The organism is Streptomyces sp. NPDC001732, assembly GCF_053596315.1.
In genome coordinates this window covers 1-94,211 of record NZ_JBSFFY010000029.1, presented here as the reverse complement: position 1 = coordinate 94,211, position 94,211 = coordinate 1, and the positions used below count along the sequence as shown (strand labels likewise).

The 94,211-nt window shown below is 71.1% G+C and carries 80 protein-coding genes and 2 pseudogenes; 48 read left to right on the top strand and 34 right to left on the bottom strand.

Going from position 1 to position 94,211, the window contains the following annotated elements:
* Window positions 1–165: 165 nt before the first annotated feature.
* Window positions 166–723, top strand: a pseudogene (locus ACWCXX_RS25030) (site-specific integrase); the annotation flags it as partial.
* Between the two features lie 46 nt (window positions 724–769).
* On the opposite strand, the gene ACWCXX_RS25025 reads toward ACWCXX_RS25030, so the two are convergent.
* Window positions 770–1,165 (bottom strand): hypothetical protein, encoded by a 396-nt coding sequence (locus ACWCXX_RS25025; protein ID WP_451130829.1) that lies wholly within the window; start codon window positions 1,163–1,165, stop codon window positions 770–772.
* A gap of 48 nt (window positions 1,166–1,213) precedes the next feature.
* On the opposite strand from ACWCXX_RS25025, the gene ACWCXX_RS25020 reads away from it, so the two are divergent.
* The 3 genes from ACWCXX_RS25020 (at window position 1,214) to ACWCXX_RS25010 (ending at window position 4,031) form a co-directional block, all read left to right on the top strand.
* Window positions 1,214–1,657 carry a hypothetical protein gene (locus ACWCXX_RS25020; protein WP_451130827.1) on the top strand — a complete coding sequence of 148 codons (444 nt, stop codon included), beginning with the start codon at window positions 1,214–1,216 and terminating at the stop codon, window positions 1,655–1,657.
* Window positions 1,658–1,778: 121 nt separating this feature from the next.
* Window positions 1,779–2,549 (top strand): hypothetical protein, encoded by a 771-nt coding sequence (locus ACWCXX_RS25015; protein ID WP_451130825.1) that lies wholly within the window; start codon window positions 1,779–1,781, stop codon window positions 2,547–2,549.
* A gap of 459 nt (window positions 2,550–3,008) precedes the next feature.
* Window positions 3,009–4,031 carry a hypothetical protein gene (locus ACWCXX_RS25010; RefSeq protein ID WP_451130823.1) on the top strand — a complete coding sequence of 341 codons (1,023 nt, stop codon included), beginning with the start codon at window positions 3,009–3,011 and terminating at the stop codon, window positions 4,029–4,031.
* A 245-nt stretch (window positions 4,032–4,276) separates the two neighbouring features.
* Here ACWCXX_RS25010 and ACWCXX_RS25005 read toward each other — a convergent pair whose 3' ends face one another.
* The 4 genes from ACWCXX_RS25005 to ACWCXX_RS24990 all read right to left on the bottom strand — a co-directional run bounded on the left by ACWCXX_RS25005 (window position 4,277) and on the right by ACWCXX_RS24990 (window position 6,549).
* Complete coding sequence (locus tag ACWCXX_RS25005) at window positions 4,277–4,555, bottom strand: hypothetical protein (RefSeq protein ID WP_451130821.1); 279 nt, start codon at window positions 4,553–4,555, stop codon at window positions 4,277–4,279.
* Window positions 4,552–5,049 carry a hypothetical protein gene (locus ACWCXX_RS25000; protein ID WP_451130819.1) on the bottom strand — a complete coding sequence of 166 codons (498 nt, stop codon included), beginning with the start codon at window positions 5,047–5,049 and terminating at the stop codon, window positions 4,552–4,554. The genes ACWCXX_RS25005 and ACWCXX_RS25000 overlap by 4 nt, the downstream gene beginning before the upstream one ends.
* Complete coding sequence (locus tag ACWCXX_RS24995; RefSeq protein WP_451130817.1) at window positions 5,046–5,870, bottom strand: hypothetical protein; 825 nt, start codon at window positions 5,868–5,870, stop codon at window positions 5,046–5,048. Before ACWCXX_RS24995 ends, ACWCXX_RS25000 begins: the two co-directional genes overlap by 4 nt.
* Before the next feature lie 304 nt (window positions 5,871–6,174).
* Window positions 6,175–6,549 carry a hypothetical protein gene (locus tag ACWCXX_RS24990; protein ID WP_451130815.1) on the bottom strand — a complete coding sequence of 125 codons (375 nt, stop codon included), beginning with the start codon at window positions 6,547–6,549 and terminating at the stop codon, window positions 6,175–6,177.
* Between the two features lie 111 nt (window positions 6,550–6,660).
* On the opposite strand from ACWCXX_RS24990, the gene ACWCXX_RS24985 reads away from it, so the two are divergent.
* The 13 genes and pseudogenes from ACWCXX_RS24985 (at window position 6,661) to ACWCXX_RS24925 (ending at window position 15,812) form a co-directional block, all read left to right on the top strand.
* Window positions 6,661–7,515 carry a helix-turn-helix domain-containing protein gene (locus tag ACWCXX_RS24985; RefSeq protein ID WP_451130813.1) on the top strand — a complete coding sequence of 285 codons (855 nt, stop codon included), beginning with the start codon at window positions 6,661–6,663 and terminating at the stop codon, window positions 7,513–7,515.
* On the top strand, window positions 7,512–8,621 hold the full coding sequence (locus ACWCXX_RS24980; protein WP_451130811.1) for a tyrosine-type recombinase/integrase: 1,110 nt from the start codon (window positions 7,512–7,514) through the stop codon (window positions 8,619–8,621). The genes ACWCXX_RS24985 and ACWCXX_RS24980 overlap by 4 nt, the downstream gene beginning before the upstream one ends.
* A gap of 242 nt (window positions 8,622–8,863) precedes the next feature.
* Window positions 8,864–9,013 (top strand): hypothetical protein, encoded by a 150-nt coding sequence (locus ACWCXX_RS24975; RefSeq protein ID WP_451130809.1) that lies wholly within the window; start codon window positions 8,864–8,866, stop codon window positions 9,011–9,013.
* Window positions 9,014–9,018: 5 nt separating this feature from the next.
* Window positions 9,019–9,303 carry a hypothetical protein gene (locus ACWCXX_RS24970; protein ID WP_451130807.1) on the top strand — a complete coding sequence of 95 codons (285 nt, stop codon included), beginning with the start codon at window positions 9,019–9,021 and terminating at the stop codon, window positions 9,301–9,303.
* Window positions 9,304–9,428: 125 nt separating this feature from the next.
* Window positions 9,429–9,905, top strand: a complete 477-nt coding sequence (locus tag ACWCXX_RS24965) for a hypothetical protein (RefSeq protein WP_451130805.1) — start codon at window positions 9,429–9,431, stop codon at window positions 9,903–9,905.
* Between the two features lie 317 nt (window positions 9,906–10,222).
* Window positions 10,223–10,630, top strand: a pseudogene (locus ACWCXX_RS24960) (hypothetical protein); the annotation flags it as partial.
* A gap of 365 nt (window positions 10,631–10,995) precedes the next feature.
* Window positions 10,996–11,442 carry a hypothetical protein gene (locus tag ACWCXX_RS24955; RefSeq protein WP_451130803.1) on the top strand — a complete coding sequence of 149 codons (447 nt, stop codon included), beginning with the start codon at window positions 10,996–10,998 and terminating at the stop codon, window positions 11,440–11,442.
* Window positions 11,439–12,413 (top strand): AAA family ATPase, encoded by a 975-nt coding sequence (locus tag ACWCXX_RS24950; RefSeq protein WP_451130801.1) that lies wholly within the window; start codon window positions 11,439–11,441, stop codon window positions 12,411–12,413. Before ACWCXX_RS24955 ends, ACWCXX_RS24950 begins: the two co-directional genes overlap by 4 nt.
* 22 nt (window positions 12,414–12,435) lie before the next feature.
* Entirely contained in the window at window positions 12,436–12,921 is a 486-nt protein-coding gene (locus tag ACWCXX_RS24945; protein ID WP_451130799.1) for a DUF4326 domain-containing protein, read from the top strand.
* On the top strand, window positions 12,918–13,697 hold the full coding sequence (locus ACWCXX_RS24940) for a hypothetical protein (RefSeq protein WP_451130797.1): 780 nt from the start codon (window positions 12,918–12,920) through the stop codon (window positions 13,695–13,697). Before ACWCXX_RS24945 ends, ACWCXX_RS24940 begins: the two co-directional genes overlap by 4 nt.
* 357 nt (window positions 13,698–14,054) lie before the next feature.
* Window positions 14,055–14,348 (top strand): hypothetical protein, encoded by a 294-nt coding sequence (locus ACWCXX_RS24935; RefSeq protein WP_451130795.1) that lies wholly within the window; start codon window positions 14,055–14,057, stop codon window positions 14,346–14,348.
* Window positions 14,345–15,382 (top strand): zeta toxin family protein, encoded by a 1,038-nt coding sequence (locus ACWCXX_RS24930; RefSeq protein ID WP_451130793.1) that lies wholly within the window; start codon window positions 14,345–14,347, stop codon window positions 15,380–15,382. Before ACWCXX_RS24935 ends, ACWCXX_RS24930 begins: the two co-directional genes overlap by 4 nt.
* A gap of 250 nt (window positions 15,383–15,632) precedes the next feature.
* On the top strand, window positions 15,633–15,812 hold the full coding sequence (locus ACWCXX_RS24925) for a hypothetical protein (protein ID WP_451130791.1): 180 nt from the start codon (window positions 15,633–15,635) through the stop codon (window positions 15,810–15,812).
* Between the two features lie 313 nt (window positions 15,813–16,125).
* Here ACWCXX_RS24925 and ACWCXX_RS24920 read toward each other — a convergent pair whose 3' ends face one another.
* Genes ACWCXX_RS24920 through ACWCXX_RS24910 form a run of 3 tightly spaced genes read right to left on the bottom strand, consistent with a single transcriptional unit; the run spans window position 16,126 to window position 20,424 of the window.
* On the bottom strand, window positions 16,126–19,278 hold the full coding sequence (locus ACWCXX_RS24920; protein WP_451130789.1) for a Helicase associated domain protein: 3,153 nt from the start codon (window positions 19,276–19,278) through the stop codon (window positions 16,126–16,128).
* Window positions 19,275–19,838 carry a hypothetical protein gene (locus tag ACWCXX_RS24915; RefSeq protein ID WP_451130787.1) on the bottom strand — a complete coding sequence of 188 codons (564 nt, stop codon included), beginning with the start codon at window positions 19,836–19,838 and terminating at the stop codon, window positions 19,275–19,277. The genes ACWCXX_RS24920 and ACWCXX_RS24915 overlap by 4 nt, the downstream gene beginning before the upstream one ends.
* A 52-nt stretch (window positions 19,839–19,890) precedes the next feature.
* A complete protein-coding gene (locus ACWCXX_RS24910; RefSeq protein ID WP_451130785.1) occupies window positions 19,891–20,424 on the bottom strand; it encodes a hypothetical protein in 534 nt (177 codons plus the stop codon).
* A gap of 369 nt (window positions 20,425–20,793) precedes the next feature.
* Here ACWCXX_RS24910 and ACWCXX_RS24905 point away from each other — a divergent pair, with 369 nt between their 5' ends.
* Both ACWCXX_RS24905 and ACWCXX_RS24900 read left to right on the top strand, forming a co-directional pair.
* On the top strand, window positions 20,794–21,522 hold the full coding sequence (locus tag ACWCXX_RS24905) for a hypothetical protein (RefSeq protein WP_451130783.1): 729 nt from the start codon (window positions 20,794–20,796) through the stop codon (window positions 21,520–21,522).
* 70 nt (window positions 21,523–21,592) lie between these two features.
* The gene (locus tag ACWCXX_RS24900; protein ID WP_451130781.1) at window positions 21,593–22,096 is read left to right on the top strand and encodes a hypothetical protein; all 504 of its coding nucleotides are present in this window, start codon (window positions 21,593–21,595) and stop codon (window positions 22,094–22,096) included.
* 183 nt (window positions 22,097–22,279) lie between these two features.
* Here ACWCXX_RS24900 and ACWCXX_RS24895 read toward each other — a convergent pair whose 3' ends face one another.
* Window positions 22,280–23,110, bottom strand: coding sequence for a hypothetical protein (locus ACWCXX_RS24895; protein ID WP_451130779.1), 831 nt, complete (start codon window positions 23,108–23,110; stop codon window positions 22,280–22,282).
* 75 nt (window positions 23,111–23,185) lie between these two features.
* Here ACWCXX_RS24895 and ACWCXX_RS24890 point away from each other — a divergent pair, with 75 nt between their 5' ends.
* Complete coding sequence (locus tag ACWCXX_RS24890; protein WP_451130777.1) at window positions 23,186–23,503, top strand: hypothetical protein; 318 nt, start codon at window positions 23,186–23,188, stop codon at window positions 23,501–23,503.
* A 70-nt stretch (window positions 23,504–23,573) separates the two neighbouring features.
* Here the strand turns inward: ACWCXX_RS24890 and ACWCXX_RS24885 are convergent, their stop codons facing one another.
* The 8 genes from ACWCXX_RS24885 to ACWCXX_RS24850 are packed head-to-tail and all read right to left on the bottom strand — an operon-like array spanning window position 23,574 to window position 31,969.
* Entirely contained in the window at window positions 23,574–24,173 is a 600-nt protein-coding gene (locus ACWCXX_RS24885) for a DUF4913 domain-containing protein (RefSeq protein ID WP_451130775.1), read from the bottom strand.
* Window positions 24,163–25,902 carry a type IV secretory system conjugative DNA transfer family protein gene (locus ACWCXX_RS24880; RefSeq protein ID WP_451130773.1) on the bottom strand — a complete coding sequence of 580 codons (1,740 nt, stop codon included), beginning with the start codon at window positions 25,900–25,902 and terminating at the stop codon, window positions 24,163–24,165. Before ACWCXX_RS24880 ends, ACWCXX_RS24885 begins: the two co-directional genes overlap by 11 nt.
* On the bottom strand, window positions 25,899–27,461 hold the full coding sequence (locus ACWCXX_RS24875; protein WP_451130771.1) for an ATP-binding protein: 1,563 nt from the start codon (window positions 27,459–27,461) through the stop codon (window positions 25,899–25,901). The genes ACWCXX_RS24880 and ACWCXX_RS24875 overlap by 4 nt, the downstream gene beginning before the upstream one ends.
* A 36-nt stretch (window positions 27,462–27,497) precedes the next feature.
* Window positions 27,498–28,946, bottom strand: a complete 1,449-nt coding sequence (locus ACWCXX_RS24870; RefSeq protein WP_451130769.1) for an SCO6880 family protein — start codon at window positions 28,944–28,946, stop codon at window positions 27,498–27,500.
* Window positions 28,943–30,430, bottom strand: coding sequence for a hypothetical protein (locus tag ACWCXX_RS24865; protein ID WP_451130767.1), 1,488 nt, complete (start codon window positions 30,428–30,430; stop codon window positions 28,943–28,945). The genes ACWCXX_RS24870 and ACWCXX_RS24865 overlap by 4 nt, the downstream gene beginning before the upstream one ends.
* Complete coding sequence (locus ACWCXX_RS24860) at window positions 30,427–31,218, bottom strand: hypothetical protein (RefSeq protein ID WP_451130765.1); 792 nt, start codon at window positions 31,216–31,218, stop codon at window positions 30,427–30,429. Before ACWCXX_RS24860 ends, ACWCXX_RS24865 begins: the two co-directional genes overlap by 4 nt.
* Window positions 31,219–31,220: 2 nt before the next feature.
* Window positions 31,221–31,505, bottom strand: a complete 285-nt coding sequence (locus ACWCXX_RS24855) for a hypothetical protein (protein ID WP_451130763.1) — start codon at window positions 31,503–31,505, stop codon at window positions 31,221–31,223.
* A 2-nt stretch (window positions 31,506–31,507) separates the two neighbouring features.
* A complete protein-coding gene (locus tag ACWCXX_RS24850) occupies window positions 31,508–31,969 on the bottom strand; it encodes a hypothetical protein (protein ID WP_451130761.1) in 462 nt (153 codons plus the stop codon).
* A 494-nt stretch (window positions 31,970–32,463) separates the two neighbouring features.
* On the opposite strand from ACWCXX_RS24850, the gene ACWCXX_RS24845 reads away from it, so the two are divergent.
* A complete protein-coding gene (locus ACWCXX_RS24845) occupies window positions 32,464–33,534 on the top strand; it encodes a C40 family peptidase (protein ID WP_451130759.1) in 1,071 nt (356 codons plus the stop codon).
* Window positions 33,535–33,839: 305 nt separating this feature from the next.
* Here the strand turns inward: ACWCXX_RS24845 and ACWCXX_RS24840 are convergent, their stop codons facing one another.
* Genes ACWCXX_RS24840 through mobC form a run of 3 tightly spaced genes read right to left on the bottom strand, consistent with a single transcriptional unit; the run spans window position 33,840 to window position 37,111 of the window.
* Window positions 33,840–34,991, bottom strand: a complete 1,152-nt coding sequence (locus ACWCXX_RS24840) for a hypothetical protein (protein WP_451130757.1) — start codon at window positions 34,989–34,991, stop codon at window positions 33,840–33,842.
* Window positions 34,992–35,006: 15 nt separating this feature from the next.
* Window positions 35,007–36,773: a relaxase/mobilization nuclease domain-containing protein gene (locus ACWCXX_RS24835; protein WP_451130755.1), complete on the bottom strand. Its 1,767-nt coding sequence runs from the start codon at window positions 36,771–36,773 to the stop codon at window positions 35,007–35,009.
* On the bottom strand, window positions 36,770–37,111 hold the full coding sequence (gene mobC / locus ACWCXX_RS24830; protein ID WP_451130753.1) for a plasmid mobilization relaxosome protein MobC: 342 nt from the start codon (window positions 37,109–37,111) through the stop codon (window positions 36,770–36,772). Before mobC ends, ACWCXX_RS24835 begins: the two co-directional genes overlap by 4 nt.
* A gap of 335 nt (window positions 37,112–37,446) precedes the next feature.
* On the opposite strand from mobC, the gene ACWCXX_RS24825 reads away from it, so the two are divergent.
* Entirely contained in the window at window positions 37,447–37,812 is a 366-nt protein-coding gene (locus ACWCXX_RS24825; RefSeq protein WP_451130751.1) for a hypothetical protein, read from the top strand.
* Window positions 37,813–38,112: 300 nt separating this feature from the next.
* Here ACWCXX_RS24825 and ACWCXX_RS24820 read toward each other — a convergent pair whose 3' ends face one another.
* Window positions 38,113–38,649, bottom strand: a complete 537-nt coding sequence (locus ACWCXX_RS24820) for an N-acetyltransferase family protein (RefSeq protein ID WP_451130749.1) — start codon at window positions 38,647–38,649, stop codon at window positions 38,113–38,115.
* The gene (locus tag ACWCXX_RS24815) at window positions 38,634–39,887 is read right to left on the bottom strand and encodes a hypothetical protein (protein WP_451130747.1); all 1,254 of its coding nucleotides are present in this window, start codon (window positions 39,885–39,887) and stop codon (window positions 38,634–38,636) included. The genes ACWCXX_RS24820 and ACWCXX_RS24815 overlap by 16 nt, the downstream gene beginning before the upstream one ends.
* A gap of 299 nt (window positions 39,888–40,186) precedes the next feature.
* Here ACWCXX_RS24815 and ACWCXX_RS24810 point away from each other — a divergent pair, with 299 nt between their 5' ends.
* Complete coding sequence (locus ACWCXX_RS24810) at window positions 40,187–40,534, top strand: hypothetical protein (RefSeq protein ID WP_451130745.1); 348 nt, start codon at window positions 40,187–40,189, stop codon at window positions 40,532–40,534.
* A 510-nt stretch (window positions 40,535–41,044) separates the two neighbouring features.
* Here the strand turns inward: ACWCXX_RS24810 and ACWCXX_RS24805 are convergent.
* From ACWCXX_RS24805 to ACWCXX_RS24770, 8 genes are all read right to left on the bottom strand, one after another.
* Window positions 41,045–42,715, bottom strand: a complete 1,671-nt coding sequence (locus tag ACWCXX_RS24805) for a hypothetical protein (protein WP_451130743.1) — start codon at window positions 42,713–42,715, stop codon at window positions 41,045–41,047.
* A 424-nt stretch (window positions 42,716–43,139) separates the two neighbouring features.
* Entirely contained in the window at window positions 43,140–45,644 is a 2,505-nt protein-coding gene (locus ACWCXX_RS24800; protein WP_451130741.1) for a DUF6248 family natural product biosynthesis protein, read from the bottom strand.
* Between the two features lie 206 nt (window positions 45,645–45,850).
* Complete coding sequence (locus ACWCXX_RS24795) at window positions 45,851–46,450, bottom strand: hypothetical protein (RefSeq protein WP_451130739.1); 600 nt, start codon at window positions 46,448–46,450, stop codon at window positions 45,851–45,853.
* A 317-nt stretch (window positions 46,451–46,767) separates the two neighbouring features.
* Window positions 46,768–47,367 carry a hypothetical protein gene (locus tag ACWCXX_RS24790; RefSeq protein ID WP_451130737.1) on the bottom strand — a complete coding sequence of 200 codons (600 nt, stop codon included), beginning with the start codon at window positions 47,365–47,367 and terminating at the stop codon, window positions 46,768–46,770.
* Window positions 47,368–47,463: 96 nt separating this feature from the next.
* A complete protein-coding gene (locus ACWCXX_RS24785; RefSeq protein WP_451130735.1) occupies window positions 47,464–48,039 on the bottom strand; it encodes a hypothetical protein in 576 nt (191 codons plus the stop codon).
* A 787-nt stretch (window positions 48,040–48,826) separates the two neighbouring features.
* Window positions 48,827–50,224, bottom strand: coding sequence for a replicative DNA helicase (dnaB, locus tag ACWCXX_RS24780; RefSeq protein ID WP_451130733.1), 1,398 nt, complete (start codon window positions 50,222–50,224; stop codon window positions 48,827–48,829).
* 87 nt (window positions 50,225–50,311) lie between these two features.
* Window positions 50,312–51,538: a hypothetical protein gene (locus ACWCXX_RS24775; protein WP_451130731.1), complete on the bottom strand. Its 1,227-nt coding sequence runs from the start codon at window positions 51,536–51,538 to the stop codon at window positions 50,312–50,314.
* Between the two features lie 820 nt (window positions 51,539–52,358).
* Window positions 52,359–53,183, bottom strand: coding sequence for a GntR family transcriptional regulator (locus ACWCXX_RS24770; RefSeq protein ID WP_451130729.1), 825 nt, complete (start codon window positions 53,181–53,183; stop codon window positions 52,359–52,361).
* A 526-nt stretch (window positions 53,184–53,709) separates the two neighbouring features.
* Between ACWCXX_RS24770 and ACWCXX_RS24765 the strand changes: the two genes are divergently transcribed.
* The 21 genes from ACWCXX_RS24765 (at window position 53,710) to ACWCXX_RS24665 (ending at window position 86,582) form a co-directional block, all read left to right on the top strand.
* Complete coding sequence (locus ACWCXX_RS24765; RefSeq protein WP_451130727.1) at window positions 53,710–54,129, top strand: hypothetical protein; 420 nt, start codon at window positions 53,710–53,712, stop codon at window positions 54,127–54,129.
* A 97-nt stretch (window positions 54,130–54,226) separates the two neighbouring features.
* The gene (locus ACWCXX_RS24760; RefSeq protein WP_451130725.1) at window positions 54,227–54,634 is read left to right on the top strand and encodes a hypothetical protein; all 408 of its coding nucleotides are present in this window, start codon (window positions 54,227–54,229) and stop codon (window positions 54,632–54,634) included.
* Window positions 54,631–55,044 carry a hypothetical protein gene (locus ACWCXX_RS24755; RefSeq protein ID WP_451130723.1) on the top strand — a complete coding sequence of 138 codons (414 nt, stop codon included), beginning with the start codon at window positions 54,631–54,633 and terminating at the stop codon, window positions 55,042–55,044. Before ACWCXX_RS24760 ends, ACWCXX_RS24755 begins: the two co-directional genes overlap by 4 nt.
* A 64-nt stretch (window positions 55,045–55,108) precedes the next feature.
* Window positions 55,109–57,196 (top strand): hypothetical protein, encoded by a 2,088-nt coding sequence (locus ACWCXX_RS24750; RefSeq protein ID WP_451130721.1) that lies wholly within the window; start codon window positions 55,109–55,111, stop codon window positions 57,194–57,196.
* 84 nt (window positions 57,197–57,280) lie between these two features.
* The gene (locus ACWCXX_RS24745) at window positions 57,281–57,733 is read left to right on the top strand and encodes a hypothetical protein (RefSeq protein ID WP_451130719.1); all 453 of its coding nucleotides are present in this window, start codon (window positions 57,281–57,283) and stop codon (window positions 57,731–57,733) included.
* A gap of 4 nt (window positions 57,734–57,737) precedes the next feature.
* On the top strand, window positions 57,738–57,977 hold the full coding sequence (locus ACWCXX_RS24740; protein WP_451130717.1) for a hypothetical protein: 240 nt from the start codon (window positions 57,738–57,740) through the stop codon (window positions 57,975–57,977).
* Window positions 57,978–58,427: 450 nt separating this feature from the next.
* Window positions 58,428–60,437, top strand: a complete 2,010-nt coding sequence (locus ACWCXX_RS24735; protein ID WP_451130715.1) for a hypothetical protein — start codon at window positions 58,428–58,430, stop codon at window positions 60,435–60,437.
* Between the two features lie 2 nt (window positions 60,438–60,439).
* Window positions 60,440–60,850 carry a hypothetical protein gene (locus ACWCXX_RS24730; protein WP_451130713.1) on the top strand — a complete coding sequence of 137 codons (411 nt, stop codon included), beginning with the start codon at window positions 60,440–60,442 and terminating at the stop codon, window positions 60,848–60,850.
* Between the two features lie 69 nt (window positions 60,851–60,919).
* Complete coding sequence (locus tag ACWCXX_RS24725; protein WP_451130711.1) at window positions 60,920–61,762, top strand: hypothetical protein; 843 nt, start codon at window positions 60,920–60,922, stop codon at window positions 61,760–61,762.
* Entirely contained in the window at window positions 61,762–63,153 is a 1,392-nt protein-coding gene (locus tag ACWCXX_RS24720; RefSeq protein WP_451130709.1) for a DNA/RNA helicase domain-containing protein, read from the top strand. Before ACWCXX_RS24725 ends, ACWCXX_RS24720 begins: the two co-directional genes overlap by 1 nt.
* Entirely contained in the window at window positions 63,153–63,374 is a 222-nt protein-coding gene (locus ACWCXX_RS24715; RefSeq protein WP_451130707.1) for a hypothetical protein, read from the top strand. The genes ACWCXX_RS24720 and ACWCXX_RS24715 overlap by 1 nt, the downstream gene beginning before the upstream one ends.
* A 94-nt stretch (window positions 63,375–63,468) precedes the next feature.
* Window positions 63,469–63,969, top strand: a complete 501-nt coding sequence (locus ACWCXX_RS24710) for a hypothetical protein (RefSeq protein ID WP_451130705.1) — start codon at window positions 63,469–63,471, stop codon at window positions 63,967–63,969.
* Between the two features lie 12 nt (window positions 63,970–63,981).
* Entirely contained in the window at window positions 63,982–64,416 is a 435-nt protein-coding gene (locus ACWCXX_RS24705) for a hypothetical protein (RefSeq protein WP_451130703.1), read from the top strand.
* Between the two features lie 6 nt (window positions 64,417–64,422).
* Window positions 64,423–64,719: an AAA family ATPase gene (locus ACWCXX_RS24700; RefSeq protein WP_451130831.1), complete on the top strand. Its 297-nt coding sequence runs from the start codon at window positions 64,423–64,425 to the stop codon at window positions 64,717–64,719.
* A 29-nt stretch (window positions 64,720–64,748) separates the two neighbouring features.
* A complete protein-coding gene (locus ACWCXX_RS24695; RefSeq protein WP_451130701.1) occupies window positions 64,749–65,162 on the top strand; it encodes an NUDIX domain-containing protein in 414 nt (137 codons plus the stop codon).
* A 17-nt stretch (window positions 65,163–65,179) separates the two neighbouring features.
* Complete coding sequence (locus ACWCXX_RS24690; protein WP_451130699.1) at window positions 65,180–65,521, top strand: DUF7739 domain-containing protein; 342 nt, start codon at window positions 65,180–65,182, stop codon at window positions 65,519–65,521.
* Window positions 65,521–65,982, top strand: a complete 462-nt coding sequence (locus tag ACWCXX_RS24685; protein WP_451130697.1) for a Pycsar system effector family protein — start codon at window positions 65,521–65,523, stop codon at window positions 65,980–65,982. Before ACWCXX_RS24690 ends, ACWCXX_RS24685 begins: the two co-directional genes overlap by 1 nt.
* A gap of 130 nt (window positions 65,983–66,112) precedes the next feature.
* Window positions 66,113–66,598, top strand: coding sequence for a DUF6197 family protein (locus tag ACWCXX_RS24680; protein WP_451130695.1), 486 nt, complete (start codon window positions 66,113–66,115; stop codon window positions 66,596–66,598).
* Window positions 66,599–67,030: 432 nt separating this feature from the next.
* Window positions 67,031–67,672: a ParA family protein gene (locus tag ACWCXX_RS24675; RefSeq protein ID WP_451130693.1), complete on the top strand. Its 642-nt coding sequence runs from the start codon at window positions 67,031–67,033 to the stop codon at window positions 67,670–67,672.
* Window positions 67,665–68,648, top strand: a complete 984-nt coding sequence (locus ACWCXX_RS24670; RefSeq protein WP_451130691.1) for a hypothetical protein — start codon at window positions 67,665–67,667, stop codon at window positions 68,646–68,648. The genes ACWCXX_RS24675 and ACWCXX_RS24670 overlap by 8 nt, the downstream gene beginning before the upstream one ends.
* 270 nt (window positions 68,649–68,918) lie before the next feature.
* On the top strand, window positions 68,919–86,582 hold the full coding sequence (locus ACWCXX_RS24665) for a hypothetical protein (protein WP_451130689.1): 17,664 nt from the start codon (window positions 68,919–68,921) through the stop codon (window positions 86,580–86,582).
* Window positions 86,583–86,734: 152 nt separating this feature from the next.
* Here ACWCXX_RS24665 and ACWCXX_RS24660 read toward each other — a convergent pair whose 3' ends face one another.
* Window positions 86,735–87,208, bottom strand: coding sequence for a helix-turn-helix domain-containing protein (locus tag ACWCXX_RS24660; RefSeq protein WP_451130687.1), 474 nt, complete (start codon window positions 87,206–87,208; stop codon window positions 86,735–86,737).
* On the bottom strand, window positions 87,205–87,651 hold the full coding sequence (locus ACWCXX_RS24655; RefSeq protein WP_451130685.1) for a hypothetical protein: 447 nt from the start codon (window positions 87,649–87,651) through the stop codon (window positions 87,205–87,207). The genes ACWCXX_RS24660 and ACWCXX_RS24655 overlap by 4 nt, the downstream gene beginning before the upstream one ends.
* 1,157 nt (window positions 87,652–88,808) lie before the next feature.
* Here ACWCXX_RS24655 and ACWCXX_RS24650 point away from each other — a divergent pair.
* A complete protein-coding gene (locus ACWCXX_RS24650; RefSeq protein ID WP_451130683.1) occupies window positions 88,809–89,390 on the top strand; it encodes a hypothetical protein in 582 nt (193 codons plus the stop codon).
* Window positions 89,391–89,622: 232 nt separating this feature from the next.
* On the opposite strand, the gene ACWCXX_RS24645 is transcribed toward ACWCXX_RS24650, so the two are convergent.
* The gene (locus ACWCXX_RS24645; protein ID WP_451130681.1) at window positions 89,623–90,948 is read right to left on the bottom strand and encodes a hypothetical protein; all 1,326 of its coding nucleotides are present in this window, start codon (window positions 90,946–90,948) and stop codon (window positions 89,623–89,625) included.
* Between the two features lie 253 nt (window positions 90,949–91,201).
* A complete protein-coding gene (locus ACWCXX_RS24640) occupies window positions 91,202–91,411 on the bottom strand; it encodes a hypothetical protein (RefSeq protein WP_451130679.1) in 210 nt (69 codons plus the stop codon).
* Between the two features lie 441 nt (window positions 91,412–91,852).
* Between ACWCXX_RS24640 and ACWCXX_RS24635 the strand changes: the two genes are divergently transcribed.
* The 3 genes from ACWCXX_RS24635 (at window position 91,853) to ACWCXX_RS24625 (ending at window position 93,772) form a co-directional block, all read left to right on the top strand.
* Window positions 91,853–92,692 carry a hypothetical protein gene (locus ACWCXX_RS24635; protein ID WP_451130677.1) on the top strand — a complete coding sequence of 280 codons (840 nt, stop codon included), beginning with the start codon at window positions 91,853–91,855 and terminating at the stop codon, window positions 92,690–92,692.
* Window positions 92,693–92,769: 77 nt separating this feature from the next.
* Window positions 92,770–93,213 carry a RapZ C-terminal domain-containing protein gene (locus ACWCXX_RS24630; RefSeq protein ID WP_451130675.1) on the top strand — a complete coding sequence of 148 codons (444 nt, stop codon included), beginning with the start codon at window positions 92,770–92,772 and terminating at the stop codon, window positions 93,211–93,213.
* A 172-nt stretch (window positions 93,214–93,385) separates the two neighbouring features.
* Window positions 93,386–93,772 carry a hypothetical protein gene (locus tag ACWCXX_RS24625; protein ID WP_451130673.1) on the top strand — a complete coding sequence of 129 codons (387 nt, stop codon included), beginning with the start codon at window positions 93,386–93,388 and terminating at the stop codon, window positions 93,770–93,772.
* Window positions 93,773–94,211 lie beyond the last annotated feature (439 nt).

Genomic DNA, 94,211 nt, shown 5'->3' with positions numbered 1-94,211 from the left:
GCGACATCTTCACCCTGGTCGCCGGGCGGATCGAGGAGGACGAGCGCGCCGGCCTGCTGCGGCTGGTCACCGTGCTGGGGCTGGACCGCAAGACCATGTTCAACCAGCTGAAGAAGCCCGCTCAGCGGGCGACCTGGTCGAACATGAAGAAGCTGGCTGAGCAGGCGAATGCTCTACGAGACCTGCGCCCGCGCGGAGGAGATCCTCGGCGTGAACATCGAGGACCTGGACCTCGCCGCCCGCCGCTGCCCGGTCAAGGCCAAGGGCGCCCGGAGCAAAGCCCGCCGGCGCGGGCAGGCACGCGAGGACTTCGTGCTGGAGACCGTCTACTGGGACGCCGGCACCGCCCGGCTCCTGCCCCGGCTGCTGCGCGGCCGCACCCGCGGACCGGTGTTCGTCACCCACCGCCGCCCCGGGCCGGGGAAGGTCGTCAGCCCACGCGACGTGTGCCCGGACACCGGCCTGGCCCGCCTCTCCTACGGCCAGGCCCGCGCCCTCCTCGATGAGCACACCGCCGTACGCGGGCCAGGAACCGGCTGGGACCTGCACGAGTACCGCCATTCGGGGCTGACCGAACTCGGCGTACAGGGCGCCTCCCTGCTGATGCTGATGGCGAAGTCCCGGCACAAGAAGCCGGAGAACGTCCGCCGGTACTTCAAGCCCTCGCCCGAGGCGATCTCCGAGCTGACCAGCCTTCTCGCGCCAGGAGGCAGCAGGCGTTGAGGCCAACGATCCGGAGCGCCGGGCGACGTCGCCGCCCGGCTTGTCCTCACTGGTCAGTTGGCTTCTCCCCAAGTGCGGCCAGCTCGCTCACGGCCAGGTGCTCGAAGCCGGACACGGGGCGTTCTGCGTGCTTCTTGAAGAACTCCCAGGCCGACTGCCGGGTCATGCCGAGCGCGTGGCCAACCTCGGTCCAGGAAGCGCCTTCGCGGCGGGCCTCCCCGGTGATCCATCCACGGCTCGCCGTCATGGACTCGGCCAGCAGCCGCGTCGCCGTGAGCGCCTCCAGCGCGGTCACGGGCCCCGTGCGGTCGTCGTCGTACTGCGAGATATAGCTGTTGATGATCGAGACGAGAACGTGCATCGGGACCCCTCGCCCCTCTGCCTCGTCGGGGAAGTCGTCAAGATAGTCGGCCAGGATCGCCTTCGCATTCATGTCCACCATGCTTGTAAGGCTAGCCTGACGAATGGGTGTCAGGCTAGCCTTACGGGCATGTCTTTGGTTACGTGGCACCGGCCCGAATTCGAGAGCCGAGAAGACGAACTGGTCAACCAGAACGCGATCGCCGAAATGACCGGCGTCACACGAGCCGCCGTCTCCAACTGGACCAGCCGCGATCCGACCTTCCCCGCCGTGGTCGCCATCCAGGGCAACCACGCCCGCGCTCCGCGTCTGTACGTTCTCACCGAGGTCAGGACGTGGCTTTCCGAGCGGTCCTCCCGGCCACGCAGCAAGCCTTCGTCCCGTACACCGGCCCGCCCTCGCCACGAGATCCTCACCGAGCGAGCGGAGCGCGCCAAACGCCGAATCGCCGACGAGCAGCAGCGCATGACCTCGCTCTACACGGAACTCGGCAAGGCCGCCGAGCGCCTGAAGCGAGCTCAGGACGAGCTGGCGGCAATCGCGGCCGAGGTCGAGGAAACACCGCGGTCATAGTTCTGGGTACCGACAACGGCCTCATGGCCCTCGGGGAGCATTCGATCGGGAAGTACCGCCAGGGTGTGCAGTTTCCTGAACGTCTGCGGGCGGTTCGGACACCGGTGGCAGGGTGTCGAAGATGAAGCGCGAGTGGTTGCAGAGGTTCCGTCGGGAGCAGCGGAAGCTCGCCCGGGTGCGGCGGGCGGCGTGGCGGTTGGAGCAGGCGGAGCGGGAGCGGGACTGGGCTCTGGCCGCTGCCCGGAGCGGGGATAAGGATGAAAGGGTCTCGGTGCGGAAGATTGCCGAGGCGGCTGGGCTGTCACCGTCGCGGGTTCATCAACTGACCAAGGGTGCCGACCTTGATGCGCTGGATGCCGCGCTCGGAGAACTGCGCGCGGCTGGGTGGCCGACCCCGGAGGACCCGGGCGGCAGTGACGACGAGGAATTGTCTGGCCGCGCGAGCATCGCGGAACGCCTGGAAGACGAGGTCGGATGGATCCGCCGGTGTGCCGACTGGCTTGAGCATCTGGACACCCAGTCGTTCCCTCCGGTCGCGAACCTCCGCCCGGAAAGCGACTTCCCGGAGAGGTGCAGCGTGGTGGTCCGCCTGCCCCGGGTCGCGGCCATTCTGCGGCGCATCGCCTTCGACGTTGACGAGCTGGCCCGGGCCCGTGCCGTGGACGACCTTCAGTCCGCAAAGACGGCAGCTGACCCGCGCGCTGAGCGGCGCCGCAGGCTGGCCGAACCGGATCTTCGCTACGGCGAGTTCTGCGACCGCACCGGCACACCCTGGCGTTCAACCCAACAGGGGGACCTTGCCTGGACCGCGTTCCAGGGCGAGCGTCGTCGCCGCGGTGAAACCGACGAGGATCCGTACGAGGCGTACAACCCGTTCTCCCAAAGCCGCTGACCGGTCTCGTGTGCAGGAAACTGCACACTCTGGCGGTACTCCCCGGTCGAATGCTCCCCGAGGCCGTATCAGCATGGCCGGATCATCCGGCAGGGGACTGACACCGCCTCGTGGGGCTTTGACCGGGGCGGTCAAGGTTCGATGGCACGAACCGCGCAGTGGTCCAACTTCAGTGGCAATTGGTCAAGGATCGGTGGCACAGGACAGTCTGGGCTCCGGTCGAATGCTGTGTGGGGGCGGAATCGGTGGTTTCCCACCAACCTGTCGGTGGCGGCCGGTAGCGTCAGGAGTGGCCGCAGCGCGTCGGCCCGACTCCGAGCAGTCCCGCCCACGCCGGGGCCGTGACGACGACAAGGGGCTCAGCCTCACGTGACACCCAGCAACCCCGTGTGCTCCGTGGTCCGTACCGACGCCGCGGCGGCCGAGGCGTGGGGTCCGCCGCCGAGGAAGCGACCGGTCATGACCGATGACAAGCACGCCAAGCGTGCCGCCCGCGAGTTCGCGGCCCGTGAGGGCATCTCCTACACCGCTGCCCGCCGACGCCTCGCCGAACCCGGCGATGTCGACCAGGAGCAGCCCCCCGTCCTTGTACCCATCGCTGTCGGCATCTGCGTCGAGGGGTGCGACAGCTCGCGGCACCCTGGCGCTCTGTGCCGACCGTGGCGGCCAAAGGACGTCAGCGGCCGGGTCGCACGATGGGAGGTTCGGCGCGCGGCGGAGCTCCCCGTCGGCCGTGCGGACCAGGTGGCCGAACGGCGCGAAGCCGGTCGCAAGCCGGGCACCTACAACGCCATGAACGACACCTGGTTGCTCGCCCTCGCCTACGCGATGCTCACCGACCAGCACTTCGAGCTGCGCCCGGACCGCACAGCGCTGCGAGCGGCAGTGGAGGCCGACGACCTGGCGGCCGTGGACGCGGCCATGGAGCCGCTCGACCGGACCGCCGCCCGCCTCATGACCAAGGTGCCCGAGGTGTGGCACGACGAAGTGAAGCCGCGCCTGGACGCCTACGCGGACGCCATGGAGACGGACACCCGGGAGCTGGCCACCTGGCAGGAGGCGGAGGAACGGGCCGCCGTGGACCGTCTCGTGCGGAAGTGGCGCCAGGCGTGGACCCCGGTGCGGAACTACAACGGCTACTGGGACCCGCCGGGTGTCATGTGGGCGGCCCCCAAGGGGTGGCTCGACTTGCTCTTGCTCGGCCAGCACGGAGGACACGGGGGTCGGGTCCGTCTGCCCGATGGCCGCCCCGCACTCGTGTACGCCGTGGAGTGGGGCGAGGCCGGTCCCCCGGTTGCCTACCGCCTCCGAGAACTGGAACCGGGACGGCACGGGAACCTCGGACGCCTCGTTCCCTCACTGAGGAGCGACCTGTTGGTTCCGGCCGCAGACTGTCGCGACGACAAGCCCTGTCGGGCCTGCGGACAAGACGCCGGGATGACGGAGGCACTGTGCGACGGCTGCGCCACGCTCACGCCCTAATCCATTCCGGCCAGGGGGGCGGAAACGGTCGTTTACGCCCCCACACGCCAATCCAATGAACGGAGAGAGCAAAACCGGGGTGTATCGGCATCCCGGTTTGATCGGGTTCCCTCCGTAGTTTCGCCTCCCCATTGCGCCCCTCTCTCGGTGGCGATCCGTTCACGTCGGGCAAGCGAGGGGGAGAAGGCCAGTTCAGCCCTGGGTGTCAACCGATGTGACACCAAACTGAACTCCCTGCGCGGTTCCTACTCGACCGCCTCGTCACACAGAAGCTGGATCGTCACGCGCCCGTCCGGCTCCAGGGTCCAGCGGGCCTGCGAGTCGGCGGCTCGGGCAGTCTCGCCCCGGGGCGCCAGTCGGTAGCGGGTGACGAAGTCCTCCACCGCGTCCTGGTGCACGCCCGAGTGGACGACCAGGACGAGCGCGGCGATCACGCCCTCAGGCGTCGGCAGGCCGGTCGGCACGGCCGTCACCGGCGGCGTGCCCTCATACAGGATCCCGCCCAATTCCCTCTGCGCGGTCACAGGCCGGTCCCCTCGGTAAGGGCGCCCTCGCGCTCGTTGTCGCCCCGCTCGCACAGGGCGGTCACCTCTGCGTGCCGGGCCGGGCTGAACCCCAGCGGCCGCTCCTCACCGCGTTCCTGGTCGCCCGCGTACAAGTGGTGCTGGCCGTCGGACCAGTCGCGCAGCAGGTCGCGTGCCTCGTCCGGGCTGATGTCGAGAGCGGTGGCGACCTCGGACCAGGTGGCGCCGAGGGTGAGAGCCTGGTGGATGTCGCCGGGCCGGTGGTTCTCGATGGTGCGGCGGATGGCCTCGCCCAGGGCGAGCTGAGCCAGGGCGTCGTCGGCAGTGCCGCGTTCCACGGGGTGCGGGTGGTTGGCGGGCAGCAGGTTCGCGAACAGCCGCTCACCAGCGTTCGCGAGCCTCTCCGCCTGCCAGGACAGGGGGGTGAGGGTCGGGACGTCGTCGGGCTGCTGGATCGGCATGGCCATGAACCGCTGGTGCTTGTCGGTGGTCACAGCGTCAGTCCTTCGCTTTTAGTGCCGGGCATGGGGGTCTTGTCGTTGGCCAGGGTGGCCTGGTCCTCCGGGGCGCGGCCGCGGAGGATTCCCTCGGCGATGGCACGCTGGGCGGCGGCCGTGCGGCGGCGTTCGGCGGCGGCGGGCTCCTCGATGGCGGCGAGTCGCTCGAAGGCCTCGGCGCGAACAAAGCGCTTGGCAGCCCACACTGCGCGCTTCTCCTCGGCCGCATCCGTGCCGGCGGCTTCCATTGCCGCGGCGTACGCCTCGTCGCACTCCTGGCGCAGTTCCTCGGTGCGCTGCTGGAGCCGCTTCACCTCGGCGCGGCGGTCGTTGGCCTCCTGGCGGGCGGCCTCGTCACGCAGGGAGGGCAGCAGGCTGCTGATGCCGTCGGGGGCCTCGCCGGTGAGGCCTGCCAGCCGCTCGTCGAGACGGCGGGCGTGCTCGGCCGGGTCGGAAGGGCCGTGGCCGATGCCGTTGCGCTGGCGACCCATCATCACCCAGGCGCCGACCTTGGTGTTCCACCGCTCGTGGGCGGACTGCTTGGAGATCCCGGCGGCGTTACCGAGGGCGCTCCAGCTGGCGCCGCGCTCGCGCTCGGCAACGACTGCCTGGTCCACCAGCTTGTCGACGATGCCCTGCACGAAGAGGGCGTCGCGGAGGATGCCGCCGTGGTCGTCGCTCGGGTAGGGGGTGGCGACGTCGCGCAGCGCCGCCTCGGCAAGGTCCATGAGCGTCTGCGCGCGAACGAGCATCGCCTCGTCGACCGGAGCGAGCGCCGGAGGTCGGGCCCGCCCGTCGGGTTCGTTCGTCTCATCCATGAGCGTCAGGCTAGACCTGACGACTGACGGTGTCAGGGTTTTCCTGACACCTTCGGCCGGATTCACCTGTCTGAGCGACCGGAACGAACGCACAGGATAATCACGGTTATCCTGTGCGTATGCTGACGCCCGATCAAGATGTACTGGAATCAGGTGAATCACCCGACACGCTGGGTTCGGGGGTTGCCCGCTCACCCCGGCCGACGCTCGCCATGTCCGAGCGCAGCGCGTCCGGCCCCGGACATGACGATGCCGGGCGGAGCACTCGCTCCGCCCGGCATGGAGGTGGATGGGTGCGGGCCGGTCAGCCCACGAGGTTGATCACCACGGCAAAAACGCCCATGGCGACGCTGAAGGCGGTGGCGGTGATGCACCAGCGCCGGCCGCGGCTGACCGCGGCACCGGCGAGTCCGTGCGCGACGACAGCGACGGCGACCGCGCACAGCACGCCGAGCACCGTCGCGCCGATCCGGGCGGGGCTGGGCGCGCCCTCGGACAGCTCTAACGCGCTGTGCACGATGCCCAGGTCGACGACGGCAGTCGCCGCACTGAGCCCCGCCCAGCCCCACGCCGTCCCGCCCGAGGCGCCGTCGGCGACGGCCAGCCGGTGCCCGACGAACGCGGCGATGAAGGCGGTGACCAGGATGAACCCCAGCACCTGGGCCTGCAGAAGAAGCATCGGTTCCCTTTCGAGGGCATGCCTGTGGGGACAGCGAGCCCCCGAATCCTCACGCTGTCCCAAATTCTACGCAACAATGAAACAACGAGACAACGAAGGAGGTCGGCACTGATGGCCCGCCCCGAAACGCCCCTGCCCGAGGAGGCCCCGCCGCCGCTCCTGGAACTCGCCCAGGGGCTACGGGATCTGAGGGCCGCCGCACAGCTCAGCTACCAGGTCATGAGCGAGCGTGTCCATCTCAGCCCCGCCTCCTTCTCGCGGGCGGCGTCCGGCCGACAGGTCCCCACGTGGGAAGCGCTGCGCGCCTATCTGAAGGCGTGCGAAGTCCCAGCGGACAAATTCGACGCCTGGCACGAGCGGTGGCGTGATGCCGAAGCGGCCGCGCAACTGGCACCGAATCCCTGGCTCGTCGACGCCGAGATCGCACACCTGGCAACGGCCGGTCGGCTCCGCGAGCTGCACGCCGCCGCGGGACGCCCGTCATTGCGGATGATCTCGGAACGGTCCGGCGTTCCGCGCAGCACCGTCCACCGCATCCTGTCGGCGTCCACCGACACCCGTCGCAGGACTCCGCCGTCCCCGGATCTCACCCTGCAAGTCGCCAGCACCTTGCTGGGCTTCCTGCGGCCCGGCGAGTACAGAAGGGGCGGGCAGTTTGAGGACGTGTACAAGCTCGTCCGCCGCACCCACCCGGTCCGGGACCCCCGCCGGCCTGCCGACGGAGGCGTCCGGCGGGCCCTCGCCGCCGCCCAAACCGAACCGCCCCCCGCCGAGCCGGGGCCGGAGGAGACGTTCGCCGAGTTCGAGCGCAGCCTCCGCCTGGTGAGGAACCTGATCGCCCACGGGCAGCTGAAGACCGACCCGCTGATCGCCGCCCAGGTGATGAACCTGGCCGCCCTGCTGGAACGGGCCGAACCGGACCGCCTCGCCGACGACCCCACTCCGGACGGGACGGACGGAGCATGAACCCAGCCCCGGCGGGAGACGCCCTCGCCCCCCGCGACGCGCGCGGCACCCTGGCCACGGTCCACCGCGACCCGCGCGACCAGTGGCCCGAGCACGCCCGGAAACTGCATGACCACCTGGTCGGCCTGTACGGCGACGACCCGCTGCCGACGCTCGCCGCCTCCTGGATCGCGCACCAGCGCTCGGTGAACACCATGAAGTCCTACGCCCGCGGCTTCAAGGTCTTCGAGGAGTACGCGCGGGAGCACGGCGCCCACCCCCTGACCGTGAAGTTCACGCTCGCCGACGGGTTCCGGCTCTGGCTGGAGACGACGCCGCAGTGGCAGCGGGTCAAGGGCGGCCGACCGGGCGAGATGACCCGCACCGGCAAGCCGTACTCGGACGCCTCCCGGGCGAACTCCCTGTCCGCGGCCTCCAGCTTCTTCCGCTTCCTGGACAAGGTCAGCGATGACGGGGTGAAGAACCCCTTCGACGCCGTCCAGCGCCCGTACATCAACCCCGACTTCTCCTCGACCCCCGGCTACACCGAGCAGGAGTGGGCGAAGCTGCTGGTCACGGCCCGCGACGAGCACCGCGTCGCGGCGTACCGCAAACGCACCTACGCCCTGCTCCTGGTGCTCTACACCTGCTGCCTGCGCATCGACGCCCTGCTCAACGCCCGGGTCGAGGACCTCGGCTACGACAAGGGGCACCGCGTGCTGCTGCTGGAGAAGGTCAAGGGCGGCGGCCGGGCGAAGAAGCCCGTCCCGCCGGCGGCGTGGGACGCGCTCCAGGACTACCTCGACGACCGCGACGCCGAGTCGGCGTGGCTGTTCTGCACCGCCTCCGGCGGGCAGCTCGACGAACCGGCGGTGTGGCGCACCCTCCAGTCCATCGCCGCGCGCGCCGGACTCCCGAAGCGCGGCCCGCACGGCACCAAGGTCGACGCCATCACCCACGCCCTCGCGAAGCCGGACGCGCGCCCGGACAAGGTGCAGCGCTGGGCCGACCACCGGGACTCGCGCACCACCCAGCGCTACAACGCCCGCAAGGAACTCCTCGACGACAGCCCCGGCTACGGCCTCGCGGCCGACGTCGCCGGAGCGCTGGCGCAGGGTACGGACTGACCCGCCACCTCACGCGACAGGGCCCTGGGCTGCGGAGATCCGCAGGTCAGGGCCCTGTCGCGTCGGATTCGGCACATTATCCGAGCCGATACGCCACCGGCCACCCCCTCACCCGAACGAGTGCAGAATTCCGCCAATATTCTCCGGGGTCTAGACGGTGAGGGTTTGGCGGCCCACACTCTCCATACAGACCCCGGAGAACCGGGCAAGAATCCACCGGACACGATGGGAAGGGAACGACAGTGAGCCGACTCGACGAGATCCTCGCCCGCGCCGCCGAGCGTGAGCAGGAGCTGGAGGAGATGCACGCCGCCTACGAGGAGATGGACGCCCGCGAGTACGAGGACTTCAACCGCGAGATGGACGCCCGCGACGCCAACCGGAAGGACTGACTTCAATGACCGCCATCCCGCTCATCACCCGCTACGCCACCGACATCGCCTTTGTCGCCGAGGACCGGCCCGCCGCCACCCTGGCCGAGCTGGCCGAGCAGACGAGCACCGCCGCCGAACGCCTTGAGGGCGTAGGCATCCAGGGCGCCGAGGACCTCGACGACGCCGCCGCCTGCCTGCTCGCCGCCGAGACCGCGACCGGGTCCGATCGTGCCGCGCTCCTGCACCGCGCTGGCCGGTACCTCACGGACACCGCCGACATGGTCGGCGAATACCGGCTCATGGTCTGACGCTCGCACCACCGCCCCGGGGTACGGCGCACATCCCCACGAGGACGTCTGACTCGACACTGCGGTACAGGCACCGACGGCGGCGTGGCCGCCGTCGGTGCCGCTCCACCCCCATGGAAGGACACATGAAGATCACCATCGAAGGCGCCTCGGAGGAGTTCGAGCGGAAACTGCTCGCGCTGGTCGACGAGCACCGCCACGAGCTGGCCCTCACGATCGGCACGGAGTGGGACACCGAGCGGGCCACGCAGTACCTCGCCTCCCTGCCGGCCAACGCGCTGCGCTTCGCCAAGCTCGTCGTGGACGCCGACGGCGACAAGCCCGCCGAGGAGCTGCGCGAGGAGTTCCACGGCGAGTTGCGCGGCCCGACCATCGCCCTGTCCCGGGCTCTGCCGCGCGGCGTGCGCCACAAGTGGTGGCCCTCGGGCACCGAGGCGCCCATCACGCCCCGGTACGACCCCGAACACCCCAGCTGGCAGAAGGCCATCGCCTACACGATGACCAGCGACAACGTCACCGTCTTCCGGCAGGCCTTTGCCGAACTGGGCCTCGGCCCGGCGCCGGTGAACGACGACCAGAACAAGGAGGAGCAGCAATCATGACCAGCCAGCCCCATCAGTGGACCGCGCAGACCGTCCAGGAGGCATACGACATCCTGGATGCCGCACGGCGGCTCATCGAGGCGAGGATGCTCGCCCTCGCCCCCGGCGACTTCAGGGAGCGCGACAAGCGTGCCAGGACCACCCGGCTCCAGCTGAACATCACGTTTGATGACACCGGGCTGGACCAGAAGGTGACGGACCGGCACGCCTTCCTCCGTCAGGTCCAGCCCGAGGGCACGGACGCCGACCTTCCCTCGTACACCGAAACGGACGCCGACGGCAGTGTCACCGTCTACCACGGCAGTGGGGAGGTCGACATCGAGGCGACCGCTGAATGGGCCTCCCAGTCCAGCCCGCAGTTACTCACCCCTGAGCGCCACCTCGTCTCCGCGAAACGAGGCCTCGGCCTGCCGGTCATCGTCGTCATCTGCGGCTCCACCCGCTTCATGAACGAGATGGCCGAGGCGGACCTCCAGGAGACCGCCGCCGGCCGGATCGTCGTCCGCCCGGGCTGCAACATGAAGGAGCCGCACGCGCTGTGGGCCGACCCGGCGGACGCGGAGGACCTGAAGTACCGCCTGGACGAGCTGCACCGGGCGAAGATCCGCCTTGCCGACGAGGTCCTGATCGTCGGGGACTACATCGGGGACTCCACGCGCTCGGAAATCGAATACTCCCGGGCTCTGGGCAAGCCGATCCGGTACACGCACCCCGAGGTCGACCCGTACGGCGACGCGCTGCCGGTGATGAGCTGCGAGATCCGCCTGTCGGACGGCGGCTCGCGGACCGTGGCGTGTGTCGAGCCGGTGCCCGGTCTGCACGTCTTCGAGATGCCCGAGGACCTCCGGGAGGAGGGCGACGGCGTCGCCAACCCCTGGCGCCTGTCCCACTGCTCTGGCCGGGCCCTTGCCGCCTTCCCCACCCAGCAGGACGCGCTGCGCGGGGCCCGCGAGGTGGCCGATCTGAACGACTGGGCCCGCACACCCGAGAAGCTGAGCACCGGCGCGGACTTCGACCTCGACGAGTACGTCGACCGCCTCGTGCACCGCACGAACGGCCTGCTCATCCAGTCCGACAAGGGGGCGGCGCTGTGAGCCTCTTCGACCATCCCGTGGAGAGCGCCGAGACGCTGTGGCGTCGGCTGGTGGAGTACCAGCCCGCCCTGGCGGCCGCCCTTGCCCTGCACGTGCGGGAGCTGCCGCAGGACTGGCCGCAGCGCGAGCTCGGCGTCTTCCGGCCCGAGGCCGCCTTCGATCTGCCGGAGGGCGAGCTCCGGTACCGGGTGGAGATCGAGCCGTACGACAACTGGGAGGAGTGCGGCGCCTGCCACACCGACGGGGAGATCTGCCGGTTCCACACCGGCTTCGAGACCGGCTACAAGGCGCTGCACAAGCCGCTGCTCGACGCCATGGCGCTCGACCCGGCGGTCACGGTGGCCGCCGTGCTCCAGCGGCTGGCCGAGGACGACAACCACAACAACGGCACGGACAGCGACCCGCAGGTCGCGCCGGAGAACACCAGAAAGGCACAGGGATGAACGACACCACGGAGAACAACCGGCCGCAGCTGGAACCCCGCCCGCTCTTCGTCGCCGTCGGGCCCGCCGGTTCAGGCAAGTCGACCGCCGCCGCCTGGTTCCCGGCAGACGCCGTGGTGTGCCTGGACGAGCTGCGCCGCGAGATCAGCGGGGGCAACCCGGGCGACCAATCGGTGACCCCGGCCGCCGTCGCCCGACAGGTCAGCCTGCTGGACGAGCACCTGGCCGCCGGCCGCAGCGTGTTCGTCGACTCCACGAACGTGGAGCCGCACGTCCGCGCGGGCCTCCTGGAACTGGCCCGTCACCACGGGCGCCCGGCCTTCGCTCTGCGCTTCCCGATCGACCTCGACACCTGCCTGGCCCGCAACGCGCTGCGGTCGAACGACCGTCGTGTCCCCGAGGCCACGCTGCGCTGGCAGCACGGCCTTGCCCAAGAGGCCACTCCGGAGGCCCTGCTCCGGGAGGGCTTCACCGAGGTGCACGACCTGCCCGACATCGACCCCACAGCGACAGGAGCCACCATGTCCATGGACGACGCCCTTGCCCCCGAGCGGATCGCGGATGCCGTCGCCGTACTGCGCAAGGCGCAGCAGGGCGACCAGGAGGCACACGAGGACCTCGGCACCTACTTCCCGGGGTACGAGAGCCTGGTGATGCAGACCGACCACCTCCGCTACCTCGAACTCGCCGCCCGCGCCGGTCTGGAGGCCACGCACCTCCTGATCATGCACATCAAGGCCGACATGTGGGGGGCGTCGGTGGACACCTACACCTCCGACCTCGGGATGCCGCTCGCGTCCGTGAGTCTCGGGGACTACGCCAGCAGGACCGAGGCCGTCCGGGAGGCGGTGCGCGCCGCGACGGACAACGGATGGGTACTCGCCGCCGAGCACCAGTGGTCCGACTTTGACTGTGGTGGCGGGGAGATTCACATCCCGATTCACGTACGGCCGACGTCTACCACCCTCTGACCGGCAAGAAAGGGACTTCATCATGCGTACCTGCACCCGCATCCAGCGCCGCCGAGACCGCGGCTGGCGCAAGCCGAAGCAGTGCGTGATCGTGGACCGCACCAGCCACTTCGGCAACCCGTTCACCGTCGCGCACCTCATGGACGTCATCGGCTACAAGGAGCCGGAGGCCCGGCAGACCGCCGTCGCCGAGTTCCGCCACTGGCTCCGAGGTGGCCGCGCCTACTGGACCTCCCCCGAGGGCGACCAGCGCCGCGAGAAGATCCTCGCTCGGCTGCCGGAGCTGTGCGGCATGGATCTGGCCTGCACGTGCCCGCCCGGCGAGCAGTGCCACGCCGACGTCCTGCTGGAGTGGGCCGCGCTCTCCCCGCTCGCCCTGGAGGTGCGCACCGCCTCGGCGCGGGCCCTGGTCGACCGGCAGCGCGTCTTTCAGGGCCTGGAGCCGATGTACGACGCCGCCGCGCTGGCTGCCGTCCTCACCCACGCCGACCTGGAGGACGCGGCGTGACGACCGACCTTCCGCGTCTGGACCGGGCCGAGAAGTACGCCACGATCGTCCACTGGATCTACAACGACCGGCGGGCCGCCCCGCCGGCGCGGGAGCTGCTGCTCGCCGTGGCGTACGCCGCCTCCATCGCGCCCGGCGGCAAGGACCGGGTGCTGAGCACCGCCGCCCAGGTCCTGGGCCGTAGGGGGAGCCGCCCGCGGTTTGACGCCCTGGTCGCCGCCGACGCGCCCCGCTACAAGCCGCCTCGTGAGGCCGACGACTGGGGTCCGGGAGAGGCGCCGCGCTGCGAGGCTCCGCGTCTGCGTCCGTACGTCTACCGGCCCCGCATCACTGTCACCGGGCCGGAGGAGGGCACGGTGCCCCTGTGGCCCCAGGTGTCGCCGTCGCCGGTCCTGCACGCCGCTGCGGGGTTCAGCCCGCCGCCCGTTGACTACCGCAACGCGCAGGGGGTGTGCGGGGCCAACTCCCACCACAAGGTGCTGGAGCTGGACCCGCGTACCGGCTGGACGATCGCGCACTGGTTCTGCAAGCGGCACGTCGGCCACGCCGAGCGCGTGGCAGAGCAGGTGCGCGAGCAGAACGCGGCCGCGCCCGAACCGATCCCGAACGCCGGTGGCCTGCTGCCCGCGTACTTCAAGGCTCAGTGGGAGAAGGTCTACCGCCACTACGCCCCGGCCCGCTGGGAGCCGCCGTCCTACGGCCTGTCGGCCGACGACTGGCCCGACCCCGGCAACCCGCCGCCGGTGCGTTCCCCGCGCCGCCTCCGGGCGGTCTGACCCGCACGTTCCGCACACCACCCGGTCCCCAGTGCCCTCCACGACGAGGACCGCTCGGGACCGGGTTTATCTGGCCAGATAGACCGCCAATAGAGGGCCGGGGAACCCCAGCCTGGTTCATCCAGCACCGCACTGCCCGCAGCGAGGCCCGGGGCGACCACTGCCCCGCCGTCGCCGGTCGCCGCCGTGCGGGAACAGTCCCGGGGATCGGTGGAACCGTGGTCATCGGTGAGAACCATCATGGTTCGATCGCATCCCGTCGTGACCAAGCAAGCTGATTCCCCACCTGTTCTCCCCATGGTTTGAGAATGATCGGATGCATCACCAGTTCTGACCAGCTCCATTGAAAGGAACAGCATGAACGAGCCCGTGACCAACAGCCTGCGCCCCCACACCTGGTCCTCGGAGCAGTCCGTCGCCTACGAGGCGGCCATCGAGGCGATCAACGGTGTGGTCGGCGCCTATAGCGCCCTCATCGCCGACGCCGAGTCCCGTCCCGGCACGGACGAGGAGATCGCCGATTACCGGCGGCTGCGCACCGCGTGCCAGCAGGAACGGCGCGCACTGAAGGCCGAGGACACCGAGCAGATCGCCCGCGTCCGTGCTGCCTACTCCGCCCGGCTTCACGAGCTGACGGGGTCCGGCGCATGAGTCAGGAGGACGCCACCCGCTACCAGCTGCCGGCGGACGAGAACCGGCGCATATTCGCCTCCGACATCGTGCCGGACCACCTGACCGGCCCCATTCCCCAGGACCCGGCCACCGCTGTCTTCCTGCTGGGACAGCCGGGTGCGGGCAAGACCAGGGTGGCCCAGCTCATCGCCGAGCAGCTCGACGCCCGGGGTGGGTTCGTGGACGTCGACAGCGACCTCTACAAGCCTTATCACCCGCAGTACGCCCGGCTCATGGCCGAGGACGACCGGCTGATGACGCTCTACACCGGCAACGACGGACGGGCCTGGATGCGCCAGGCCCAGCAGTTCGTTCGGGGAGAGGATCCGCTCTCCGGCGGCCGGAAGCTCAACGCGCTGGTCCAGGAGATCGCCATGGACCCGCAGTTCCTGGCCGAGACCATGCGGAAGTACCGGGAGGTCGGCACCCGCATCGAAGGGTGCGTCCTGGCCGTCGCACAGGCACTGAGTGAGCAGGGCATCCTCAACCGCTACGCCGAGCAGGTCCGCGACCGCGGCCAGGGGCGGCTCACCGTGCCGGAGAAGGCACAGGCCTCCTTCACTGGCATCCCGGTCTCCTGCGAAGTCGTCGTGCGCGAGGGGCTCCTGGACGTGGGAACCGTCTACCGCCGGGGCGAGTCCACGCCCCGGTTCGCGGCCGACGCCTCCGAACTCGCCCGCGACCCCCTCGCGTTGCGCCGGGCCGTGGAACGGGAGCGCGACCGGCCCCTGACGCCGGAGGAGGCCCAGGACTTCCTCACCGTCCAGGCGAAGCTGCGGCAGGCCCTGCCCGCCGACTTCGGGCCCCAGCTCGACCGTATCGACGCGCTGGCCGCCCCGATCCTGGCACCGCGGCCCGGCAGCTCGCGCGTCTCGCCCTCGGCCGCCCGGTCGCGCAGCGCCTCGGCTTCCAAGCGCCCGGCGAACCCCGGACAGAGTTCGGCGCCGACGGACCGGGCCGTGCCGCGACACGGCCCAGAGGGCCCCGAACAGCGTCGCGGGCGCACCAAGTAACCCGCTCCTGGTGTGATGCCCCGAGTGCGGCACCACACCGGCGCCCCTGGAGCCCTGCGGCGCAACACGGCAAACAGGTCTGCCAGGCCACGAACACGCACCCACCCACCACTCGTGCTGACCGGGGCTCCCGTCCTTGGCACCACCACGCCCGCTACAGCCTGATCCATTCGATAAGCGAGACCTTCAGTCTGGCGCCCCGGCCTCGTACCGGGGCGCCAGACTCCGTTACTGAGAAATGAGGAGCACCATGAGGATCAACGGCATCGACGGCTTCCATATCGTGCAGGGGAACCTTCCGTGCTTTCACAGCGGGTTCACCCGGTGGATCGAGCAACGGGCCACGGACCAGAGTTACCCGGCGCTGGTCGAGATGCTTGGGATCGCGGCCCGCGACCGCGACCTCACCGAACATGTCCGTCTGCCGTAGCAATACGAGCACGCCCCCCGAGAACAGGGCCCGGCCGTACGGTCCGCCCAGGGGTGAAGAACAAAGAAGCTGTTCCTGGGGGCTTACCCGAAAATGCCCGCCGGGCGGGGCCGTCGGGGGAGCCGCGGTCAGCGCCGGGGCGCTGGAAAAGCAACCGCCCCCCACCTGTGGGTGGGGGGCGATCGATCCCTGCCGGCCGGGTCCGGTGTTTGTCCGTTCCGTTGCAGCGGAGCGGCCGTGCCCTGGCCGATGTACCTGCTGGCACACGGCCAGGGTAGCGAAGTGCCTGTTGCCGGGGGTGTGTTCGCTTCTACTACCAGCGGATGTGGAGGGCTTCGAGAGCGGCGACCTGTCCGGGGGTCAGCTCTCCGTTCTTGTGGCGGGTGCGCTGGACGCTGAGCCAGGCGTCGAGGCGGCGGCCGTTGACGAGGGTGTTTTTGGGCGGGCGGAGGTGGCCGTGGGCGGCGTGGTACTGGCGGGCGTCGTCGAGCCGGTCGTGCCAGGCGCGTTCGGCCCGCACGTCGGCCACGCCGTGGCCGGGGGTCCAGTCGATGCCGAGTTCGTTCAGGGCGGCGGCGCGTTCGGGGGGCAGGGTGTTGTTGCGGTGGGCGGTGCGCTGGCGGGACAGCCACACGGGCAGGTCGGTGCCGTCTTGGACGGTGCCGGCCGGGGGGCGCAGGTGTCCGTGGGTGGCGTGGTAGGCGCGGGCGGCCTGGAAGGACTGCTGCCAGCGAGCGTCGGCCGGGTCCCATTCCATGTCGAGTTCGTCCAGGGCGGCGATCTGTTCGGGGGTCAGTTTCCCGCTGCGGCGGGCGGTGCGTTGTTTGGCGAGCCAGTCGCTCAGGCTCCGGGCGGCTGGGTCGGTGTCGGTGTCGAGGGGGCGCAGGTGGCCGTGGAGCTGGTGGTGGGCGCGGGCCTGGTCGAGGTTCTGGGTGAAGGCGTCGGGGCGTGCCGGGGTGGGGGTGCGGGCCTTGGTGATGCGGTTGTTGAGTGCGCTGGGGGACATGTCCAGGGCGGTGGCGAGGGCTTTTTGCTCGACGCCTGCTTCGACCAGGGCGAGCAGGGCGGTGGCGGGCGGTTTGCCGCGCTGCTGGGGCAGGGCGAGCAGGGCGGTGATCTCCTCGTCGGTGGGTGGGCGCCGTGCGGGTGCGGCGGTCCAGATCATGCCGAGTTCGTCCAGGGCGGTGCGGCGTTCGGGCGGCAGGGTGCGGGTGCGGCCGTTCCTGTCCCGGACGCTGCCGGTGTTCAGGGCCCGTTGGTAGGCGATGAAGTCGCCGAGGTTGTAGCCCTCGGGGTCGGTGAAGGTGGTGGGGACGTCGAGGCCGCCGTGGCGTTCGCGGTAGCGGCGGCAGGCGGCGAGACCGTCCTGGAAGCGGGCTTCGCGGGGGTCCCAGATCATGCCGAGCTCGTCCAGGGCCCGCACGACGTCGGCGTGGACGTCGCCGTGGGCGTAGCGGTTGCGGCGGGTGGTCAGGGCGTTGCCGAGCCGGTAGCCGTCGTGGGTGGTGTGGTCGCGGGGGACGCGCAGGTGGCCGTGGGCGGCGTGGAAGTCGCGGGCGGCCTGGATGAGCCGCTGGTTGGCCTGGTCGCGGGTGTTCCAGACCATGCCGAGTTCGTCCAGGGCGGCGATGCGGTCGGGGGGCAGGCGGTCCTTGGCCCGGGTGCGGCGCAGGACGTTGATCTGCGTGCCGAGGCGGTAGCCGTCCTCGTCGCGGTGGGCCTGGGGCACGTTGAGGTGGCCGTGGTGGTCGCGGTAGGCGCGGGCGCGGGCGAGCACGGTGTCGAAGCGGTGCTGGTCGGTGTCCCAGATCATGCCGATCCGGTCCAGGGCGGTGATGCGGTCGGCGGGCATCCAGCCCTTGCGGTGGTGCTGGCGGGCGTTGAGGATCCACTGGCCGAGCCGGTGTCCGCTGTCGGTGACGTGGCGGGAGGGGACATCGAGGTGCCCGTGCTCCTCGTGGTAGCGCACGGCCTCGTGGTGCCCCTCCCACCAGGGGCTGGTGGTCTGCTGCACGAGCAGCAGCTTCATCCGGGCGAGGAAGTCCTGGCTCGCGCCGGGCGGCAGCATGAACGTGATCTTCTCGGGGAGCTGCGGGTTGACCGAGGAGCCGTGTGACCGCTGGTGGTCGAGTGCGGCACCGAAGCCTTCGTCGTGGGCGCGCAGGGCGCGCACGACCTGCCACAGTGTGTCGTAGGTGCCCGGATCGAGATCGCCGATCTCGCCGTCCTCGTCGGGCACGATCACCGGCACGATGATGGTCGACGGTCCCGGAACCTGCGGGTCGCGGCGCAGGGCGCGCCCCACGGCCTGGGTGATGTCGACCACGGACCGTTTCGGGTGGGCGAACAGGATTGCGTCGACGGCCGGGAGGTCGACGCCTTCGCCCAGGCACCGGGCGTTGCTGATCACGGACCAGCCGTCGCGGGTGTCCCGCAGCCGGTCGAGCACACGGTTGCGGATCCGGTGCTCCATCCTGCCGTGCACGTGGCTCGCGTACAGGCCGTCCTGGGTTCCGGGGGCGATGCGGGCCAGGTTGCCGGTCAGGGTCCGGGAGTACTCGGCGGCCGCCTCGATGCGGGGGTGGAAGGTGAGCACGCGGCGGATGCCGTACTGTTCGCGGGCCCGGCCCAGGGCGACCTGGGCGGCGATGGTCTGCAGCGAGGGCCCGCCGGCCTGTTCCACGTACTCGACCCGCTCGTCGGCCAGGAGCTTGCGTGCCGTGCTGTCCGGGATGCCGATCACCGCGATGCGGTAGTCCTCCAGGTAGCCCTCGGCGATGCCCCGCGCGAAGGAGTACCGGCCCAGGACCGGGCCGAACACCTCCACGTCGTTCATGCCGACCATCTCCACCGAACCGTCGGCGAGGATGAACCGCAGGTCATCGCGCGGGGTGGCGGTCATGGTCAGTCTCCGCCGGGACGGGAGCCTGCCGGGCTTGAGGATCTGCCGGGTGGTGAACTCCACCCGTCCCGCCATGTGGTGCCCCTCGTCCAGGATCACCAGGTCCAGCGGCGCGGTCGCCTCGACCGCGTCCGCCAGGCGGGGCCCGGACGCGTACGTGCACAGCACCAGCCGCAGGCTCGCCGCTGGCGGCCTCCTCAGCCAGGACGTGATCGCCCCGGTGTCCGTGGTCACCGGCACCGGCAGGTCCTCGGCGTGCACCGCGGCGTCCACGACGCTCTCGTCGCCGCAGACCACCAGCGCCTCCAGCGCCCGGCGGCCGTTGCGGCCCCAGGACGCCAGCGTCTGCGCGGCCAGCGCCAGGGACGGAACCATCACGGCGACGGTGCCGCCCTCGGGCAGCAGTTCCTCCGTGGAACGCTGCCCGACGACCGTCTTCCCGCTCCCGCACGCCATGTGAATCTGGCCGAGCCCGCCATCCCTGAGGCCCGCCACCACCGAATCGGTGATCTCCTGTTGGTAGGGGCGCAGTTCCATCACACCGAGGGGCAAAGCCGCTGTCATGCCGCGGCCTTGCCGGTGCGGGGGGTGCGGTTGCCGGAGCCGGGCCGGGCGGCGAGCGCGGCCCGCACCTCCCCGGCCAGGTAGTAGGACTGAAGGCGCCCGGAGTCCGGGTTCGGGCCGTGGTAGAACGCCTTCACCTTGAGGCGGCCCATCACCACCGCGGCCGCCTTCGCCGGCTGTTTCGCCGTCGACTTCAGCTCATCGCAGCCGATCTCTTCCAGGGTGAGCGGCTCGTAATGGTCGACGATCTCCTCCAGGTCGATGCCCTCGACGCAGGCGGCGATGTCCAGGTGTCCGTACTCGTCGACGGGGTAGCCGTCGAACTCGCCGTCCTCGGGCTCCCGGGGGCCGATGAACTCGTCCCCGCACAGCGCCACGTCGGCCGGGAGCGCGTTGTCGATCGCGGTCCGGTAGGCCCGCTTGATGGCGTCCAGGGCGCCGGACTTCTCCAGCAGGTCCCGCCACTCGGGCTCGCCGCCGACGTAGTCGAGGACCTCGACGTCGGGGCCGGTGGCATGGGTATCGATGAGGCTGGACCAGGTGCCGTACCTGGTGGTCATGAGGTGGCTCCTTCTTGTCGTGGAACGTGCGGTGGCGGACGGCGGGCGGGTATCAGAGCGCGGCAACGGCCACCTTGATGCCGCTGAAGACGCGGGCGACGAGGTCGACGGTGGTGCGGGTGCCGTCCAGGAAGCGGATCTCGTGGGCGTCGGCGCCGTAGTGCCGGGCGTGCAGGCGACCGTCCGCGGTGTCGAACCAGACCTTCTCGATCGCGTCCAGGGCCCGGGTGGCGCGGCCGTTGGCGATGTCTCGGCCGTCCAGGGTCGCCCCGCAGATGTTGCCCGTGCCGTACCGGGAGACGTCGATCCCGGTGTACTGCTCCCAGTCGTTGAGGTAGACGCGGTCCATGCCGTTCTTCTGCCAGCGGCGGCCGCCGATCGCGACGAGGAGCTCGGCGGTGAGAACGACGGTCCGGGCCCTGCGGCCGGTGCGGCGGGCGCCGATCTCGACGCAGCGGGCGAGAGAGGCGGCGTCGACGACCCACCGGCCGGCGGTCTTGGCGGCAGCGACGACACCGGCACGGCACCAGCCGCGGACGGTGGCGACGGTGACGTTCGCGGCGGCGGCAGCAGCGGTGGTGTCCATCGGGATGTCCCTTTCTCGTCGAGCAACGGCCCCCATAGTGTTGTACGTACAACGCCATGGTCAAGGAGGCGTCACCCGGAAGAGTGAAAAGGAGTCAGGGGCACCATCGGATCCCCCTTCCCGGCCGCCGCACCCCGCCGTCGGTGCGCGGCCTCCCGGCAGGGACCCCACCTGCACCTTCCCGGCGCCCGAGGGCCAGAGGCCGGTCCGCCCGGCCGGGAATGGCCGCCCGACACGACCGGATACATCTGTAGACACCTGTATCCGGCTTGTGTCAGGGTGGCCCCGTTCCCACCGAACGCAACGGGGCGGCCGACGCCGATGCGACCCGCCGTCAACCGCCCCTCACCGGAGAAAGGACCTCCCCCGATGAACGCCACCGTACCCGTGCACAACTCCCGGGCTCTGGCCGCCTACCTCGCCGAGCACGACATGCCCGGCCGGCGCTCGATGACCGCCATCGACAACCTCCGCCGCGCCCGCGCCAAGAACCGCCCGGCCCCGGTCCCCGCCACCCGCCCCACCCCCGCCGACCGGCTCCGCGTCAGGCTCACCCGGCAGGCCGTCGCCGAGATCGCGCGGCGCGGCGGCGAAACCTACATCGAGGGCGAGAAGGGCCGTGTCGCGGACACCCTGTCCATCACCGAACGCGACAAGGCGACCGGGACCATGCTCCTGCGGGCCTCGGGGTGGCGCTATTACTCCCGCGCCTTCGGCTCCCGCCACGTCGAACTCGCCTACGTCTACGGCACCGACGACGCGGGCCCCTGGGCCGTCCGCGTCCCCGGCACCATCACCTCCCTGGCCAAGGCACTGGAGTGGATGGAACCCGCCGAGGTCACCAAGGCCCGCACCAGCGGGCGGCGGGTCCGGCGTCAGGGCGACATCTACGCGATCGAGACCACCCGCGCGCACGACGGCAAGGGCAGCGAGAACCTTCCCGACGCCCACGAGTGGCGCCCCGGCACCCGCTATCTCGTCCACCGGCCCGAGGACGGCCGCCGCCACCGCCCCCTGAAGCTGACCGTCCCCGTCCGCTTCGTGCGCCAGCGCGTCCTGGAGATGGGCCGCAGCGGCCACCGCGCCTACGGCGACTGACCCCCGCACCCAAGAAGGGGGCGGCCGTCCGCTGCCCCTCCCCCACCCGTCGAAAGCAGGGACCCCGCCCATGGCCGACACCCGCATCCAGACCCGCGTCTCCGAGACAACCGCCGCCTGGCTCGAAGACCGCGACCACCGTATGAACACCGGCAGCCCCCACCTCCAGGCCAAGATCGAGCTCTCCTTGTGGCAGGACGCCCTCGCCGCCGAACTGCGCCGCATCCGCCTCACCCTCAACCAGGCCAACTGCATCGCCGACATCCTCAACGGCTCCCTCATCACCCCCGGCGTCGCCGGCAACGTGCCCGCGGTCTACTTCGAGGTCACCGACGCCTTCCACCTCGTGCGCGAACAGCCGATCCCCTACGACGAGAACCTCTACGGCACCAAGTGGGGCATCGACGAGGAACGGCTCACCGACTACCTCCGCAGCCTCGGCCCCACCGCCGACCACGCCCTGCACGACGCAGTCGCCCGCTGGTGGGAAACCGACGCGGACCCCACCGTCGAGGGCTGGGCCGGTGTGGGACTCACCGTCGTCCCCGACCCGGAACCCGACACCACCGAGTGAGAGCAGCACCCGAACCGGCATGACGGCGAAGGGGGTTCCGCCCCGTGGGCGGAACCCCCTTCGCCGTCTCCGGGTCGCCGCCCGGGCACGCTCTGTCGCGGCGGCTTCCCTGGACAGCTTTCGGCCCCGGTCACCTCGATAAGGTGACCGGGGCCGAAAGCTGTCTGGTCAGAACAACCGGCTCTACTCGGCGGGGTCTTCCAGCGTGAAGTCCTCCCGGCATTCCCCGCACATGATGCGGCGGCGCTCCAGCGTCTTCGGGGAGACCCGGATGACCGCGGGCGGCTCGCACCGGCAGACCGCCTTGACGTAGTTGCGGTTCTCTTTCTCCTTCTTCCCGGTCGGCACCTCGCCGCTCCCGCTGGCGTCGTCGGTGTCCGAGTCACTGGTGGTCCCGCCCTTGCCGCCGCCGCGGCTGCGGGTGCCGACGATTTCGGGGGTGCGGGTGGCGCGCATCGCCTTGTCGAGCGCGGTGATCTCCTTGGCGTACGTCTGCGCCGCCTCGTCCCCCAGCTCCGTACCGGCGAACCCGTACTTCTTCTTCCACTTCTCGCTGACATCGGGCCGCTCGACGAGCCCCATGGCCTCGGCCGTCTTCCGGAACTCCTTGTTGTGGTACTGGCTCGCCGAGCAGTCCTTGACGCCGCGTGCCTCGTTGGCCGCGTGGGCGGCCTCGTGCAGGAGGTATCCGAAGACCTTGGGGGCGCCGTCGGCGAGTGACTCGGCGGTGACGAACACCTCGTGGTGGACGTCGTCGCCCTCGCGCAGCCGCCACCGGCGGGGCGCGAAGTGGGCCAGCTCGACCGCGCTCGCGCGGCCGCCGGTGGCCATGCTGATGACGGCCTCGGGTACGTCCGTGTGGCGGGCGCGGATTGCATCCCAGGCCTCCACGAGGGCGGAGGTGATTCCGGCGGCGATCTTCGCGACAGTCACCTCGGCGGGCAGGTCGGGTACGACCTCCAGGGACGGGGCGGGTGCGGGCTCGGGAATGACGGCGACGGCTTCGGTAGGCATGGCTTCACCCTATCCGAATCTCACCTCTTAAGAGGTGAGATTCTGGGGTGAGTTGGCGGCACGCTGCTCCAACTCGTGCCGGATACGGCCTGCTGGTGGCGGGTGGAGGAATGCACCCGACTGGCCGTCCTCATGGCCGACCGCAGCATCGAGCACCTCGTCGTCCCCGAGGCCCGGTCCCCTGAACAGCAGGGCGCCGACCTGGAGGCAGAGTTCTCCAGCGAGCTGGAGAACTCCTACGTCCGGATCGCCGCGGCGGGCTCCGATCCGGAGTGCATCCTGCCGAGCATGCTGATGGGGATGGCCGGAAAGCTGGCGATCCTCGCGACGGATGTGTCCCTGCGGAGCAACCGGGACGCAGCTGCGGTGATCCGGTCGATCGGCGGCCGGTAGCGGGGTCCACGAACGCCGACGGGCCGCCGGGGGAAGTTCCGTCCTGGCGGCCCGCCCTTGTGGCTCTGCGTCAGTCGGCGTGCGTCCAGGCGCTGGGGACGAGACCGGGCATGCGGTGCTCGACCTGGTGTTCTCCCTTGGTGCAGCCCCCGAACGGGCCGGTGGAGCTGCGCAGTTCCCGCAGGGCGGGGTCCAGGTGGTCGCGGTGCCACACCGAGGGCCCGGTGTAGCCGCAGGACGCCGGGTCGGTCAGCTCCTGCCAGGCCAGCCACATCGCGTGCAGCCGGGCGATGGCCACGGGGTGCTCGAACCACAGGTGGCACCAGCGGGCATCGGCCGACGGTTCGGCGAGGTAGCCGGGTACCAGCACCCCCTCGACCCATTCGATCAGCGCCCGCAGCTCGTCGTCGTACTCCGGCGGGTCGAGCAGCAAAATAAACGGCGGGTACTGCCACTCCTCCTCTTCCTCGTCGCCCTCCTCGGCAGCAGCCTCCCCGCCGGCCGTCTCCTCCTCGTCGGCGGAGGCCTCGCCCGGCTCCCCTTCCGCGTCCCCGGTCAGCTTCTTGACCAGGGCGGTCAGGCTGGCGACCTGGGCCTTGAGGTCTTCGATGTCCTCGAACATGCCGACCGGCACATTCAGCTCCGGACCCTTGTCCGGTTCATCGTTCACGGCGGGCCGCCTGCCGTTCCTCGTACGCGACGACCGCGCGCTCGGTGATCGCCTTCTCCTCGGCCTTCATCTGCGGGCCGATGTGCGCCATGGCCTGCTCGGCGTACCAGGGCCGCAGTCCGATCTGCGCGACCGGCATGCCGGTGGACATCAGCAGTGCTGTCCCCTTGCGCATGGCGCGGATCTCGGCGGGGTCGAGTACCTGCTCGCGCTGCTCGGACCAGGACCGGCTGCCGCCGTCCTTGCTCTTGGAGTACGAGCCGCGCTCGACGTGGTGCGCGCCGGTCAGGGAGCTGATGTCCTGGGCGAACTTGGCGTCGTCGATGCCGACGCCGATGACCTTCTTCGTCGCAGCGGACCACATGGCGTCCATGCCGACCTCGCCCCATGCCTTCACGCCCTGGCGGTAGGACTGGAGGATCACGAACGGGGTGATGCCCCGGGATCCGAGGTGGCTGTAGAGGTCGGGCAGGTCGGCGATCTTGCAGATGTTCGCGGCCTCGTCGAGCACGGCGCGCATCGGTTCGGGCAGGCGGCCGCCGTGGCGTTCGCCCGCCTCGGCGCCGGCGGTGAACACGGCGTCGGCGACCGCTGCGACGAGCGCCGACGACGGGCCGCCCTTCTTCGACAGCAGGTACAGGGTGTCCTTGCTGGTGGCGAAGTGCTCGGGGTCGAAACGGGCCCGGTCCTTGTCCGGGGTGACCCACGCGAGCACTTTCTCGTCGCGCAGCGCACTCATGGCGGTGCGGGCGTTCTGGTAGATGCCCGACTGGGTTTCCTCTGCGATGTTGATGGAGGAGTCCACCTGCTCGGCGAGCACCGGCTCGTGCCGGTACAGCACCCGCAGCGGCGCCTTCTCCTTCGGGTCGGACAGCCACTTCATGACCTCGCGGACGGTGGCCCCTTCCCACCACGCGGCCCGGAAGAGGCCGGTGAGGAGGTCTCCGGCGGCCTGGGACCAGAAAGGATCGGCCTGCTCGGAGGTGATCTGGCTGACGAAGTGACTGGCGAGGCGTTCGGATCCCTCCAGCGTCTCGGCCAGGGCGACCAGGTCGATCCACACCTCCCGATTGGCCTGGGCGACGCCCTGGGTGTCGAACAGGAAGGTCTGCCCCACCCTGGCCCGGCTCGCGAGGGTCGCGGCGTAGACGTCGGCCTTGTTGGAGGTCATCAGCAGGGCCGCGGGGGCTTCCTCGGCCACGGGGATCGCGAGGCTGGTCGACTTGCCCGCGCGGGGCGCCATGATGGCGACGTAGGTGTCCTCGTCGCTGCCGCGCAGCTCCACCCCGGAGGGGAGGTGATCGCCGAGCAGCACTCCCCGGTCCTTCGCCGGGATGTGCTTGGGGTCGGCCTCCCGGAGCGAGACCCGCAGCCGGGTCGCGGCACGTGCGGCGTGCCGGGGCGTGAGCTCGCGCACCTGGTACAGGGTGGCCAGGCTCGACGGATTGCGGAACCACCGGAACGAGATTCGCAGTCCCCAGACGACGAGGGCGACGACCACGACGTCGAGCAGGGACGCTCCGACGAGCGAGGCCGTCTGGGAGTGCGGCCACACCGCCGACCAGTCCGTGGCCATCCGGTAGACCGTCAGCGGGGCGGCGGGGGCGACCGGTTCACCGGTCAGTACCGCGCCGGCCGCCGCCCCGGCCCAGCTCGACGCGCCCAGGACCACCGCGCCTCCGCCCAGGATGCCCCCGAACGCCCATGCCCGGTCGCTGTCCGTCATCATCGTCCGCCACCCCCGGTGGTCGTCGCCCTGCGGCGGTTGCTGTCGGTGTGGTACAACCGCCGCTCGGTCGCGGTGAGTTCCAGTGCGGCCGCGATCCCGGGCCGCGTCCCGATCTTGATCAGGTACTTTCCTCGGCCCGGGTGGCGGACCCCGTCCTCCTCCGGGCCGTTGCCGTCCCCGCGGTGGGCCGAGCCATCGATGTCGAGGCCGGTGGACGTCGCCGACGACCACGACGCGATCATCATGCGCTCCTGCTCGGTCAGTGACCGCTTGCCCGTCACCCGCATCAGCTCCTCCGCTGAGGAGGCCCCGATGACCCACGTGTCGCAGCGGTCCATCAGACCGCGGGCCTTGGCCCGGTCGGTCTCGGTGGGCAGGGCCTCGGTGTCCAGCAGGGAGTGCGTCACGTAGATCGTGACGTCGTCGGTGGTGCGGTTGAGTCGGGAGATCGCGTCCATCGCGTCGACCAGGCCTGGCCCGGAGCGCAGGGCCCGCCACATCTCGTCCATCGGCAGAACGAGTTTGCGGTCCAGCAGCCCGATGGACCGGGCGGAGTCGATGCTGTTGTAGGTGTAGGCCCATGTCGCGATCATCCCGGCGGAGAGCACATCGTTGCCCCGTGCGCGCAGGGCAGAGATGTCGACGGAGACGGCGGGGGCGTCCAGGGCGAGCGAGGTGGTGGTCGGGCCGTCGAAGAGGCCCTTCAGGGGCCCCCCGATCAGGTTGTCGAGCCCGGCGATGACCGACCGCGTCAGGTCCTGGTAGCGGTCGCCGCTGGCGGCGAGCTTGGCCCGCAGCTCCTCCGGGGCGGCCCGCAGCACCTGCACGACATCCGCGACGACCGGGTCGTCGGCAGGGTCCTGGGCCGCGGCGGCGACCTGGACGGCGGTGTCGAGTGCGGAGCGCTCGATCTCGTCCGGGGTCCGGCCGAGCCCGTGCTTGGTCGACAGCAGCGCCACCAGCGTCTCCAGGCGGCGGCCGTTGAGGATGTCGAGCAGCGCTTCGCGGCGGCCGGCGGGCAGATTCTGCACCTGCCCCTTCAGGGGGCCGGAGTCCAGCGGGTTGATGCGGCCGATGCCGTCGCCGATCCGGACCACGGACCCGCCCAGCTCGGCGACCAGGGTGCTGTATTCGCCCTTGACGTCGCCGGGGATGCACACCATGTGCCCGTAGGCGGCGTAGACCAGGCAGATCCGCTTGACCAGGGCGCTCTTGCCCGCGCCGGGCTGGGACATCACCCACACGCCCGGGTTCGTCGTCAGCTGTCCGGTCCAGCCGGACGGGTCGATGCACACGAGTTCGCCCGTGAGCACGTCCCGCCCCACGGGCACGCCGTGGGGCGGGAGCCCTGCCCCGAGCAGGAACGGGTAGATCGCACCGGCCTGTGTGGTCGGGCCCGTGTAGACGGTGCCGGTGTCCTCCACCGGCGCCCGCCCGCTGAACCGGCCGCCCCACCCCATGCGGGGGGCGAACCGGTTGCGGAGCTTCTTTGCCGCTTCCCGCTCCTGGCGGGTGGCGGGCTGCTCGCTCGCCGCCGTGACCCGTCTCGGCGTGGTCACCGCCGGCGGTTTGTTCCGTGCCATGAACGAACGTCCCTACTTCACGAGCGGGTTGTAGCCGAGCGGGAGCCCCGCGGCGAACACCGCGGCCTGGGCCCCGTAGGCGGGGCGCATCCGGATGCCGCGCATCGCCTTGATCGCACGGTCCATCTCCTGGCGTGCGGCGGGCAGGTCGGCCGTGCGGCGGGCGGTGATGGTCACCATGAGCGTCCAGTCGACGACCTGCGCCCCTCCGGCGGCCTGCGCGGCGGCCTGTTCCGCCCTCTGCATGTCGGCCTTCTGCGACCATTTCGCACGGCCCTTGACCTCCGCGGTCGCCCGCGCCCGGTTGGTCGCGTTGTCGATCTCCCGTTCCAGCACCGCTTCGCCCTCGTGCGGGTCCAGCACCCGGTAGGCGAGCGTGATGCGCCGCTGGAACCGGCCCGGGGCCAGCAGGGGCAGCAGCACGCTGTAGGGGATCGGGCGCCGCGGCATCTCCCGCAGCACCCACGACAGCGACACCGCCCCGTCGTGGGCGTACTCCTCCCACCCGTCGTCGGCGGCCTGCGGCCCGCACTCCGACCACGACAGTTCGGAGAAGTCCTCGTTGCGGGAGTTGAACGTGTCCGGGTCGTACGCGCCGCGCACCAGGCGGCGCAGGTCGACGTCGGTGGCGCGGCGCTGGATGTCGGTGCCCGTGCCGGACAGGTCGATCGCGTAGACCGCCTTGAGTGTCTCGGCGACCTGCTCGGCAAGGTCGGTGGGGGGGTTCACCGATGCGCTGGGGTCCACCGTCACCGACATCCACGGCGCCATGCTGGCCGTGGCTCGGGGAGTGGTGCGCACCAGCTCGTCGACGAGGTCCCGTGCCAGCTGGGGGGCACGGGCGTCCTTGCGGGCCTTCACGTCGTCACCCAGCGCCTCCCCGGCGCCCGGGGTGATCTGGATGGTCACGCTCGCGCCCTTGATCTGGTCGTCGGTGCTCATCGTGTCGAGCACCGACGACCAGTTCCGCAGACCGCTCTGCACGGTGCCGGTCGGGGCCATCAGGCTGCCGCCGGGAGCCAGCAGGGTAGTGACCGTCATCCGGCCGGTGGCCCGGTCGTGCACAACCCCGACCGGGCGCCCGGTGTTCGGGTCGTGCGCCTTGATCAGGGTGGAGGACGCCCCTACCCCGGGCAGGTCGAGCGCGTAGGGGTGGGGCAGCAGCACCCGGCGGAAGAGGGTCGCCTCGGCGCGGGTGGCCCGCTTCCACGCGAACTGCGCCCAGTAGTACGACAGGGCGGACATCCCGTGACGGCGCGCGGCGGCCAGGCCGAGCAAAGCGCCGGTCACCGGCAGGGTGACCAGCAGCGTCATCGGCTGCTGCGTGCCCACCAATCCCACGCCCACCAGGACGCAGGCCCCGGTCAGTGTCGCCGACTTCGACAGGCGGCCGAACCCGTAGCTGTGCCGGACCCGAAAGCCGCTGGCCATCAGCGCCTTGGGTACCTCGTGCGTACTCATTGCTGTGTGCCCCCTGATCCGATTTCCGCGGACGCCCCCTGGATGGTGTCGTTGACGCCGTCGATGACCTGGATGCCCGCGCTGACCGCCACTCCGGCCGGTCCCGCGACCGCTCCCGCTTCGGTGCTCGCCCCGGCCTGGGTACCGGTCTGGGCGGTGGTGACCCCGCCCATCCCTTCTGGCCCGGCCGGTGTCTGGGAGGGCAGCTGGGCCGACGACTCGTTGCGGGCCGCCTGCATCTGGGCGGGACTACCAGGCTCACCGCCACCCGAGGGCGGAGGGTCGTCCGGGTCGTCCGGGTCATCCGGGTCCGGATCCGGGTCCGGGTTGGGCATGCTCTGCGCGACGAACTGCGCGTGCTGCACGGGGCTGTCCGGCCCCGCCTCGCCGCCCTCTCCGCCCTTCCCGCCACCGGCGAAGAACCCGGCGGCCGCACCGAGCGCCCCGCTGGCTCCGCCGGCTGCCATTCCTCCGCCGACCGCCGCACCGAAGGGCGCGAAGATCCGGGTGAGGGGGCCGGGCGCGAGAATCCCGAGCAGGAGCGTGGCACAGCCGCGCAACCACTCCGTCAGCGTTGCGGCGTGCCCGAATTCGGTGAAGCCGGTGCAGACGATGACCGCCAGGATCGGCTTGTACGCCACGATGACGAGCCCCGCCGTGATGAGCTTGGGGGCCCACTGGCGGGTGGCGTCACCCCCGGCCCGGCCGCCTCCGGCCACGGGCAGCAGCAGGCAGATGATGGGGATGGCGCTCTGCCGCAGGAACACCATGACCAGCTGGATGAAGCCGACCAGGAGCAGGATCACCAGGACCCCGGCCAGGGTGACCGGGTTGGCGACCGTCATCGGCACCATCACCGTGATGATCCGCTCGAAAGCTTTCCCGTCGTCCTCGAAGGCCGCTTCCACGAGTCCGTTGGTGAGGGCGTCCCCGGCCTTCAGCAGGATCGCGAACATGCCCACCCCGCATGCGGACAGGAAGATGTTCTCCACCCAGCCGCCGGCCGAGCGCCAGATGTGTTTGGCCTGCCCGGTGACCGCCATTTTCCCCATCTGCCATGTCACCCCGCATGCGGCGATCACCAGCCCGAGCCAGACCAGCATGCCCGCCAAGGTGGCGTCTCTGCCGAACAGCCCGATCCCTGCCAGATCGACCGACGGCCCCAACAGAGCCACCGTCAGCACCTTTTTCAGGAGCCATTTGGCCACGTCCCCGGCCGACTTGATGACATCACCCAGGGCACTGTCCCAGACCGCGTCCCACGCCTTGTTGACCGCTTTCTCCGTGGCCTGGCCGACCTTGTCGCACAGAGTGCTGTCGGTGAGCTCCATGACCACGGCCGCCAGCGGTCCCGGGCCGAGCTTGCAGGCGACCTTGGCCGCGCCGCCGATCACACCGTCGGCGGCGGCGGGCGCAGGCGCGGCCACGGCCAGGCCGAGCACCGCGGCCAGGGCGACCAGGAGCGCAGCGATCCGGCGCTTCACGACGCCTCACGGATGGCGGTCCACCCGGCGGCGTTGAACTCGGCGTCCCCCGGGGCGACCATCTTGGGCTCGTCCTGCCCCCGCACGGCGAGCTGGGTCTCGGCGGTCGAGGTCGAGGTCAATTTCCAGTCGCCGTCCTCCCACTCGGCACCGACCAGGGAACGGGTGTAGGAGCTCGACTCCTTCGCGGTCTCCCCGTTCCTCTGCACGACCCTGGACAGCAGCCAGAGCCCGGCCTGGTCGGCGGACGACTTGATGACCTGGTAGGCGACCACGGTGCTGCGCACGTACGCGCCGGGCGGCAGAGGCTGACCGGCGCGCACGCCCATTTCCCGGGCCAGCGCCTTGTCGGCATCCGCGCCGGCCAGTTTGACCCGCTCGGCTGCGTCGTCGGACCGGTCGATCTGGCCGACGTACGAGTGGTACAAGCGCAGCTGTTCGTCAGTGATCGTCCTGGTGCTGTCCACCGAGGTCGAGCTGGCGGCGGCGAGCATCGCCGCGGCGCCCTCGGTGGTGTGTGCGAAGCCGACGTCGCTGCCGTGCTCGTCGGTGCGTTTCCCCCGCGGGAGGGACGCCCACCGCTCCGGCTCGGTCCAGTCGTCCGGGGCCTTGTATCCCGGGGAGGGGGTCGCGGAACTGGACGCGGCCGGGCGCCCGCCCTTCTCCCCTGCCGTCTCCTCGTCGTCGCCGCCGAGCATCGCGTAGCCCGTCAGCAGGACCACGGCGGCGCCGAGTCCGCCGATGGCCCACTTCGTCTTCGTGCCCCAGATCCCCGTTGTGCGTGCCATCGTCAGCTCCCCGCAATGCCGTTGAGGATGGAGATCAGGGATCCGGACAAGATGATGGCGCCCACCCCGCCGCCCATCCACTTGAACGGCTCGCTGCCTCCGCCGCCGCGGCTCTTGTCCGAGGTGGCGAGCTTGAAGATGCCGACCCCGGTCCCGAAGACACCGGCCAGGACCACTCCCCACAGCCCATACCCGAGCAGGGTGGTCACCGGACCGGACATGCCCGGAATCCGGGTCGGCTTGGCCCCGGGGATCAGGCCCGCCAGCACCATCACCTTCGCACCCATGATCATTTTCCCTCCATCGTGCGCCGCAGCTTCTCGGCAGCGGCCTGGACGTCCTTGTACTCCAGGGCCTCCTCGGGCCCCTTGACCACACGCAGAACCGGCAGGTAGGGCACCCGCGCCACCCCCGCCAGCCGCCCTTCCAGCGCGCGCACCAGGTAGCGCGCCTCGGGCGCCGGGCGGGCGGGGGCGTCGGAGGCCAGGACCAGCCATGGCCTCGGCAGGGAGCCCCAGTGCTGGAGCATGTCCTCGACCCGGGTGGCCCCGTAGACGGTGGTGTCGGCGAGCAGAACGGGCTGGGCCCCGTACGGGAGATGCTCACCGGGGGCCAGGACGCGAGCGTGCGCGCCGTCACCCGCCCCGTCGAGCATCCGGGCAACGGTCGCTATTGCAATGCTGAACCCCTGAACGGGGATCAGCGCATAGCGCGGCCCGACCGGGACACCGAGCCCCGCAGTTGAAGTCACCGATTGGGCGATCACGCCGCAACCCCCCCTATTTGCGCCTGCGTTTCAGCCACTTCCCTTAGAATCCCGTGACTGTGGAGGCTAGCGTGCCTCATTGTCAACGCGTAGTCACTTTTTGCAGTTGAGGGGGATGGATGCCGGATCCGTCAGTACGCAAAGCGGCCTCCCCCTCCCTGCTTTCCCGGGAAAATCCCGGCACCACAGGCAGTGCCGCTGGCATATTCCCGGTGAATTCACCCTCCATCGGACACGCTCGAAGAACAGCTCGACCCGACAGTGGAAGCGAACGCCACCACGGCAACTCTTACAGTTTCGTTACGCAAACTTAAGCCCGTGCGGCCCGGTCAGCCACCACACCGGCCCCCAACCCGGGCCACCACAGCCCGACTGACCGGCACACCGGCCCGCACCTGGGGTTCCACCGAAATCCGCGCCACACCTCATGGTCAAACAGGCGCGACGTGAACAAGCAGTCAACCACGGGGGGATGACACATGAAGGTGCTGATCGGCTCCGTCCTCGCAGCCATAGCCATGCTCATGGCCCTGGTCCTGGGCCTGACGATGATCGTGCTCATCGACCACGACACCGAGACCACCGAAACCACCGACGGAGGCGGCGGACTCCAGGGCGTGCCCGCCGAGTTCCGCACCTGGATCCTGAAAGCCGCCAACGTCTGCCCCCACCCCGAACTCACCCCCGCGCTGCTGGCCGCCCAGCTCTCCCAGGAATCCGGTTTCCAGCAGCGCGCCGAGTCCGTGGTCGGCGCCCAGGGCCCCGCACAGTTCATGCCCGGCACCTGGACCACCTGGGGCCGCGACGACGACAAGAACGGCGAAGCCAGTCCCTGGGACGTGGGCGACGCCGTCATGTCCCAGGGCCGCATGATGTGCTCCCTGATCCAGCAGGCCAAGAACTCCGGCTACCGCGACGACCCCCGCCGGCTGGCCCTGGCCGGATACAACGCCGGATGGGGAGCCGTCCAGCGCTACCGCGGCGTCCCCCCGATCGAGTTCGCCCGTGAACCTGGCCAGAAGGAGGGCCAGACCTACCACTATGTGAAAGTGATCATGGCCGCCATGCGCCGCTTCGAAGGCCCCGGGAAACTCCAGGTGCGCGGCACCGGAAACGGGCCCGACGCACTGCGCAAGGCCGCCACCCGGCTGGGCACCCCCTACTCCTACGGCGGCGGCGGACCCGGCGGACCCACCCTCGGGTCCTGCGACGGCACCAACGGCTACATCGGCGTCCGCTGCGCCGCCTCCGGCACCATCGGCTTCGATTGCTCCAGCCTCGTCCAGTACGCCTATTGGCCCCGCACCAAACTCCCCCGCACCGCCGCCGCCCAGTACGGAGCCACCTCCGACCGGCCCGTCTCCCGAAGCGACCTCAAGCCCGGCGACCTGATGTTCTGGGCCCACCGCAGCGGCTACATCTACCACGTCGCCATGTACGCCGGAGACGGCAAGATCCTGCACGCACCGCGCACCGGCCGCAACGTCGAAACCGCCCCCCTCAGCACCGCCATGCCCGCCGCCGACTACAAGGGCGCCACCCGCCCCTGACCCCCTGTAGGTTCCGATTTGACTTGTCGTTGTCCGGCGATTCTGTCGTCGGCTTGTCGCCTGATGGGGCAGACCCGCAGGTCGACCGTCCGACACATCTGTCGGCGCAGTCCGATCGGGCTCTCCCGCCCGAAGAATCCGACAAGTTGGTTGGACGATTCCGCCGACAAGAGTTCCGGACGGTCACTCAAAGGCGCAGGTCGGCCGGGCGCCAGCCGACAAGTCGAACTGGAACCTACACCCCCAAACACACGTGTGCCGCAGCCCCGAACAGGGCTGCGGCACACGTGCGTTCAGGGGCAGGCCTACCGGGTCTTTCCGCTCTTCGCCGCAGGACCTTCCTGCCGGTGCGCGGCCACCCCCGGCTCGTCAGGCGCCGCCCCCTTCGAAGCGGGCGCCCTGGTAGGGCCCACCGTCGAGGACTGCGAACGCGCGGCCGCCGTGGACACCTTCGGCCGCCCCACCGTCGGCGCCTTCCCCGGCGGGTGCTGCAACACGTGGCTGGCTGCCTGGACGAGCTGCGAGCCGATCTGGTCGGGCCGCACGTCCTGCCACGAGGTGTCCTTCATCAGCCCGGCCAGATGCTCCTGCACCGGCTTCCCGTCCCGCTCCATCCGGTCCATCCGCGCCACGACGATCGGCCAGTGCTTCGCCGCGATCATCAGACCGACCTCGCGCTCCTGCCCCGGCAGCGCCTCCTGCACCATCCGCACGAACCTTCCGTGCTCCTGAGGATCGAACCCCAGCTGCCGCAACGCCTTCGCCCGGTCCGACAGATCGAGATCCTTCGGCAGGTCGAGCCCGGTGGTCATCGGCCCGTACGACAACATCGCGTCCCGGCTCGGGGCCGACGCCTCGCCCGCCGCGAGCACCTTCGCGACCGCCCGGTCGACGCCGATCCCCTCCTCGTGCGCGGACGCAAGAATCGCCCGCACATCGACCCCCCGCTCCTCCAGCCTTCCCATCGTCGCGGCCATCTCCGGCCACGCCGGGGACGACAGGATCGCCTCGCGCACCGGCCCCGCCGGCAGCGTCTCCCGCAGCGCCTTCGCCCACGTCTCCGTGCCCTCGCGCGCCACCCGCGCCTCGTGCGCCGTGACCTGGTCCCGCACCGTCACGGTGATCTCACCGACGCGCGGGAGCATCATCTCCAGGTCGACCCCGGCCCGCTTGAGCGCCATCAACTGCTGGGCGAGCTGCGGCCAGTCCGCCCCCTCCAGCAGCACCGCGCTGATGTCCGGCGGCAGCGCCTTCTTCAGCTCCTCGGAGATGCCGGGCACCGCCTCCTCGACCGGCGGCAGCTCCTCCTCCTTGCCCGCCTTGCGCTGCTGGTGGCGCCGCACGGCATCCGCGATGGCCGTCATCAGACGAAAAGCCATCACGGCCGTCTGCACCGCCTCGGCAGAGGCGTCCACGAACGCCTCCCCGATCTGCTCTTCAGGGGTTGGTGTCCCCATGCCCTGCTCCCCTCGTTAGCGGGTCTTCTTCGGACCCTTGTGCGGCTCGTCGCCCGGCGGCCGACGCCGCACCCCAGACGCCCCCGTCTTGCGCACCGCACCGGTACGTCCGGTGCCGCCCGCGGACGTCGACGACGATCCCCTGCCGGAAGCAACAGCCACCGCACCGCGCTGGCGCTGCCATCCGTCCAGACGCCATGTAAGCACTTCCGCGACCGAGTCCGCCGAGCCGAGCTCCCTCCGGGCAGCCACCGCAGCAAGCACCTCGGCCGGGTCCTCCCCCGCCGACTCCACCGCCACCAGCCGCTTCCGCAAGGTGGGCCACGCCGGATCCGCCAGCACCTCACGGGCACGCTCCGGAAGTGCCTGCTGGACCACCCCCGCCATCGGCCGCTCACCGGACACCACCGGCCCCCGGCGACCGCCCGCAGACCGTGCGGGCGCACGCTTCGCACGCGGCCGGTACTCCCGAGCCGCACTCGCGCCAGCCGTCACCTCGACCGCCCCCCGCAGCAGCCGACCAGCCCGCCCCGACGCCTCCGCCTGGGCCCGGTGCTCCTGCGCCTGGTGCCACCTCCGGGCCGCATCCACCGCCTGCACCAGGGCGAGCAAAAACCCGAGCCCGGCCGCCGCATCATTGCGGCCCACGGCCGCGACGGACTGCGTCAGCACCTGCGCCGACTCCCGGTAAAGCCTGCGCGCCTGCCCTTCCAGCGCACGGTCTCCCGGCGCCCGCGAAGCCCGCTCGAACTCGCGGGCGGCCTGCCGGATCTGATCACGCACCAGGCGCGGCGAAATGACTGCGGCGACCACGATCAGGTCACCGAGAGCAGCCACATCACCCGCCCCCTGGTCCAGACCGTCAGCCCCCAGCCCTTCGGCGGCCGCACGCACCTTCTCCTCGGCCACCCGCCACATCTCCGCCGGAGAAACCCTCGCCCCAACAACCGCAGTGCTCCAGCGCTCGCGCACCCTCGGGAGCGACAGGTCCGGAGCCAGCCGGGCACCGGGATACCAGATCGGAGTCTGCTCCGGGTTCCGGTCGCCGGGCAGGGCAACCGAGTAGCCGGTGATGTTGCCGTCCGGTGCGATCCGCTGCTTCACCCGGACCCCGGCCGCGGCCAGCCGGGCGAAGAAGTCGGCGTCACTCGTGGCGGCTGCCGCCGCCTCGCGGACCGTGCGTTGCAGCGTCACCCGGGGAGCCTCGTCCAGGCCTCGGCGCTTCGCCTTCTCCTGCTCGCCGGACGTCTGCCAGCGCCCCGCGGTCTTGTCGCCGTGCTTGAGACGGCGCAGTCCGAACTGTTCCTCGAAGACGCGGGCCGCGGCCTGCATCCTCACCATGTCCTGGTGCAGCTTGGGCTGTCGTCCGTCCTCGCGGACCTTGGTCGCCACGAGGTGGATGTGGTCGTCGGCGTGCCGGACAGCGACCCACCGACAGGCCTCGTCATCGCCGTGCTCCGCGATGCCCGCAGCGTGCATCATCTCGTGGGCCACCTCGGCCCACTCCGCATCACTGAAGAGCCGGTCCTTGGGATCGTTGCGGACCGCCACGTGGTAGACGTGCAGTGGTGGCTTCTTCCCTCGCATCGCAAAAACCGGGGCGTCCAGCATCAGCGCAAGATCCGAGATCGTCATGCTCGACGACCGCGCCGGGTCATCGACGTACGGATCCCACGCAGCCACCATGTGCGGGTCCTTGTGCTCGTCCCGCCGGCCCGGACCATAGAGATATCTCAGCAGCCCGTAGGTGTCGCTGCCCTCGTCCAGCTTCGACGGGATCACTCCCGTTCCCTCCTCTCCCGCATCAGCTGAAGCGTGGCCTCGTCCACCCGCCGGATGGCCGCCGTGAGCGCCTGGTGGACCGCGAGCATCTGCGGATCGGTCACGACACCATCAGAGTTCAGCACCCTCGCGATCTGGTTGTAGTTGACCCCGATCCGCTTGAGCTGCTTCCGCGCCTCGATCAGCTCTCGGACAACTGCCTTGGCGTCGACTGACGCTGGCACAACCACTCCCCCGGCAACCTCTAGGGCCATGCGTCCGACCCAGGCCGCCAAAGCTTGATTCTCATAGTCAGCAACAGCCTTGACGATCGCGATCTCGTCATCGTTGTACGACACCAGGAAACGGTTCGAGCGTCGGCCGCCGGCCTCGCGCTCACGCCTCCGCGGAACGGATCGGCGAGGTTTCTCATCCGCTGTCGGCTCTGCCACCACAGCCCCCTTCGGGTCTTACCCGGTCCGTGCTCGGACCCATGATCACCGGCTGCCCACCCTAGTGGGCCTCCAGCCGGTGCCCCGCTTACTGATATCAGTAAGCACTAACTTGCTACCGCTATCTAAGGGGGTGCCCTTACCTGCGATATCGCTCTGATCTGCACTCAAAAACCGTCTGGTATACGCCATCTCACTCTATCTCCGTGCCTGGAGCGACAACGGGAAAGTACGATGCGGCCATGTCTGCAAACGAGATCCTGAAGAAGATGGAAGCGGCCCTGCATGCTCGGGCCGAGGCGATCAAGCCGCTGGCGGAGATCCAGGGACAGCGCGCCGACCTCCTCCGGCAGCTGGCCGCGCTGGACGAGCCGTACGGGCAGGCCTACGCCGACGCCGAGGCGGCTGGCTGGAGCGTGGAGGAGCTGGCGGAGATCGACATCGAGGAACCGGCGAAGCGCCCGAAGGGACGTCCGAAGAGCCGTCGCGCGACGAAGAAGAGCACCGCGCCCGTGGCATCGGGAGCGGCTTCGTCAGCGGCTGCGGTACCGGCGCAGGGCAGTGCCGGGAGCGAAGCACCGGCGACGGCGGAAAGTCAGCCGATCTGATCGAGCAGCACACGAAGAGGGGCCCCGCTTTGCGGGGCCCCTCTCTCGTTCCCTCCCCGGCCTCTCCAGGGTCCGGCCGGGCTCCTCCACGTCAAGGTCGTACGTCCGCTCCTCGCCGCGTCGTTCGTCCCTCACGACGCGCCTGCGGTGCGGGCGCTCCACTTTGACACTCCGTCCCCCGGCCTGGGTAAGGCCTTGACGGGGAGGGCGGGAAAAGGGTCGACGCCCTGGGGTCCGGGGTGCCCGGTGCCGTCGTGCGGGTGCGGCCCGGCGGGTGGTTCACGCGGGCCGGGATGGTGCTCAGGATCCGGCGCGGGTGCGGAGCATCACGGAGTAGGTCGGGCTGTCCGGGAAGGGCTGTCGACTGCCGACCCGGCGGTACCCCCACGTCTCGTACAGCGACTCAACTTTGGGGTGGTCCGGGTTGACCAGCAGGACCGCCAGGGCCTCCGGCCGGTCTGCGACGAGTGCCTCGTGGAGCTGCTCGCTCACCCCGGTCTTGCGCCATGCCGGACGCACCATCAGCTCCGACACCGAGAACGTGGAGTCGTCCGCCGGCGGCACGCTCAGGTGCTCGCGCCACCATTCCCGGCCGGGAGCGGCCGGGGCCCCATATGCGAAGCCGACCGGTTCGTCGCCGTCGTATCCGATGACGCAGGAGAACTCGGGGTTTCCTCCCCAGTGCCTCACGAACCAGGGGAAGCGCTGGACGAACTCGTCGTCCAGCACGGTTCCGTAGGCGTCCGCGTGCACGTCCAGCAGAGTCTGCTCGATGACCGCCAGGTCTTCGTGGCCGAAGCGGCGAAGCTCGATGTTCGTGGTCAAGATCTGCTCCATTGGGTTCGGTATCGGTCGGTCCACTCATGCGCGATGTGCGCGGAGGGGGCAAGGGCGATCAGGTCGCGCTGGAAGTCGCCGAGGAGCTGCCGCATCCGCCCGGGAAGTGCAGCGCCCGACATGATCGTGAAGATGCTGCCGCTGGTGGCACAGGCCTGCTCGATGTCGCCCTGGTGCAGTTGCGCGAGGGCGAGCCAGGCCGTGGTGTGTGCGCGGTTGCGCCGGTAGGACTCGGGCAGTGCAGCAAGCGCCCGGTGGGACGCTGCCTCTGCGTCTGCCGGGTGCCCCACGACGTCCCGCACGATCGCCGTGAGGGAGTACAGCTCTGCTGCTCCGTAGAAGGAGAGCCACGCGGGCCGGGGCTGCGCCAAGTCCGTCTTCGACAGGGCTTCCTCGGCGCGGCCGAGCGCGTTGATGGCCGAGCGTTTGTCGCCGCCGTATGCGAATGCGACGGCGGTGCGGGCGTGGGCGAGGGAGGCGTGCAGTGGGCTGGTGCGGGCGACGGCTGTGGCCTGGGCGGCCTGCGCGGCGGCGACTGCTCCTGGGTAGTCGTGGCGTTGCCGGGCGAGCATGGACCGAAGGTTCCAGACCCGCATGGCGGCTTCGGCGTCCTGGGCCAGTCCGGCGAGTGTCAGGGCCCGGTCCAGGTGGCGGTCGGCTCCGTCGAGCTGACCGGTGTCGATCAGGAACCATCCGGCGGTTGAGGTGTAGTCGGAGGCGAGTCCGAACAGGCGCTGGCGCACGCGCTGGGTGGCGGACCGCTGTTGCAGTTCGAGGGCTTCGGCAGCGCCGTCGAGGGCGGCCTGTTCCAGGCCGTGGCCGCCGCGCTCGGCGTCCAGTGCGACCAGTCGTTCGATGTTGTCGCGCAGTCGGATCACGTCGGAGGTTCCGACGCTTAAGGGGCGGGCCGAAGCAGGGGTGAGGGGGATGGCAGCAGCGGCCGCGGTGCTGGCGGCCGCGCCGAGAAGCTGGCGTCGGCGCACGTCGGGGTCCTCCGGTGGTACTGGGGCGGGTGCGGGTGCGGGCTTCCCTCTGGGGCGGAAGCCCAGGTCGGTGGCGGTGAGGCCGGTGACACTCTCCAGGGCTCGGCGCTGGCGCTCGTGGGGCCACTGGTTCGCTCCGGACAGCCATCGGAAGATGGTGCGCTCCGATGTTGTGCCGACGCGGCCGCAGAGCTCGCCGATGGCGTTGTTGACTGCGTCGGCGAGCTCCGCGACTTTCATCTGACGTTCTGCCATCCAGGTGGCTAAGGCCTGGTTCTTGTTCTCCGCCACATCAGCACGGTAGGGCGTGTGCCCGCCCGAGGAAGGTAAACGGGGAGTCAAGTTGTCAGCGCCGGGGTGAGGTACTCGGCCGACTTTGTCATGCACTCCCGGCGGCGCCCGGCGGTTAAGTGGTTGCACGGCCCCGCCGCGCCTCCCACCCCCGTGAGGCCGGCGGGGCATCGTCCTTCGACCCTGCCGAGGCAGTCATGAGCAGTGCAGGAAGTCCCCTGGAGAATGCCGTCACGCCAGCGGCTCCGGGCCCCGCTGCGGTCGTGCTGTACGTATGCGCCGACCGCGGCACGGTGATACCCCGTCTGGCCGCCCAGCGCGCACAGGAGGAAGGGCTCGCATTCGCGCGGGAGCGCGGCATGACGGTCGCCGAGGTCGTCACGGATGAGTACGGCGAGCCCGATCCCCGCCGCCGCGAGGGATGGTTACGCGTACTGGAGTTGGCCGCGCACGGTGCGGTGGCCGCAGTGCTCGTGCGGTGGCCTGCCGCCATTGCGCCGGGGAGTTTCCCCGAGTACCGGTACCGGGAGATCTCCTGGCTCCAGGAGCACGGGGTGCGCGTGCACTACACATGGGCGCCACTGGCTGCGGCAGGGGGTGAGCCCCGGTGAACCTCGGCCTGCTCCACCGTGACCACCCCTGGCTCGGGCGGGAGGTCGAGGACACCGTCACCGGACGCCGGGGAAGACTCTGTGCCATAGCTCCCGAGGGAAAGAACCCGTCGCCGGTGGCGTGGCTGCGACCACCTGGCGGGGGCGTGGAATGGACCACCGCCCCGGAAGCCCTCGTCCTCCCCGTCCCGCTCGCACCGACCGCTCGTCTCGCGTCATGACCGGCCGCCGACGCCGCTCTCGGCGGCGTGGGTTGCCCTGGTGGGCGTGGTGGCAGTCCTGGCTGCTCGGCTGCTCGCTCGTGGCCCTGGTTCTCGTGGTCGTGCGCCCCTGAAAGTCAGTGAAGAGGACCAGTGGGCAGACGTCCGGGACCACCCCGGCGGGCAGCTCGCCGTCGCAGGGCAGCGCATCTTCGGACGACGGCGCGACGTCCGGCGCCGCGTCTGCCTGACCCGACCAGACACGGAGAAGGGGCCCCGCTGTGCGGGGCCCCTTCGTCGTGTGTGCCCGTCAGGCGACGGGCGACCGGCTGGTGTTCTGCGCCGGAATGCGGTGGGCGAACAGCACCTGCAAGAGCATCTGGCCGCCCTCCTCGACCTCCGCCGGGCGGTACAGGTCCTCGACGTACGCCCTCGTCTTGGCCTCCCATCGGGGGTCTCCGAGGATGCGCCCGAACAGCGCGGCCGCCACCATCGGGCAGACGATGTCGGCGCGGCCTTGGGTGAGGTTGCGGACCCCGCGGCCGCGGCCGACGTGGTGGGCCGGGTAGTCGCCGGGGAGTCCGACCAGGCGGCTGATGTCCTCCAGCGTGATCCGCTCGCCGGTCTCCGCGCACGTCCACCCGTAGGCGGTCGCCGTCACGCACGTCGACGGGAGGTCGGCGCTGCGGGAGCTGCCGCCCTTGGCGCGGCCGGTGACCGGGTCCAGGGGGCGGTTCCCGCGCGTCAGGTAGTTGCGACCGGCGGGCCATCCGACGACCTCGGCGAACGTCGTGACGGGGAACGGCTGGTTGGGCGTCAGGTCGACGAACGGACGCTCGCCGCGGTAGGCGGCCATCAGACGGCGCTTGCGGTGCGAGGCGGAACCGTAGTCGACCGCATCCAGCGTGAACGCCTCGGTGGTGTGCCACCCGGCCTCGCTCAGCCGGTCCATCAGCGCGGCCTCGATCCGGGCGGGCAGGGCGCTCGACTGCTCGACGGCGACCCACTCCACGCTGCCGCCCCGGGCCAGCATCGCCAGGGGCCAGATCACGACCTCCGCCATCAGTCCGGCGCGGGCGTCCTCCAGCTGCTCCAGCGGCTCGCGGACCTCCTCCCACGTCATCCGGGAGCGCGGCGCGTAACCGTCCTCGCAGCCCGGCGCGACGTCGCCGCCGTCGGGGGTGACGACCGGGTGGAACCCGGCGGCCGCCGCGGCCTCCAGCACGGTGCGCTCGATCAGCTCGATCGCGCCCGCGTAGTGCCCCTTGCGCAGACCCGACGGGTTGTACGCCTGGCACGGCGGGGTAAGCGCGATCCCGGTGACGTGCTGGAGGCACGGGTGCTCGGGGTCCAGGTCGGTGACGTCGGCGAGGATGACGCGATGTCCGGCGGCCGTCGACGTCGCCACGGCGCCGCGGTCCAGGTCGACGCCGACGACGTCGACGTTGGCGCGCAGGATGCGCAGGATGCCGTGCGTCAGTCCGCCCGGGCCGGTGAACAGGACCACGATCCGGGGGCGCAGAACGCGGCCCCGGCCGTCCTTCGCCGGCGGGAACAGCCACTCCACCGGCCACGGTCCCGCGTACCACTGCAACAGCTCGTAGGTCTCGCGGTCCAGGGCCACCAGCCGCTCGGCGGCCGTCGCGGCGGCGCTCTCGGACTCCAGCCGGTCCAGCGTCATCGCGGCGCGCTCGCCCTTGGCCGCGCGGCCGCACCCCGCGGCCTCCTCGGCCTCGCCGTCGACGACCGCGTACGCGCACTGGATGACGCGGAGCATGGCGTCCAGCGCCCATCCCTCGGCCTCGTCGCCCGGGTGTGCCTGGGCGAAGCCGACGAGCAGATCGGCCGTGCGACGGCACTCGATCAGGTCCGGGTGACCGGCCGCCTGGTGCAGCGCGGCTGTGTCCTCCTCCTGGTCCTCCGCCACGTCGGCCAGCCACTCGGGCAGTGCCGCCCGCTCCCCCGCTTCGGTCTCGATCATGTGCCCCTGGTCCTTGTCGTTGAGGTCTTCGGTGGTGCCGGTCCGGGATTCCCGCCCCGTCCAACACTGCTAATTCAATCAAGTTTTGGGGGTCAGGTCAAGACGTTCGCGCAGGTCACATGCTGTTTTCGCTCCGGCGCCGGAACGCCGTACGACGGCCCCGGTCGGGGGGCTCCCTCGTCGGTCGGGCAGGCGTCAGCCGCCGCGGGCCGTGTCGGGGTGCCGGGCTCGCCGAAGGCGACCGCCGTAGGCGGCTTGGCCTGGCGGCCCGGCGCGGGCTGTGGCCCCCTCGGGGTGCCCGTCCGGCGAGGGAGCCCCCCGGCCGCCCCCACCCCCGCACCACCCACTCACCGCATGGTCGGCGCCCACCCCCCGCCCCCTTGGAGAGAGGGCCGGGGGGTGTGGCGGGGCGGAGCCCCCCACGTCACCACAAGGCGGCCTGCACCGCGTCCACCTCGGACACCCGGACGGCCGCTGCGGCCCGTACGGGAGCGGGCTTCTTCTTCGCCGCCGGACGGGCCGGTGCCGGGCCGTCCTTGGGGCACTCGCACCGGCACCACCACACGCACGGCTCGCCGCCCGGCCGGGGGATGAACTCGGCGACGGTGCGCCCCTGGTGGTTGGTCACCCAGTCCCGGTTGCGGTCGACGTCCGGGCCGCCCTTCTGCCGGTGGACACAGATGTCGTGGCGCCCATTGAGGCAGTTCCAGCAGGTGCCCAGCTCGCACGTGCTCCAGCGGCGGAATCCGAACGGGTACCGGGCCTCCATCTCCTGCCAGTGCGCGGGCCAGGCGTGCTCGCGCACCCAGGCTCCGGCGTCTTCCGGCATCGGCGAAGGGTTGGGGACCGGGTCGGTGATGCCCATGATCAGGGCCCCCTGGAGGTTGAGCAGCGGCATGTCCTGCACCCGCTCGCGCTCCTCGGGGGTGAGGATGCGCTGCGGCCGCCGGATGACCGTGTGGACGTCGTACGTGGGCCGCTGCTGGCGTACGGAGCGCGGGGCGAACAGGCGCCGCAACAGGGGCTGGTCGGTGCGCGCCGTCGTCGGCACCGGCGCCGCTGCGGGAACGGCGGCCGCGGGGGCGGGTGCGGTCTCCGCCGGGACCGGGTCGTCCGCGCGCCGCTCCTCGCCCTTGAAGTAGCGCCCCTCGGACAGCAACGGGTAGCCGCTGCTGCGCTTCGGGAGCGGGAGGAGCTTGGCGTCCTTCGCGACGGTCTCGATGACGCCTTGGCGCTCCGCGCGCCACAGCAGACGGCGCACCCGCTGCCCTGTCGGCGACATCACGAGGCAGCGGCGGCCGTTGCCGTCCAGGTGCACGTCCAGCAGTCCGGCCGCCCACAGTCCGGTCACGCGCGTCCGGGCGATCCTCTTGTTGACGTCCCATCGGTCCGGGACGCAGTCCAGGGCCCAGAACCCGTCGTCGAACTCCGCCACTTCGGCGTGCTCGGTCCAGCTCAGCACGGTGCGCTGCGCGTCCGACAGCGGCCAGCGTTCCACCTCGGCGATCTCCTCCGTGGTGAGCAGGTCGTCGGCCGGGCGGTGTGCTTCCTCGTAGTGATCGTGGGCCGCCCGGGCGGCGTCGCTCTTGTCGTTCCACTCGCCGGGCAGCTCGGTGTACATGCCGCCGGTGCATCGCCCGCACCGGATGGCCCACCAGTCGCTGTACCGGGTCGACGGCAGCGGCAGGAAGTACATCCCCGTCGGCAGGGACGGCCCGGCCTTGACCGGCGTCGCGGCGGGCTCGGCCGCCGCCAGCGCATCCTCGACCCGGGGTTCGGCGGCCGGGCGGGGCGTCTCGGTGCCGGGGCGCAGTCCGCTGCCGGGGCAGTCGTCGGCCGCGGCGCGGATGGCCTTGTGGGGAGCGAGGACACCGGCCACGGTGACCTCGTGCAGCCCGCAGCAGGGGCACCGGCCGGTACCCTCCTCCGCGGTGGGCGCGGGGGTCTCGACGCCGGGGCAGTAGCCGCCCTCGTCCTCCCACTGCTCGGCGGCCTCGCACGCGGCACGGGCCTCCTGCTCGACGAGCGTCACCGGCCGCCGGTACCAACCCACCCCGTGCTCCAGGGCAGGTAGACGGCGGGCCGCGGCCTTCTTGTCGTCCATGCGCTTGTGCCGCTTCGCGACGCGGGCGTAGCGGGCCTCGTACGCCGCCCGGTCGCTCTCGTACAGGCCCGCCGGGTGCAGCCGCGCAAGCTCCAGGGCGACCTGCCCCATCGGCGTGGCCGCGAGGACGCGGGCGCCGTCGGCCGCGTCGACGACGACGAGGAACCCGGCGGCGTGCAGGTCCTGCGTCCGCTCCCGGCTGATCCTGCGGCCGCCGCTCCAGGTGCCATGCTCGGCGGCCTGGCGGACCTGTCCGTCGCGCTGGTACAGGCGGCCGGTCTCCGCGGCCTCCAGGACCCGCACGTGCCCGGCGGTCCACCCGAGCAGGGGCACGGCGCTCTCGGCGAGGTAGGCGTTCATCCGGGCCAGGTGCCGGTTGTCGGCGTCCATGCCGGTGGCGGCCCGCTCCTCGGCCTCCTGCTCGGCCTCGGCGCGGCGCCGCTCGCTCTCCCGCTCGGCGTGCTCGGCGGGCGTGAGCTTGCGCTCCAGCTCGGTGCGCAGCGCGGCGGCCGTCGCCTCGACCCCGGCGGCCTCCTGGGCTCGGACGGCGTAGTCGACGGCGCCGCTGGCGCAGTAGCGCAGCGCGCTGTCCGGCATGCTCGGGTCGGACGCCCACTGCTCCGCCCGGGCGGCGTGGCCCTCGGCCTCGACGGCCTGCCGGTGCACCGCGTGCATGACCTCCTCCCGGTGGGCCTCGGTGTGGGAGGTGCTGCGGCACGCGGCGCTGAGCGCCATGTCGTCGGCTGCGGTGGCGAGTTCGGCGGCCCGGCGGGCCACCCGGAGGCAGGTTTCGGGGGTGGGCTCCCCGAAGTCGGTCTCGGTCATCGGGCCGTCCTTGTCGTTGAAGTTCTCGGTGGTGCCGGTCCGGGATTCCCGCCCCGTCCAACACTGCTAATTCAATCAACTTACGCGGCGTGGGTCAAGGTGGAAGCGCAGCTCAGGACTGCCTTTCCGACCTTTTCCCGGGCGTTCCGGCGGCTCGCATCCGCCCGGTCGGGGATGGTGCCGACCGTGCGCGTCGCGGCCGCCGGTCAGCCCTGCCTGCGGGCCTCGGTGACGGCGCGCTTCCAGGTGCTCAGGCCTCCGCCGTGCTGCTCGGCGAGGGCGGCCGCAGTCTCCCCCGCCTTCCGGCCGGGCGCGGCGGCCAGGGCCTCGACCGCCAGGGCGACCCTGGGGTCCGGGCCCTTCGCCGGCGTGCGGCCGGCCACTCCGGCCCGGGGCCCGGCGTCGGCGTAGGCCCAGAGCTGGCGCCGGGTGCGGTACTCGCGCGTGCGGCCGCTCTCCAGCTCCTCCTCGCGCACGGGCGCGGGCCACCCGGGCGGCGGGTTGTCCCGGTAGTGACTGATCGCGCTGACGCTGATCCCGAGGACCCTGGCCTGGTCCGCCGGGGGCAGCTCCTCGTCGGGGCTGCCGCTGTAGTCGACACCGTTGCGCTGCCGCCGGTACTCGGTGTGCCAGCGCTCCCAGACCTCCAGGTCCCAGTACAGGGCGCGGTCGATCCGGCGGGCGGGCGGGTGGCCGTTGCTCTCGCGCTCCGCCCACAGGTTGCGCAGGGTGGCCTCGCCCTTGAACCCGGCGCGGGCGGACAGCTCGGCTCGGGTGGCGTACGGCCGTCCGTCGATGGTCTTCATAGGTCCTGCTCCTTGGTGTGTGTGGAACGCGTCTACCATGTTGGCGTGCTCGGTTGACGGCCTGTTGAGGGCCTTCGGTGGCCGGGCGTTGCGGCCGACGGGATTCCCACGCTTTTGCGCCCCGTCGGCCGCCTGCACGTCTGGAGCGGTCCGGCCGACGGGGAGCGGGGATTCCCGCCCCTCACTCCCCCGCCGGCCGGACCGGGCCACGAGACAGCGGTTGATCGAGAACGAGTAGGCCTCGGGGTCGTTCACCCGCAGGTAACGGGGGCGCCGGGCCCGGCGCTCGTCCGGGCCCGGCTGCCTGCGGGCGACGGCTACTGCTGGTAGGCGGCGATCAGTTCGCGGACCTTCGCGTCACCGACGCAACCGGCGGGCGCCCCGAACTCCTCGGACGCCGGGTGCCGGTGGGTGCTGGGCACCTCACCGTTGCGGCCGCGCTGGTGGGACCAGTAGCGCGGGCCCTGCCAGCCGCACAACTCGCACTCCTGCCATTGCGGGTTGTCGCTGCCCGGGAACCCCGTGTACGGCTTCCAGCGGTACAGCGCCTGGGCGGCGGCGACCTTCTCCGCGGCCTCAATGTTGCGGGGGCTCTGTGGCATCCGCGGGTGCAGCAGCGGCACCGGGCCGTCCAGCACCGGCACGGCGGCCGTGACGTCGGCCAGGGTCATGGCCGTGATGCGACCGGCCGCGTACTCGGCGGCCACCTGCCCGGCCGCCGCCAGGGCGGCCGCCTTCGGCACGCCGCGGCGGCCCTGCTCGGGACGGCCAAGGTTGTGCTCGCCCTCGGTGGTGAGGGTGAGCCAGTCGCGGTGCCAGCGGAAGACGGCACCGATCACGGTGTCCGTGCCGATCAGGACGGGGTAGCGCTGCTCCCAGTCGGGTTCGCCGAGCCGGTACGCGGGGGTGGTGGTCATGTCGTGCCTTTCGTTGAGGTTGATCGGTGTCGAGCGGCCGGGCCGGTGGCGCGGGCGGGGATTCCCGCCCCCACCCGCGTCACCGGCGGCCGCAGGTCAGTGGCAGGTGGGGCGGCCGTAGACCATGCACCCGTGCCGCAGGTGGGTCATGAGCTCCAGGTGCTCCGCGCACATGCGGGGCGTCCACGGGCACAGCGGGGAGATCGGCAAGTAGGTGCACGCCTCGGGGTGCACCTGGGCGGCGAAAGCGCCCTCGTAGTCGCCGTACAGCTCGCCGTCGCTGCTGCCGTCGGCGATCCGGATCGCGAGCCACCCGCGGGCGCCGCGCTCCAGGTGGCGGTCGATCTCGTCGCCCATGCGGACGGCGGCGTTGAACGCCGCGAACTCGCGGCGGGCGGCATGGGCGGCGTGGCCATGACTGACGGCGGTGAGGGCGAGCAGCCGCACCGTTCCGTCCGCGTCCAGGCAGGCGCCTTCCAGCTCGTTCCACTGGGCCTGCCGCTCCACCGGATGGTCGGCCCGGCGCTCGACACAGAGCACCCGCCGCTCGGGGGTCCGGCCCGCGCGGACGCCGTCGACGGCGGGGCCGTCGTCGACGATGACGAGGTATTCGGCGGGGCCCTTGTCGAGCTGCACGCGGGAGGCGGCGGGGGTCTGACTACTGATGATCATGAACGTCTTCCTGGGGTTGAGGTTCTTCGGTGGTGCCGGTCCGGGATTCCCGCCCCGTTCCGACACTGCTAATTCAATCAAGTTTCAGGCTCAAGGTCAAGTCGAAACAGCAGCTCAGACGGCCTTCTTCGGTGTCCCGCCCGGCGTCCGCACGCCGTACGACGGGCCGGTCGGGGGGTTCCCTCCGCGGCGGGGCAGGCGCAGCCGACCGCGGGCCGTGTCGGGGTGCCAGGCTCGCGCTCGCGCGACCGCCGAAGGCGGCTTGGCCTGGCGGCCCGGCGCGGGCCGCGGTCCCCTCCGGGGCCCCGTCGCGGAGGGAACCCCCCGACCCCACCCACCCAGCACCACCCACCCACCGCACGATCAAAACGGCGCCCCCACCCCTCTGTGGAGGGCCCAGGGGTGTGGGGGCGGAGCCCCCACGTGCCCGAACCCGCACCTCCGACTCACCTCCACCACAAACTCACCTCTTAAGAGGTGAGATGGCCTGACAGTCGGGCGGCCGCCGGGTGCACGAGGCACGGCACTGCGCTCCGCGCCGCGCCGTGCCTCGTGCACCGCTCCCGCCGGCGCTCCGCCGTGGACGCCAAAGGGCCCGGCGGACGGATGTCTCGCCGGGCCCTGGGGCTGGTCGGTTCAATGGCACACGGCTCAGTCTCACGAAACGTGGCACTTTCTCCGCACCTTCGCGAGGGCGCAGGCCCCTGACCTGCGCGTCTCACTGATGTGCCGTCACGTGCCAAGATCAAATGAGACTGTGCCACGGGATTTGAGACGCTACAGCAGGTCAGAAGCCTGTACCGAGGTCACGGGCACGGGCATAGTGCCCTTGGAAGGCAACGGTGACGGTGCCCGTCGGCCCCTGCCTGTTCTTGCCGATGATCAAGTCCATCTCCCCCGCCCTCTCGTGGTCCTTGTCGTATGCGTCGGGGCGGTGCAGCAGGATCACGGCGTTGGCGTCGGCCTCGATGGAACCGGACTCGCGCAGGTCGGCCATCATCGGCTTTTTGTCCTCGCGCTTCTCGACTTCTCGGTTGAGCTGGGCCGCGGTGATGATGATGATTTCGAACTCGACGGCCAGTTCCTTCAGGCCTCGCGAGATCTCGTCCACCTCACCGGTGCGGTTCTGCCCGCGCTTGCCGGACGCCTTCATGATCTGGAGGTAGTCCACCACGAGGACACGTGGGAGCCTGCCCTGAGCCTGGAGCCAGCGCAGTCGCGAGCGGAGCTGGACGGTGGTGGTGGCCGGGCCGTCGTCCACGACCAGCGGCGCCCCGCCGATAGTGAGGGCCGAGTTGTGGATGCGCTGGCGGTCGTCGCCCTCGTAGTGCCGGTCCTTGACGCGGTTGAGCGGGACGCGGGCCTCGGCGGCGATGATCCGCTGCATGAGCTGTGGGCGGCTCATTTCCATGGACGACATCAGCACCGGCATCCGGTGCTTGATCGCTACGTGCCGGGCGATGTCGAGCAGGACCACGGACTTGCCGATCGCCGGGCGGGCGGCGACCACGACCAGGTCGCCGGGCTCCATCGGAAGCATCTCCTGGAGACGGGCGTACGGGAGCGGCAGGCGCTCGGGCGGCGGCGCGTCCATGCTGACGAGGTACTCCTCCAGCATCTCGTCCACGTCCGAGACCCGCTCCAGTCCGCCGCCGGCGCTGAGCTGGGCCGCGGCCTGCATCTCGGCCTGCGCTGCGTTGACGGCGTCGGAGACTTCGCCTTTGCCTGTGTAGCCCAGCTGCACGATGCGGGTGCCCGCCTCGATCAGACGCCGCAGCTTGAACCGCTCGACCACGATCTCCGCGTAGTACCCGGCGTTCGCCGCCGTCGGCACGGCCTGCACCAGGGTGTGCAGGTAGGGTGCGCCGCCGATCCGCTCCAGATCGCCGGACTTCACCAGGTATGCCGCGAGCGTGATCGGGTCGACCGGCTCGCCCTTGCCGTACATGTCCATGATTGCGTCATGGATGGTGCCGTGAGTCGTGTGGTAGTACGCCTCGCTGGTCACCCCGCTCTCGCTGACCTCGCCGATCGCGTCCTTCGACATGATCATGCTGCCGAGCGAGCACTGTTCGGCCTCGATGGAGTTCGGCGGGACACGCTCGAAGGAAGCGGTGTCCGGGGCGTCGTCGAACAGCGAGCCGCTGCCGTCCTCGATGCCGTCGTGCTGCGTGGGTACGCTCATGGGTGAATCCCTTCTTGAACTGGGTGATTCGGGCGGTGGCAGGGGCCTTTCCACGGGCTCCCCTGCCACCGTCGCGTTGTGGAGGGTCTAGGCCAGCACCGGCTTCTTGGCGTGGCTGGGGTGGGACGGGTGGCACTCGCAGCGGACCAGACTGCCGTCGTCGGCCTCGCGCATCCGCTGGCCCGGCTGGGCAGGCGGGATGCCGTCGTTGCACTCGCCGCACCACTCCAGGACGGAGGGCCGCTGGACGGGAACCTTCGCACCTCGCGGTGCAGGGCACTGCGGGTGGGTCTTGGCCCGGGCGAGGTCCAGGTAGTTTCGGCTGACCATGAACGGGACGACCGACTGGGTCAACCACTCGGTGGAGTCCTCGGACGCGATGGCTTCGGCCGCGTCCAGGGCGATGCTGTCCAGCTGACGGCGGCTCGGTCGTGTGCCGCGCTCGGCCTTCCACAGGTTCGCGAACTGCTCAGCAACAGCAGCAGCGGCCGCAATGGGGTCCTCGCCGACTTCGGCGCCCGGCGCCGTGGTGCTGTTCGTCGGCGCAGCCGGGATCTCTCTCTCTTCGACCGTCTCCTCAACCGAGTCACCGGGTACCGCTGGGACGGCTGCGACAGGAGAGAGAGAAGACCTAATAGGAGTCTGAATACCCCCCTCGTTTCCGCAGGTCAGCGGCTTGTCGCCGCTCGATTTCTGCGCTCGACTGCTCGTTTTCTGCGGAGCACTGCTCGAAATCGAGCGGTCGAAACCACCTGCGGTTTCGACCTCGGGGCCCTCGGTCCCGGCCTGTTCGCCCAGCTCAGTACGTCCGCTCAAATTCGAGCGGACGATGCCGTCGGGGGTCTTCGTGTGGGTCGGCGGGACGATCGGGTTCTCGCGCCAGTCGGGCCGATAAGCGTCCAGCTTCTGCCACGTGTTCGCCCAGCCGACGTGGGTGTCCGGGGGGAGGTCGTGGACCTTGTAGCGGCGCGAGATGGTCTGGATGCCGCCCTTACCGGTGGACTTCACGATGCGCTCGCCGTCCGGGTTCGTGACGAGCTCGGCCTTTTCCAGGCGCTTGAGCGCAGCCCGCACGGTCGAGTCGCCGACCGGCTTCTCGCCCTCCTCGGTCAGCAGAAAGCACAACTGGTCGACCGACATGCGGCGCAGGCCCCGCGGGCTGGACGTCAGCATGGCGCGCAGCAGGATGTAGAGCTTGAAGTCAGTGGGCTTCATACCGGGCAGGTGCAGGAACCAGTGCCGCACCACCGCAGCCGACCAGTAGTCGGTGATGTCGCCTTCAAACAGGTACTCGCCCTCACCGTTGTCCGGCATCGAGCGGCGAGGAAGGTGTCGGCGGCTCACAGAGCCACCGCCGGCGGAGTTACGGCCGGGACGGTTACCGTCGCGGGATCCATGAAGGCGATCCGAGGGGGGCGGTGCATGGGGTAGACGCTCTCAATCTGTATTGAGAGCCGCACGCCGAGTGATCTTGACCAGATGCCGAGCGGGCCCGTGGGTGGTGCTGCAAAAAGGGCGGGTAGCCGGTTACTCTGGACGAGGTGACCGGGCCCCGAAGGGTCGGGAGCCCGGCGTTACCGCCGACGTACGACTCAGGTGTGGAGGCTGGGTAGGCCAAGGTCTGAGTCAAAAGCTGGAATCGAGAGCCGCTCCTGCGCCAACAGGGGCGGCTCTCGGCGTTACGGGGCGCGGGCAACCATGGCAACGTCCTTCCGCTGGCTGAGGGATCCGGCGATCACGCCGGACGCCGGTGTGATGGTGTACCTGGTTTCCGACGCGGATACTCCGGGATCCCGTTCTCCGGGAAAGGGCCTGCGAACGCGTCCCGACAGGTGGGAAACCGACGGCGTGTCGCCAGGCCCTGGCAGTGTGCTGCCTGCGGGTACGCGTAGCCTGCTGTGCATCGCAGGCACCTCCAGTTCAGGTGCTTGATCACGGCGCCGACCACCACAACCGGCGACACGATCGGCAGGCCCTCCATCTGAGGGCCTGTTCGCGTTCTGCGGGGCCATCTTCTACCTTCCCGGGCCGTTCAAAGGGGCAGAGGAGTGAGGTCGGAGTGTCGCCCCCTGCGAGTCAGCCCGGACGCGGTGGCGAGTACCACCGGCGCGTCGAAGTCAGGACCGCCTTCTGGTCACGCTGTCTGGTTGGCAGTCTCGGGCGGTTCGACGGGCTCAACCGGCCACTGGGCCGACTCTCCCCTCTGGAGTTTTCCCGTCAACTCAACACGGTCTCCCGGGATCACTCGGATCGTGACCTCGATCGGCCTGCCGGTCAGTGCCGATGTGCCGACGATCCTGGACTCCAGGACGGGGATGGACTTAGCGATCTCAAGGAGTTTTGCCTCTTCGGATTCCGGCATGCGGACACGGGAAGTCTCCTCCCACTCGATCGGGCCGTGACCAGCCTCTTCAAGTCGGTCCAGGTAGCCGCCGGGGCCTGGCGACGCATCGGCGATTCTCGGAGCGGACTTGACGGCCTCGGGGCTGAGCCAGGTGTCCACAAGCTGAAAGGGTGGTTCATCCGCAGGGCTGGTGACACGCCGGCGGCGCAGAACTTCGGCGCCGGGGTCAAGCTCGAACTGGTCGGTTACCTGAGCTGGGGCTGGAACCGTCCTGCGGAACGGGCGCCCGTGGACTTGCCAGGGTTCGTCTGGCCGCGAGGCGGCAGGGAACACGTAGCCACGTGAAGGATCGCGAGTGATGGTGACACCGCGCGTGATCCTTCGCCGAACCGGGGGTTCCAGGACGATGGATCCGCGCCGCTGGATCGTCCGGACAAGGCCTTCCTTTTCCAGCTCCTTGTACGCCGCGCGAACCGTTTCGTGATGAATCCCGAGTTCGGCTGCGTATGCCTTGAGCTGCGGCAACGTCGAACCAGGCGGATGTGTGCCGTCCTGGATTTTGGCGCGTAGCTCGGCTGCGAGCTGTCGCCACTTGATGGAGCTGGGCTCGGTCATCGGAATGCATCTCTCCTTGGCTACTAGGCGTCACCACCACACTAGTTCAGACCTAGGTTTTAACGCCCATCGTGCCCCACTGTCCAGGCGGCGCGGGAAAAAACCTAGGGTTATTGACATGTGTGGCTGGTCGTGGTGTCATCTTCCCCAGGTCGCCAAAAACCTAGGTTTTAGGTCGGCTTACGACGGTGTCGGAACCAGGCTCTTCGAGGCTGAAGCTGGCTGGCCGTTCGTTCCTTGAGAACTCAACAGTGGATTGAATTTCGGGCCGCGGCGCCCCTGCCGTCATTACGACGAGACGACCCTCTCACCAGCAGTTTTCCGGTTGGTGAGGTCTTGAGCGGGGGGCTGGCCGCATGGCAGCCCGAGAGCGGATCTGAGCAGGGCCCCAGGGGCGGGGCCACGGGTGCAACTCCCTGTCCGCTCACCGCGCCGGCACTCATGCATGGCGCGACCCCCGGCACGGCGCTGGAGACGCCATATGTGCCGGGGGTCCACGGATCTACCAGCAAAGGAACCGATCCGCATGACCATCATCCCATTCACCACCGCCGCCCCGATCAAGCCCCAGGCCGTGTCCGACGGTGTCGAGGACGTCGTCACCGAGGCGTGGACGGTGTTCGAGGGGGTCCAGGACCTGGCCAGGCTCGGCGTCGCGGTCGAGGTGACCGTCCGGCCGGGCGAGATTCTGGCCGACCTGACCGTCCGCCGGGAGGCCGCGCACCTGCTGCCGACCCTGGTGAAGGAGCTGGAGAGCAGCGGCATCACCCGGACCGAGAGCGGCTTCCGGGTCCTCGGGACGATGTGCCAGGGCAACGTCAGCCTGCGCATCGTCGTCGACAGCTCCGAGGTCACCGTCGAGCAGCTCCAGGCCCTGGTCGCCGCGGTCGACTTCGACTTCGACGCGTACGTCGGCGGCGAGCAGGCGAGGGGGTACGCCGCATGACCCCCGAGGAAGAGGCCGAGATGCGGCGCCAGGTCGACGAGGCCAACCAGCGCTCGGAGCACCAGTACGGCAAGAACGGCTTTGCGGGGGTGGCGCTGTGATCCGCATCCTCCGCGCTTCCACGCTGGACCGGCTGAGGGCCCAGGCCGACCTGGGCGCTCGTACGGGGGAGCTGGCCACGATCGAGAAGGCGCTCGACGCCGGGCTGATCCGCTTCCTCCCGCAGCAGTCCGCGGGCGCAGCGACCCCCGCGGTATCGGTGCCGCGGCCGAAGGCCGGGCCCCGGTCCTTCGATCACCCCCAGTCCGCCGGGCCCGAGCTCGTGATCGAGCACGCCGACCAGGGATGCACACAGTGCATCGAGACGGTGAGCGGCCTGTCGCTGGAGGGCCTGGAGAGGGCCTTCGTCGTGGCGCGGGGCAACGACCTGGTCATTGCCCAGGTGCTGATCCTCAACGCGATCTACGCCGTGAAGTCGGTCCAGTCCGAGGAGGGCCAGGCATGACCAGCACTCTGTACCGCCGCCGGATGCGGGACGTCCGCGCGTTTCGTCAGGACAACGGCCCGATCACGGCGTGGCCGGCGGATCGCTTCGAGGTCTACCTCGACCTGATCCGTATCGCCCGGGCCGCCCGCTGGCACCGACTGCGCACCACGGAGCGGCGGGTGAAGGTACTGGCCGCCGTCGCCTACATCGCCCCGCTGTACGTCCTGGCCGAGCTGGTCGAGGCCGTGCGGGGCAGGACGTGGTGGCAGCTGGAGGGCCACCTGGACAGGGTCGACAGCAGGTTCGCCTTCGCCCTGGTCGCGCTCGACCAGGCGGGCGACCACAACTTCACCGCCATGGTCACCCGGGCCATCGACCGGATCACGAGCACGGTCGGCCGTCTGACCGCCCGTATCGCCCGGGTCTGAAGCAACCGCACCCGCAGGCGGCCGCCGAGACGGCGGCCGCCTGCACGACTGAGAGGAGGGTGGCGTGGCGGCCCGTACGGGTACCCGCAGCACCGCCAAGAAGAAGACGCCGCGTAAGCCGACGGCCCCGTCGCAGCGGCGCCCGGCCGCTTCGGCGGCGCCCGTGCCGCCGAGCCAGGAGGTCCGGGAAGAGGCCGAGGCCCGGCTCGCGGACCTGCGGGACCGGGCGGCCGACACTCTCGACCTCGCCCGGGAGCAGGCCGCCGAGGAGGCGGCCCGGCTGACGGGCGACGCCGAGAAGGCCGCCCGGGCCGTCCGGGCGTCGGCGGCCGCCGACGCCCGGCGGGTCCTGGTCGAGGTGGCCGAGGAGGCTGGGCAGCGGCTGTACCGGGCCCGGTCCGCAGCCGACGGCATCCTCGCCAACGCCGAGCGCGAGGCCGCCGAGACCACGACGGCGGCAGCACAGACAGCCGAGGCCCGGCTCGCGGACGCCCGCGACCGGGCGGCCGACATGGCGCAGCGGGCGGCTGACACTCTCGACCTCGCCAGGCAACGGGCCTCCGACGAGACGGAGCAACTGCTTGCCGCCGCCGAGGAGTCGGCCGACACCATCCGCCGGTCGGCGGCCGCCGATGCCCGGCGGGTCCTGGTCGAGGTGGCCGAGGAGGCCGGACAGCGGCTGCGCCGGGCCCGGCTCGGGGCGGACCGCGTCCGCGCCTCCGCCGACCAGGACGCCACCGAATGCCTCGCCGCCGCCGGTGCCGAGGCCGCCGAGATCACGGCGGCCGCGGAACGGGCAGCCAAGGAGATCACGGCGGCTGCCGAGGAGTCGGCCCGCCTGCTGCTCGCTGAGACGGAGCAGCAGGCGGTCGAGCTCGCGGCACTTCGCCGGGCCTCTGCCGAGGCCGCCTACCGCACCGCCCTGGCGGACGCGGCGCGGATCCTCGGGGAGGCGCAGGAGCAGGCGAACGAGACGGCGGCCGCGCACGCGGCGGTTGCCGCCGAGACTGACCTCGCCCGCCGCACCGCGTTGCTGGAGCTGAACGAGGAGCTCGCCGAACGGCGCACGGCCATCCAGGCCGAAATCGAGTCGGCCCGCGCCGAGGCGGAGGCGGAGCTCCGCAGGTTCGCTGAGAGCCACGAGCTGCACCGCGAGAAGCAGCGCGCGGCGCTGGCCGCCGAGCTGGCGGAGATGCGGCGCAACGCCGAGAGCGAGGCCCGCAAGAAGGCGGCGGCGATCGTGGCCGGCGCCGAGCAGGAGAAGGCCGCGGTGATGAAGGACGCGGTCGAGGCCACCGCCCGCGCCGAGAAGCTCCAGCGCAGTGCCGAGGCCAAGCTGGCCCAGGCCCGTAAGGCGGCGGCAAAGAAGAAGTCGTGGGCCAAGCGCAAGCAGTCCTGGTCCCGGCAGTTCTGGGACCTGATGGTCTGGCTGGCACTTTTCGCCGCGATCGGGCTCGCCGCCACCGGCGAGTACCACCTCGCGCTGATGGTCGGATTCGGCCCGTGGTCGCCGCTGCTGCCGGTGTGCATCGACATCTACTGCGTTGTTGCCTTCAAGCGGGAGAAGGACGTGTACCCGGCGCTGCTGCTGATGCTCGGCGCGAACATCACGTACCACCTCGCCGTGCCGGAGGCCGACGGGAAGACCTTCCTGATCATCGCCGTCGTGACCATGTTCGTCGCGGTCGTCTGGCGCGTCCACAAGCTCATGGACAGTCACGCCGCCGACGACGAGAAGGACGCCGAGGGCGAGGAGGAGGCCGACACCGCGAGCGGTAAGGACACCGGTAACCCGGCCCCCACCGGTACCGGTAAGTCGGGCGGTACCGGTAGCGGTAGCCCGACCGGTAATCCCGGTTCTACCGGTACCGGTAATCCGGGCGGTACCGGTAGCGGTAACCCGACCGGTAAACCGCGCGCTACCGGTACCGGTAGGTCGGGCGGTAGCTACGGCTCTACCGGTGGCGGTAAGCGCACCGGTAAGGGCGGTAAGTCGGGCGCCCCGAGCGCCGAGCAGCGGGAAGCGGTACGGGCCCGCGCCACCGAGATTCTGCGGGCGGGCGGAACCCCCTCGCCTACCGCTCTCGCCGACGAGTTCGGCGGCCTGGATCCCGAGTGGGTCCGCAACCAGATCCGCGCCGTCCGTACCTGACGGGCGGCGAGCACGACCGCGGGCGGGCTTACCGGGCCCGCCCGCCCTCTTCCCCTGATCCCGCGCACACCGTGAGAGGACCCCATGAACGACGACGACCGTTGGACCCCTGAGCACCTGCGAACACCTGGCAACCGGAAGATCCACCTGGACCATCGCCGGGTGCAGCTCCAGCCGCTCGCCGACGACCTGCGCCGGATCGCGCGGGAGATGGCGGCCATGCTGCAAGAGGAGGGCCGCATCGAGGGCGACCTCCCCGGTCAGCCCTGGCTGCGCGCTAATCACGTGGTCAAGCCGCTGAATGACGCGGCCGACAGCCTTGAGAAGGTCCTGCCGGCCCTGGTCGCCTTCAACCGCCGCTTCGAGCGTTCCTACGAGGAACTGCCGGAGAAGCGGGAGGCCAAGCGCCTGAAGAAGGAGCTGGCCAAGCGGCAGAAGCGGCAGGCCATCGCGCCCGCCGGGAGCGGTGAGGGCGCCGTCCCCGCCCAGAAGGCCGGGTTTGACGACGTTTTCGACGAGCTGAGGAAGGGGGCCTGAACCCGTGGCCGTGCAGTCGAAGGCCGAACGGCGGGCGCTCAACCAGCGGGCCCATTTCGAGAAGCAGCAGACCGCGCGGGCCGCGCGCGGCCCGCGCGGTCTCGCCGAGTCGTGGATGGAGCGGGCCCGGGCGGTCGCCGCCGCCAGAGAAGCGGCGGACCGGGCAGCGGGACGAGACCCGGCGACGGTGTGGGATGACCTGTCCCGCACGCTCGCCAACTGGGTCGACCGCTACAGCCAGTGACCATCACCCGGACGTCCGGGTCAATCAATCAACCGTTCAAACCCGGAGGTGACCGCCTCGCGCACGCATAATGCGTGCGCGCGGACACGCGTGCGCGCGGACGCGCGCGCGCGTACGCGAGGCGGTCACCATCTGTCAACCCCCTTTGGAGGGTTCATGAGTGACGACGAGGAGCGCGGAGGGACACTTCTGCCGTTCCGGCCCCCGGCGGGAGGACCCCCGCCGCCCCCTCCCCCACCCCCGCCCGGGCCCCCGCCGGGGCCGCCGCCCCCGCCGCTCCCGCCGGCGCCCCCCGCCGTGCCGGTGCCCGACGAGGCCCCGGAGGAGCCCCCGCCCACCCTGGTCCTGCCGACCCTGCACGTTCCTCCCCCGGCGGTTCCGCCGCCGCCGGTCCCGGCCTTACCGGAGCCGAGCACGTCCGGGGCCCCGGCCGCACTGCGGTCGGAGGGCTTGGACGAGCCCGGCGCGGCGGGCGGCCGGGGCCGGGACGGTCTGGGCGGTGTGATGGTGGCCGCGATCGGTATCGCGGTCGCCGCGCTGCGCGGGATGACGCAGTGGATGGAGGACCGCCGCCAGAAGTTCCAGGACCAGGCCCCGGTCCGTCTGGCCGCCGCGGCGGCGAAGGCCGAGCGGATCAAGAACCGCGCCGAGCACGACGCCGCCCTGGCGGCCATCGGCCACGACGCGGAGAAGGCCCGCGCGAAGAGCCGCGTGCAGTCGCCCACCGAGTACGGCCGGGACGCCACCAAGAACAAGGGGGGCGGCAAGGGCGGTTCGAAGGGCGGCTCGAAGGGGACGTTCGGCGAGGCGGGCGGCGGCCCCGGGGGCGGCCGCGGCCCGAAACCCGGCCCGGACGGCAAGAACCGCCCGGGCGGCAAGGGCGGCAAGGAGCTGGCCGCCCACGGGTCGACCGGGACAGGGCGCAAGAACGGCCCCGGCGCCAAGGACAAAGGCGGCAAGGGCAGCTCGAAGGGGCCGGACGGCCCGGGGGGCAAGAACAAGAGTGACTCCGGACCGGGCGGCAAGAGCCCGAAGTCCCCGAAGGCGGGGAAGTCGCCGAGCACCAGCGCGTCGAGCCCGGCCCTGGAGCGGGCCCGTGGCCGCCAGGAGCGGGCCGCGGACAAGCGGCGGGCGAAGGACCAGCGGAAGGCGGACCGTGCGGCGGCCCGGCTGGAGGACTGGGGCAAGGACCGGGACCGCAAGCACGGCTCGGACGATGCCCACCAGGCCGCGAAGGACCGCATCCGCACCGCACGCCTGGAGGCCAAGGCCGCCCGGAAGGACGCCGCCCGCGAGGCCCGCCGCCAGGAACGGGACGCCGCGAAGAAGGACCGCAAGGAGCGGCGGAAGGCAAAGCGGGAGGCCGAGGACCGTACGACACTCGGGCAGGCGATCGGCCAGTCGCTCACCGAGGAGGCGGAGCGGCGGCTGAAGGAGAGGCGAGAGGCCCTCGACCCGCCCGTGCTCAGCAGGCGCAAGAAGGACGCCACGGCCGAGGAGACAGCCGAGCCCGAGTCCGGGCCGAAGGTTGACCTGAAGAAGAAGCCCCGGGCGCCGAAGGGGTCTTCGACGGCTCCGCCGAAGGCCACGTCGCCGAAGCCGCCCCCGCCTGGGGCCGAGGAGGCGGTACCCGGGTCCGAGGCCCCGGGTAAGGAGAGCGGCGGGCCGACGGGGTCCGGGCCCGGTTCGCGCTCCCGCCGCACCCGCGAGGAGCGGCCGCCGCCCCGGCACGAACCGCGGCCGGACGGGGAGTGGCTGCGGCCGCCGCCCGGGATGCGGGCGGAGTACAAGGTCTGGTTTTCCCGGCCCGACCGGGAGGCCCAGGAGCGGGCCAGGGCCGAGGCGAAACGGGCGGAAGTGCTGCGGCGCCGGGCCCGGATCGCCAACGTCTTCAACCCCCGAGAAGCCCTCCCGCCCGGTTCCGCCACCGGGCCGGAGGCGTCGCCGGCCTCTCCGGCTCCCGACACACCGACACCACCGAGCAGCAGCCCGCCCGCACCGAAGAACGAGAAGAGAAGGGAGGCGATCCCGATGCCAGGAGGACCGCCTGCACGACCCGTCCCGCCAGTACACGACACCCAGTTCGACGACTCCGACCTGACGGTCTATGACGTCATCGACGCGGACCAGGACATGGCGGAGGAGATCCTGGCGGGCGCCGAGCACGCCCTGAAAGTCGCCCAGAAATGCCAGAACCTCCAGTCCTCGTTGGAGGGTCTGCGTGCCTCCCTGATCGCCAAGAGCGTGCCGGGGGTGCTGGTCGGCTGGTGCACCCGGCTGATCGACCGGGCCGGGGTCGTGGAGGACAAGGCCCTCGCCGTCGCGAAGGGCCTGCCCCGTGCCTCGGAAGCCATCGCCCACGCCGGGGCTGTCGCGGCCGAGCACGACAAGCCCGCCGCGGACCTCGTGCGCGACATGGGCCACGCCGCGCCCGCCGACGCCTCGTACCACAAGGAGTAGCCATGGGAATGGACCTCGCCCGCGTGGGCAGCAAGGTCGTCGAGCTGGTGGTCGACGGCGTCACCTACACCGTCGCCACGGCGAAGTTGGGGCTGGCGAGCATGGCGATGCTCGCTCTCAGCGAGGCCGTGCGCGGCGCCTACGACTACGTCGAGGGCTGTGCGAAACAGGTGGACACCCTGGCCGACACCGCGTCAGCGATGTGGGTCTCGGGTGACGTCGTCAACGCGCACCGCGACGCCGCCGGCGTGATGCGTGGCGTGCTCGCCGACGCCAAGGCCCTGGCGGTCGAGGCGGAGGAGATGGCAGGCGACTTCAGGGCCGCGAAGGAGGGCCACGAGGCCGACTACGGACCGGTGGCCGAGCTCATGGCGGGCAAGGACACCGACCGGCAGTACTACTGCAACCGCTGACCCCACCAACCGCGGGGCGGCCGGGCCATCAGGCTCCGGCCGCCCCGCCCCGTTTCCGGAGGCAACATCATGCTCGCTCGCGTGCGTGCGGCGGTCAGCCGTGCCACCGCCGGCCGTGCCGCAACCGTCGCCGGGTCCGCAGTCCTCACCGCGGGCCTGGCCGCCGACTCCGTCACCGTCCCCGGCGTTCTCGCCGCGGTGACGACCGCCGGGGTCGGCCTGGTCACCAACATCAAGATCCTGCGGGCCCCACGCTCCGCGCGGGACACGGCCATCGGCGTCTACGTCGCCCCGCACACGGGCGCCTGCGTCCTCCTGGCCGTCGAGTGGCTGGCCCCCGACACCGGGGTGTCCCTGCTCGTGCAGGCGGGCGTCGTGGCCCTGTGGACCGGAGCCACCTGGTACCTGCGCCCCGGCCAACTGGCCCGCCAACTCGTCGACGAGGCGGCGGCCCAGGAGCTCGCCGCAGCCGCCGAGGCCGCCCTGGAAGAGACAGAGGAGGCCGAACCCCCGGTCGTCTACGCCTCCCCGGAGGCCCAGTGGTGGGGCGAGAACATCGCCGTCGAGGACGGCGCCGCGCCCGGCACGGTGCTCCTGGAGTACCGGCAGGTGACCGGGCAGTGCCACGCGTTCATCATCGGGTCGGCCAAGCGCGGGAAGGCACCAAAGATCAGCGCCGAGGACCTGTCCGCGTACCTGGACCTGCCGGAGGACCGGATCGAGATCGGGCCCGTGCCCGGCCGCGGCGCCGGGATCCGGCTCGTGGTCCTGGGCGTGCGTCCGCAGCTCCCCGAGCAGGCCGTCGCCGTCGACGACGACGACGCTCTGTGGGCGGAGATCGCCACCACCGCGATGCCCGGCGTCGAGCTCGTCGAGGCCGCCACCTACCCCGTGCACAAGGAGCTGACCTGATGGCAGAGGTACGGGAGTACCTGCTGAAGACCCCGCCCGGCGGGGTGAAGAGCTACAACCACCCGGCGCTCTGCGACCTGCTGAAGGTCGAGGACTACAGCCGCGTCATCTTCGAGCAGGGGGCCGGACGGCAGGCGATCGTGCGGATCTACCCCTCCAACCCGCTGATGGACATGCGGCAGATCGACCTGACCGACCTGGTCATGGACGCGCGGGGCCGCATCAGGCTCGGCTCCTACTTTGACGGGTCGCCGCTGCGCTTCCGGCTGTTCGACCCGAAGACGGGCAACGCGCAGAGGGGCGCGGTTTTCGGGACCACGGGCGCGGGCAAGTCGAGATTGGCGCAGGCAATCCTGATCGCCTGCAAGCTCTCCGGCATCGTCGTCCACCTCGCCGACCTCAAGCACGGCCAGTCGGTCCCCGAGGCCGTCGGACAGGTCGCCACCCGGGTCACCACCCCGTACGAGACGATCCTGATGCTGCGCGGCCTGGTCGCCGAGGCCGAGCGCCGCATGAAGTCGTACGCGGCGATGGGCCGGTCCGGGTTCGTGAAGGACAACCCGGACCCGCTGGTCTACGGCATCGTCGACGAAGCCAACAGGTTGCTGGAGAAAGACGCCCCTTTCCGGGACGAGGGCGCCTACCTCATCAAGGAACTCGGGCGGACCGGCCGGAGCGTGGGTGTCGGCATCATCATCCTCGCCCAGGCCGGACACCTCAACGAGCTCGGCGGATCGGACACCCTGCGCGGCATGCTCAAGGAGGGCGAAGTCATCCTGCTGCGCTGGTCGTCCGCGATGATGCAGCAACTCGTCTCCGACGGCCTCCTCCCCCAGGGAGAAGCGCTCCAGCCCATCCCGAAGATCGTCGGCCAGGTGCGCCGGATCCTCCGGTACGGGGAGACGCCGCCCGACGACGAGGACGACGTCAACAGCCAGGGGATGCTCTACCACCTGACGTCCCGCCGCCCGACCAGCATGGCCCGCACCTTCATCGTCGGCAGCGTCGAGCCGTGCACCGGCTACGACCCGGTGGTCCTCGACCTGTACGGCGACCAGCCGCCGCCGGGCACCGCGATCGACCTGGAGGCGTACATGACCGCCCAGGAGCGCAAAGCGGCCAGCGGCAAGGGCGGGGAACCCGCCGATACATCGGCGATCGAGGCTCCCGAGCCCGAGCCGGAGGCGGCGACGATGACGATCGCCCAGCGGATCCTCGCGGTGCTGCCGCCCGACGGCATGACCGTGGCGGAACTCCAGGAGGCCCTGGACGCCGACGGCGGCCGCACGGTCCGGCGCGGCACCATCAACACCACCATCAGCGGCATGCGCGAGCGCGGGCAGATCGCCCGCCCAGACGGCACCGGCCGCGTCATTCCCATGGAGAGCTAATGATCATCGGTCGACACACCGACGCTCAGGGCCGCTCCACCGGTGAGCGCATCGCTGCTCTGAAAAGGAGCGGGCGCCCCGTCACGGACGACGAGCAGGCCGCGGCGACACGACTCCTCAACGTTCTGCTCGATGCCGCCGCCGACCACGGCGTGACCCTGGAGGGGTTCGACTGGGTCACGGATCTGCCGGGCGCCTGCCTGGACGTCACCCGCCGCTGACCAGAACGGAACCCCGCCCCCACAGGCCCGGAGCCACCCCCCGGCTCCGGGCCTGCCCCATGCCCACGCACAGCCCCCGCAGGAGAACCCCGACATGCACGAGCCGACCACCACCCCCCAGCAGCCGCTCAGCGAGACACAGGCCGCCGACGAGGCCGCCCGCATCATCGCCGAGGGCTTCTACAGCACCACCGGCCTTACGGCCACCAGCTACAAGGACAGCACCCCGCTGCCGACCACGGGAGACGCCATGCCCGTCGCTCAGCCCGGCCGCCCCCCGATGAGCCAGAGGGCCACCGATGTCTCGACCGTCATGCTCGCCGTGGGCGCGGCGTCCCTGATGACCGGCGGCGGGGTGTCCCTGGTGCTGTGGCGGCTTGCGGACGTCGACCCTCTCGTCCTGGCCGTGGCCGGCGGCGCCCCGGTCGCCCTTCTGATGGCCCTGTCCCGGGTCATCGGCCGGGCCCGCAGCGCCATCGAGGCCGCCCCGGCCACGCACCACCACCACTACCAGGGTCCGGTCCGGCAGGAGACGACCACGGTCTCCAGCACGACCCGCGGCCTGATCGCCCGCACCCGCAACGACACCCGCTGAAAGGACCCCATCATGCCGTTCCCGCCCTACGTCCTCGCCCCGACGCATCTCGACAACGGCCTCCATGGCTGGCAGCTCAACCGGGGACGCCGGTTCCTCCGCTGCCACGAAACCTTCGTCCCGGGGGACTTTGACCGCGACGTCGAGGCCGCGATGGACTGGGCCGAGCGGATCATCGGCACCCGGCAGGACTGGCGGCACACCCGCCAGGGCGGCCCGGACCGGTGGATCGCCACCGAGAACCTCCGCACGACGACAGGCAGCGACGTGCTGCGCTCCCTGGAGCCCTGCACACTCGTAGTCGCCGTCGGCCCCGCCGGCGCGGGCAAGAGCACCTTCGCGGCCCAGGCCGGGATCGTCACCGTGGTCTGCCTCGACTCCCTGCGCGAGCAGATCGGGGGCTGCGCCGGCGACCAGTCCCTCACCCCCGCCGCCGTCGAGCGGTAGAACGCCCTGCTGGACGAGCACCTGAGCGAGGGGCACGCCGTCTTCGTCGACTCTACGAACGTGGAGACGCACGTCCGCGCCGATCTGGTCGCACAGGCCCGCCGCCACGCCCGCTGGATCGTCGCCCTGCGCTTCCTCCCCCACATCGACACCTGCCGGGCCCGCAACGCCGACCGGCCCGCCAACCGGCGCGTGCCCGACGACGTCCTCGCCTGGCAGCACGCCCTCGCGCTCGCGGCCACCCCCAAGGCCCTGCTCGCCGAGGGCTTCACCGCCGCGCACGACATCGTCACGCCCCTCTGACCAGCCCTGACAGCAAACAGGAGAAGACCTTGACCACAACCGAGACCTTCGAGGCCATCCGCTACACCGCCGACGTGATCGCCGTGACGCCGGACGGCCGTGTCCTGCTGATCGAGCGGCGCTGGGACCCCTACGAGGGCCACTGGGCTTTGCCGGGGGGCCATGTCGACATCGGGGAGACGAGCCGCGCGGCTGCTGCCCGCGAACTCGCCGAGGAGACCGGCGTCCACGTGGATCCCGAGGACCTGCGGCAGATCGGCGTGTGGGACGCGCCCGGCCGCGACCCGCGCGGCCGGTACGTCACCGTCGCCTACCTCGCGCTCGTCCGGGCTGGCACAAAGGCCGTCGCGGACGACGACGCCCGAGCCGCCCGCTGGTGGCCGATCACCGATCTGCCGGAGCGGCTGGCGTTCGACCACGCCGCCATCCTCAACAGCCTCTGACCGAAGGGAACCTGAGTATGAGCACCCACGTCATCGTCAGCCACGGCTCCGACTTCTTCGGCGTCGATACCATCCCCGTTCGCGATCTGCGCCACCTCGGCGAGCACGTGCGCGGCGTCCTGCCCGCCACCGACTACCCACCGCTGACCCGACTCCTGGACACCGCCGGAGACAGCGAGCAGATCCTCGACACCGACCAGGCCGCCCGGCTCGCCGCCCTGCTGCACCGGGCGGCCGCCCACCGGCGGTTGCGGAAGCCGTACAGCGGACTCGCCTCCCTCCTGGGCATCGCGGCCGCCAACGCCGCCGCCGCCTCCGCCCCCTGGACCTGGACCCCGACCACCGAAGGAAACAACTGATGACCACCGGACCCGACCCCGTCGACGCCCGCCTGGACACCGCCAACACCACCGTCCTCGCCGAGATCAGCAGGAGCGACGCCAAGAGCGGCGTGCTCCTTACTTCGTTCAGCCTGCCGCTGGCCGCGCTGGTTGCCGCGGTGCCCGGACACGCCTTACCGCCCGTGGCCGCCGTCCTTGTCGGGGCTGGCACCGTCGGCCTGGTCACCGCGATGCTCGTCGTCCTCCTGGTCGTCCGCCCCCGACTGACCGGCGCCACTCGCGGTTCCTTCCTCTACTGGTCGCTGTGCACGCCCGAGACCCTGGTCGAGGACCTGAAGAACCCCGGTGACCGCGCCACCCACGTCATCCACCTCTCGCAGATCGCCCGCCGCAAATATCGGGGACTGCGCCTGGCCGGGGACATCACCGGCGCCTCGCTCGTCACCCTCGCCGCCGCCCTGCTCACCTCCCTGATCTGACCGGAGAGCACCCTGCGCGGCGCGGACGGCCAGGAACACACCCACTGCTCCGGCTGGAACCCCCGGCGCGACCGCTTCCGTGCCGACCAGAACCGTTAGGCCTAACCCAACCAGGAAGGACACGCTCATCATGAACACCGTCGCCATCGCTGGCACCGCCCTGACCGCCCCGACTGCCCGCCACCTTGCCCGGCCCGAGACCTGGTACGGCCCCAGCGGCACGAAGGTCACCGGCGACGCCGTCGCCGCCCACCTCCAGGCCGCCGCCAACCTCATGACCCGTGAGAACTGGGATCCCCAGCTCTACGCTTCCGGCAGCGGCCGCAGCCTCTACTACGCCCTGGTCCACACCGCCGACGACGGCCTGGGCGACGGTGACACTCACCGCGTCGCCGAGTCCGTCCTGGGCGCCGTTCTCGAATCCGCGACCGGCGCCCCGTTCGTCGACTACGAAGCGTGGAACCGCCACGCCACCCGCACCCTCGACGACGTCCTGCGCGCCTGCCGGGCCGCCGCCGCCGTGGCCCGCGAGTACGGCCCCGGCCCCCTCGTCGACCACCCGCAGGTCGAACCCGCTTCCCGATCTGGCGTCTCCCAAACCGCCGAGATCGTTTGACCCTTGGTCCGCGGAGAGCTCGACAACCCCTTCCGCAGCTGCCGCTGACCACCCCGGTCGACCCGTTCACGGCCGTCTTCACCGTGGCGTGCGTTGTTCACCTCGCCCTCGACGTCCCAGGTTCGATGGGGAAGCCGCACCCGCAGCCGACGACGGTCCTTCCCACTCCACTGGGGCGTCCGTGGACTGTGTGCGGCATCTGAGTTGAACAATATGAAGCGGGCCCCGTCCGAGGACGGGGCCCGCTTTTTTGCGTTCGGGTGACCTGTGCCGCCGATGTCGCCCGGCTTCGCCTTCTGGTTTCCCCTGGTGTCTTCGCCCCTGGCGGCGACCCCGCCTTCGAGCCTGACGTGGCCACGCTTTGTGACGTACCGAAGGGGGCGTGGCAGCATCATGCGGAAGGTAGCCACCGCATGAGGAGAGAAGCCCGTCGTGATCATCGCCAACATCAGCCCGCGAAGTATGGGCAAGACAACCGACACCGGCATGATGGGGCATGCATTCCATAAGGCTGGGTACCCCGTCCAGCTGTGGGACGCGGACGAGTCCGAGCACCTCAAGCAGTGGTCCGAGATCGCCGAGTTCCCCTTCCCCGTACATCGCAACGCCTCCGCCAAGTTCGCCGAGGAATGCACACCGCTCGGGGAGGGCGGCATCGACATCGTTGACGTCGGCCACACCGAGAACCACCCGCACATCGCCGACAGCGTGCTCAAGGTGGCCGACCTGGTCATCGTCCACATGGAACCCTCCATGGCCGACTACCAGCGCGTCCACCAGCCACGCACCTCGACCCCGGTCAAGACGATGGTCGGCCGCTCCTCGTTCGACAGGCCCTCACGCACCGCGCCCCCGATGTGGGTTCTCCTCAACCGCGTACGCCCCAACGTCCGCAGTGAGGGCGAGATCCGGGACCTGCTCCTGGAGGCCGACTACAACGTACTCACGGTCAAGATCCCCGTCCTCGACGAGATCAAGCAGGCCACGGGCTTCCCCGTCGTGAACGCGGACAGGGGGCCGTTCGGGGAGCTGGTCACCGAGCTGCAAACGCGAGGGCTGGTCAAGGATGCCTAGCAGCAGACGACGCGATTTTCGAGCAGCGGCCAACAAGGGCAACAACCAGCCCCCCAGCGACAACGCCCCCTCCACGTCGGAGGCCGTCGTCGTACACGAAGGGCCCACTGATCCTTCACAGGTGCGGGCCCAGCCCTTCACCATGGAGCACTGGGGGCTGACCCTCCCGGACGTCGACGCGACGCCGGAGACCGCACACGGCCCGCTCGACGAACAGGAGCAGCGCCTCCTGGCCGAGGCCCACCGAGCCGTCGACAACGCCCGCACGGCCAGTTGGATGCTCGGCTTCGCCCTGGAAGCGGTACGGCGACGCCGCCTGTACCGCGGCGACGGCACCCGGACCTGGGAGCAGTACCTGGATGCGGAGCACGACGGTCTCTCGACCAGCGAGGCTGACCGCCTCCAGAAGACCTGGCGTCTCGCCCGGACCGTGCAGAAGGCCCTGGGCCGGCCGATGCCGGGTAGTCACCTGCGCAAGCTGAAGCCGTACGCGGACAGCACCAGCGACGAGGAGGCCGCGCGCGCCTATGTCGAGCTGTACCGGGCCCACCAGGAAGGGGAAGTGCGGCTCGTAGCCAGCCAGGTCGAGCAGCGAGTAAGGGACGCGATAGCTGCGGCGAAAGGGGTATCCGATCCAGGCGGGCGCACTCGGGCGGTCAGCGCCGCCTGGGTGGCCGCACCCGAGACGCCTATGCCTGCACAGAGGGTCGAGCTGGAGAGCGGCCAAGGCAGCGATCTCAACCGGAGTTCGGATCCCGTTGACGCTGCACTGCGACTGCTGGACGCGGCGCGGCAGGCGGTGGAGGACGCGACAGAGGACAAGAAGGCGCGCGGGGCGCGCAGCAGTGAGGGAGCTCAGCGCCAGCAGGCTGCCATTCGCCGCATCGGTCGCATCCTCGCCAAGGTGAAGGTGGAGAGCGATCACGACACCATCGACGGGGAAGTCATCGTGGACGTCGAGGTCGTGGAGGGCTGAGGCCCCAAGTTGAGCGGGACTTCCCCAATTGGGGAAGTCCCGCGTTTTTTTGGCAACGCCAGCCTGCGCCCCTCTGTGATGCCAGGGTGCGGTCGAGTGGAGAGCGGCCCATCACCCCGCGGGGGGATGGGCCGCCGCGTTCCGTCGTCCAGCGTCCGATCTATATCAAGATCGAGATTCTCGGCCCTGATCGGTAGGGTCCGTTGGATACGGGGTGGCGCGCGCCCTCGCCGGCGCCGCGTCAAGTGCGGTGCAACGGGGAGGTCGCGCATGGGGGAGCGGTTCTCGACGCCGGAGGACGTGCGCGAGCACTGGCTCGGCGGAGGCGACGCCTACCGGGTCTCCGAGACCAAGGCCGAAGCCGACCAACGCCGCGCGACCGTACGGTCCCGGGCCGACCGGTCGTACGGCGAAGAGCTGGTTGGGGAAGCCCTCGTCGTCGCCCGCCTGGAGCGGTCGACCGTGCCCGGGCCTGATCAGTACCGCTGGGGTGTCTTCCACGCCGGGACCGCGCTGCCTGTGGTGGTGATGGGGTCCGGCCAGGGCGCCGAGCAGGCTCGGGAGCTCGCGGAAGCGATCGATGCGTGGCGCGACCCCGAGACCGGGCAGCCCTTCGACTGGGACAGTGATGGCCTGTCCGACCGGCTGAGGTCGCCCTACGGGCGCGGGATGCTCGACCAGGCCCGCGGCCGCGAGCCGGGGCAGCGCTGGGAGGAGCCACCGCCGGCCGAGACGGAGGAGTGGGAGACCGAGGACGGGCAGGTCTACACCTACGGCACGGTCGACCACGAGCTCCGCGTCTTCGCGCCCGGTGGCCTGCTGATCGCGCGAGCGGCCAACCGCTTCGACGTGAACACCAGGAAGGACGCGTGGATCGGCGAGATGCGCGACGGGCGCCGCCTGGCCGGTCGGTGGGAGCGTCACTTCGTCGAGCACGCCGTCCAGCAGCACCTGATCGCCCAGCGCGAGCCCGCCGACCGTGACGATCTGTGGATCCACTACACCGCCGACCGCGCCATGGTCCACGGCAGCGACCGCTACGACACCGACCTCAAGAAGGTCATGCGTTCGGCCGGGTTCACCTGGTCGGGGAACGCGAGCGCCTACGTCACCGCGGGTACCACCCGGGCGGTGGCCCGGGCCCAGAGCGTCGACCGGCTGGCCCGCGCGCTCTACGAGGAGGGCCGGGCTGTGGAGATCCGGGCCGATGAGGACCGGCTCCGCGGTCTCCTCGCGCCCGCCATCTCCGGTCCCGCCGTCGGTGCGGCCGCGACAGGGCCCGCGTCCTCTTCGGCTCCCGCGCCGGCGCCGGAGCCCGCCCCGGTCCTGGAGCCGAAGGATCTGACGGACGAGCTCCTCGCCGCGGAACTGACCCGCCTGACCCGCGAGCGGGACGCGGCCGTGATCGGCGGCACCCGCCGCCGTCGTCTCGACGAGCAGCTGGCCCCGCTGGCCGAGGAGAACCGCCGCAGGATCGTCGCCTCGTACGCGGCCCGGCCCGATCCGGCCGGGATGACGGCAGAGGAGCTGACCGCCGAGCGCGAGGAGCTGGCGGAGTCACTGCGCGGCGACTACGGCAACCATCCGGTGCAGGTGGCCCGGCGGGAGAGGGCCGATCTCCTGGCGGCGGAGAACGGCCGCCGTCTCGCGGCGGAGCTCGAAGGGCGGCCACCGGTCCTCCAGATGACGGACGACGACCTGCGCGCCGAGGGCGAGATCCTGGCCAAGGGCCGCTACGACGTCCCCGCGGGCGTTGCGCGCGATGCCTTCGACGTCCGGCGCGAGTCGGTCGGCGTGGAGATCGCCGACCGGCACCTGCGGACCTGGGAGCCTGCACAGGTCCCCGTCGGTGAGCTCGACGACATCGAGCTCACCGAAGCGATCGAGACCCTGCGCCGGGAGCGGCTGCACGAGCGGGAGTTCGCCGGCCACTACGCCTCGAAGCAGCGCGTCGAGCAAGCCCACGAAGCGCGCCTGCACGTCCTGCGGGACGAGCAGAAGAAGCGCGACACCACCGCGTTCGAGACCCTGCTCAAGACCGACGGCCGCATCCGGCTGGAGAGCCGCTCCTACAGCGACGACGTCCGCGTGTTCATCGACGGCCGCTGGTACGGCGACCTGACCGAGGGCTACCCCGGCTGGAAGGCCGCGGTCCTGCTGGGCCGCGGCACCAGGAACGAGACGATGTGGCGCACGGAGGCGCTCAGCTGGCTGATCGAGCAGTACGAGGCCTCGCCCGAGACCCGCGACACCCGCACCTGGGGCCCGGTGGTCGACGTCGAGCTGCCGCCCTCCCTCGTTGAGCACCTGATCACCCGCAACAGCGAATACACCGGCACCGACGCGGCCAAACAGTACCTGCTGGACCGCATGGTCGACTCCCCGCGCAGCCAGTCCTGGGACGAGACCGGCAAGAAGATCATGGTTCACGCCCTGGCTCTGCCCGAGCGGACGCTGCCGGTGCTGGAACGCATGGGCCGCCGCCTGGTCGCCCAGCTCGACGAGGAGTTGGACTCCGACGACCGCAAGACCAAGGAGCGGGCCAAGCGGTCCCGCCCCAACGTGCTGCGCGGACTGGACGGCATCCGCGAGACAATGCAGGCACGCGGCCTTGCGCCGCTGACGGACGCGGCCGCGCCGCAGGACGGGGAGACGAACGGTGAGCGAGTACGCGCAGACGGCCCGACGGCACTGGCAGACGTTCCGGCCCCGGGAACTGGCCCGGATGGAGGACCCGGAGCAGTTCTTCCGGGATCTGGCGGCGGACGTGGAGCAGCGGATCGCGGAGCTGGTGGAGGAGAAGATGCCCGAAGCGATGCGGGAGACGGACCACCAGCGGCGGGCGGGCAAGCTGAACATGGCGCAGCGGATGGCGCGGGAGCAGGCGCTGAGGGAGATCGTGCTTCTGGAGCCGGAGGAGGAGAGCCGGGACGCGGAGCTGCCCTCCAGGTAACCGGCTTCCGAATCGTTTCGGAGGGGGCGATCGAGAGGGCCGTCCTCGCGGTGTTCCGGCCCGCCTCGCAGGAGGACCTGGCGCCGGCGGGGGAGCGGGCCAAGGCCCATGCGAACCTGGCCGCCGTCCGCACGCTCAAGCAGGTCCAGGCCGCCGAGCGCCCGGCCACGGCCGAGGAGCAGCAGATCCTCGCCCGCTGGTCCGGGTGGGGCTCGGTGCCCGACGTCTTCGCCGCCCGCCCCCAGCAGGATGATCCCGTCTTCGGCCCGGGCGGCGAGCGGGAAGGCGGCTACGCCGCCGCCGCGAGCCGCTGGGAGGCGCTCGCTGAGGTCCGCGACCCGCTGCGCGAGCTCCTGGACGACGCCGAGTGGCGCGCGGCCGCCGCCTCCACCCTCTCCGCCCACTACACCCCGCCCGAGGTCACCGCCGCTCTGTGGCAGGCCCTGGCCGACCTCGGGTTCGACGGCGGCGAGGTCCTGGAGCCCGGCTCCGGTGCGGGCGTCACCTTCGGCACCGCCCCCGACTCGGCCCGGCTGACCGGTGTCGAGCTCGACCCCACCAGCGCCGCGATCTCCCGCCTCCTTGCGCCCGGCGTCACGGTGCTCAACGAGTCCTTCGCCGACACCATCGCCCCCGACGGCAGCTTCGACGCGGTGGTCGGCAACGTGCCGTTCGCCCGCCTGACCCTGTTCGACCCCAAGCACAACAAGGCCCGGCATCGGATCCACAACCACTTCCTGGTGAAGTCGGTGGCCCTGACCCGGCCCGGCGGCGTGGTCGCGCTGATCACCTCCCGGCACACGATGGACGCCGAACGCGACGCGGCCCGCCGCGAGCTGTTCGAGAGCGCCGACCTGCTGGGCGCGGTCCGCCTGCCCAACAAGGCCTTCGCCCGCTCCGCGGGCACCGACGTGGTCACCGACATCCTGATCCTGCGCCGCCGCGCCGAGGGCGAGACACCCGGCGACGCGACCTGGGTGACCTCCGCCCGCCGCGACCTCGACGGCAACACCCTGCCGGTCAACGACTACTTCACCGCCCACCCCGAGCACGTGCTCGGCACCCTCACCTCCCGTATGGGCGCGCACGGCCCGGAGGTCGCCGTGGACGGCGACCCGGACGTGGCCGTGGCCCTGAACACCGCCCTGCGCCAGATCACCGACCGGGCCGTCCTGGACCGTCGCTGGTACCAGCCGCACCCCGACGGCCCGCACCGGCCCCACCTGCGGCTGCGGCCGGCCGCGTCCACCACCGACTTCACCGGCCGCCTGTCGATGGACGCCGACGGCAAGCTGTGGCAGGCCAACAGCGGCGGCGACCCCGTCGCCATCGACCTGCCCGCCGCCGAGCACGCCCAGCTCACCGCGCTCATCGAGCTCAAGGACCTGGCGCGCGGGCTCAACGACCTCGACCGCCGCGGCACCGACACCGGCCTGGCCGACGCGCAGCGCCGCACGACGAAGGCCGCCTACCAGGCCTACGTCGCCGAGTACGGGCCCCTGTCCCGGCCCCGGCAGCAGCAGAACGCCACCGTCCGGGCCGAGGACGGGACCGAACGCAGTCGGCTGACCGGCTACGGCTACTTTCTCAACGACCCCTCCGCCTACGAGGTCCTGGCGCTGGAGTGGTGGGAGGCGGACACCGGCACCGTCCACGTCTCCCAGGTCCTCGACCGTGCCCCGGCCACCCGCCGCAGCGTGCTGGGCCAGCACACCGACGACCCGCAGCAGGCCCTGGCCGCGGTCGTCGCCGAGCGCGGCCACGTCGACCTCGACCACATCGCCTGGATGCTCCAGGTTGAACCGGCCGAAGCCCGCCGGCTCCTGGCCCGCTCGGTGTTCACCGACCCGCTGACCGGTGACCTGGTCCACAGCCCCGACTACCTCTCGGGCGATGTGCGCACCAAGCTCGCCATCGCCCGGCAGGCCGCCCGCCGCGACCGAGCGTACGAGACCAACGTCGCCGAGCTCGAACGCGTCCAGCCCCGCGACCTCCTGCCCGGCCAGTTCGCCATCCGCCTGGGCGCTGCCTGGATCCCCGACGACATGGTCCAGGACTTCTTCCGGGGCTACCTGGGCGACGCCCACCTGACGATCCAGCACTCCGGCGGCGGGAACTGGCACATCCTCAAGGGCCGGGGTCTCGCCGAGGAGGACGAGCTCCGCCACGGCGCGGGCGGCCTGTCCGCCCTCGCGATGGTGGCCAAGGTCCTGAACGGCGGCGCCATGACCGGGCGGCCGGCGGACGACGAGGAAGCCGCCCGGGCCGTCCGCGTGAAGGCGGACGAGTTCCGCGACGCCTTCGAGGCCTGGGTCCTGGACGAATCGATGCGCGCGGCCCGGATCGCCGACGTCTACAACCGGCGGATGAACGCCCGGGCGGTGCGCGACTTCACCGGCTCCGCCCCCTCGCTCGCCGGACTCGATCCCGACTTCCACCCGTACGACCACCAGCTCGCCGCCGCCGCGCGCATGGCGCACGAGCGCTGCCTCGTCCTTGCGCACGAGGTCGGCGCGGGCAAGACCGCGACCATGACCATCGGCATGATGGCCATGCGCAACACCGGGCAGATCAACAAGCCCATGGTCACGGTGCCGAACTACTTGGTCGAGCAGTGGGAGACCACCGTCCGCGGTCTCTTCCCGGCCGCCCGCATCCTGGCCCTGACCAACGCCGACCTGAAGGACGGCAAGCGGGACCGGATGCTGGAGTACATCCGGTCCAACGACTTCGACCTGATCATCACCTCCCACAGCCTCTTCGACTCGATCCCGCTCTCTCCGGAGTTCCACGAGCTCTACAACAACGACGAAGCCCGCCTGCTGCGCGAACAGATCACCCGAGAGCGCAAACGCGACGGGAAGTCGGTCAGCCTCAAGCAGCTCGAAGAGCGCGACACCCAGTTCAAGGAGGAGCTCAAGGCCCGCGCGGCCGCCGTCCGCGCCCCCGGACAGGTCTACCTCGACGACCTGGGGATCGACTTCTTCGCGATCGACGAAGCCCACGAGTACAAGAACCTGGCCGTCCGCTCCAAGATCCCCGGCGCCCGTGTGGGCGGCTCCGGCAAGGCGCAGCATCTGCACGGGGTCCTGGAGTGGGCCCGGATGAACAAGCCCACCGGCCCCATCGGCGTGCTGGCCACCGGCACCCCGCTGTCCAACGCGATCGGCGAACTGCACACCGTGGTGCGCATGGCCAACCCCGACCTGCTGCGGGACATCGACGCCGAGACCTTCGACGCCTGGGCCTCGATGTACGGCCGCATGGTCGAGCGGATGGAGATGACCACCGACGGCAAGGGCTTCAAGTCCGTCGAGCGGTTCGCCTCCTTCCACAACGTCCCTGGCCTGGTAGGACAGCTGTGGCACCCGCTCGTCGACTTCAAGAGCGCCGAGGACCTCGGCCTGGAGCTACCTCGCATCAAGGGCGGCAAGCCGGAGCTCATGCTTGTGCCGGCCACCGCCGACCAGCTCCAGCGCATGCAGGAGCTCGGCGAGCGCTATGAGGCCTTCCGCGAGGGAGGCGTCGACAAGAGCGTCGACAACCCCCCGGCAATCAACAACGACGCCCGCGTCATCGCCCTGGACCCACGTCTGATCGACGCCGACGCCGAGCCCGGAAACAAGCTCACCGCCCTCGCGGACCGCATCGTCGCGAAGCACGAGGAGACCAAGGACAACCGCTACACCTACAGCACCACAGACAAACGCCCCCACCCCGTTCCGGGCGCCCTCCAGTTCGTCTTCATCAACAACGGCACCCCCGGCGGTAACAACCGCGGCAACTTCAACGCCTACCAGGAGCTCAAAGACCTCCTCGTCGCCCGCGGCATGCCCGCGGAGAAGATCGCCTTCATCCACGACGCCGAGCGCGCTGACCAGCGCATCAAGCTCCAGCACAACGCCAACCACGGCGGCATCAACGTCCTGATCGGCTCCACGCAGCGGATGGGCAAGGGCCTGAACGCCCAGAACCGAGCCGTCTCGCTGTACCACGTGGACCCGGACTGGCGGCCTTCCGATATGAAGCAGAAGGACGGCCGCGAGATCCGACAAGGCAACCAGAACAAAGAGGCCGAGATCGTCTGGGTGGCCACCGAGGGCACCTTCGACAGCCGTATGTACGGGCTGCTAGCCACCAAGGCCAAGGCCTTTGACCAGCTCTACAAGGCCCGGGCGGACGGCATGGCCGACGAGATCATGGAGGTCGACGACGCCAACCTTCCCTACGAGGAAGCCATGGCGATCATCTCCGGCAACCCGTACCTGATCGAGCAGGAAGAGCTCCGCAAGCAGCTGCGGACCCTGGAGCTCGACCAGCGCAACCGAGCCACCCAGCGCGCCATCCTCGGCAAGCGCCTCAACGAGCTGCGCACCGACATCGAAACCCTGTCCTACGACATCCCGAGGCGGGCCCTCGCGCTGCCGCTGCTCGAACCTGTCCTCGGCGACGACTTCCGCATCACCTTGGCCGGGACCGCCTACACCAAGCACAAGGACGCGGCCGGGCCGCTGATGCAGCTGCTGACCGGAGTCGGCCAGAGCCTGCCGGCCGACAGCTACGGGACCACCCCGGACGCGAAGCTGGGACGCCTCGGCGGCCTCGACGTGATTGCCGTGGCCTACCGCGAGGACGACGGCACCGTCATGGTCCGCCTGCACCTTGACGGCCTGCCCGGCGTCATCCAGAGCTCCACCCTCGCCGAGCTCGCCGAGCTCGGGGGCGAGACCGTGCTGCGGCGCTTGGTGAAGACCATCACAGAGGCCCCCGAGCGGCAGACCGAAGACGAAGGGAACCTCGCGGCCAAGCGCACCACCCGCTACAACCTGCTGGTCGACCGCGAGCGGCTGCGCGGTCAGGTCCAGGGTCTGGGGTACGCGCGCGAGCGCAAGAGCCTGGTGGACGACCTGGTCGCGGCACAGGCCACGCTCAACAAGATCGGCGAACCGTCCGAGGACGAGCCGGTCTCTGTCACGACCAGCCGCCGGGAAGCCACCGACCGCCGCGACGGCCTGCAACGGCGGCTCGACAGCCTAGCCGACGCACCCGCCCCCGAGGCCTCCAGCGAGGCGGGCGCGATTCTCGACGACATGGACGCCTCCGGCCCGCGCACCGACCCGTCCCTCTACAACCCCGTCCAGCGCGACGCCGAGGTTGCGCTCCTGCGCGCTCACCTCGAAGTCCACGGTTACGACGCCGAAGTCTCCCTCCGACTCTCCGCCCTCGGTGACGTTGAAAACCCCGTGTTCGAGCTGACTCCGCCCGAACGTATTCCGGCCCCCCTCACCGAACCACAGCCCGCCCCGGAACGGCCGCAAACGCCCCTGGAAGGCCTGATCGCAGGCTTCGGGGACCGCGTCATCGTCGGACACATCGGCGTCCCGCAGGCAGCCGCTGAGACCGGCTCCAGCACGAACGAAGCCCCGACCGACGAGCCCGCCGGTGAGCACACTGTGGGCCGGGCCCCGGGGGCGGAACCGGGCGGTGACAGCTCCGAGGAACCGGTGACTGAGGCCACCGAGCCGCCCGGCGACGCAGAGGAACCCTCCGTGTCCGCTGCGGAGGCGCTCGCCGCTGAAGACGTCACCACCCTGTACGCGCCCGGCGAGCAGGTCCGCGTAACCCCCATGAGCTACGACACGTGGAGCAAGACCTACGTCCCGCAGCCCGAGTTCATCGGCACCGTGATCGGCTACACCCGGAACGGCAACTACAGGGTGCGTGAGCCGGAGCACGGCACCAGCAACAGGCACTATGACGCCCGGCGTGAACTGCACAAGCTGGACTCGGAACCGACGGCCCGCGAGGCAACTCCGCCGACCGAGGAACCGCTCCCCGACCCCGAGAATCCGGCCGAGGAGACCACACCGGCCCCGCCGCCGGCCGAAGATCCCGGCCAGGCCGACGGCGCGCCCGAGCCGGACGCCGACCCGTACGGGACGGCCGATCTGTTCGACGAGTTCGGGCTGCCCCGGCCCGAGCACGTCCCCGCTGCGGACCTGCAGGACGGCTCCGCGCCCGAAGAGGCGCAGGAGGAAGCCGACGGCGTCCCCGAGGGGCAGATGACGGTGGACGACGCGGCACCCGCCGCCGATCCTGCAACGGACGACCGGTACGAACGGCTCACCAGCGCGGACGGACAGCTCACCTTCACCCTCGTCCGGGTCCCCACCGAGGACGTGCGGCCCGAGATCGTGGAGGGCTACCAGCGGCGCCGCGACGAGCTCGCCGCCGCCGTGGAGACCCGCAACACCCAGAGCGCCCAGACTCCCGAGGAACGCGACCAGGAGCGGGCGAAGTGGCAGCGCGGCTACAAGGCTGCCAACGGCCTGACGCCGTGGCGGCCCGCCCCGTCGCCGCGCCTGACCCCACGCACCGACGCCTCGGGCCTCACTCCCGCCGAGTACGCCCTCGGCTCCTGGGTGACCTGGCAGGACAGAGCAACCGGCGCACAGGTCACCGGACAGGTCATGGCGCCCGGCGCGAACAAGGACACCTGGTTCGTCAGCACCGACCGCACGGCCGTGAGCGGCGAGTACCACGTGCTCTCGCGCGGCGGGAAGAAGTCGACCCGCTACAGCTACAGCATCAACGGGGACACGAGCGGCCTGCGGCCCGCCGCCGGGCCGCCCGAGCCGGTGCCGTTCGAGAGCCTGCCGGCCGTCGACTCGATCCCCGCCCGGCCGGTCGCCTCGTACGCCGACCACGTGCCGAAGGAGGGCATGGCCATGGTGTGCGAGCCGGTGCCGGTCCTCGTCGGCCCCGACGAAGTCCGCGCCGCCGAAGTCGTCTTCCCAGTCACCGCCGACCACATCCCCTTCGTCGTCAAGGTCGACCAGCACGACGCCTCCGGCACCCTGCTGTACGCGCTGCGCGTGGAGGTCGACGGGCAGACCGTCGCCGAACTGTGGAGGGAAGAGAGCCGCGCGGCCGCCGTGGACGCGGCCCTCCGCGCGGCCCGCCGGGCCAGCGAGCTCGGCGACAAGCCCCTCTACGCCCGCGGCCGCAACCACCGGCTCGACGTCGCCGAGGACGGCGTCTGTGCCCGCTGCAACCGGCAGTTCGACGGCGACACCGAAGAGCAGAAGCTCTACCGGGTCGACGGCGGAGAGGCGACGTGCTCCACGCACATCGCCCTGTCCCTCGACATCTCGGCCCGGGAGGTGGAGGACCTGGGCACCTACCGCCGCGTCTGGGCGGCCCGCACCGCCCCCGAGCCGCAGACCGACTCCACCCCGGCCCCGACCGAGCAGCCGCCAGCGCCCGAGCCCGCCCCGGACGAGCCCCGCCTCGTCGACCGCGCCACGGTCGGGCCCGGCGACCTGGTCACCGTCACCCTGGACGTGCCCGGAGTCGTCGACACCAACGACCGAGAGGTGCCCGGCGCCGTCCGCGTCACCGGCCACATCGACCCGGCCTACCGTGACTACCACTCAGGCGCCGTCCTGCTCGACTCGATCATCCACGACGCCGAGGGCAACGAGGTCGCCACCGGAGCAGACGTCACCGTGCGCCTCCTGCCCTCCCGGATCGAACTGACCCCGGCCGGACACCGCGCCGATCTTCGGCCAGAAACCCGTACCGCCGGGCAGCTCCGCCTTGGCGACCTCATCGCCGAGGGCGGCACCCGCGGTGAGGTCGTCACCGAGGTCCGCTACGCCAACACCTCCCGCCCGGCCTCCGGCTTCTCCAGCCGCGACGTCGCCACCGGCACGCCCAACAAGTTCTCCCTGACCAACAACTTCGAGGTCCTGGTCGTGCCGCGCGAGCGCCGTCGGCCACAGGACGTGGCCGAGGTCTTCGGCAGGCACCAGGGGGCCGCCGACGTGGCCGCGCAGACGCGGCAGACCGACGAGCGGCACACCGCCCTGGAACAGGAAGCCGCCCGGTTGTGGCCGGACGGCGACGGGCCACAGGACGAACTCCGCGCGCTGCGCCGGGCCGTCGCCGCGATCGACCCCGAGGCCTCGGACCGGGAGGCCTACCGCGCCAACGCCGCGGCGACGGCCGCCGCGGCCGAGGCCGCCACCGTGCTGTTCGACGCGGTCGACGACACCACCCGCTACCGCGGGCTCGGTGAGCCGCTGCACCGCCTGCGCCAGCACCTCGACGTGCAGATGCACCGGCTGCACGCGGATGTCACTTACCTGACCGAGCGGGCGGCCGCCGCGCCGGCGGCGAACCCGAGCACCGCCGACGAGCCCACCCCGCCCGCCCCCGAGGAACAGGGCGCACAGGACCGGCCAGTCGAACGCACCCAGGAAGGGGAAGGCGTGGCCTCCCAGGGCACGGGCGAGATGGAACAGCTCGGGTTGTTCGGCGATCCGCAACAGGGCCCGGCGGAGCCGGAGACGGCCACGGGCGGCGGGGCCGCTCCTGCTGATGAACTGCTTGCCCGGTCGGTGATGACCGAGGACGGGCGAGGGGCGCAGCTTCGGGCGGCGCTCATCGAGGGCGAGACGATCGCCCCCGTGTCGTTCACCGACCGGCGCGAACCGGCGGCCGGCTGGATCCTGACAACGGCGGGCGGACACACGTTCCGGCTACGCCCTGTGACGCACGCCCTCTCGGATGAGGACCAATGGGAGGCCGGTCACGACGCTGACGGCTCCTACTGGTGGGCCGTGAACCTGGAAGACCGGCCCCTTACCGCCGTGCTGGCGCGCATCCGTGAGGACTCGGCGACCCGCAGCCGCTTCGCTTCCCTGTGGGCCCGGTACGGGCACCTGACGGCGCAGGCCCCCCAGTTCGAGACGACCACGGACCGCGTCCAGCTCGAAGAGGGCGTGTACCTGGTCCGCCGGTTCGGCCGCATCGGCCTTATCGCGTCGTGCCGGTGGGGCTGGGAGCACCTGACCGACCCGGACGGCGCGCAGGGCCACACCGGTGAGGACTGGTCCCGGAAGGGCCCGGACAACCGGCAGTACGTCGCCGAGTGGAGGATCTGGCACTCAGCCCAGGAAGCCATTCCGAACGCGCGGCTACGCGTCGTGGCCCAGCTAACGGACGACATGGCCGACACGCCGGACGCGTACTGCGATGCGTCGCAGCCGTACGTCGGCAAGTGCAGTGCGAAGCGCTCGGGTGCCCGGTACACGGTCGCCGTCGACACCGACCAGGGCAGCGAGCTTGGCTGCTACACCGTGTGCGCGCGGTGTCTGTCTCGCCGGCTCCTGAACGATGAGGGCCGGAACGGTCACCGCGGCGTTCAGAGCCTCGTTGAGGGCCTGGCCAAGGGGGATCCGAAGGTGGGCAACCTGCACTGGAAGCAGTGGCCCGACCGCATAGCTGAGGTTGCCGGGCAGATGCTGTCGGCCGCGCTGGATGCCGGAGAGACAGCCCCGTGGCCCGCCCAGGCCCTGACGGATCAGATCATCGCCGAGGCGTGCGAGGCGGGCGACGACCGCGCCGCGCGTGAAGCGCGAGCGGAGGTGAAGGCTGCGGGCGGGGACGCGAAGGCACAGAAGCGGGCAGCGGAGGAAGCGGTCGCAGCCCGCCAGGACCGGGCCGCGCTGGTCGCCCGGCATGGCGCGGCCCGCATAGAAGCGGCGAACGAGGCCGCCGCGCCCCTCGGACTCGCCGGCGCGGCGGTGGAGGGCAACAATGCGGCGTCGGAGCCTGCTGAGGAGACGCCCGTGGTCGTCGACGTCAATGCGCTGACCGTCAGCCCGCAGGTCCGCAATGGGGAGCAGTCCTCGTACGAGTTCACCGTCACTGGCCCCGGGCTGACCGTCGGCGAGTACAAGATCTCCCACGACGCCCAGGGCAAGGATGCGCGGGGGATCATGTGGCGGGCGACCTGGCACGGTGTAGAGCCGTCGGGCCGGTGGGACGTGATCAGCATCGGTTCCGGCGAGGGCGAGGCCGCGGCCCTGGCGGCAGTCGCTGAGCATGCGGCCGAGGCTGGCGGGGACTTGGCCGCCGGGTTCACCGTCGCCCGCCGCATGCACTATGACGCCGGGCTGTGGCTACTGCCGGAAGTCGGGGAGTCGGAGGCGATCCAGTACCACCCTGACGGATCGTGGACGATCACCGCCGAGACCGGCGCCCCGTACACGGTTCGCTATGAGTGGCAAGGCCGCACCGCCTCCGGTGACCTGGCGCCGCTCCTGATCGAGGACCAGGCGGGGACCTTGGTCGCGTCCTGCACCGCCGTCGACGGCTACATGTCCGCATGGGAGCCGATGCTCGACCGGCTCCGCCTCCACGCCACGGCGGTTGCTGACGGGGTGCCGCACGCGACGGCCGTCACCCTCGGCGGCCCGGGCCGGGACTGGATCGAGGCGTGGTGTGTGTGCAGCTGGACCGAGCGCGCCGATGTCGCCAAGTACGCCGACCGCGTCCCCACCGGTGAGGCACTGGCTCAGGCCCACCACTTGGAGACGTCGACAGCGGATGCGGCTCCGCAGCTCCTCGCAGCCGTGGTGACGCCGACGCTGGACGTGGTGCTCCTGGACGTGGACGTGCCGCCGCTCGACCCCGCCGAGCCGTACAGCACCGACGAGGAAGCACAGGCGGATATCGACCGGCTGGGCGAGGCGTTCGCGCGGTGGGATGCGCTGCCCACGGTCCAGCGCTACTACGACACCGACCGGCAGCAGCGGCCCGACGGCCGCGGCGACCCGACCAACCCGGTGGCCCAACTGGCGGCGGCGTACCGGGATGCCGAACAGTCCCTGCGTGACGGCCCGGCGGGCTCGCCGGACGACCTGGTGCGCCAGGTCCACACGGTCGCGGTCTGGAGCGGCGCCCTGGAGACCGTGATCGGCGAGGACCTGCGCGGCCCGCTGGGTGAGGTACGGGAAGCCGCCGCCCTTCTGGCCTCCCGCTCGCAGGCGACGGTGGAGGCCTTCGAGACGGAGCTGGCCGTCCTCGCTGCGAACTCCGGAGAGCAGGGCGCCGCTGGCCTGGAGAGCGCGGCCGCCGAGCCGGGGCCCGCCGAACAGGCGTCTGCGGACGTCGATGACGAGCTGGAGACCCCGGCGAGCAGCACCGAGCCGGGCCCCGGTGAACCGACCGACACCGATTCGGCGGAGTCTTCCTCAGCGGAAGCACCGGAGCCGCTGGCCGCCGTCGACGATGCCCCGGAGGGCACCGTGGCGGACGTCGCTGCGGACGGCGATCCGGCGCCGGATCGCGCGCCGGACCCCCAGGAACCCGCAGTCACAGTCCTGGATGAGGGGATGCACGAGGCACGGCGCGAAGCGTCGTTCCTCGAGCAGGACCGTCCCCAGACGGTGGACGGCGAGGAGCAGACGCCGGGGCCCGGGGCGGCGGCCGCCGAAGAGTCCGCGCCCGAGCGCGCGGACGACGACCCCGACCAGCAAGACCAAGAGGACGCAGTGGCAGACGAGCAGGAACCCACCTCCGTCGCGGCGGACGTCCCGGCCGTCGCCCCGGCCGTCGAAGAACCCCCGGCGGAAGACCTGGTGCAGCAGGACACCGAGCCTGCCGTGGACGTCGAAGACCCGCCCGCCCCCCGGAGCTTCACCGAGACTTTCCCGCTCGCTGCCGACGACCGCTACCAACTCCGGCTGGCCATGGTGGAGGGCGAGGGCGCCCGCGAGGGCGAGCTGCTGTACGGCGAGGCCACGGTCGCCGCTGTGCACCTGTCCGCCTCCGGGCGCTGGTTTACCCGGCTGGCGGTCGACGGCATGCCCGCCGACGTCAGCGAACTCAACGGCTCGCCGATGGAGGCGGCGCACCAGGGCGCGGTCATGTTCGCGGTCGTCACCGGGGAGCCGTACGGCGAGCCGCCGTCCGCCGTCAACGTCCGCGGGGCGCAGTCGAGGGTGGACGTGTTGCGCGTCGAACTGCGCACCGTCGCCGAGCAGCACCTGCGCACCATCACCGTGGCGGCCGCGCGGGCGAATGAGAGCTACGGGCAGAACCCGCTGTTCCAGGCCCTGAGCACCCAGCTCGGACGGCTCGGCGTCGCCGACGTGGAAAACCACGGCTCGCGCCAGATGGCGGCGAACCTCGCGGCCGTCCAGGAGGCGGTCAACTCCTGGGGGGCCGCGCTGCCGCCGGACCCCGCCCTCGATGAGCGTCAGCACCTCGCCTTCCCGCTCCTGAACCTGCTGCACGAGACCACGCGCCTGCACGGCCGCCTCCAGGCCACCCTGGACGCGATGCAGGCCGACAGTGCCGCCGCCCGGGGGCAGGAAGCCGCGGCCACCGAGCCCGCACTGGCCGAACCCGCCCGCGACGACACCGTGCAGCAGGCCCCGGCGCCCGTTCCCGCCCCGGCCCCGGCGCCGGTGACCGGCCCTCTTGTCTCCCTCTCCCTGTGGGGCGGTGACGACGGACAGGTGATTGTCCGGGTCGAGACCGACCACGTCTTGCAGACCCTCGTCCTGCCCGGGGCCCGTGTCGCCGACATGCCGGGGCAGGCCCTGCCCGCAGCCGTCGACGTGCCCATGCTGGTCCGCCCCGCCCAGCACGCCGAACACCTGGTCACGGACGACGAGACGGAGACCTGGCTCGCCGCACACCTGCCCGATGGGCTCCTGGCGACGGCATGGAGCGCCCCCGGCGTGCGCGCCGTGCTCGTCATCGCGGTCCGCGACACCCTGCGCGACGACATGGCACCCAGCACGGACGACGTCGCCACCTGGCTGGTGGATACGGCTGCCGAACAGGACGACCTGCTCCGCACGGCCCACGCCGCTGCTGACCTGGCGGCGTTCGGGCCGCTGTTCGGGGCGGTCGCCGACGCCCTGGTGACGGAGAGCGCCTCCGCACACCAGAGGTGGACCTACCTCGGCAAGAACGGCGACCGCCGCGACGAGGTGCTGGCCCTGGCCGCACCACGCGCGTACGAGAAGCTGCTCGCCCTGCCCGCCCCCGCTGACACACCCGAACCGGAGCAGGCCGCTGACGTGGCGTCGGCCGACCAGCCCGCCCCGCTCCCCGACGCACCGGAGGAACCCGAGATGGCCACACCCGCCCGCCCCGCAACGCCCGAGAGCGGAGAGACGCCCGCCTCCGACCCGCAGACGCTACCCGCCTCCGCCACGGTCCCGGCCCCGGCAGAGAGCGACCGGGCGGACAGCCGCGCCGGGACGGACACCGAAGCCCCGCCCGCCCCCCAGCGCTACTCCCAGGTCCTCCCGCTCCCGGCCGATGCCGGGTACGAGCTCCATCTGTCCGGCACGGTCGGGAAGGGCCCCGACACCGGCGAACTCCGCCACGGAGACGTTCTGGTCGCCACCCTCCAACGGAACATCAGTGAGAAATGGTTCGGGCTGCTGGCGGCCGAGGGGCTGGTCGAGGACGAGACGGGCCTGGACGACGCCCCGCAGACATCAGCCGTGCGGGCCGCCGAGATGTACTCCGTGTTCACTGGAACCCCCTACGGCAAACCGCCCACCGCGGTCCCCGGCACCGACCCCCAGGCCGTGGCGGGCGTCCTGCGCACCGAGCTGCGCGACGCCGCGCTGCACCACCGGGACCAGATCGAGGCCGTGGCCGGTGGGCTGGGACCGCGCCTCGTCCAGACACCCCGCTACCAGACGCTGGAGGACCAACTCGCCCGCATGGGGCAGGCCCTGGCCGACAGCCACGATGCCCGGCAGATGGCCGAACACCTCGGGGCGGTCGAGCAGGCGGCCAACGCCTGGGGCGGCTTCCTGCCGGACAGGTCCAACGACGCTGAGCGGCGCCTGATGGCCTACCCGCTCGCCCACCTGCTCTACGAGGTCCGGCGTCTCCAGACGCGTCTCCAGGTTACGGGGGAGGCCGTACGGGCATCGGCCGCGGCCCGGGAGCCCCAGGCGCCGACCGCCGGGGACGACGTGACCGTGCAGCAGCCCGCCGCGGCCCCCGCGGCCGTGGAATCGGCTGGCCCCGCCGAGGACGCACCGGAGCCTGCTGCCCCCGCGGCACCGGAGGCGGAACAGCCCGCACACGCCGAGGAGACCGTGCAGGGCGTCGGGCCGGTGAGCGAGGAGAAGGAGGCCCCGGCCGCGGACGACGGTGCCCCGGCCGGACCCGCGGGGGAATCGGCGCGTACCGCCCTGGAGCCATCCGGGGAACTGCCACTGTGGACCGGCCAGGAAGGCGCCGAGGAACGGGCGGAAGGAGAACTGCCCGATATCGACGTCGCCTTCGACGGCATCCGTGCGGCGTGGGACGAACTCGTGCCCGTCGACCGGGGCACCAGCGAGGAACTGTTCACCGAGGTGCAGGGGGACCTGGAGGAGCTCCGGAGGCTGCTCGCCGAGACCGCCCCCGGGGATGTACCCGCCCCCCGGACGGCGCCGCCGGCCGCCGAGCAGCCTGCCGAGGCTCCGCAGCAGGAGGACACACCCGAGGCAGTCCCGCCCGCCGGCCAGCAGGAAACGATGGGGGAGGAGCGGGCCCCGCAGCAGGAGGCCGCCGCGGTCAACGAGGCGCTGCGGCAGGCCGACGAGCACGCGCCTGCCCTCCAGGGGCTGCCGGAGTGGCAGCGGATCCAGACGGTCCGGGGCGCGTTCGGCCACCTGGTCCGCGTCATGAAGGACCGGGCGGGCGAGCACTTCGACCGGCTGATGGGCGACGGCCGGGTCGGCGACTTCATGCGCCGGGTCTCGATCCGGGCGTGCGAGAAGGTCGCCGGATGGGCCCAGGGCGCAGCCGACCGACTCCGCCAGGCCGGTGAGCGAGACGCGGAGCGGCGCCGGGACCTTCCGGACGCCGAGGCGCTGCTGCGGCTGGGCGACGCGGCCTTCAAGTACAGCAAGCCCCGGCGCGGCGGCAGTACCCCGCCGGACGGGGCGGGGCCGAACGCGGCCGGCATCCCGGCCATGCGGAAGATGGGCGAGGCGCTGAACCGGCCGATGCCGGGGAAGGGGAAGCCGGTCTCGGCGGCGGCCGCCCGGGGGCGGTCGACCACTGCCGGGCGGAAGGTGAAGAAACCCGCGAGCGGCACCGGGCAGCAGGCCGGGCACCTGCGGCGCAGCGGTACCGAGCAGCAGGGACGCAAGCCCAACCAGCGGTAGAAGCCCCGATCCGGACCGCTGGGGACGAAACTCCAACACCCCCGCTTTCTCACCTCTTAAGAGGTGAGAAAGCGGGGGTGTTTTACGTCCGGCACGAGACCGGCGGGAGGGCCGGACGCCGGGGCGAACGGCGACGCCGCCCCGGCCCGGTCTCAGCTGGCGAGCCGCAGCGTCGGCCCCGCCTCGGGAAGAGGTGTGTCCTCGCCGCCGTCCGGGTCCGGGTCCGGGTCGAACCTGGTGCCCGAGCGCGGGTCCTTCCCGCCCGGCAGCGGAACGGCCCTTCCCGGGAAGTTCAGCGGCCACAGGTGGGTATCCGGGTCCTGGAGGTGGTTCACCATGTGGGCCGCCGACTCGTACGCGGCGAACAGCGGATGGATCTGCACCCGGCCGTGGACGGTCCGGGGATGGACCAGACCGCGGTCCTTCAGCTCCCCGATGGCCCGGGACACCGACGGCACGGTGATCCCGAGACGCTTCGCCAGATCCTTCTGCGCGATACGGACGAGGCCCCCGGGCTCCTGGCGGGCCTGGAGGACGTTGAAGACATCTGATGCGGTCCTGCCGAGGGCTGCGTCGGGCAGCCGCTCGAACATGTCGGGGTTGCGGACAACAGCGACGGCGGTCATGACGGCCTCCCCGGCTCGGGAATCATGATGGTGTGCTCTCGGAGCGTCGCTGCTCCGATCTTGTTCATCAGGGCCCGGTGCTTCCTGCTGCCCCACCGGTAGGTGTACATCGGATTCACCTGGATCACACCTCTGCGGACCTTCCAGGCGAAGTTGTGCTTGAACAGGTGCCCGAGGGACTTGCTGACCTTCGGCTGCGAGCAGCCGAAGTGCGCGGCGAGGTCCTTCTGCGTGGAGCGGATCTGCCCGTCCTCGTCATGCTCGGTGGTCATGTGGTCGAGCAGATTCCTGGACATCTCCGGGAGTTTGAATCTCCAGAGGCACGCCTGTAGCTCCTGGTCCACGCTGGTGTGGGTGCCGCTGAAGAACTGGTATGACCGTTTCGGCGGCTCGGCGAGGATCGTGCCGCCGTTGCTGGCGACCTTGTCCAGGGCCTTGACCATGCTCCGGAGCAAATCGTCCGGGAGCGCCTCGGTCGGGACGGAAGCAAGGCGCTGCGAGCTGCCAGCGGGTGAAGCTGCCGGACGCCTTGCAGGTGTAGGCACTTGACCTGCTCCTTTGGTTCGATGACCCGCGAAAAATTACCACCACGCGCAACTTTTGCGGAGATGTATTCGCGTGTCGCGGCGACGCCTTGACCGGGCAGATCTATGCCGCTACCCGGAATACAAGGCCCCTCGGCCGACGGCGATGTATTCCCTTCAGGAGGAATGCATCGTCCGCGTATTTGCAGGTCAGAGAGGTGCCGCTATCTCCTAAGAGGGACCTCGGCCCGCAGTCACCGCGCGGCGCCGTAGGGGAGGCCCTTGCGGTCCTCGCGCAAGCGCTGCGGTCCTCGGGGTGGTCGCACCCGCAGTATCTGAACCTACCGTGAGTGGTGGTGACGGAGCGTGAATCATTTGGAGGAGTGGCTGATGTCCGGTGGGGGTGGCGGGTGGCCTATGCGGGAGGCTCTTCGGCCGCATGCATCGTCGTGGCTCGCTTTCTGTGGCTGATGTTCTGGCAGGGAAGTAGTCGATGCATCTGCCGTAAAGGAAGGAAAGGCCGTCAACGCTGCGGATCAGGCAGGGAGCCCAAGGCTGCTCGGGGGCCGCGGGGGACTACGACGTCGCGGTCTTCTTCTGCCGGGCCGCTTCGGCGCGCTCCTTGCAGGTGATGCACAAGGGGCATCCACCGACTCCGTAACGATGGCACGGCTCGTGGCACCGTGCACACCTGCCCATTTGTGAGGGCGGACAGGTGAGGGCAGTGGATGCAGCGTGCTGGCCTGGTGCAGATGTGGTCATGAATACTTCCTCCAGACCTCCGTTCTATCAGGGCTCGTGGCGTTCGCCGGGGACGGGCTTGGTGCCGGGTGCGGGGGAGGGAACGGCAGACCAGGCGAGACCGCCCGGCCGCGTGCCGCTCGTTCTGCTGGCAGCGGTGTGCCCTACCGTGGAGTCCACGGCCAGACGCGTACCGCCGTTCGCCGCCGTGCTGGGCGCCCACGCCGCTTGGCACACAGTCGGCCAAGGTCCTCCGGGGCCCGCGAGAGCAGCAGAGCGTCCCGGCCCGATTCGCCGGCGGGGAGCGTGGGAGTACCGCCAGGCTGGAGTCGACCGTGCCGAAGAAGCAGTCCACCGCCGCACAGCGCGCCCGCGAGGCCGCGCGCCAGGGCGTCAAGTACACCCAGGCCCTCCGTACCGCCGAGGGCCCGGCGGCCGGCGCCCCCGGGCCGGACGACGGGTTCGGCGGCCATGAGTTCGAGTACGAGAGCAGCACCGACCTGTTCCGGTGCACCGAGTGCCGGGTCTACGAGGTGGTGGCCCGTAACACGGACGGGCCGATCAAGCCGTGCACCGGCCTGGTCGGCTACGGCGGGGACACCGAGCGGGTCTATCTGCTGCTGACCGAGAACCCGGATCTCCCGTACCGCCACGCGGCCTTCCTCGCCACGAAGGTCAGCAGCACCGGCATCGGCCGGACGCCGCGGTTCTCGTGGCGGGACGGGAAGCTGCTGGTCGAGTCGGCGCCCAGCGTCGTCGCCGAGCTGGCCCGCCGGGTCGAGCTGATCACCACCACCGTCGAGGACCGGCAGGTCCCGGCCGTCGCTTCGGTCGAACACCTCACCGCGGAGGCCGGTCGGGCCGTCCTCGCGGAGAACTATGCGGCCTACGTCGCCGAGTTCGGCAAGCCCGCTTAAGGGCGCTGCTCGCCGAACAGGCGTCCAGGAAGTGGTTCGGTCGAACCACTTCCGACGCCGCCCGCCTTACTTGCCTGACAGCGGGTTGTGCCGCCTGACCTGCGAAAAGTGCCTGCGGACCCTAGATAACTGCGGCGCGGACAGCAAGCCGGGCGGCTCGGCCCTACAGGCTGTTTGGGCCCCGGTCTCCCGCCCCTGACCCACGATGCGAAGCGGCGATGGCTCTGAAGACTCACGGGCGCTGGCTGGTCGCCGCTGGGTGGAGGCGTCGCAATAGGGCGCCGTCGTCGACGTGCCCGAGGAGGAAGTCGGCCAGGGTCGCGTGGTCCTCGCCGGGCAAGGCGATCTTCTTGGTGTCGTAGCGGGCGAACCGGCGCCGCATCTTGGGGGCGGGGCCGCGTCGCCGTAGGGGTTTGCCGACGGCCGTGGCGTACAGCTTCTTGGCCTCGGCGTCGATGACGTGGACGCCGCTCTCGGCCGGAGGGGCCAGATGCGGTTCGTCCCATCCGTCTGTGCCCGCGACCGGGGCCTCCAGGCAGCCGAGGGGGTCGGTGCCGGTCACGGCCGCGCGGAAGGCCGCCAAGGCCGCGGCCAGGTAGCCGCGCGCGGCCCGCTCGGCGAGGCCGTTCAGCTCGTCGGCGTGCCCGGCGGCGAGCTCGGCCCGCTGGCGGGCGGTCTCCTGCCACAGCCGGTACCGCGCGGCAGCCTGCTCGACGAGCGGTGCGGGCAGCGGTTCGGGCAGCTCCGGTGCGGCGCCGGCGGCCTCCTGCTCGGCGGCCCGTCGGGACTCGTCGGCCATGCCCCACGCCTTGGCCAGGGCCCGGTAGGCGCGGCGGTGCTCCTTCAGTACCTCGTCCGCCTTCTTCGGCCAGGGCTCGGCGTCGGCGCCGTCCGGGTGCGGGGCGTGGACATCGGGGTGGGCCGCGGTGTGGGCGGCGTGGTGCTCGCGGTAGAAGTCCCGTCCCCGGTCGGTGATCCGGTAGCCGCTGTAGTTCCCGGTGTTCTCGGCCAGCGGCGGCTGGTGCTTCTCGATCAGCACGCGCTCGATGGTCTTCGAGTGCGTCCAGGCCAGCGGCTTCCCCCGCTGGTCCGCCGCCCACAGCAGCGCCAGGACCTCCCAGGACCGTCGGCCGAGCGCGGCGGAGGGCGCCCCGTCCGGACGCAGGGAGAGCCCCGCGCGCGCGGCGGCACGCCCCGCGCGGGTCAGCGACACCGTGCGCATGACCCCGAACGGGGTGGTGCGGATGTCCCTGGTGATGAGTTCGCGGGTGGCGAGCGCCGCGACGGTCGAGCCGTTGCCCTGGTTGTCCCAGCCGCTCGACGCGAGACGGCTCTGCATCTCGGTCCACCCGACCAGGTCGCGCAGGGACGGCTCGTGGGCGAAGTCGATGCGCCGCCAGACCGCGGCCGGTGTGTCGTCGTAGCTGCCGCGGGCGGCGCGGCGCCGCCGGCCCGCCTCGACTTCCTGGTCGAGGGCGTAGATCACGGCGAGGGTGCCCTGCTGGCGGTCGTTCAGCTCGGTCCATGCCGCCAGGGCCTTCGGTGTGCGCGTTGCCATGCGATCTGCTCCCGTCTTCGTCGGGGTCTGGCTGCTTCGGGCCGGTGGGGTGCAGCACCTGCGCGCACTTCGCGCGGGCCGGGGAGTTGGTGGTGAGGGGCGCCGGGGGAGGCGGGGCGGAGCCGGTGGATCTCCGTCTCGGGCGGCGGGTGTTCTGCGGTCCGGAGGCCTGGGTGCGGGCTGAGCTCCGGCGGGTTTGTCGCGACGGAGCCGGGGAGCCCGGACCGGCCCCGACGGCCGGTCCGGGCGTGGTTCAGCGGCGGATGTTCACCGTCACGGTTATGCCGCCGGCCGCGAACGCGGCGCCGCCGATGACGCCGGCGGCCGTCGCCGCCTCGCCGTGGCCGGTCAGTCCGAGGCCGACGACGGCGAGCATGGCCGCCAGTCCGGCTGCCGCGGTCATCCAGGCTGCCGGGCCCGAACCCTTAAATCGTGCACGTGAGGTACGGTCGGTGTGTGTCATTGGGTTTCCTTCTCCTTTGCCGGACGGGACACCTCGAATGACGAGAGGGAGATCTCGACGGGGCCGGGCCGTAGGAAGCGGGCCACGCGGAGGTCTCCCTTCGTCATGCGGAGGGTGTTTCCACGGCCCCAACCCTACGTGCCGCCACCGACTAGCCGGACCGGAAAGGTCCGCTGCGGCCGGGGTGGTGACGCAGTGTCCGGTCGATCGGCTGTCTGTTCTGCGGGAACGCCAGAGAAATTGCCCGCCGCGACACAGCACGAAGTCACCCTCGGGCCCCGTACTTATCGGAACAGACGAGCCCACCACCCACTCACCCGAGGCCCCGCCCCGCCCCGCTTTCCCGTACGTCCCCACGGACCCGAGCCGACGGCGGCCGGTCGGCCGGGGTGGCGCTGGTCTGTTCCGATAAGTAGAAATACCGGTACCTAGACTGCGGGCATGGCCGCACCGCACCCCGACCCGTACCGCATCCTCGACGACTGGCTCGCCGGGAGCTGGACGGGCGCCGACGGGCAGGAAGTCGCCGGCCGGGCCTGGTCCGACGACGCGAAGTACCGCTACCGCGAAATCCTCCACGACTGGTTCCACTACATCGGCGACCAGGTCTGGAGTGCGCAGGCCCTGCACATCGCGCACTGGTCGGAGACCCTCCGCACCAAGGACGGCGCCCGGCCCCTGCACCCCACCACCCGCCGCCGCGCCGTCTCCGTCGTCCGCTCCTACTACACCCACTGCGACGACCTCGGCCGCGACGGAGACCACCTGCCCGCCCGCCGCATCCTCGCCGGCCCCGCCCCCCAGCGCCCCCCGGCAGGCCTGCGCCCCGACCAGGGCATCGCCCTCATGTCCGCCGCCGACCGCTACCGCGGCCCCATGCCCGAACGCGCCCGCCTCGCCGTCTACCTCCTGCTCGCAGGCCTGCGCCCCGGCCAGGCCGTCCGCCTGCGCGCCGACAGCATCCGCCGCGAACAGCACCGCGTCATGGGCGCCATCCCCCAGAAGAACAACACCGCCTCCGCCACCGCCTGGACCGAACTGCCCCGCCCCGTCGTCTGGGCCCTGGACGACTACCTCCCCGTCCGCACCTGGCGCACCCCCCACTCCACCGCCACCACCGGCCCCCTCCTGCTGTCCCGCAACGGCCGCGGCATCGACCGCGTCAACACCCTCAAGGACATCGTCCGCACCGTCGCCCACACCCACCCCGACCTCACCGAACTCGCCCCCACCCTCAGCCCCGACGCCGTCGCCCACACCCCCAGCCCCTTCACCCCCTGAGACGCCGCCCCAGCCAGGCCGAAGGCGCAACGGACAACTCCTACCGCGAAGCCCGCCGGCCCGGAATCGTGGCAGGCATGCAGACCACCCACCTCGACGGGCCGGGCCCCGTCCGCGCCGTCATCCGCTCCATCGGCGCCCGCCACGACGGCGCCCACCAGCTCATCACCGACGGCCTGTACCTCGACCTGCGAAAGGCCCTGCGCAACCCCGCCGACGACCCCGCCATGCGCCACCGCACCGGCCTGGACCCCGACGTCTACGCCCACGTCCTTTCCACCCCCGGGGCCCGGGAACTGGTCGCCCGGACCGCCGTCCAGCTCCGCGCCCTGGCCGACGAGACACCCCGGGGCCGACTGGTCCGTCTGACTACGGCGTGCCAGGGAGGGAGGCATCGCTCCGTAGCAGTCGCAGAGGCAGTTGCGCAGCGCCTCTGGGCCGCCTGGGGCGGCGAGTACGGCGTCGAGGTCGAGCACCACCACATCGACCACCCGGTCCTGCCCCTCCGAACAGCTCGCTGAAACAGGGCAATGAGCGGCTGGGCCCGCGGCCGCCAACCGACGCCCCGTCGGCGGGACGAAAATCCGGTTCACGTCTGGCGAGCCCGCCACCATGATTGACTCGACCTTGCCGCTCCGGCACGAAACTCCTGCCGGAACCGCTCTGTTGACACACGGAAAGTAACGGGGAAACGTGAAGAACACAGCTCGAATGATGGCCACGGCTCTTGCCGCGACAGCACTGCTGGGAACGTCCGTCACCAGCGCAGAGGCCCAGACCCCGACCGCCGCCGGCGCATGGCACTGCTCAGGCGTGAAGATCTCGCGGTGCATCCAGAAGGTCGCCGCGAACAAGGTGCGGGTCAACTTCACGAACAAGACGTACAAGCCTGTCAAGGGCTGGTTCGGTGTGACGTGCCAGGGAACCTCCGGCCAGCTCCCCTACGACCTGAAGGAAAACCTCACGGCGCGAGGCGGATACCTCTCCAAAACGATCACCTGCCCCAACGGGCTCCGTGACGCTGCCATCGGATGGCAGATTACTGCCAACACCTACTACAGCCCGAGGATCAGCATCTGACCGCTCGCCGAACAGAAGGTGCTGCTCAATGTCCGGGTGACCGCCCATGACAGCGCCGCAGCCGGTCGATCCGTATCTCGGAGAAAGAGCCCCGCACCGTCCGGTGCGGGGCTCTCGCGCATGAGGCACTTCCGAGTTATCGGGTATCGCCGAGGTGAGCCCAGAAGCCGCCATTTGTTGATCTTGGTGTTCCGGTCGTCCGGCCCGTCACCCGTTCGGTCCAGTGTCGTTGGTGGTGATGTTGACCATTGTCTTACCCGGGGCGGGATTGTGACCTCGATCGAACGGACTGCGTATCCGCGGTTCAAGCGGCTGATCACCGCGCACGAGCTGCATCTGTTCTTGGGGTCGAGCCAAGATGCCTGCGAAACCCACATTGAGATGATCATGGAGCGTGAGCCGCTGGCGCTGGGCTGCGGTGTCGGTGGGGAGCGGGATC

Bases quoted from the DNA above. Each gene is read 5' to 3' on its own strand.
- ACWCXX_RS24860 (WP_451130765.1), bottom strand. From the start codon at position 31,218: ATGGCACGCACAACGGGGATCTGGGGCACGAAGACGAAGTGGGCCATC.
- ACWCXX_RS25025 (WP_451130829.1), bottom strand. From the start codon at position 1,165: ATGGTGGACATGAATGCGAAGGCGATCCTGGCCGACTATCTTGACGAC.
- ACWCXX_RS24655 (WP_451130685.1), bottom strand. From the start codon at position 87,651: ATGGTCAAGGCCCTGGACAAGGTCGCCAGCAACGGCGGCACGATCCTC.
- ACWCXX_RS25020 (WP_451130827.1), top strand. From the start codon at position 1,214: ATGTCTTTGGTTACGTGGCACCGGCCCGAATTCGAGAGCCGAGAAGAC.
- ACWCXX_RS24685 (WP_451130697.1), top strand. From the start codon at position 65,521: ATGACCACCGGACCCGACCCCGTCGACGCCCGCCTGGACACCGCCAAC.
- ACWCXX_RS24825 (WP_451130751.1), top strand. From the start codon at position 37,447: ATGTCTGCAAACGAGATCCTGAAGAAGATGGAAGCGGCCCTGCATGCT.
- ACWCXX_RS24805 (WP_451130743.1), bottom strand. From the start codon at position 42,715: ATGATCGAGACCGAAGCGGGGGAGCGGGCGGCACTGCCCGAGTGGCTG.
- ACWCXX_RS24730 (WP_451130713.1), top strand. From the start codon at position 60,440: ATGGGAATGGACCTCGCCCGCGTGGGCAGCAAGGTCGTCGAGCTGGTG.
- ACWCXX_RS24665 (WP_451130689.1), top strand. From the start codon at position 68,919: ATGGGGGAGCGGTTCTCGACGCCGGAGGACGTGCGCGAGCACTGGCTC.
- ACWCXX_RS24755 (WP_451130723.1), top strand. From the start codon at position 54,631: ATGACCAGCACTCTGTACCGCCGCCGGATGCGGGACGTCCGCGCGTTT.
- ACWCXX_RS24935 (WP_451130795.1), top strand. From the start codon at position 14,055: ATGAACGAGCCCGTGACCAACAGCCTGCGCCCCCACACCTGGTCCTCG.
- ACWCXX_RS24745 (WP_451130719.1), top strand. From the start codon at position 57,281: ATGAACGACGACGACCGTTGGACCCCTGAGCACCTGCGAACACCTGGC.
- ACWCXX_RS24630 (WP_451130675.1), top strand. From the start codon at position 92,770: ATGCAGACCACCCACCTCGACGGGCCGGGCCCCGTCCGCGCCGTCATC.
- ACWCXX_RS24715 (WP_451130707.1), top strand. From the start codon at position 63,153: ATGATCATCGGTCGACACACCGACGCTCAGGGCCGCTCCACCGGTGAG.
- ACWCXX_RS24855 (WP_451130763.1), bottom strand. From the start codon at position 31,505: ATGGGTGCGAAGGTGATGGTGCTGGCGGGCCTGATCCCCGGGGCCAAG.
- ACWCXX_RS24945 (WP_451130799.1), top strand. From the start codon at position 12,436: ATGCGTACCTGCACCCGCATCCAGCGCCGCCGAGACCGCGGCTGGCGC.
- ACWCXX_RS24800 (WP_451130741.1), bottom strand. From the start codon at position 45,644: ATGACCGAGACCGACTTCGGGGAGCCCACCCCCGAAACCTGCCTCCGG.
- ACWCXX_RS24900 (WP_451130781.1), top strand. From the start codon at position 21,593: ATGGCCGACACCCGCATCCAGACCCGCGTCTCCGAGACAACCGCCGCC.
- ACWCXX_RS24710 (WP_451130705.1), top strand. From the start codon at position 63,469: ATGCACGAGCCGACCACCACCCCCCAGCAGCCGCTCAGCGAGACACAG.
- ACWCXX_RS24820 (WP_451130749.1), bottom strand. From the start codon at position 38,649: ATGGAGCAGATCTTGACCACGAACATCGAGCTTCGCCGCTTCGGCCAC.
- ACWCXX_RS24690 (WP_451130699.1), top strand. From the start codon at position 65,180: ATGAGCACCCACGTCATCGTCAGCCACGGCTCCGACTTCTTCGGCGTC.
- ACWCXX_RS24725 (WP_451130711.1), top strand. From the start codon at position 60,920: ATGCTCGCTCGCGTGCGTGCGGCGGTCAGCCGTGCCACCGCCGGCCGT.
- ACWCXX_RS24640 (WP_451130679.1), bottom strand. From the start codon at position 91,411: ATGACACACACCGACCGTACCTCACGTGCACGATTTAAGGGTTCGGGC.
- ACWCXX_RS24930 (WP_451130793.1), top strand. From the start codon at position 14,345: ATGAGTCAGGAGGACGCCACCCGCTACCAGCTGCCGGCGGACGAGAAC.
- ACWCXX_RS24845 (WP_451130759.1), top strand. From the start codon at position 32,464: ATGAAGGTGCTGATCGGCTCCGTCCTCGCAGCCATAGCCATGCTCATG.
- ACWCXX_RS25010 (WP_451130823.1), top strand. From the start codon at position 3,009: ATGACCGATGACAAGCACGCCAAGCGTGCCGCCCGCGAGTTCGCGGCC.
- ACWCXX_RS24785 (WP_451130735.1), bottom strand. From the start codon at position 48,039: ATGATCATCAGTAGTCAGACCCCCGCCGCCTCCCGCGTGCAGCTCGAC.
- ACWCXX_RS24840 (WP_451130757.1), bottom strand. From the start codon at position 34,991: ATGGGGACACCAACCCCTGAAGAGCAGATCGGGGAGGCGTTCGTGGAC.
- ACWCXX_RS24995 (WP_451130817.1), bottom strand. From the start codon at position 5,870: ATGGATGAGACGAACGAACCCGACGGGCGGGCCCGACCTCCGGCGCTC.
- ACWCXX_RS24770 (WP_451130729.1), bottom strand. From the start codon at position 53,183: ATGACCGAGCCCAGCTCCATCAAGTGGCGACAGCTCGCAGCCGAGCTA.
- ACWCXX_RS24720 (WP_451130709.1), top strand. From the start codon at position 61,762: ATGGCAGAGGTACGGGAGTACCTGCTGAAGACCCCGCCCGGCGGGGTG.
- ACWCXX_RS24705 (WP_451130703.1), top strand. From the start codon at position 63,982: ATGCCGTTCCCGCCCTACGTCCTCGCCCCGACGCATCTCGACAACGGC.
- dnaB (WP_451130733.1), bottom strand. From the start codon at position 50,224: ATGAGCGTACCCACGCAGCACGACGGCATCGAGGACGGCAGCGGCTCG.
- ACWCXX_RS24905 (WP_451130783.1), top strand. From the start codon at position 20,794: ATGAACGCCACCGTACCCGTGCACAACTCCCGGGCTCTGGCCGCCTAC.
- ACWCXX_RS24985 (WP_451130813.1), top strand. From the start codon at position 6,661: ATGGCCCGCCCCGAAACGCCCCTGCCCGAGGAGGCCCCGCCGCCGCTC.
- ACWCXX_RS24870 (WP_451130769.1), bottom strand. From the start codon at position 28,946: ATGAGTACGCACGAGGTACCCAAGGCGCTGATGGCCAGCGGCTTTCGG.
- ACWCXX_RS25015 (WP_451130825.1), top strand. From the start codon at position 1,779: ATGAAGCGCGAGTGGTTGCAGAGGTTCCGTCGGGAGCAGCGGAAGCTC.
- ACWCXX_RS24645 (WP_451130681.1), bottom strand. From the start codon at position 90,948: ATGGCAACGCGCACACCGAAGGCCCTGGCGGCATGGACCGAGCTGAAC.
- ACWCXX_RS24680 (WP_451130695.1), top strand. From the start codon at position 66,113: ATGAACACCGTCGCCATCGCTGGCACCGCCCTGACCGCCCCGACTGCC.
- ACWCXX_RS24965 (WP_451130805.1), top strand. From the start codon at position 9,429: ATGAAGATCACCATCGAAGGCGCCTCGGAGGAGTTCGAGCGGAAACTG.
- ACWCXX_RS24660 (WP_451130687.1), bottom strand. From the start codon at position 87,208: ATGACCGCCGTCGCTGTTGTCCGCAACCCCGACATGTTCGAGCGGCTG.
- ACWCXX_RS24950 (WP_451130801.1), top strand. From the start codon at position 11,439: ATGAACGACACCACGGAGAACAACCGGCCGCAGCTGGAACCCCGCCCG.
- ACWCXX_RS24880 (WP_451130773.1), bottom strand. From the start codon at position 25,902: ATGATGACGGACAGCGACCGGGCATGGGCGTTCGGGGGCATCCTGGGC.
- ACWCXX_RS24895 (WP_451130779.1), bottom strand. From the start codon at position 23,110: ATGCCTACCGAAGCCGTCGCCGTCATTCCCGAGCCCGCACCCGCCCCG.
- ACWCXX_RS24765 (WP_451130727.1), top strand. From the start codon at position 53,710: ATGACCATCATCCCATTCACCACCGCCGCCCCGATCAAGCCCCAGGCC.
- ACWCXX_RS24915 (WP_451130787.1), bottom strand. From the start codon at position 19,838: ATGACCACCAGGTACGGCACCTGGTCCAGCCTCATCGATACCCATGCC.
- ACWCXX_RS24925 (WP_451130791.1), top strand. From the start codon at position 15,633: ATGAGGATCAACGGCATCGACGGCTTCCATATCGTGCAGGGGAACCTT.
- ACWCXX_RS24635 (WP_451130677.1), top strand. From the start codon at position 91,853: ATGGCCGCACCGCACCCCGACCCGTACCGCATCCTCGACGACTGGCTC.
- ACWCXX_RS24815 (WP_451130747.1), bottom strand. From the start codon at position 39,887: ATGGCAGAACGTCAGATGAAAGTCGCGGAGCTCGCCGACGCAGTCAAC.
- ACWCXX_RS24670 (WP_451130691.1), top strand. From the start codon at position 67,665: ATGCCTAGCAGCAGACGACGCGATTTTCGAGCAGCGGCCAACAAGGGC.
- ACWCXX_RS24775 (WP_451130731.1), bottom strand. From the start codon at position 51,538: ATGCCGGACAACGGTGAGGGCGAGTACCTGTTTGAAGGCGACATCACC.
- ACWCXX_RS24970 (WP_451130807.1), top strand. From the start codon at position 9,019: ATGACCGCCATCCCGCTCATCACCCGCTACGCCACCGACATCGCCTTT.
- ACWCXX_RS24990 (WP_451130815.1), bottom strand. From the start codon at position 6,549: ATGCTTCTTCTGCAGGCCCAGGTGCTGGGGTTCATCCTGGTCACCGCC.
- ACWCXX_RS24910 (WP_451130785.1), bottom strand. From the start codon at position 20,424: ATGGACACCACCGCTGCTGCCGCCGCCGCGAACGTCACCGTCGCCACC.
- ACWCXX_RS24920 (WP_451130789.1), bottom strand. From the start codon at position 19,278: ATGACAGCGGCTTTGCCCCTCGGTGTGATGGAACTGCGCCCCTACCAA.
- ACWCXX_RS24790 (WP_451130737.1), bottom strand. From the start codon at position 47,367: ATGACCACCACCCCCGCGTACCGGCTCGGCGAACCCGACTGGGAGCAG.
- ACWCXX_RS24795 (WP_451130739.1), bottom strand. From the start codon at position 46,450: ATGAAGACCATCGACGGACGGCCGTACGCCACCCGAGCCGAGCTGTCC.
- ACWCXX_RS24980 (WP_451130811.1), top strand. From the start codon at position 7,512: ATGAACCCAGCCCCGGCGGGAGACGCCCTCGCCCCCCGCGACGCGCGC.